At 71.2% G+C, this 115,343-nt stretch carries 92 protein-coding genes (2 of these 92 cut by a window edge); 38 read left to right on the plus strand and 54 right to left on the minus strand.

Annotation, left to right across the window (positions count from 1 at the left end):
- A protein-coding gene (locus AB0H21_RS18420; protein WP_358517648.1) for a DNRLRE domain-containing protein crosses the window boundary here: on the minus strand, positions 1-7,306 show its 5' portion. It extends 1,004 nt beyond the left edge of the window; the window shows 7,306 of its 8,310 coding nt (coding positions 1-7,306); it begins with the start codon at positions 7,304-7,306; its stop codon lies off the left edge, out of view.
- A 668-nt stretch (positions 7,307-7,974) separates the two neighbouring features.
- On the opposite strand from AB0H21_RS18420, the gene nfi reads away from it, so the two are divergent.
- The 3 genes from nfi (at position 7,975) to AB0H21_RS18435 (ending at position 14,348) form a co-directional block, all read left to right on the plus strand.
- Entirely contained in the window at positions 7,975-8,643 is a 669-nt protein-coding gene (gene nfi / locus AB0H21_RS18425; RefSeq protein WP_358517650.1) for a deoxyribonuclease V, read from the plus strand.
- 363 nt (positions 8,644-9,006) lie between these two features.
- The gene (locus AB0H21_RS18430) at positions 9,007-10,476 is read left to right on the plus strand and encodes a serine hydroxymethyltransferase (RefSeq protein WP_358517652.1); all 1,470 of its coding nucleotides are present in this window, start codon (positions 9,007-9,009) and stop codon (positions 10,474-10,476) included.
- Positions 10,473-14,348, plus strand: a complete 3,876-nt coding sequence (locus AB0H21_RS18435) for an amino acid adenylation domain-containing protein (RefSeq protein ID WP_358517654.1) — start codon at positions 10,473-10,475, stop codon at positions 14,346-14,348. Before AB0H21_RS18430 ends, AB0H21_RS18435 begins: the two co-directional genes overlap by 4 nt.
- 39 nt (positions 14,349-14,387) lie before the next feature.
- On the opposite strand, the gene AB0H21_RS18440 is transcribed toward AB0H21_RS18435, so the two are convergent.
- Together AB0H21_RS18440 and rpsT are read right to left on the minus strand one after the other, a co-directional pair.
- Positions 14,388-15,854: a hypothetical protein gene (locus AB0H21_RS18440; RefSeq protein WP_358517656.1), complete on the minus strand. Its 1,467-nt coding sequence runs from the start codon at positions 15,852-15,854 to the stop codon at positions 14,388-14,390.
- Between the two features lie 323 nt (positions 15,855-16,177).
- A complete protein-coding gene (rpsT, locus tag AB0H21_RS18445; protein WP_358517657.1) occupies positions 16,178-16,450 on the minus strand; it encodes a 30S ribosomal protein S20 in 273 nt (90 codons plus the stop codon).
- 371 nt (positions 16,451-16,821) lie between these two features.
- On the opposite strand from rpsT, the gene lepA reads away from it, so the two are divergent.
- Together lepA and hemW are read left to right on the plus strand one after the other, a co-directional pair.
- Positions 16,822-18,651, plus strand: a complete 1,830-nt coding sequence (gene lepA, locus AB0H21_RS18450; protein ID WP_358517659.1) for a translation elongation factor 4 — start codon at positions 16,822-16,824, stop codon at positions 18,649-18,651.
- 68 nt (positions 18,652-18,719) lie between these two features.
- A complete protein-coding gene (hemW, locus tag AB0H21_RS18455; RefSeq protein ID WP_358517661.1) occupies positions 18,720-19,937 on the plus strand; it encodes a radical SAM family heme chaperone HemW in 1,218 nt (405 codons plus the stop codon).
- A 55-nt stretch (positions 19,938-19,992) separates the two neighbouring features.
- Here the strand turns inward: hemW and AB0H21_RS18460 are convergent, their stop codons facing one another.
- From AB0H21_RS18460 to AB0H21_RS18470, 3 genes are read right to left on the minus strand one after another with little or no spacing between them, the layout of a single operon-like run.
- Positions 19,993-20,943, minus strand: a complete 951-nt coding sequence (locus tag AB0H21_RS18460; RefSeq protein WP_358517663.1) for a DUF4870 domain-containing protein — start codon at positions 20,941-20,943, stop codon at positions 19,993-19,995.
- Positions 20,940-21,761, minus strand: a complete 822-nt coding sequence (locus AB0H21_RS18465; protein ID WP_358517665.1) for a DUF3097 domain-containing protein — start codon at positions 21,759-21,761, stop codon at positions 20,940-20,942. The genes AB0H21_RS18460 and AB0H21_RS18465 overlap by 4 nt, the downstream gene beginning before the upstream one ends.
- A gap of 21 nt (positions 21,762-21,782) precedes the next feature.
- Positions 21,783-22,712: a hypothetical protein gene (locus AB0H21_RS18470; RefSeq protein ID WP_358517666.1), complete on the minus strand. Its 930-nt coding sequence runs from the start codon at positions 22,710-22,712 to the stop codon at positions 21,783-21,785.
- Positions 22,713-22,896: 184 nt separating this feature from the next.
- On the opposite strand from AB0H21_RS18470, the gene hrcA reads away from it, so the two are divergent.
- From hrcA to AB0H21_RS18485, 3 genes are all read left to right on the plus strand, one after another.
- Positions 22,897-23,907, plus strand: coding sequence for a heat-inducible transcriptional repressor HrcA (gene hrcA, locus AB0H21_RS18475; RefSeq protein WP_358517668.1), 1,011 nt, complete (start codon positions 22,897-22,899; stop codon positions 23,905-23,907).
- Complete coding sequence (gene dnaJ, locus AB0H21_RS18480) at positions 23,908-25,047, plus strand: molecular chaperone DnaJ (RefSeq protein ID WP_358517670.1); 1,140 nt, start codon at positions 23,908-23,910, stop codon at positions 25,045-25,047. It begins immediately after the preceding gene.
- Positions 25,048-25,144: 97 nt separating this feature from the next.
- Complete coding sequence (locus tag AB0H21_RS18485; protein WP_358517671.1) at positions 25,145-25,891, plus strand: 16S rRNA (uracil(1498)-N(3))-methyltransferase; 747 nt, start codon at positions 25,145-25,147, stop codon at positions 25,889-25,891.
- 153 nt (positions 25,892-26,044) lie between these two features.
- Here the strand turns inward: AB0H21_RS18485 and AB0H21_RS18490 are convergent, their stop codons facing one another.
- Positions 26,045-26,791, minus strand: a complete 747-nt coding sequence (locus AB0H21_RS18490) for a hypothetical protein (protein WP_358517673.1) — start codon at positions 26,789-26,791, stop codon at positions 26,045-26,047.
- Positions 26,788-27,267, minus strand: a complete 480-nt coding sequence (locus AB0H21_RS18495; RefSeq protein WP_358518039.1) for a SigE family RNA polymerase sigma factor — start codon at positions 27,265-27,267, stop codon at positions 26,788-26,790. The genes AB0H21_RS18490 and AB0H21_RS18495 overlap by 4 nt, the downstream gene beginning before the upstream one ends.
- A 273-nt stretch (positions 27,268-27,540) precedes the next feature.
- Between AB0H21_RS18495 and AB0H21_RS18500 the strand changes: the two genes are divergently transcribed.
- The 4 genes from AB0H21_RS18500 to AB0H21_RS18515 all read left to right on the plus strand — a co-directional run bounded on the left by AB0H21_RS18500 (position 27,541) and on the right by AB0H21_RS18515 (position 30,967).
- Entirely contained in the window at positions 27,541-27,885 is a 345-nt protein-coding gene (locus AB0H21_RS18500; RefSeq protein ID WP_358517675.1) for a histidine triad nucleotide-binding protein, read from the plus strand.
- 320 nt (positions 27,886-28,205) lie between these two features.
- Complete coding sequence (locus AB0H21_RS18505) at positions 28,206-29,162, plus strand: PhoH family protein (RefSeq protein WP_358518041.1); 957 nt, start codon at positions 28,206-28,208, stop codon at positions 29,160-29,162.
- Positions 29,163-29,168: 6 nt separating this feature from the next.
- On the plus strand, positions 29,169-29,648 hold the full coding sequence (gene ybeY / locus AB0H21_RS18510; RefSeq protein ID WP_358517676.1) for an rRNA maturation RNase YbeY: 480 nt from the start codon (positions 29,169-29,171) through the stop codon (positions 29,646-29,648).
- A complete protein-coding gene (locus AB0H21_RS18515; protein WP_358517678.1) occupies positions 29,645-30,967 on the plus strand; it encodes a hemolysin family protein in 1,323 nt (440 codons plus the stop codon). The genes ybeY and AB0H21_RS18515 overlap by 4 nt, the downstream gene beginning before the upstream one ends.
- Positions 30,968-31,472: 505 nt before the next feature.
- On the opposite strand, the gene AB0H21_RS18520 is transcribed toward AB0H21_RS18515, so the two are convergent.
- The 5 genes from AB0H21_RS18520 to eccB form a co-directional block, all read right to left on the minus strand.
- Entirely contained in the window at positions 31,473-32,852 is a 1,380-nt protein-coding gene (locus tag AB0H21_RS18520) for a WXG100 family type VII secretion target (protein WP_358517680.1), read from the minus strand.
- Between the two features lie 58 nt (positions 32,853-32,910).
- Positions 32,911-33,291, minus strand: coding sequence for a hypothetical protein (locus AB0H21_RS18525; RefSeq protein ID WP_358517682.1), 381 nt, complete (start codon positions 33,289-33,291; stop codon positions 32,911-32,913).
- A 73-nt stretch (positions 33,292-33,364) separates the two neighbouring features.
- Positions 33,365-33,679 carry a WXG100 family type VII secretion target gene (locus AB0H21_RS18530; RefSeq protein WP_358517684.1) on the minus strand — a complete coding sequence of 105 codons (315 nt, stop codon included), beginning with the start codon at positions 33,677-33,679 and terminating at the stop codon, positions 33,365-33,367.
- Between the two features lie 80 nt (positions 33,680-33,759).
- Positions 33,760-34,074, minus strand: a complete 315-nt coding sequence (locus AB0H21_RS18535; RefSeq protein ID WP_358517686.1) for a WXG100 family type VII secretion target — start codon at positions 34,072-34,074, stop codon at positions 33,760-33,762.
- A gap of 194 nt (positions 34,075-34,268) precedes the next feature.
- Positions 34,269-35,705, minus strand: a complete 1,437-nt coding sequence (gene eccB / locus AB0H21_RS18540) for a type VII secretion protein EccB (RefSeq protein WP_358517687.1) — start codon at positions 35,703-35,705, stop codon at positions 34,269-34,271.
- Positions 35,706-35,830: 125 nt separating this feature from the next.
- On the opposite strand from eccB, the gene AB0H21_RS18545 reads away from it, so the two are divergent.
- Together AB0H21_RS18545 and AB0H21_RS18550 are read left to right on the plus strand one after the other, a co-directional pair.
- Entirely contained in the window at positions 35,831-37,138 is a 1,308-nt protein-coding gene (locus tag AB0H21_RS18545; protein WP_358517689.1) for a hypothetical protein, read from the plus strand.
- 24 nt (positions 37,139-37,162) lie between these two features.
- Positions 37,163-37,921 (plus strand): hypothetical protein, encoded by a 759-nt coding sequence (locus AB0H21_RS18550; protein WP_358517691.1) that lies wholly within the window; start codon positions 37,163-37,165, stop codon positions 37,919-37,921.
- A gap of 59 nt (positions 37,922-37,980) precedes the next feature.
- Here AB0H21_RS18550 and AB0H21_RS18555 read toward each other — a convergent pair whose 3' ends face one another.
- The gene (locus tag AB0H21_RS18555; protein WP_358517693.1) at positions 37,981-38,424 is read right to left on the minus strand and encodes a YbaB/EbfC family nucleoid-associated protein; all 444 of its coding nucleotides are present in this window, start codon (positions 38,422-38,424) and stop codon (positions 37,981-37,983) included.
- Positions 38,425-38,625: 201 nt separating this feature from the next.
- Here AB0H21_RS18555 and AB0H21_RS18560 point away from each other — a divergent pair, with 201 nt between their 5' ends.
- The 4 genes from AB0H21_RS18560 to AB0H21_RS18575 all read left to right on the plus strand — a co-directional run bounded on the left by AB0H21_RS18560 (position 38,626) and on the right by AB0H21_RS18575 (position 44,136).
- Positions 38,626-38,928 carry a hypothetical protein gene (locus AB0H21_RS18560; protein WP_358517695.1) on the plus strand — a complete coding sequence of 101 codons (303 nt, stop codon included), beginning with the start codon at positions 38,626-38,628 and terminating at the stop codon, positions 38,926-38,928.
- Between the two features lie 78 nt (positions 38,929-39,006).
- A complete protein-coding gene (locus AB0H21_RS18565; RefSeq protein WP_358517696.1) occupies positions 39,007-39,798 on the plus strand; it encodes a hypothetical protein in 792 nt (263 codons plus the stop codon).
- Positions 39,799-39,866: 68 nt separating this feature from the next.
- Positions 39,867-40,265 (plus strand): YbaB/EbfC family nucleoid-associated protein, encoded by a 399-nt coding sequence (locus AB0H21_RS18570; protein WP_358517698.1) that lies wholly within the window; start codon positions 39,867-39,869, stop codon positions 40,263-40,265.
- 241 nt (positions 40,266-40,506) lie between these two features.
- A complete protein-coding gene (locus AB0H21_RS18575) occupies positions 40,507-44,136 on the plus strand; it encodes a glycoside hydrolase family 2 TIM barrel-domain containing protein (RefSeq protein WP_358517699.1) in 3,630 nt (1,209 codons plus the stop codon).
- A gap of 74 nt (positions 44,137-44,210) precedes the next feature.
- On the opposite strand, the gene eccD is transcribed toward AB0H21_RS18575, so the two are convergent.
- Positions 44,211-45,743 (minus strand): type VII secretion integral membrane protein EccD, encoded by a 1,533-nt coding sequence (gene eccD, locus AB0H21_RS18580; protein WP_358517701.1) that lies wholly within the window; start codon positions 45,741-45,743, stop codon positions 44,211-44,213.
- Between the two features lie 237 nt (positions 45,744-45,980).
- Between eccD and eccCa the strand changes: the two genes are divergently transcribed.
- From eccCa to AB0H21_RS18595, 3 genes are all read left to right on the plus strand, one after another.
- Positions 45,981-49,967 carry a type VII secretion protein EccCa gene (eccCa, locus tag AB0H21_RS18585; protein WP_358517702.1) on the plus strand — a complete coding sequence of 1,329 codons (3,987 nt, stop codon included), beginning with the start codon at positions 45,981-45,983 and terminating at the stop codon, positions 49,965-49,967.
- 145 nt (positions 49,968-50,112) lie between these two features.
- Positions 50,113-50,430 (plus strand): hypothetical protein, encoded by a 318-nt coding sequence (locus tag AB0H21_RS18590; protein WP_358517704.1) that lies wholly within the window; start codon positions 50,113-50,115, stop codon positions 50,428-50,430.
- 87 nt (positions 50,431-50,517) lie between these two features.
- Positions 50,518-51,600, plus strand: a complete 1,083-nt coding sequence (locus AB0H21_RS18595; RefSeq protein WP_358518044.1) for a transglycosylase SLT domain-containing protein — start codon at positions 50,518-50,520, stop codon at positions 51,598-51,600.
- Between the two features lie 145 nt (positions 51,601-51,745).
- Here the strand turns inward: AB0H21_RS18595 and AB0H21_RS18600 are convergent, their stop codons facing one another.
- From AB0H21_RS18600 to AB0H21_RS18665, 14 genes are all read right to left on the minus strand, one after another.
- Complete coding sequence (locus AB0H21_RS18600; RefSeq protein ID WP_358517706.1) at positions 51,746-52,630, minus strand: hypothetical protein; 885 nt, start codon at positions 52,628-52,630, stop codon at positions 51,746-51,748.
- A gap of 292 nt (positions 52,631-52,922) precedes the next feature.
- Entirely contained in the window at positions 52,923-53,534 is a 612-nt protein-coding gene (locus AB0H21_RS18605) for a hypothetical protein (RefSeq protein WP_358517707.1), read from the minus strand.
- A 360-nt stretch (positions 53,535-53,894) separates the two neighbouring features.
- The gene (locus AB0H21_RS18610; protein ID WP_358517709.1) at positions 53,895-54,446 is read right to left on the minus strand and encodes a PIN domain-containing protein; all 552 of its coding nucleotides are present in this window, start codon (positions 54,444-54,446) and stop codon (positions 53,895-53,897) included.
- Between the two features lie 13 nt (positions 54,447-54,459).
- A complete protein-coding gene (locus tag AB0H21_RS18615; RefSeq protein ID WP_358517711.1) occupies positions 54,460-54,924 on the minus strand; it encodes a helix-turn-helix domain-containing protein in 465 nt (154 codons plus the stop codon).
- 132 nt (positions 54,925-55,056) lie between these two features.
- Positions 55,057-55,581: a hypothetical protein gene (locus AB0H21_RS18620; RefSeq protein WP_358517713.1), complete on the minus strand. Its 525-nt coding sequence runs from the start codon at positions 55,579-55,581 to the stop codon at positions 55,057-55,059.
- A 107-nt stretch (positions 55,582-55,688) separates the two neighbouring features.
- The gene (locus AB0H21_RS18625) at positions 55,689-64,268 is read right to left on the minus strand and encodes a hypothetical protein (RefSeq protein WP_358517714.1); all 8,580 of its coding nucleotides are present in this window, start codon (positions 64,266-64,268) and stop codon (positions 55,689-55,691) included.
- A gap of 124 nt (positions 64,269-64,392) precedes the next feature.
- On the minus strand, positions 64,393-64,752 hold the full coding sequence (locus AB0H21_RS18630) for a hypothetical protein (protein ID WP_358517716.1): 360 nt from the start codon (positions 64,750-64,752) through the stop codon (positions 64,393-64,395).
- Position 64,753: 1 nt separating this feature from the next.
- On the minus strand, positions 64,754-65,167 hold the full coding sequence (locus tag AB0H21_RS18635) for a YbaB/EbfC family nucleoid-associated protein (RefSeq protein WP_358517718.1): 414 nt from the start codon (positions 65,165-65,167) through the stop codon (positions 64,754-64,756).
- A gap of 186 nt (positions 65,168-65,353) precedes the next feature.
- The gene (locus AB0H21_RS18640) at positions 65,354-65,800 is read right to left on the minus strand and encodes a hypothetical protein (RefSeq protein WP_358517720.1); all 447 of its coding nucleotides are present in this window, start codon (positions 65,798-65,800) and stop codon (positions 65,354-65,356) included.
- Positions 65,797-66,783: an SseB family protein gene (locus tag AB0H21_RS18645; RefSeq protein WP_358517721.1), complete on the minus strand. Its 987-nt coding sequence runs from the start codon at positions 66,781-66,783 to the stop codon at positions 65,797-65,799. Before AB0H21_RS18645 ends, AB0H21_RS18640 begins: the two co-directional genes overlap by 4 nt.
- Positions 66,784-66,939: 156 nt before the next feature.
- Positions 66,940-69,468 (minus strand): hypothetical protein, encoded by a 2,529-nt coding sequence (locus AB0H21_RS18650; protein WP_358517723.1) that lies wholly within the window; start codon positions 69,466-69,468, stop codon positions 66,940-66,942.
- Between the two features lie 281 nt (positions 69,469-69,749).
- Positions 69,750-70,661, minus strand: a complete 912-nt coding sequence (era, locus tag AB0H21_RS18655) for a GTPase Era (RefSeq protein WP_358517725.1) — start codon at positions 70,659-70,661, stop codon at positions 69,750-69,752.
- Positions 70,662-70,678: 17 nt separating this feature from the next.
- Entirely contained in the window at positions 70,679-71,017 is a 339-nt protein-coding gene (locus AB0H21_RS18660) for a cytidine deaminase (protein WP_358517726.1), read from the minus strand.
- Between the two features lie 10 nt (positions 71,018-71,027).
- Positions 71,028-71,663 (minus strand): hypothetical protein, encoded by a 636-nt coding sequence (locus tag AB0H21_RS18665; RefSeq protein WP_358517728.1) that lies wholly within the window; start codon positions 71,661-71,663, stop codon positions 71,028-71,030.
- 190 nt (positions 71,664-71,853) lie between these two features.
- Here AB0H21_RS18665 and AB0H21_RS18670 point away from each other — a divergent pair, with 190 nt between their 5' ends.
- Complete coding sequence (locus tag AB0H21_RS18670; protein ID WP_358517730.1) at positions 71,854-73,011, plus strand: S8 family serine peptidase; 1,158 nt, start codon at positions 71,854-71,856, stop codon at positions 73,009-73,011.
- Positions 73,012-73,160: 149 nt separating this feature from the next.
- Here the strand turns inward: AB0H21_RS18670 and AB0H21_RS18675 are convergent, their stop codons facing one another.
- From AB0H21_RS18675 to AB0H21_RS18710, 8 genes are all read right to left on the minus strand, one after another.
- Positions 73,161-73,973: an urease accessory protein UreD gene (locus tag AB0H21_RS18675; RefSeq protein ID WP_358517731.1), complete on the minus strand. Its 813-nt coding sequence runs from the start codon at positions 73,971-73,973 to the stop codon at positions 73,161-73,163.
- Between the two features lie 61 nt (positions 73,974-74,034).
- Complete coding sequence (ureG, locus tag AB0H21_RS18680) at positions 74,035-74,736, minus strand: urease accessory protein UreG (RefSeq protein ID WP_358517733.1); 702 nt, start codon at positions 74,734-74,736, stop codon at positions 74,035-74,037.
- Entirely contained in the window at positions 74,726-75,427 is a 702-nt protein-coding gene (locus AB0H21_RS18685) for an urease accessory UreF family protein (RefSeq protein WP_358517735.1), read from the minus strand. Before AB0H21_RS18685 ends, ureG begins: the two co-directional genes overlap by 11 nt.
- An 80-nt stretch (positions 75,428-75,507) precedes the next feature.
- Positions 75,508-77,232, minus strand: a complete 1,725-nt coding sequence (locus AB0H21_RS18690) for an urease subunit alpha (RefSeq protein WP_358517737.1) — start codon at positions 77,230-77,232, stop codon at positions 75,508-75,510.
- Complete coding sequence (locus AB0H21_RS18695; protein WP_358517739.1) at positions 77,229-77,567, minus strand: urease subunit beta; 339 nt, start codon at positions 77,565-77,567, stop codon at positions 77,229-77,231. Before AB0H21_RS18695 ends, AB0H21_RS18690 begins: the two co-directional genes overlap by 4 nt.
- An 11-nt stretch (positions 77,568-77,578) precedes the next feature.
- Complete coding sequence (locus AB0H21_RS18700; protein WP_358517741.1) at positions 77,579-77,881, minus strand: urease subunit gamma; 303 nt, start codon at positions 77,879-77,881, stop codon at positions 77,579-77,581.
- 236 nt (positions 77,882-78,117) lie between these two features.
- Positions 78,118-79,785, minus strand: a complete 1,668-nt coding sequence (gene ctaD, locus AB0H21_RS18705; RefSeq protein WP_358517743.1) for a cytochrome c oxidase subunit I — start codon at positions 79,783-79,785, stop codon at positions 78,118-78,120.
- 322 nt (positions 79,786-80,107) lie between these two features.
- On the minus strand, positions 80,108-80,353 hold the full coding sequence (locus tag AB0H21_RS18710) for a DUF2630 family protein (protein WP_358517745.1): 246 nt from the start codon (positions 80,351-80,353) through the stop codon (positions 80,108-80,110).
- 452 nt (positions 80,354-80,805) lie between these two features.
- Between AB0H21_RS18710 and leuA the strand changes: the two genes are divergently transcribed.
- Positions 80,806-82,521, plus strand: coding sequence for a 2-isopropylmalate synthase (gene leuA / locus AB0H21_RS18715; RefSeq protein ID WP_358517747.1), 1,716 nt, complete (start codon positions 80,806-80,808; stop codon positions 82,519-82,521).
- Between the two features lie 50 nt (positions 82,522-82,571).
- On the opposite strand, the gene AB0H21_RS18720 is transcribed toward leuA, so the two are convergent.
- The 6 genes from AB0H21_RS18720 to AB0H21_RS18745 form a co-directional block, all read right to left on the minus strand.
- Positions 82,572-83,186, minus strand: a complete 615-nt coding sequence (locus AB0H21_RS18720) for a hypothetical protein (protein ID WP_358517749.1) — start codon at positions 83,184-83,186, stop codon at positions 82,572-82,574.
- A 134-nt stretch (positions 83,187-83,320) separates the two neighbouring features.
- Positions 83,321-84,028, minus strand: coding sequence for a vWA domain-containing protein (locus AB0H21_RS18725; RefSeq protein ID WP_358517751.1), 708 nt, complete (start codon positions 84,026-84,028; stop codon positions 83,321-83,323).
- 54 nt (positions 84,029-84,082) lie between these two features.
- Positions 84,083-85,072 (minus strand): lipopolysaccharide kinase InaA family protein, encoded by a 990-nt coding sequence (locus tag AB0H21_RS18730; RefSeq protein ID WP_358517753.1) that lies wholly within the window; start codon positions 85,070-85,072, stop codon positions 84,083-84,085.
- Positions 85,069-86,208: a hypothetical protein gene (locus AB0H21_RS18735; protein ID WP_358517755.1), complete on the minus strand. Its 1,140-nt coding sequence runs from the start codon at positions 86,206-86,208 to the stop codon at positions 85,069-85,071. The genes AB0H21_RS18730 and AB0H21_RS18735 overlap by 4 nt, the downstream gene beginning before the upstream one ends.
- Positions 86,209-86,412: 204 nt before the next feature.
- Positions 86,413-87,126, minus strand: coding sequence for a TetR/AcrR family transcriptional regulator (locus AB0H21_RS18740; RefSeq protein ID WP_358517757.1), 714 nt, complete (start codon positions 87,124-87,126; stop codon positions 86,413-86,415).
- A gap of 263 nt (positions 87,127-87,389) precedes the next feature.
- Positions 87,390-88,730, minus strand: coding sequence for a hypothetical protein (locus AB0H21_RS18745; RefSeq protein WP_358517759.1), 1,341 nt, complete (start codon positions 88,728-88,730; stop codon positions 87,390-87,392).
- A 225-nt stretch (positions 88,731-88,955) separates the two neighbouring features.
- On the opposite strand from AB0H21_RS18745, the gene AB0H21_RS18750 reads away from it, so the two are divergent.
- Genes AB0H21_RS18750 through AB0H21_RS18785 form a run of 8 tightly spaced genes read left to right on the plus strand, consistent with a single transcriptional unit; the run spans position 88,956 to position 98,298 of the window.
- On the plus strand, positions 88,956-90,071 hold the full coding sequence (locus AB0H21_RS18750) for a hypothetical protein (RefSeq protein WP_358517761.1): 1,116 nt from the start codon (positions 88,956-88,958) through the stop codon (positions 90,069-90,071).
- Entirely contained in the window at positions 90,071-90,937 is an 867-nt protein-coding gene (locus tag AB0H21_RS18755; RefSeq protein ID WP_358517763.1) for a hypothetical protein, read from the plus strand. The genes AB0H21_RS18750 and AB0H21_RS18755 overlap by 1 nt, the downstream gene beginning before the upstream one ends.
- A complete protein-coding gene (locus AB0H21_RS18760) occupies positions 90,934-91,644 on the plus strand; it encodes an HAD family hydrolase (RefSeq protein ID WP_358517765.1) in 711 nt (236 codons plus the stop codon). Before AB0H21_RS18755 ends, AB0H21_RS18760 begins: the two co-directional genes overlap by 4 nt.
- Positions 91,634-92,545: a hypothetical protein gene (locus tag AB0H21_RS18765; protein WP_358517767.1), complete on the plus strand. Its 912-nt coding sequence runs from the start codon at positions 91,634-91,636 to the stop codon at positions 92,543-92,545. Before AB0H21_RS18760 ends, AB0H21_RS18765 begins: the two co-directional genes overlap by 11 nt.
- Positions 92,542-93,342: a hypothetical protein gene (locus tag AB0H21_RS18770; protein ID WP_358517768.1), complete on the plus strand. Its 801-nt coding sequence runs from the start codon at positions 92,542-92,544 to the stop codon at positions 93,340-93,342. The genes AB0H21_RS18765 and AB0H21_RS18770 overlap by 4 nt, the downstream gene beginning before the upstream one ends.
- Positions 93,339-94,421, plus strand: a complete 1,083-nt coding sequence (locus AB0H21_RS18775) for a glycosyltransferase (protein WP_358517770.1) — start codon at positions 93,339-93,341, stop codon at positions 94,419-94,421. Before AB0H21_RS18770 ends, AB0H21_RS18775 begins: the two co-directional genes overlap by 4 nt.
- Positions 94,422-94,434: 13 nt before the next feature.
- Positions 94,435-95,502, plus strand: coding sequence for a phosphotransferase (locus AB0H21_RS18780; protein ID WP_358517772.1), 1,068 nt, complete (start codon positions 94,435-94,437; stop codon positions 95,500-95,502).
- A gap of 60 nt (positions 95,503-95,562) precedes the next feature.
- Complete coding sequence (locus tag AB0H21_RS18785) at positions 95,563-98,298, plus strand: hypothetical protein (protein ID WP_358517774.1); 2,736 nt, start codon at positions 95,563-95,565, stop codon at positions 98,296-98,298.
- A gap of 574 nt (positions 98,299-98,872) precedes the next feature.
- On the opposite strand, the gene AB0H21_RS18790 is transcribed toward AB0H21_RS18785, so the two are convergent.
- From AB0H21_RS18790 to AB0H21_RS18800, 3 genes are all read right to left on the minus strand, one after another.
- Complete coding sequence (locus tag AB0H21_RS18790; RefSeq protein WP_358517776.1) at positions 98,873-99,082, minus strand: DUF397 domain-containing protein; 210 nt, start codon at positions 99,080-99,082, stop codon at positions 98,873-98,875.
- Positions 99,083-99,187: 105 nt separating this feature from the next.
- Entirely contained in the window at positions 99,188-99,400 is a 213-nt protein-coding gene (locus AB0H21_RS18795) for a DUF397 domain-containing protein (protein ID WP_358517778.1), read from the minus strand.
- Positions 99,388-100,299, minus strand: coding sequence for a helix-turn-helix transcriptional regulator (locus AB0H21_RS18800; RefSeq protein ID WP_358517780.1), 912 nt, complete (start codon positions 100,297-100,299; stop codon positions 99,388-99,390). Before AB0H21_RS18800 ends, AB0H21_RS18795 begins: the two co-directional genes overlap by 13 nt.
- Positions 100,300-100,367: 68 nt before the next feature.
- Here AB0H21_RS18800 and AB0H21_RS18805 point away from each other — a divergent pair, with 68 nt between their 5' ends.
- On the plus strand, positions 100,368-100,808 hold the full coding sequence (locus AB0H21_RS18805) for an ATP-binding protein (RefSeq protein WP_358517782.1): 441 nt from the start codon (positions 100,368-100,370) through the stop codon (positions 100,806-100,808).
- 421 nt (positions 100,809-101,229) lie between these two features.
- Here the strand turns inward: AB0H21_RS18805 and AB0H21_RS18810 are convergent, their stop codons facing one another.
- Complete coding sequence (locus AB0H21_RS18810) at positions 101,230-102,396, minus strand: erythromycin esterase family protein (RefSeq protein ID WP_358517783.1); 1,167 nt, start codon at positions 102,394-102,396, stop codon at positions 101,230-101,232.
- Between the two features lie 90 nt (positions 102,397-102,486).
- Here AB0H21_RS18810 and AB0H21_RS18815 point away from each other — a divergent pair, with 90 nt between their 5' ends.
- Positions 102,487-103,170, plus strand: coding sequence for a TioE family transcriptional regulator (locus AB0H21_RS18815; protein WP_358517785.1), 684 nt, complete (start codon positions 102,487-102,489; stop codon positions 103,168-103,170).
- Between the two features lie 189 nt (positions 103,171-103,359).
- On the opposite strand, the gene AB0H21_RS18820 is transcribed toward AB0H21_RS18815, so the two are convergent.
- Entirely contained in the window at positions 103,360-103,860 is a 501-nt protein-coding gene (locus tag AB0H21_RS18820; RefSeq protein ID WP_358517786.1) for a hypothetical protein, read from the minus strand.
- A 223-nt stretch (positions 103,861-104,083) separates the two neighbouring features.
- Between AB0H21_RS18820 and AB0H21_RS18825 the strand changes: the two genes are divergently transcribed.
- A complete protein-coding gene (locus AB0H21_RS18825) occupies positions 104,084-104,896 on the plus strand; it encodes a MerR family transcriptional regulator (RefSeq protein ID WP_358517788.1) in 813 nt (270 codons plus the stop codon).
- Here the strand turns inward: AB0H21_RS18825 and AB0H21_RS18830 are convergent.
- Positions 104,890-105,813: a 1,4-dihydroxy-2-naphthoyl-CoA synthase gene (locus AB0H21_RS18830; protein WP_358517789.1), complete on the minus strand. Its 924-nt coding sequence runs from the start codon at positions 105,811-105,813 to the stop codon at positions 104,890-104,892. The genes AB0H21_RS18825 and AB0H21_RS18830 overlap by 7 nt on opposite strands.
- Positions 105,814-106,309: 496 nt before the next feature.
- Between AB0H21_RS18830 and AB0H21_RS18835 the strand changes: the two genes are divergently transcribed.
- The 4 genes from AB0H21_RS18835 to AB0H21_RS18850 all read left to right on the plus strand — a co-directional run bounded on the left by AB0H21_RS18835 (position 106,310) and on the right by AB0H21_RS18850 (position 110,726).
- On the plus strand, positions 106,310-107,248 hold the full coding sequence (locus AB0H21_RS18835; protein WP_358517791.1) for an NAD-dependent epimerase/dehydratase family protein: 939 nt from the start codon (positions 106,310-106,312) through the stop codon (positions 107,246-107,248).
- 140 nt (positions 107,249-107,388) lie between these two features.
- Entirely contained in the window at positions 107,389-108,363 is a 975-nt protein-coding gene (locus AB0H21_RS18840) for a hypothetical protein (RefSeq protein ID WP_358517792.1), read from the plus strand.
- Between the two features lie 253 nt (positions 108,364-108,616).
- Positions 108,617-109,087 (plus strand): MarR family transcriptional regulator, encoded by a 471-nt coding sequence (locus AB0H21_RS18845; RefSeq protein ID WP_358517794.1) that lies wholly within the window; start codon positions 108,617-108,619, stop codon positions 109,085-109,087.
- A gap of 55 nt (positions 109,088-109,142) precedes the next feature.
- On the plus strand, positions 109,143-110,726 hold the full coding sequence (locus tag AB0H21_RS18850) for an alkaline phosphatase D family protein (RefSeq protein WP_358517796.1): 1,584 nt from the start codon (positions 109,143-109,145) through the stop codon (positions 110,724-110,726).
- A 27-nt stretch (positions 110,727-110,753) separates the two neighbouring features.
- On the opposite strand, the gene rocD is transcribed toward AB0H21_RS18850, so the two are convergent.
- The 5 genes from rocD to AB0H21_RS18875 all read right to left on the minus strand — a co-directional run.
- Positions 110,754-112,010 (minus strand): ornithine--oxo-acid transaminase, encoded by a 1,257-nt coding sequence (gene rocD / locus AB0H21_RS18855; RefSeq protein WP_358517797.1) that lies wholly within the window; start codon positions 112,008-112,010, stop codon positions 110,754-110,756.
- Complete coding sequence (gene ddaH, locus AB0H21_RS18860; RefSeq protein ID WP_358517799.1) at positions 112,007-112,807, minus strand: dimethylargininase; 801 nt, start codon at positions 112,805-112,807, stop codon at positions 112,007-112,009. Before ddaH ends, rocD begins: the two co-directional genes overlap by 4 nt.
- A 153-nt stretch (positions 112,808-112,960) precedes the next feature.
- Entirely contained in the window at positions 112,961-113,422 is a 462-nt protein-coding gene (locus AB0H21_RS18865; protein WP_358517801.1) for an Lrp/AsnC family transcriptional regulator, read from the minus strand.
- A 52-nt stretch (positions 113,423-113,474) separates the two neighbouring features.
- Complete coding sequence (locus AB0H21_RS18870) at positions 113,475-114,191, minus strand: DUF5941 domain-containing protein (protein ID WP_358517802.1); 717 nt, start codon at positions 114,189-114,191, stop codon at positions 113,475-113,477.
- Positions 114,188-115,343, minus strand: partial view of a CDP-alcohol phosphatidyltransferase family protein gene (locus AB0H21_RS18875; protein WP_358517804.1) — the 3' portion only. 422 nt of this gene lie beyond the right edge of the window; the window shows 1,156 of its 1,578 coding nt (coding positions 423-1,578); the start codon falls outside the window, past its right edge; it ends in the stop codon at positions 114,188-114,190. The genes AB0H21_RS18870 and AB0H21_RS18875 overlap by 4 nt, the downstream gene beginning before the upstream one ends.

Genomic DNA, 115,343 nt, shown 5'->3' on the forward strand with positions numbered 1-115,343 from the left:
ACTCGTCTTTGGCGGTGGGGTCGGCGGGGTCGGGTTTGTCGATGCCGGTGAAGAGTTTGTCGTCGTTGGTGCCGTAGGCGGTGTAGCCGTAGGTGGCGCGGGTGTCGCCGTTCTCCTTGGTGACCTGTTCGACGTCGGTGTGGGGGTTGTAGCCGTAGTAGGAGGATTCTTCGGTGTCGTCGGCATTGACCTTCACCTGGGAGAGGCGCTCGCCCCAGGCGCTGTACTGGAAGGACTTGGTGAGTTTGCCGGCGACCTCTTCATCCAGGACCTCGCCGGACAGGCCGAGGTAGGAGTAGAGCGTGGTCTTGGCGGCGGCGGTGCCGTCCTTCTCGGTTTTGCTGGTGGTGCGGTCCAGCGGGTCGTAGGTGTATTTGGTGACCGTGCTGGTGGCGCCGTCGGAGTTGAGCTTGTCGTGCCGGATGATGTGGTCGAAGCCGTCGTAGGTGTACTTCTCGAGGGCTTTGCCGCCGCCGGTGATCTGGCGCAGCCGGCCGTACGGGTCGTAGGTGTACGTCGACGTCGCGCTACCGGCGATCGAGGTCATCAGGCGGTTGCGGTCGAAGGTGAACTGGGTGCGGACGCCCTTGACGGTCTGGTCGTAGACGTTGGAGCCCGCGTCGTGGTTGTAGGTCTCGGTTTCGGTGGCGCCGCCGCCGGCCGGGGTTTTGACGGTTTTGGCGATGCGGTCGCGGGGGTCGTAGGTGTAGTCGTAGACGTGTTCGAGGTAGGCGCCGGGGTTGTCGGCGTTCTGGAGTTTGGCCTGGTCGCGTGAGCGGTTGAGGTTGCCCTGGTAGTTGATGGTGTGTTCGGAGACGACCGTGGCGTTGGGCTTCTTCTCCAGGCTGTGCTGGAGCAGGCCGTCGAGGAAGTGGTCGTAGGTGACGGTGTTCCCGTTGGCCTTGGTCTCGGTGAGGCGCTCGGCGCGCGGGGTGTAGGTGTAGCGGGTGGTCTTCGGCGAGGGGTCGGTGGCCGACTTGGCGTTGGTGACGGTGTCGACCAGGTCACGCACGTCGTAGCCGTAGGTGGCGATGGTCTTGTCGTGGGTGCGCTTGGTGACGGCGCTGTTCTCGTTGTAGTCGTAGGTGGTGGTGTTCTTCACCACCGCGTCGAGCTTTTCGAGGATCTTGCTGACCTGGTTGAGGCCGGTGTAGGAGATGTCCCAGGTGTCGATCTTCGCGTTGGGCGAGTGGTCGAGGATCTGGGTGAGGTTGGCGTTGGGGTCGTAGGAGTACTCGAAGTCCTTCTTCTCGGTGTCGGTGTCGGCGCTGTTGTCGCGGACCAGTTTGACGCTGTCGGCGGCGACGGTGCCGTTGGCCTGGTCGGTGAGGGTGATGGTGTGGGCGTTGCCCTCGGCGAAGGTGTAGCTGCCCAGTTCGACCCACTGGCCGGCGTTCTTGGTCTGGTCGACGGTGGCGGTGGCCTGCCCGCCGTCGTACTTGACCGTGTAGACCGCGTTGGTGGCGCCTGCTCCTGAGGGGTACTTGACGTAGGCCTTGTAGGTGCCCGCCCTTGGTGTGGTGAGCGTCCAGATGGCCGCTGAGGTGCCGGTGCCTGCGGGGGCGGTGGCGTAGTCGTAGCCGGTGTAGCCCGATCCGGCGGAGGTGGTGGCCCAGGTGCCGGTGAAGGTGACCTGCCCGGTGTCGGAGTTGTCACCCAGGACGACGTCCAGGCCGAGCGGGGTGCCGTTGTCGGCGTGGGCCTTGAGTTTCCCGTCGGGGTGGTAGGACCAGGTGAGCGCCCGCTGGGAGGATCCGCCCGCGGAGGTGACGGTGCGGTTGGTCTGCTCACCGAGCGGGTTGTAGTCGTAGCTGGTCTTGATGTCCCACGGGTCGGTGGTGGTCTTGGACCAGCCGTTGTCCCAGTAGGTCATCGAGGTGACATTGCGGACCGTCTGCCCGTGGGACGGCGGAGCGGAGATCTCCCTGAGCCGCGACACCGCGTCGTAGGCGTACTTGACCGAGTCGGGGGTGTTGTAGACGGGATCGTCGCGATCGAAAGGATAGATCTGCTCGCTGGGCCGGTTCAGCTTGTCGTACTTGGTCTCGGCGATGAAGTCGGTCGGGTCGTCGGTCGTCTCCACCCCGCGCGGGGTGATGACCTTGGTGCGGTTGCCAGCTTGGTCGTAGACGAACTGGATAGTGGTGTACTTCACCACGCCGCCGGTCTCCGAGTGCGGGACCTTGGTCTCCACCACGTCGCCGCGCCCGTCGAGCCCGATCAGGGTCTTGTTGCCGTCCTGGTCGGTGGTGCCTTCGACGAGGCCGTCCAGGTCGTAGTCGGTGATCGTCTGGTGTCCGGCGGCGTCCTTGACGTGGGTGACCCGGTGGTCGCGGTCGTAGGTGTAGATCGCGGTGTAGTCGGCGGTGTCGGCGGTGGCGTTCTTGCGCGGGTCGACGACCTTCTCGACGTTGCCGACGTTGTCGTAGATGTAGGTGATCTTCTTCTGCTCGGCGTTGATAACGTCGGTCAGCTGGTAGATCGGGTCGTACACATACGAAGTGACGAAGTCGGCGGGGTCGGACGGGGTGAGGTTGCCCTTGGGCTCGGTCTGCGTCTTGAGGTTGCCGGCCAGGTCGTAGGTGAAGGACGCCTTGCGCTCAGGACCGTTGGGGGCATCCTTGGGCAGCAGCGACTCGACCAGCTGGTCGGCCTTGTCGTAGACCGCAGTGGAGACGGCCCCGTTGGGGGCGGTCATCTGGGTGATGTTGTCGTTGGCGTCGTAGACCGGTGGCGGGGTGGTGATGAAGACGCCGGCGTCCTGGTCCTTGGGGACCTTGTTCTCCAGCGGGCGTTTGAAGATGTCGTAGGTCTGGGTGGTCTTCTTGCCCAGCGCGTCGGTGACCGACAGGACGTCGCCGCGCACGTCATAGGCGGTGGTGGTGACGTTGTCGTAGGCGTCGATGATCGTCTGCGGGTACCCCGTGGGGTGGTAACCGCCGTACCGCGTCGCATTGCCGTTGGCGTCGGTCGACTTGACCAGCTGGCCGAAGGCGTCGTAGTCGTAGCCGGTGGTGTAGTCACCCGCGGCGGGGCTCGCCACACCGAGCGGGTCGGTGACGGTCTTGAGGTTGCCTGCGGTGTCGTAGCCGAACTGCCAGCTGCGCCCCTCAGGGCTCCTCTTCCCGGTGAGATCGGCGACGTAGCCGTTGAGGAAGCTCTGGTACGTCAGCGTGGTGGGAGCGGTGCCGTTGGCGTTGGCCTCGGCGCCCTTGATCTCAAGCGGGTAACCGGTCTTCTGGTCGAAATTCCAGGTGGTGTAGGCGCCGTTGGCCTCGGTCAGTCTGGTGACGTTGTGGTCGGGGTCCCACTGCAGGGCTGTGGTCTCGGTCTTGGCGTTGGTGATCGACTCGGGTCGGCCGTAGGCGTCCAGCACGTACTTGGTGGCGTGCTGAAGCGGATCGGTGACCGTCGCCTCGATCTTCCCGCCCTGCGGGCCGTCGGGGTCGACGTAGTCGAAGTGGGTGACCCCCGACAGCCGGTCGGTCAGGTCCTCGATCTTCCACTTGTCCTTCGGGTCGACCGGCGCCTCGTAGTACTTCAGCGCGGTGGCGTTGCCGCGCGGGTCGGTGACCTTGACCAGCTTGACGTTCTTGTTGCCCTGGGTGGCGTCATAGGCGAATTTGAACGTCTTGGCCTGCGCGTCGCCCGCGCCGTCGACCATCCTGGCCATCAGACCCTTCACGGTGTACGCGAAGGTGACCTTCCGGCCGGCGATGTCGGTGACGGACTCGACCTGGTCGATGATGTGCGGGTTGGTTAGCTTGGTGTCGTCGACCGGGTTCCAGGTGTTGTCGTCGATGTACGTGTAGTCCTGACCCTTCTTGTAGTAGGTCAGGCTCAATGTTCTGCGGCCGGCCGCGTCGGTGATGTACTGCAGGAACTTGGTCGGCTTGTTGTTGGACTTGCGACGTTCGTAGGTGAACGACATGGTGTTGCCGTTGTTGTCCACGATCGCCGACTGGAAGCCCTCGTCGTCGAAGAAGAACTGCGTGCGGTCGGGCTTGGTGAACACCCACTGCCGCGACGGGTCCGGTGAGACGCGGGCGGGATTGTTCGGGTCGGCGACCCGCTGCAGGTACAGGTGCACACCACGGGGGTGGGTGTAGTCGCACACGGCCGGGGTGCAGACCGAGGCACCGTGGGTGTCCAGCGTCCACACATGCGTGGTGCCGTCCCCGTCGGTCAGCCTGACCTGGGTGGGCCACTGCTGGCCCGGCGGGTGGAAGTACACCTGCGACCCGAGCCGCTGCAACGTCGAGGTCTGCAACGACCAGCCGTACCCCATCGAGGAGGCCGAGGTGTCCAGGCTGTTGTAGGTGGTGCGGACGAAGGTCTGCGCGCCGCGAGAGGGGTTTGAGTAGGCGTTGTACCCCCACACCACGTTGCCCGCGTACGGGTTCACCAGCGCGGTCGAGCCGGCGCCGGTGTTCTTACCGGTGTAGGAGTAGAACTTCTCCGCCCCCAGCAGGTCCGAGGTGGGGGAGTCGAGGCGGATCTGCTGCGGAAGCTGCGGCAACTGGTGGGTGGCGGACTTCCAGTTGTTGGTGGAGGTGTCCTGTACGTCCCACACCAGATCGACGGCCTCGGCCTTGTTGCCCACGTTCGACAAGGTGGCGGGGGCCTTGATCTGCGCGGTGACCGCGACCGTCTCGCCCGGGGCCAGGTTGGCGGGCAGCATCGTCTTGACCTGGTTGGAGCCGGTCGACACGTCGGTGCCGTCGGGCAGCTTCCAGAAGTAGGACAGCGCGGTGGAGGCGGCCGGCCAGGTCTGGGTCGTGGTGTTGGTCACCGCCACCGTCACCGTCTGAGTCGCGCCGACCTCCAGCCGATCGGGGGTTCCCGGCGCGTAGAAGGACGAGGAACCGGAGGTCTTCTCGGCGTAGGTCACCCGCAGCCGGGGCCGCAGCACCGTCTCGCCGTCGGCCTCCGTCGCGAGGAACTGGGCCGACTGCTTGGCCGTGCCGGCCTCGTTGGCCACCTTCACCAGCAGGCCGAAGTTGGACGCCGGGGTGGTGGTCCACGCCTTGGCCGCGCCGGTCACCGTCCACTTGCGCCAGCCCGGCTGCGCGCTCACTCCGCTCACCGATCCGAGCACTGCGGCGTCGAAGTCGCCGCCGGCGGTGGTCCACAAGGTGGTGCCGTCGGACTTGGCCCAGGTGGCGGCCTCGGTGAACGCCCGGGTCAGCTTGTGGGCGTTGAACGTCACCCCCGAACCGGAGGTGTTGACGCCCCACAGTGACAGCGTCGCGTCGCTGATCTGCGCATCCGCTGGTATCTGCGCGGCGTAGTCGTCGAACTTCACCACCGCACGCGTGTTGGCCAGCGTGGTCGCGGTGTTGCCCACCTGCAACCACTTCTGCCCGGTCACCACATCATGGGCCACCGAGGGCTCACCCGACGACAGCGTCGTATCCGCGGACCCGTACAGGATCTTCGAAACCTGGCCCGGCCGGGGCAGGATGACCCGCTGGGACTGGGAGACCACCTGCCGACCGTTGGCCAGCTTGACCACGATCCAGTAAGTGGCCTCGTGGATGTAGGACGGGTCGGCCACCGCCTCCGGGTCGCCACCACCGGTGGTGTCGGTGTAGGAGGTCACATCCGGCGCCAGCGGCGCCACCAGAGTGTCCACCACCCCGCCGGTCGCGGGGATCTGGCATCCCGACGGGCATTCGCGGTGCACTTGGTACTCCACGATGTCGTCGGAGGCGTCGCCCGGGGTGGGGTCGACATACGGGGTCCACGACAGTTGCGCGCCGGTCGCGGTGGCGGTGGTGACCGGCTTGAGCACCACGCCCGGGTTGCCGTAGGTGATCACAAGCTTGGGCATGTTGACCGTCTCGCCGGTCATGCCGTCCCCGCCGTACAGGTCCTGGGACGCCTCGTACACCGGACCAGCGATCGCCCCGGCCGAGCCCTCGTCGGCGGCCTTGAGCAGGATGCCGTTCATCGGCGCGTCGATCGAGGACATCCAGCCGTTGACCATGGTGGTCACGTCGAAGGAGTGCCACCGGGAGAACTCACCGGGTTGGCGGATCACCGAGGAGGCCACCGTGGGCGAGAACGTCGGCTGGGTGTTCCAGTTCACCGTCCAGGACTCCCACGGCGAAGTGATCTCATGGGCCTCGATCGTCACCGGCCCGGCCTCGCCCAGCGCCTGGTCGAAGTAGGTCTCCAGCCGGGCTTGGTCCACCACGGTGCCAATCGGCACCTCGTCATTGGTGATGTTGAAGTACAGCAGCGCGCGGTTGATCCCGGTGGCTGAGATCTTGCCGACCGGCAGCTTCCACGAGGAGTCGTAGTTGGTGGTCTTGGCAGCCGAGTTGACGTAAGTGTCCGATGACTCGAACTCGCTTTCCGGCTGGATGCGGACCGTGGGGTCGATCACCACCGGCCACTTGCGGTCGGGCGCGGCGAGCCATCCCGCGTCCGGGGTCAGCGTGATCGTCGCCTCGCCGCCCCGCTGGGTGACGGCCTGGGTCACCGCGTCCGAATACTTCTTGCCGTACGGGGACGTCTGATCGGCTTGGGAGTCGATCATGAAGGGCTTGGGGATCGTGAACGCCGGCCGATCCGAGCCTTCCGGCAGGAACGCGATCGACCCATCGGCCTGGGCCTGTGCGCTCACGCCGCCGGTGCCGACCGTGAAGGCGTACGACGCCCCCGCCGCCGGCGGCTTGGACAGCACCAGGTACTCCTTCACCCCCTCGGAGGTGAGCTTGTACACCACATCGACGCCGTCCCACACGCCGCGATAGGTCACCGTCGACCCGGCCACCTCGGGCGTGACCTGGCGGGCCTGTCCGGCCACTCCCAGGGTCAGCCGCCGGTCACCGGCCCTGACCTCGGCCAGCCTGCCGGTGCTGTCACCGAACCGGGAGGAGAACCCCGTCCTGTCGTTGCCGAGGCTGAACCCCTCCCCGGCGACCGCGCGGATCCGGGTGTCGATGTCCTGCCACTTACCGGCGGAATCCCGGTAGTACATCGGCGTCGAGGACACCTCGGCCTGCAGCCGGCCGTCCTCCAGTTCGAACACCCGGCGCTGCGCCGAGCGTTTACCCGTCAGTTCCTTCACGCGCTTGCCCGGCGGCTTGGCCTTCTGCGGGGTGGGCGAGCCGTTGCGTCCGGGCAGGGCGATCGTGCCGTCGCCCGGGCGAATCTCGCCCTTGGGGTCGCCGGTGAACAGCCCGGTGAGCCCGTCGGACAGCCAGCGGGTCAGCCGGGACACGATTCCCGGCTCTTGTGAGGCGTCGGTGTTCTGGGCGTAGGCGGGGGCGGCCGGGGCCATGGATGCCAGCAGCATCAGGGTCACGGTGACCGCGATGGCCCGGCCGGCCTTGAGGCGTTTACGGACGGGACGCGGTGGGGGTTGGGGTAGGGGGCTGCGTTCAGGGAGGGACTCGCGCACGGGCACTCCGCTCTCAGACAGGCGAAAGACGGCAAAATCGCCCCAATCACGCCAGAGACCGCACCCAGGGTCAAGATCAACACAGCGTGACCACGACCCTATTCGAACACGTGCTCCCATATCGGCCGAGTCGCGTGCTACATGTGCGTCCTCACTGGATTAACGGGAGTCGGTGACTCGGAGTCAAAATCACTGTCGGTCATATGCGCTGGTCGCACGCGACGTGCCGTTACTGAATCGTGATCCAACGCGGGGCGTCGGGCTCATGCGCAATGAGAATTCAACTCCACGAACCACGATTTTCGCCTGAATCGCAGGGGGTTCTCGGTCTTGACGGCGAGGAGTTTCGTCTTCCTCATCTCGAGGGATCCGCAAGGCCGTCGAACGGAACGTCACCTCCCTGATCCGCGGAGTGCGCGAAAGATGCCGGCTGGGAGGCGCTGATTTCCGCTCCGTCCGTGGGCGGGTGCGTCCTGAGCCCGGCCCACGACGGCGTCCTGAGCCCGGCCCGCGGCGGTGTCCTGAGCCCGGCTTATGGGCGGGAGGCTCGTTATGCTTCACGGGTGCGAGTGCGGCGGCTTCATGACTGGCCCGCGACGGTTCCGGAGGCCCGGGCCTTGCAGGAGGAGTTGCGGGGGCTGGTGGATCTCGCCGGGCCGGGGCCGGAGGAGCCGGAGCTCGTGGCGGGGGTGGACGTCGGGTACTCGCCCGAGGACGACCGGCTCGTCGCGGCCGTGGTGGTGCTGCGGGCCGGGACGCTGGAGGTGGTGGAGGAGGTCGCCGTCTCCGGGCGGGTGCGGTTCCCGTACGTACCGGGGCTTTTCGCGTTCCGGGAGCTTCCCGCGCTCGTGGAGGCTCTGGAGCGGCTCACGGTGACTCCGGACCTGCTCGTCTGCGACGGGTACGGGCTCGCGCACCCGTACAGGTTCGGCCTCGCCTGCCATCTTGGCGTCCTGACCGATCTGCCGACGATCGGTGTCGGGAAGACGGCGTTCGTCGGCGCCTGCGAGCCGCCCGGGCCCGAGCGGGGCGCGTGGTCGGCCATTACCGACGGTGGCGAAACAATAGGAAGAGCCCTGAGAACGCGGCGGGACACCAAGCCGGTCTACGTCTCCCAGGGGCATCGAATCAGCCTTTCCAATGCATGCCGTCAGGTCCTGGAACTGGCTCCGCGCTATCGAATCCCCGAGCCGATCCGGCAGGCCGACCGGCTCTCACGCCGCGATATTTGAGAGGCGGGCGACGGGGGTCAGTCGTACCGGGTCGCGGCGAACCCGTGGCGACCTCCCGGAGCCCTGTCGCCCTCTGGCCCGGCGAGTGCCCTGTGCCGGGGTCAGGGAAAACCGCACGTCAGACGGCTGTCTGTGGCCGGGGCTGCGCTTCGGGAGCGTGGCCGGGCGGCGGTGCGCCCGCGCCGGGAACCAAAGGCGACCGGCGTATTCCAGAAAAACAACGCATTCCGTCCGCCCATTCTCGTGTCCGCCGCGTAGTCTTTTCTCATGGCCGTGGGCCGAAAGTCATTTCGTTTCCACCGCCAACGCTGCCAATGCAAGAAACGATTAATTGTCAGTGCGAGAAATGATGAGGTGCAGGAGATGGCCGGTCAGTTGAACACCGCCGCCGTGGAAACGGCGCGTACGCGTGCCGTTTCCGCCGCCGCGGTGGACGGGGGGGACGCGCCGGACGTGTTACCCGGGTCGGTGAGCGAGCAGGCGGAACTGCTGCGGATCGGCATGGACTCCTTGCGCCACGAAGACCCCGCGCTCGCCGTGCTGCTGGACGCAGAGGTGGGCCAGCAGGCGACCACCCTCGCCATGATCGCCTCGGCGAGCGTCGCGGACCTGTCGGTTCTGGCCGCCGGAGGGGCGGTGCTGTCGAACCTGACCGTCGAGGGATATCCGGGCGCGCGTTACCACCCTGGTTCCTCCCAGTTCGACCAGGTCGAGACGCTGGCGATCGAGCGGGCCAAGGAGCTGTTCGGCGCGCGGTACGCCAACGTGCAGCCGCACTCCTGCTCGTCGGCCAACCTCGCCGTCCTCGCCGCGCTGCTCCCGCCGGGCGGCACGCTGCTCGCCCTCGACCTCGACTCCGGCGGCCACCTCACCCACGGCTCCCGCGCCTCGGTGACCGGTCGCCACTACAACGCCGTCCACTACGGCCTGGACGACTCCGGGCGCGTCGACTACGACCAGGTCGCGGAGCTGGCCCGCCGGCACCGGCCGACCGTTCTGATCGCAGGGGCCAGCGCCTACCCGCGCACGCTGGACTACGCGCGGTTCCGCGAGATCGCCGACTCCGTCGGGGCGTACCTGCTCGCGGACATCTCGCACATCGCGGGGCTGGTGGTCACGGGGGAGCACCCGAGCCCGATCGACGTCGCCCACGTCACGACGACGAGCACGTACAAGCAGCTCGCGGGCCCGCGTGGCGGCCTGATCCTCAGCGGCCGGGACGCCGACTCCCCGGGACCCGACGGCCGCACGCCGCTGGCCCGGCTCCTGCAGCGGGCGGTCTTCCCGCAGTCGCAGGGCACGCCCAGCCCGGCGACGATCGCCGCCATGGCCCGGGCCTTCGCCCTCGCCTCCGGCCCCGAGTTCCGGCGGACGGCGCGGCTGATCGTCCAGGACGCCCAGGCGCTCGCCGCCGAGCTGTCCAGGCTCGGCTACCGGGTCCTGACCGGCGGCACCGACAACCACATGGTCGTGATCGACGTCGCGGAGCGCGGGCTGACCGGGGTGATCGCCGAGCGTGCCCTGGAGGAGTGCGGCATCCTCGCCAACCGCAACCGCATCCCCGGCGACGTCAAGCCGCCGCTGGTCACGAGCGGCCTGCGGCTCGGCACCAACATCCTCGCCCAACGCGGCATGGGCCCGGACGAGATGCGCGAATGCGCCCGCCTGCTGCACGCCGTGCTGACGGCGACCATCGCCCTGTCCGACAGCGCGTACCGCATCGACCCCGCGCGGGCCGCCGAGGTGGGCGCGGAGGTCAGGAGGCTGTGCGTCCGGTACCCGCTGCCCTTCGATGGCCGCGCCGACGTCTACACCCCAGGAGCCGTCCAATGAGCATCGACCTCCAGCAGGATCTTCAGCAGGCCCTCCAACGGGACTTCCCGCCGGATACGACCTCCTCGGACTGGCCCCCAGTGCTGGTGCCGGCGGACCGGCCGCGCCGCCCGGGGGCGTGGGCGCGGCGCACGGCCGTGGAGCACGCCGACCTCGGCGTACGGACGCCCTCCGGTGGGGCCGTCCTCGGGGACGTGCTGGTCGCCGGGTTCGCGGCCCTCCTGTACCGCTACACGGGCCAGAACCGGGTGAGCCTGGACCGCGCCGGCGCCGATCGGGTGCGTGGCGCCGAGCGCCTGCGGTTCCGGGTCTCCGGGGAGTCCACGCTCAGGGACCTGGCGGACAGCGGCGAGACCGTCCCCGCCCCCGAGGCCGCCCCGGACGTCGAGGCCGTGCCGGACCTCGCGGGTGCCCCCGGTCCCGTGGCCGTCCGTTTCGCGCTCGCCGCGGAGCCGTCCGCCCACGAGTCCGCCGGCGAGTCCCCGTACGAACTGCAGCTCGTCGTACGCCCCGGCGCGGACGGCGCCGCCGCCCTGGAGCTGCACTACGACACCGCCCTCTTCAACCAGGCCACGGCCGCGCGGCTGCTCGGCCACTACCGGACGCTCGTCCAGGACGCCACCGCGTCCCCGGACCGCCCCGTCGCGCGGCTGCGGCTGCTGACCGACGCCGAGCTGCGGCGCACGCTCGTGGAGTGGAACGCCACGCGGACCGACCTGCCGTACGACGTCTGCCTGCACGAGGCGTTCGAGGCCCGGGCGGCGGAGGCTCCGGACGCCGTCGCGGTCGTGAACGGCGCGGAGCGGTGGACGTACGCGCGGGTCAACGCCGCCGCCAACCGCCTGGCGCACCACCTGCGCGCGCTCGGCGTCGGCCCGGACATGCGGGTCGGCCTGTGCCTGGACCGCTCGCCCGGCCTGCTGGTCGCGGTGCTCGGCATCCTGAAGGCGGGCGGCGCGTACGTGCCGATCGACCCCGACTACCCGGCGCTGCGCATCGCCACCATGGTCTCCGGGACGTCGTGCGCCCTGATGATCAGCCGCGAGGCCCTGACCGCGAACCTCCCCGGCGCAGGCGAGGGCGCGCCGCTGGTGCTGCTCGACCGGGACGCCGAGCTGCTGGCCGCGCTGCCCGAGCACGACCCGGAGCCCGCCGTCGGGCCGGAGAACCTCTGCTACATCATCCACACGTCCGGATCCACCGGCGAGCCCAAGCCGATCGCGCTGCGCCATCGCGGCGTGATGAACAACATCGCCGACCTCAACACCCGCTTCGAGGTAGGCCCCGGGGACTCGGTGCTGGCCCTGTCCTCGCCGAGCTTCGACATGTCCGTGTACGAGTTCCTCGGCCTCACCACCGCCGGCGGCACGATCGTGATCCCGGACCCGGCACGGACCAAGGACCCCGCGCACTGGGCCGAACTGCTCGCCTCCGAGAACGTCACGGTCTGGAACTCCGCCCCCGCCCTGCTGGGCCTGCTGGCCGACCAGATGGAGCAGACGGGCGCACCGCCGCTGCCGTCCCTGCGCCTGGCGCTGCTCGGCGGCGACTGGGTGCCCGTGCCGCTGTTCGACCGGGTGCGCGCCTTTGCGCCGGCGCTGCGCTTCATCGTGATGGGCGGGGCCACCGAGGCGTCCATCCACTCGACGATCTACGAGGTGGAGGCGGCCGACCCGGACTGGACGAGCATCCCGTACGGGCGGCCGATGGCCAACCAGCGCACCTACATCCTCGACGATGCCTTGCAGCCGGTGCCGCCGGGCGTGCCCGGAGAGCTGTACCTGGCCGGGATCGGCCTCGCCCGCGGGTACCTGGACCAGCCGGAGCGCACCGCCGAGCGGTTCACCGAATGGTCGTACGGCGAGGTGACCGGCGAGCGTCTCTACCGCACCGGCGACCTGGCGAGGTTCGGCGCGGACGGGCTCATCGAGTTGCTCGGCCGGGTGGACTTCCAGGTCAAGATCAACGGGCTGCGCGTGGAGCTCGGCGAGATCGAGGCCGTCCTGCGCTCCCACCCGTGGGTACGGCAGACCGCGGTGGCCGCCCGCGAGGGACGGCTGGTCGCCTACATCGTGCCCGAGGACGAGGCCCCGAGCGCGGACGAACTACGCGAACTCGGAGCGGAACGCCTGCCGGACTACATGGTCCCCACGGCGTTCGTGACGATGGAGCGCCTGCCGCTCACGCCCAACGGCAAGCTGGACCGCAAGGGACTACCCGAGCCCGAGGTTACCGGCGCCGCGTACCGGGAGCCGCGCACGCCCGAGGAGAAGACCCTGGCCGGCGTGTACGCGGAGGTCCTCGGCCTGGACCGGGTCGGCCTCGACGACGACTTCGTCGCGATGGGCGGCGACAGCATCCGCTCCATCCAGGTGGTGACGCGCGCCCGGGCCCTCGGCGTCGAGGTCAGCGCCCGGCAGGTCCTCCAGGCCCGGACCGTCGCCGAACTCGCGCTCGCCGCGACCGGCGCGGAGCCCACCGCCGTCGAGGACACCTCGCAGCCGCTCATCGCGGTCAGCGAGGACGACATGGAGTACTGGAGCCAGGACCACCCGCACATCTCGGACGTGTGGCCGCTGACCCCGCTGCAGACCGGCATGCTGTTCGAGTCGACGCTGAACGACACCGGACACGACGCCTACCTGCTCCAGTCGATCTACCACCTCTCCGGCCCGGTCGACGCGACCAGGTTGCGGGCGGCGGGGCAGGCCCTGCTGGAGCGGCACCCCAACCTACGCGCGGCCTTCGTCGCCGACGAGATGGGCGACACCGTGCAGATCATCGTGGACGGGGTGGAACTGCCCTGGCGAGAGATCGACCTCGGCCACCTGGGGGAGGGCGAGCGGGACGAGGCGTTCCGGCGGTTCCTCGCCGAGGACCAGACCGTGCGCTTCGACCCGGAGACCCCGCCGCTGCTGCGCATGACCCTGGTCACGTTCGACCCCGGGCGCGCGGAGCTGGTCCTCACCATCCACCACGTGCTCATCGACGGCTGGTCGGAGCAGGTGGTGGGACGTGACCTGCTCCGCCTCTACGCCGCCGCCGGCGACGCCTCCGCGCTGCCACCGGCACGCGGGTACCGGGACTTCCTCGCGTGGCTGTCACGCCAGGACCGCGAGGCGAGCGCCCGGGTCTGGGCGGGCGAACTCGCGGGCGTGGACGGGCCCACGATCCTGGTCCCGGCGGAGGCGTCCCCCGGCGGGAGCGAGGGCATCGGGGAGGTCTTCCTGGCGCTGTCGCCGGAGGAGTCCAAGCTCCTGGCCGGGTGCTGCGCCGAGCTGGGCGTCACGGCCAACACCGTGGTGCAGGGGGCGTGGGCCGTCCTGCTCTCGGCGCTCACCGGCCGCGAGGACATCGTGTTCGGTGCCGTCGTCTCCGGCAGGCCGGGCGCGCTGGCGGGCGTGGAGTCGATGGTCGGGCTGTTCATCAACACCATCCCGGTACGGGTGCGCCTCGCCCCGGACGGGACGGTCGCCGGGCTGCTGACCGCGCTGCGGGACCGGCAGACGGCGCTCCTCGACCATCACCACCACAGCCTGAGCGAGATCTACCAGGCCGCCCGTGTCGAGACGCTGTTCGACACCCTGGTGGCCTTCCAGTCCTACCTGTGGAACCGCGACACCGAGGCGACCGCAGCGGCCGGGATCGAGCTCACCGGCCCCGAATCGGTCGGCGGCAACAGCTACCCGGTCACCCTGGTCGTCGAGGCGGACCGGGTGATCCTCCAGTACCAGCGGCACCTGCTCGACCAGCCCACGGCCGAGGACATCGCCGCCGGCTTCCACGCGGTCCTGGGCCGGATGATCTCCGACCCGGGCGGGCACGTCGGGGCGGTGGCCGAGCAGGCCGGCGGAAAGGCCCAGACATCGTGACCCCATGAGCCGTCACGGCGTCCCCCAGCGCCGGACGGCTCACCCGAGATGACGCGGGCCGGTGCCCTGGCCCGCGTCACCTTCCGGGCTTCCGGCCGGGATCGGCGCGTCCTCGTTTCCGGCACGCTTCGGCAGTCTGATGACCGCGAGGGCGCTCACGGAGGCCGACACGATCCATAGGACGACCGACAGGCGGACCGCCACCGAGAAGTCCTGCAACCGTCCGTCGCTCCACGCGTAGAACGGCGCCATCATGGCGTGATAGGAGAAGAACGTACAGGCCGTCCCGATCGCCCACAGTCGTAGAGATGACCTGTCGACACTGCTCAGCAGCATGCCGACCGCACCGATGGCCGCCACCATCACCCCGAGGAGTGCGGCGGGCGGATCGAAGTTGACCGGCCAGTTCGTCGCCCAGCAGCACATCAGGATCCCTGTCCACAGCGCTATAGCACTCACCGTGAAGCCGACGATCCGCATAGCGCAGATGAGCGTCATCAGTCCCGCCGCGAGGGCCGCGAGCAGCGCCGTCACAGGGACGGACCGGTCGAATCTCCCCGGCGCCGTCAGGGGCATCGCCGCCGAGGGGGCGAACCCCACCTCCGCCCAGCCCATTCGGCGCCAGACGCCCGTGGTGTCCCGCAGGACGATCCCGTCCGCGCCGTTGGCGACCACCACGACATGCCCGCCGCCGAGCTTGCCGGTCGCGATCCCCAGCGACTCGATGATCTCGGTCTCCTCGGGACGCTTGGCCACGTGAGCCCTCGCCAGCCGGTCCTGGTCGCCGGGAGAGATCTCCCACGCCGTCACCCAGCGGCCGTCGCGGGACTCCTCGACCTTGAGCCTGCCGGGCACGATCCGGTAACAGCGGTCCGGTGGGCCGGGCACACAGGACGACGTCCTCGGAACGCGGGGCACGGGGACCTGCCAGGCCGACCAGGTTCTTCCGGCATCGTTGGAGGCGAAGCCCGTGACAGGGGAGCGCTGCGTTCCCCCCACGGTCGCCACGATGATCGTGCCGTCGAGCACGTCGGCCGCGTAAGCGCTGTACGGCTTCGAATACTCCACGGCACCGGTCGCCGTCACGGCCAGCACGACGAGAGGGATCACGACCACGGCCCGTGCCCGCCGCGCGGCGTGCGGGCCGGGATGGGTGAAGATCCACCAGGCGAAGTACAGGGCGGGCAGCGCGACGAGGTCGGTGGGGTCGGCCAGGATCTGTGAGGGGCCCCAGACGAGGGTCCAGGCCTGCGAGGCGAGCGCGGCGCCGACCGCGGTGGTCTTGACCAGCGTGAACGCCGCACCGGTGACCACGATGGCCGTCCGGGGAAGGCGGACGAGCAGGTTGAGCAGGGGCGGGGCGACGATCAGCCCCGCGACGTCGCTCAGTTTGCCGGTCACCAGGCCCGGCCAGAGCGACTTGAACAGATGGTCATTGGCCAGCAGGACGAGCGCGGTGACGACGGTGAGAGGGTGACCGATCCAGGCGAGGGCCGAATTCCTCATACCGGCGGAGATGAACGGGGATCACACTTTGTTCGCGCGCATCTACATTCGTGATGAATCCGCCGCGTGGCGCTTACGGGCCGCACCGCGTTCACGGGCCGCACTGCCGGAAGGGACTCCGGACGTCGCCGCCCCTCGCGTCGTCCATCGCGCCACCGCCGTACTTTCCGCAGGGCGGGATGCGCGCCGGGCATGCGATGGTGCCGGGGCTCCGGCGCTCGAGCCTGGCACGGCGAACATGGCATGGACCGGCGGGGAGGCGCGATAGTCCGGGCATGGCAAAACGCCGCGTCCTCGGAGGGCGCGGCGTTTGTGCGGTTGGACTACTTGGCGGTAGCGAGAGCGGCGGCGCGCTTGGCGATGGCCGACTTGCGGTTGGCCGCCTGGTTCTTGTGGATGACGCCCTTGCTGACGGCCTTGTCGAGCTGGCGCGAGGCGGCGCGCATGAGCGCGGTGGCCTCTTCCACGTTGCCCTGGTCGGCGGCCTCGCGGAACTTACGGACCGCCGTCTTCAGGGTCGACTTGACGGCCTTGTTGCGCAGCCGGGCCTTCTCGTTCTGCCGGTTGCGCTTGATCTGGGACTTGATGTTCGCCACGAAGAAGCCTCGGTGAATGTCGGTCGGATGGTGGGCGCGCGGGCAGAGAGGGCGCGCCACACGCAGAGGAACAGGCTACCAACATGCCGGGTGCGCCCTCAAATCAACGACCTGAAGGACCACGGCACACGCCTGCGCCATTATCTTAACCCCAGCGACGAGCTTGTCGCTCTTGATGGCCGGTAAACTGGGGAGGAAGCGCGGTCCGTACGAGCACGCCGTCGGGGCGAGGTCGCCCACGTGGTGTGCGTCCGCGCTGCTCTGCTGTCCGGGGTGACGCTCCCAGGGTGAACCACCTGGGCGTGTCGCGACGGACATCGGCTGGTCCGCCAGCCGCCTGATCATCGTCAACCCTGCCGAAACGGACACCGGTGCGCACCCAGCCTGGCCAGACCGACCCCGCGTTGATCCGCAACTTCTGCATCATCGCGCACATCGACCACGGCAAGTCCACGCTTGCCGATCGGATGTTGCAGCTCACCGGTGTGGTCGACGCCCGGCAGATGCGCGCGCAGTACCTCGACCGCATGGACATCGAGCGTGAGCGCGGCATCACCATCAAGTCCCAGGCCGTGCGGCTGCCCTGGGACGGCCACGTCCTCAACATGATCGACACGCCCGGCCACGTCGACTTCACCTACGAGGTCTCCCGGTCGCTGGAGGCGTGCGAGGGGGCCGTCCTGCTGGTGGACGCGGCGCAGGGCATCGAGGCGCAGACCCTGGCGAACCTGTACCTCGCCATGAACGCCGACCTGACCGTCATCCCGGTGCTCAACAAGATCGACCTGCCCGCCGCCCAGCCGGACAAGTACGCCGAGGAGCTCGCCCACCTGATCGGCTGCGAGCCCTCCGACGTGCTGCGCGTGTCAGGCAAGACCGGTGAGGGCGTCGGCGCCCTGCTCGACCAGGTCGTCCAGCAGATCCCGGCCCCCGTGGGCAACGCCGACGCCCCCGCGCGGGCGCTGATCTTCGACTCGGTCTACGACACCTACCGTGGCGTGGTCACCTACGTCCGCGTGGTGGACGGGCAGCTCTCCAAGCGCGAGCGCACGATCATGATGTCCACCGGCGCCGCGCACGAGACGCTGGAGATCGGCGTCATCTCGCCCGAGCCGGTGCCGTCCCCCTCGCTCGGCGTCGGCGAGGTGGGTTACCTGATCACCGGCGTGAAGGACGTCCGCCAGGCCCGCGTCGGCGACACCGTCACCTCCGTCGTGCGCCCCGCCGACGAGGCCCTCGGCGGCTACGAGCACCCCAAGCCGATGGTGTACTCCGGCCTGTATCCGATCGACGGCGACGACTACACCGAGCTGCGCGAGGCCCTGGACAAGCTGCGCCTCAACGACGCGGCCCTCGTGTACGAGCCGGAGACCTCGGCGGCGCTCGGCTTCGGCTTCCGCTGTGGCTTCCTCGGCCTGCTGCACATGGAGATCGTCCGCGAGCGGCTGGAGCGCGAGTTCAACCTGTCGCTCATCTCCACCGCGCCCAACGTCATCTACCGGGTCGTCATGGAGGACGGCAAGGAGCTCATCGTCACCAACCCCTCCGAGTTCCCGGCCGGCAAGATCGCCGAGATCCACGAGCCGGTGGTGAAGGCGACGCTGCTCTCGCCGTCCGACCACATCGGCGCGATCATGGAGCTGTGCCAGGGCCGGCGCGGCTCGCTGCTCGGCATGGACTACCTCTCGGAGGACCGGGTCGAGATCCGCTACACCCTGCCCCTCGCTGAGATCATCTTCGACTTCTTCGACCAGCTCAAGTCGCGCACCCGCGGGTACGCCTCGCTGGACTACGAGCCCGCGGGCGAGCAGGAGGCCGACCTGGTCAAGGTCGACATCCTGCTCCAGGGCGAGGCCGTGGACGCGTTCAGCGCGATCGTCCACCGCGAGAAGGCGTACGCCTACGGCGTCGAGATGGCCAAGAAGCTCAAGGAGCTGATCCCGCGGCAGCAGTTCGAGGTGCCGATCCAGGCGGCCATCGGCGCGCGGGTCATCGCCCGCGAGAACATCCGCGCCATGCGCAAGGACGTCCTCGCCAAGTGCTACGGCGGTGACATCAGCCGTAAGCGCAAGCTGCTGGAGAAGCAGAAGGAAGGCAAGAAGCGCATGAAGATGGTGGGACGGGTGGAGGTTCCGCAGGAAGCCTTCGTCGCCGCCCTGTCCACCGAGAATCCCAGCGCCGACAAGCCCGCCAAGAAGTAGCCGTGCCTACGGCCGCTCTCTCCGTTCGCGGGGCGTGAGGACCATCATCGGTACTAGAAACTGGACATATGCCATCCGTGGTTCTTGACGGTGATCCCGTTCCCGCTTCAGGGGAACTGCCCGCGAGCGCTCTTGAGGGGCTCGGGGCGCGGGCGTTCGGGTTCTACGTGCATGTGCCGTTCTGTGCCACGCGGTGTGGGTACTGCGACTTCAACACCTACACCGCCGCCGAGCTCGGCCCCGGCGCCTCGCGTGCCGACTACGCGCGTACGGCGATCGAGGAGGTACGGCTGGCGCGCCGCGTGCTCGGGGACGTCGAGCTGCCCGTCCAGACCGTCTTCTTCGGCGGGGGCACGCCCACCCTGCTGGCGGCCGGCGACCTGGTGAGCGTCCTGCGCGCCGTGGAATCCGAGTTCGGGCTGGCCCCGGGCGCCGAGGTCACCACCGAGGCCAACCCCGAGTCCGTCGACCCGGCCTCCCTCGAACGGCTGCGCGCCGGGGGTTTCACCCGCGTCAGCTTCGGCATGCAAAGCGCCAGCGAGCACGTCCTGGCCGTCCTGGACCGCCGCCACACCCCCGGCCGCCCCGCCGAGGCCGTACGAGAGGCCCGCGCGGCCGGGTTCGGCCACGTCAACCTGGACCTGATCTACAGCACGCCGGGGGAGACCGACGACGACTGGCGTGCCTCGCTGGCGGCGGCGATCGACGCGGGCCCCGACCACGTGTCGGCCTACTCGCTCATCGTCGAGGACGGCACCCGCCTGGCCGCGCGGATCCGCCGGGGCGAGCTTCCCATGCCGGACGACGACGTGGCCGCCGACCGCTACCTCATCGCCGACGCCATGCTGGCCGATGCCGGGTTCTCCTGGTACGAGGTCTCGAACTGGGCGGCCTCCGAGGACGCCCGCTGCCGCCACAACCTGCTGTACTGGACCGGCGGCGACTGGTGGGGCGTCGGGCCCGGCGCGCACGGCCACGTCGGCGGCACCCGCTGGTGGAACGTCAAGCATCCCGCCGCGTACGCCGCGCGCCTGGCCGAGGGCGCCTCGCCCGCCCACGCGCGCGAGGTGCTGACCGCGGAGGACCGGCACGTCGAGCGGCTGATGCTGGAGCTGCGACTCGACACGGGCTTCCCGCTGGCCGAGATCAGCCCGGAGGCCCGCCCGGCCGTGGCCCGCGCCCTGGCCGACGGCCTGCTCGACCCCGGCCCGTTCCGGGCGGGCCGGGCCGTGCTCACCCTCAGGGGACGCCTGCTGGCCGACGCGCTGATCCGCGACCTGACCTGACCAGCGCCGATCCGCGACCTGACCTGGTCACGGGCCGGACGGGCCTGGCCGGGGGTCAGCTGACGAAACGGATGTTCAGGGCGTAGCGGAAGTTGGACCCACGGTTGGCGGCGACCGCGCCCACGATCGTCATGATGAGCGAGCCGATCCACAGCAGCGGCATCAGCAGGAACCCGATCATCACGATGACCAGCACCGCGCACACGACGTAAGCGATGATCAGCGTGAGCTGGAAGTTCAGCGCCTCGGCGGCCTGGTCGCGCACGTACGGGGACTCGTCCTTCTTGACCAAGTAGAGCACCAGCGGGCCGATGAACGAGGTGAACAGGCCCAGCAGGTGGGCGAGCATCGCCATGGTGGTGTCGTCGGATCCCGGACGGGGGCCGAAGCGCCCGCGCACGTGCACCGGGGCGGGGTAGCCCGGCTGCGCGTAGCCGTAACCGGGATTGTGGCCGACGCCGTAGCCGGGCTGCCCGTAGCCGGCTTGACCGTAGTCGGCTTGCCCGTATCCGGGCGCCTGGCCGGGGTGCCCGTAACCGGGGCCGTATCCGCTTCCGTAGCCGGGCTGCGCGTACTGCTGATGGCCGTACGCCGGTCCGTATCCGGGGTCCCCGTATCCGGACGGCCCCTGCCCGGGCTGCCCGTGGCCCGGACCGTAACCCGCGTCCCTGTACCCCTGCTGCCCGTACCCGGGTTGCCCCTGGCCCTGCTGCCCGTACCCCGATTGCCCGTGGTCCGGCTGCCCGTACGAGGCCTGCCCGTAGGAGCCCTGACCGTATGAGCTCTGCCCGTATCCGTCCTGGCCCGCGGAGCCGGGGGCCGCGTCCTGCGGGCGGCCGTACTGGTCGTACGCCCCGTACTGTTGCTGCTGTCCGTGCTGGCCCTGCTGCCCGTACTGGCCGTATTGACCGGACTGCTGCAGTCCCTGCCCCTGGTCGCCGGGAGACCCCGGAGATCCCGGAGCGCCGGGAGCGCCGTAGGGACGGTCGTACGGAGACTCGGTCATGGGAGCTCCTCGGTGGTCACGAAGTCGATGAGTTCCTCGACGCGCCCGAGGAGCTCGGGTTCGAGGTCGGTGTAACTGTGAACGGAGCCGAGGATGCGCCGCCACGCCTCCGACGGCTCCACGCGCCAGCCGAGGGCGTCGATCACGCCCTCCTTCCACGGGACGCCGCGCGGCACCGACGGCCAGGCCGGGATGCCCACGGCCGACGGCTTCACCGCCTGCCAGACGTCCACGAAGGGGTGCCCGACGACGAGCACGTTCGGCGAGGTCACCTGTGCGGCGATGCGGCTCTCTTTGGACCCGGCCACCAGGTGGTCGACCAGCACGCCGAGCCGCCGGCCCGGGCCGGGCCCGAACTCGTCCACGATCGCGGGCAGGTCGTCGACGCCCTCCAGGTACTCGACGACGACCCCTTCCACGCGCAGGTCGTGGCCCCAGATCTTCTCGACGAGGGCCGCGTCGTGGACGCCCTCGACGTAGATGCGGCTCTCTTTGGCGACCCGCGCCCTCAGCCCGGCCACGGCGATCGACCCGGACGCGCTGCGCGTTGGGCCCTTCGCGGCGGCGGGGGCCGGGCGCACCAGCGTGACCGTCTTGCCCTCCAGCAGGAAGGCGGCCGGGGCGAGCGGGAACACCCGGCGCCGCCCGAAGCGGTCCTCCAGCGTCACGGCCTCCTTGTCACAGGCCACCACCGCGCCGCAGAAACCCTCGTCGGCGTCCTCGACCACGAGCCCGGGGTCGGCGGGGATCTGAGGGATCTTCCCGCGCAGGGGCCTGCGCCAGTCTCCGGCGAGCACGTCGCGTCCGTAGTCCCGCATACCTGGGCACGCTAGCAAAGTTCACGCGCCGTACGGCGTCCCCTGCGACCACGCGCCGCCGGGGGAGGCCGCCGCGAGACGCCTGCGCGCCCCTCGCCGCCGCACGATCACCACGATCGTGACGACGAACGCGAGCAGGAAGCCCGCGGTCGGGATGAGGAAGGCCGCCGCCGCGCCCCCGGCGACCGTGCCGACGGCCGCGGTGAGGGTCTTGCCGACGCCGAAGACGACCTGGCCGCCCTCCGACCGGCAGCTGATCTCGTACGTTCCCGCCGCCGGGACGGCGATGTCGAACATGCCCTCCCACGTGCGCCCGTTGACGGTGACGGTCTGGTGGAGGCTCACGTTGGTGAGCTTCACCGGGTTCCCGGCGGAGTCCTGGGCGAGGCAGGTCACGTTGGCCGGCCCGGACGAGGATGCGTACAGGATGGGCTTGTCGGCGGGGTCGAGCGGGGCGGAGACCTTGCCGCCGCTCGGGAAGACGTGCGTCGGCGCGGCCTGGTCGATGGTCTTGGTAACCGTGCCGAAGCCGATGACGATGCCCGCGACGAGGCTCGCGATCGCGACCAGCCAGGCGGCCAGGATCCAGCGGCGGCGCGGGCGGATGTCCGCGGCCGGGGGCCTGTACGCCGGACCGCCCGGCGGTGTGCCCTGGCGGGGACCGCCCGGGTGGGGGCCGTACCCGGGACCGGGTGGTGGCGCGCCGAGGCCGGGACCACCGGGCGGAGGGCCGTACGCGGGTCCGCCGGGGGGAGGTCCGTACCCGGGGCCGTTCCGCGGCGGGCCGCCGTACCCGGGTCCGCCGTGCCCGGGTGCGCCCGGAGGGGGGCTTCCCGGTGGCGGGACGTACCCGCCGGGCGGAGGGCCAGGGGGTGGCCCCGGTCGCTCTGGGGTGCCCTGGCGCGGGATCCAGGGGTTCGGCTCGCTCGGACGGGGGTCGTTCTGGCTCATGATCCCAGTGTGGACGAAGGCGCTTGTCATCAGATAGCAAGTGGCTTGTCGCTGACCGGGTGAGGTCGTGCCTCCGAGTTATCGCACGCCGACGACATGAGCCGTACACTTGGCACTCAGGAACACAGAGTGCCAGCAGACCCCCCTTCGCGGGGGCACACTCGCGAGGCAGGAGGTGAGCACGTTGCTCGATGACCGTAAGCTGGCGGTCCTGCGCGCCGTTGTCGAGGACTACGTGTCCACCAACGAGCCGGTCGGGTCGAAGGCGTTGGCCGAGCGCCACAATCTGGGCGTCTCCCCGGCCACCGTCCGCAACGACATGGCCGTGCTCGAAGAGCAGGGGTACATCGCGCAGCCGCACACCAGCGCGGGCCGCGTGCCGACCGACAAGGGCTACCGGCTGTTCGTCGACCGGCTGTCCCAGATCAAACCGCTGTCGGCCGCCGAGCGGCGGGCGATCGAGACGTTCCTCGCGGGCGCCGTCGACCTGGACGACGTCGTGACCCGCACGGTGCGCCTGCTGGCCCAGCTCACGCGCCAGGTCGCCGTGGTGCAATATCCCTCGCTCACGCGCTCGACGGTCCGCCACGTCGAGCTGGTGCCGCTCGCCGAGCGGCGCATCATGCTGGTCCTGATCACCAATACCGGCCGGGTGGAGCAGAGGGTCGTCGAGCTACCCGAGATCGTGGCCGACGACCAGGTCGCGCACCTGCGGGCGCTTCTCAACGCCTCGCTGGACGGGTGCGGGCTCGGCCGCGTGCCGGAGACGATCGCCGATCTTCCTGATCGCCTTCCCGAGGAAGACCGACCGGTGGCGGCCACTATCCTGTCGGTGTTGCTGGAGACTCTGGTCGACCGCCACGACGAGAAGGTCATCTTCGCCGGGGCCGCCAACCTCGCGGGCGACTTCAGTGTCGGCCTGCGTGAGGTGCTGGAGGCCCTGGAGGAGCAGGTCGTGCTCATGCGCCTGCTCGGCGAGGCGGGGGACCACTCCGCGCTGATGGTGCGCATCGGCTCGGAGAACCCGTACTCAGGTCTTCACGGCACCTCGATCGTCGCCGCCGGTTACGGTTCGGGCGACAACGAACTGGCTCGGCTCGGAGTGCTGGGCCCGACGCGAATGGACTACCCCGTGACAATGGGAGCGGTGCGCGCGGTGGCGCGCTATGTCGGCCAGATCCTGGCGGGGTCCTAGGTGGCCCGCGACTATTACGGCATCCTCGGGGTCCGCCGTGACGCCAGCCAGGACGAGATCAAGAAGGCCTATCGCCGGCTCGCCCGCGAGCTGCACCCGGACATAAACCCCGACCCTGAGACGCAGGAGCGGTTCAAAGAGATCAACCAGGCGTACGAGGTCCTGTCGGACCCGAACAAGCGCCAGATGTTCGATCTCGGGGCCGATCCGATCGGCGCGGGCGCGGGCGCCGGGGCCGGGGCCGCCGGGTTCGGCGCGGGCTTCCCGTTCAGCGACATCATGGACGCGTTCTTCGGTGGCGCGGGCGGCTCGCGGGGCCCCCGGTCCCGGGCCAGGCGCGGGCGCAACGCGACGATCCGCGTTGAGCTCGACCTCGCGGAGTCCGCGTTCGGCACCACGCGCGAGCTGGTGGTCGACACCGCCGTGCTGTGCACCGTCTGCCAGGGCTCGGGCGCCGCGCCGGGCACCCACCCGGACACCTGCGACATGTGCCACGGCCGCGGCGAGGTCTCGCAGGTCACGCGGTCGTTCCTCGGCCAGGTCATGACCGCCCGGCCGTGCCCGCAGTGCGGCGGCTTCGGCTCGATCATCCAGCACCCCTGCCAGGAGTGCTCCGGCGACGGGCGCGTGCGCACCCGCCGTACGATCAAGGTCCGCATCCCGGCCGGCGTCGAGGACGGCACGCACATCCAGCTCGCCGGCGAGGGCGAGGTCGGCCCCGGCGGAGGCCCTCCGGGCGATCTTTTCTTGGAGATCGTCGAGCGCCCCCACGAGATCTTCGAGCGCCACGGCGACGACCTGCACTGCACGGTGGAGATCCCGATGACGGCGGCGGCCCTCGGCACCATCCTCACGGTCGAGACGCTGGACGGCGCCGAAGAGATCGACGTGCGGCCCGGCACGCAGTCCGGGCAGGTCATCCCCCTGTACAGCCGGGGCGTCCAGCATCTCAACGAGACCGGCAGGGGAGACCTGCTGATCCATGTGAACGTCGAGACCCCCACCCGCCTCGACCCCGCGCAGGAGGAACTGCTCCGCGAGCTGTCCAAGCTGCGCGGCGAGGAACGTCCCCCGGGCAAGTTCGCCCCGGGGCAGCAGGGCTTCTTCTCCCGGCTGAGGGACGCGTTCAACGGTCGCTGACAGTCGCTGACAGTCGCTGACAACGGGCGGCCTCCGCCGCGCGCGGAGGCCGCGCGAGCGGTTCGCCAAGGCCGGGGTGCCTGGCTAAGGTTTGCGGGTGAGCGTCCCTGTCTTCCTCTCCGACGATCTCTCCGGTGACCTCTCGGGCGATGTCGAGCAGATCACGCTGGCCGGCCCCGAGGGGCGGCACGCCGCGGCCGTGCGCCGGTTGCGCGCCGGGGAGCGCGTCGACCTCACCGACGGCAGGGGAGCGGTGGCCGAGTGCGTCGTGCGCGATGTCACCGGCAAAGATTCGCTGAGGCTGGACGTGCTGGCGCGGCGTGTCGTCCCGCCGCCCGAGCCCCGCCTGGTCGTCGTGCAGGGCCTGCCCAAGGGCGACCGTGGCGAGCTGGCGGTCGAGATGATGACCGAGGCCGGGGTGGACGTGATCGTGCCCTGGGCCGCCGCGCGCTGCGTGACGCAGTGGAAGGGCGAGCGCGCGGGCAAGGCGCTGGCCCGCTGGAGGTCCACGGCCAGGGAGGCCGGCAAGCAGGCCAGGCGCTTCCACCTGCCGGAGGTCACCGAGCAGGCCACCACCGCCGACGTCGCGCGGCTGCTCAAGGAGGCCGCGGCCGCGGCCGTGCTGCACGAGGAGGCCGCCCTGCCCCTGGCGGGCCTCGATCTGCCGGCGACCGGGGACATCGTGACGGTCGTCGGCCCCGAGGGCGGTATCACCGACGAGGAGGTCGGCCTGTTCCGGGACGCGGGCGCCACCCCGGCGCTGCTTGGCCCGACCGTCCTGCGCACCTCGACGGCGGGAGTGGCCGCCGCCGCGGTCCTGCTGTCCCGCACCGGCCGCTGGTAGGCCGCGCCCGTCTGGACGTTCCGGCCCGGCAAGAGCCCCAGAACGCCCCAGAAGACCGAGAGAAGCCTCCGGAAAGCGGCGATAACCCCCGGAAAGCCCCGCGCCTCCATGTGAGCCCCGGGAGGGCCGTGCAGAGGCGCGCGGGGTTTCTGCTCAGCTCGCCGCGCCCTGGGTGGGCGGCGTCTCGCTGGAGGAGCCCTCCGTGGTCGACTGCGGTGTGGCGGTCGGCGGAGCGGCGGTCGTCGTCGGAGTCGGCGTGCACTGCTGGCAGCCGTCCGAGGGCACGGTGGCCGTCGGTGTGGGTTGCGGCTTGGGAGGCGTGGGGGACGGCGTGGGCGTGGGCGTGGGTTTCTGCGACGGCCTCGGCTTGGTGGTCTCGTCCGGCACGGAACCGGTCGGGGACGCCGACGGATCGCAGGGGTCGCCGAGCTCCGCCGCTACCGGCTGGGAGGGGCTCGAGACCGGCGACGCGCACTCGTGGCCCGGGGTCGGCATCGGCGTCTGCTTCCCCGTGGGCGGCAGCGTCGCCGAGGTCGTCGTCCCCGGTACGGCGCCCTGGGAGCCGCCGGGGGACGTCCGGGCCGGCAGCCCCGGCCGCCGGGTGCTCGAGTCGTCGGGCGGCGCGGTGGGGTTGTCCACCTGAACGACGGAATGCTGCTCAGGGGTGAACTGCGCGCGCAGGTTGGGCACGACCATCACCACGGTGGCGGCCACCAGGACCGCGCCGAGAGCGGACGCTCCTGCCCGCCACCAAAAGACACCTCGCAGGCCTCGCATGCCGCCTTGCTCGATGCGGGTGCGAATGATCTCCAGTCCTTCTGCGGACGGGACGACAGACTCCGCCTCCGCGCGCAAGACACGGCGCAGGAACTCGCCGGACTCGTCGGGGGCCTCGGTCATGACAATTGCTCCAGTACAGTGCGTAGTGCGGCCATTCCGCGGGCTGTGTGGCTTTTCACCGCACCCTTGCTGATGCCCATGGCATGAGCGATCTCCGCCTCCGAGAGGTCGCCGTAGTAACGCAGCACTAAGGCTTCACGCTGCCTGGTCGGCAGCCCGCGCAGTGCCTCGATCACGGCGGTCCGCTCGAGCGCGCCGATGGCGCCGTTCTCCGCGCTCGGCGCGTCGGGCATGCCCTTGGGGGCGTACTTCTCCACGACGGCACGATGGCGCAGGACGGAGCGCGATCGGTTGACGACCGACTGGCGCAGGTAGGCGAGTGCCTTGTCGGGGTCGCGCAGGCGACGCCACGCCCCATGAAGGGCGACGAAGGCGTCCTGCACGACTTCCTCCGCGGTCGCGGTATCGCGTACCAACAGCACGGCGAGACGCACGAGCGACCGATAGTGGGCGCTGTAAAGCGCCGTAACGGCCATGTCGGCGTCCCACCCGACGGGCACCGCCCCCAGCGACCTTTCGGCCACGAGGGTCTCGGTGGTCACATCAGTTGGACGCACGGCCTTCCCAGAGGGTTTACTCTCTGCCGGTTCTTTAGGGGGCATGACCCAGGTTTGTCCTCGCCGGTGGCCTGGCCGACACTGAACGCTGTCTGCCGCTGAAGTGTCGCACACCAACCCTAGCCGGGAGGATCTTTTGACGGGGCCACCTCGGTATTACCGATTGGCAACAGAGGTGACTACCATTCCGGCGTGACAGACTGCCTGTTCTGCAAGATCGTGAGCGGGGACATCCCGGCCACGATCGTCTACCAGACCGACCGCACGGTGGCCTTCAGGGACGTGAACCCGCAGGCCCCGACCCATGTGCTCGTGATCCCCAAAGGTCACTACGAGAACGCGGCGGCCCTCGCGGCGGCGGACGACGGGCTCGCCGACGAGGTCCTGCAGGCGGCCCACGCGGTCGCGGTCCAGGAGGGCGTCGCCGAGGACGGCTACCGCCTGGTCTTCAACACCGGCCCCCAGGCCGGCCAGACGGTCTTCCATGTGCACGGGCACGTGCTGGGAGGCCGGTCCATGCACTGGCCTCCGGGCTGATCGGCGCAGGTGGGGCGGGGCGCGCACCGGTCCTGCGGGAAGGGCGCGTCCCGGATAGCATGGGTGTCGTCAGCGGCGCGATCGGGCCGGGTACGAGACGGCATCACGGGCATCCGGGCGCGGCGGGGACACATTTTCGACTTCGACCCGCGACACAAGTACATCCAGACCGGGAGGCGAGCAGGCCGTAAGGGCCGCCCATGTCCGAGTCACACGAAAACCGCAGCGCCATCCGTAACGGCGCACAGACCAGCGAACCGCCGCGAACCAAAGGCCCGTCCCGTACGCAGGCCAAAGTGGTGATCCCGGACGAGCACTCCATGGTGACCATCCTCGGCTCGCGCGACGAGCTGCTGCGGGTCATCGAAGGCGCCTTCCGCGCGGACGTCCACGTCCGCGGCAACGAGATCACCATCAGCGGCAGCCCCGAAGAGAGCGGCCTCGTAGTGCGGCTCTTCGAAGAGATGGTCGAGCTCGTCCGGTCGGGAGCCCAGCTCACCACCGACGCGGTCGAGCGCAGCATCGCCATGCTGCGCATGAGCTCGGGCCGTCCCGCCGACGTGCTCTCCCTCGACATCCTGTCCTCGCGCGGGCGCACGATCCGCCCGAAGACGGTGAACCAGAAGCGCTATGTCGACGCGATCGACAAGCACACGATCGTCTTCGGCATCGGCCCCGCGGGCACCGGCAAGACCTACCTGGCGATGGCCAAGGCCGTGAAGGCCCTGCAGGCCAAGGAGGTCAACCGCATCATCCTGACCCGGCCGGCGGTCGAGGCGGGCGAGCGGCTCGGCTTCCTGCCCGGCACGCTGTACGAGAAGATCGACCCCTACCTGCGCCCGCTCTACGACGCCCTGCACGACATGCTCGACCCGGACTCGATCCCGCGCCTGATGGCAGCGGGGACGATCGAGGTGGCCCCGCTGGCCTATATGCGCGGCCGCACGCTGAACGACGCCTTCATCATCCTGGACGAGGCGCAGAACACCTCGCCCGAGCAGATGAAGATGTTCCTCACGCGCCTGGGCTTCGGAGCGAAGATCGTCGTCACCGGCGACGTCACGCAGATCGACCTTCCGGGCGGGACGCAAAGCGGTCTTAAGGTCGTCCAGGATATCCTGGAAGGCATTCCGGACATTCATTTCAGCAGGCTGACGAGCGCGGACGTCGTCCGGCACAAGCTGGTGAGCGACATCATCGACGCCTACAGCCGTCACGATCTCGCGAACGCCGAGCCGCTCGCCATCAAGGGCGGCAAACGCCCACGGGAGAGATAGAACACGATGAGTATCGAGGTGGCCAACGAGTCGGGCGTCGAGGTCGACGAGTCCTCGCTCGCCAAGCTGGCCGGTCATGTGCTCGGGCGCATGGGCATCCACCCCCTGGCCGAGCTTTCCATCCTCATCGTGGACGAGGCGGCGATGTCCCAGCTCCACGAGAAGTGGATGGGCGAGCCCGGCCCGACGGACGTGCTCGCCTTCCCGATGGACGAGCTGCGGCCGAGCCCCGGCGGCTCCCGCCAGGAGGGCGACGCCCAGCTCGACCCCGCGCTCCTCGGCGACGTGGTGCTGTGCCCGCAGGTCGCGGCCAGGCAGGCCACGGAGGCCGGCCACAGCACCCGCGAGGAGCTCGAGCTCCTCTGCACCCACGGCATCCTGCACCTCCTCGGCTACGACCACGCCGAGCCGGAGGAGCACGCGGAGATGTTCGGTCTCCAAGGCGAGTTGCTCGAAGCGTGGCGGGGGGTGCGGCGGGAGCCGTGAGTTCCCCCAGCGGGTGGCTACTGTCGGCCGCCCTTCTGATCTTCATCGGTGGCCTGATGGCCAGCGCGGAGACGGCCTTGGCGCGCATCTCGCGGGTGCGCGCCGAGGAGTTCGCGCGCAAGGGCCGGCGCGGCGCGCAGCGCCTGCAGGCGATCGTCGCCGACCCGCCCCGCTACCTCAACCTCCTGCTCCTGCTCAGGCTGAGCTGCGAGCTGATCGCCACGGTGATCGCCACGCTGCTGTTCATCGACTGGCTCGGCGACAAGGGCCAGGCCTACGCGGTGGCGGCCGGCGTCATGATCGTGATCAGCTACGTCATCGTCGGTGTCTCGCCGCGCACCCTCGGCCGCCAGCACGCCGAGCCCATCGCGCTGGCCAGCGCTCCCATCGTGTACGGCCTGACGCGCATCTTCGGGCCGCTTCCCAAGCTGCTGATCCTGCTCGGCAACGCGCTGACGCCGGGCAGGGGCTTCCGCGACGGCCCGTTCACCTCCGAGGCCGAGCTGCGCGACCTGGTGGACCTGGCCGAGGAACGCCGGGTCATCGAGCCCGACGAGCGGCAGATGATCCACTCGGTGTTCGAGCTGGGCGACACGCTGGTCCGCGAGGTGATGGTCCCGCGCACCGACATGGTGTTCATCGAGCGGGGCAAGACCCTGTCGCAGGCGCTGTCGCTGGCCCTGCGCAGCGGCTTCTCCCGTATCCCGGTGGTCGGCGAGAACGAGGACGACGTGGTGGGCATCGCCTACCTCAAGGACATCGTGCGCCGCGTCCACGAGGCCAACGGCGCCGGCGCCACCGAGAGGGAGAAGGTCGGCTCGCTCATGCGCCCGGCCACGTACGTGCCGGAGAGCAAGCCGATCGACGAGCTGATGCGCGAGATGCAGGCGCGGCAGATCCACCTCGCGATCGTCATCGACGAGTACGGCGGCACGGCCGGGCTGGTCACGATCGAGGACGTCCTGGAGGAGATCGTCGGCGAGATCGCCGACGAGTACGACCAGGAGGCGCCGCGCGTGGAATGGCTCGACGACGGCGGCGCCCGGGTGACCGCCCGGCTCTCCGTCGACGAGCTGGGCGAGCTGTTCGACGTCGAGCTGGACGTCGAGGACGTCGACACGGTCGGCGGCCTGCTGGCGCACGCCCTCGGCCGCGTCCCCATCGCCGGCTCCCGGGCCACCGTGGACGGGCTCAGCCTGACCGCCGAGAGCACCGCCGGCCGCCGCAACCGCATCAGCACGGTCGTCGTCCACCGCGTCCCCTCGAAGGAGGAACTCGCGGAGGCGCCCGAGAACGTCTCCGAGACCTCCGGCACCTAACCCCCCGCCCTTCGCGATCACCAACGACACCCGCCGCGCGTTCGCACGGCGGGTGTCGTGGTTGTCGCGAGTTGCCGTCCGCTATGGGTGTTTGTGGGGATATTAGGGATATATGGCAAGCGTTCTTTAAGTGAGTTGCAAGCGGGCGCTGCCATCGTTGTCTCAGGCGCTCACCGGCTCGGGGCGTCGGTAAGGGGAGGGCCGGTTCGCCGGGGAGGGGTTCGCGGCGGATCGGTTAGAGCCGGGGGGATGCGTGACGGGCCCTGGTCGGTGGGGGACCGGCCGGGGCGCGCCACGCTAAAAGGGTGCCTCACCCTCGCTGGGCGGGTGAGGCACCCTTTTGGCTTCGTGTCACTCTGCCGGTCTTGTTGAACTCTGTGCCGGCCTTGTCCGAACTCTGTGGGCGACGCCGGCTCTGCCGCACTTCGCCGTTGTCTCACTCCGCGTCCGACGACCTCGCGCGGTCGCGGTGCCGCACTTCGCTCGCTCGTTCAGCCGGGGACGGTCAGGCGATCACTCCGGGGGCGACGGGGCCGTCGCCGCCCCAGACGCTCTCGTCCTCGGTCAGCCACGTGGAACGCTCGCGTTCCTGGGTGCCGTCGGCGCCGCCGCCGCCCATCGGCATGAACGGCATGCCGCCCATGGGCCCGGCCGCCGGGGCGCGACCGGCCAGGGCCTGGCCCGCGGCTCCGAGCCCGCCCGCGCCTCCGTACGACGTCCCGCCGCCGAGACTCGCGCCGGGCCCGGTTCCGAGCGGGCCGGCGCCGAACGGTCCCGTGCCCAGCGGCCCGGTGTAGCCCGAGGTCGGGACGTTCATCCCTGGCGGCGTGGTGAGGCCGTTCGGGCCCCCGGTGGGGTTGCCGAGGCCCGGGGGCGTGTTGAGCTGGGTCGTGCCGGGCGGCATGGTGTTCGTGCCCGGAGGCTGGACGCCCGCCAGGCCGGTGCCCCGCGGGTCGCCCGGGTCGAGCCCGGGAGGCTGCCCGGTGTTCGTTCCCGACCCGGGCGGAAGACCGCTGCCGGGAACGTCCGTCCCGCCGGTGCCCGTCCCCGTCCCCGGCGGCAGGCCGGAACCGCCGCCGGGCGCCTGGCCGGTCCCACCCGGTCCTGTCCCGCCCGGCCCGGTGCCGGGGTCCGAGGAGCCTGGAATGCCCGATCCGCCCGGGTAGGAGATCGAGCCGTTCTTCCCGCCGCCCGGGTAATTCCCGCCGTATGACGAGCTGGAGCCGTCGTACCCCGTCCCGCTGTACGGCGAGCCGGAGTAGGGATCGCCCTTCGGGTAGTTGACCGTGTCGATCGGCGGCGTGACGGGCGGCCCCGGCGCGGGCAGGACGGTCGTCACGTCCATCGGTAGCCCGTTGTAGACCGTCGTGATCTGCTTGTTCAGCTCTTCGAGGTGCTTGCGGGCCTTGTCGTTGTCGGTCTCGGTCTCGCCCGCGAGCCACCCGGAGATCATGGTGACCGGCGAGATCGACTTCACGTTCTCCGGGATGTCGTCGTCGAAGTGGAAGTGGCCGCTGTCGGGCAGGTTCGCCTTGGCCTTGCGCAGCTCGTCGGCGTAGAGGTTGTGGGCCGCGCCGATCTGCCGCGCGCGCTCCGAGAGCTCACGGGCGGACGCGTGCAGCAGCTGCAGCGCCTCTTGGGCCTGCTTGGACGACTGGTCCTTCCAGTCCCCGGCCATCGAGCCGGCGACAGACGCGAGAGTGTCGACGGTGTCGTCCAGCACCTCGGCCGCCCGGATGTAGGCGTCGCCTGCCGTGGAGATCCCGTCGGGATCGGTGTTCTCCAGCTTCTTGCGCACGCTCTCGACACCGCCGTAGGTGCCGGAGTCCCCGCGCGGCGACGTTGTTCCGGCCTTGACCGGCTGGATGTCGCTGATTCGCTCCATGTCGACCTATCGCCTCGCTGTCGATCGCGTCGCCCGGCCGTCGGTCACGGCCGGCGGCTCACACGTCGGTCGTGCTCGCCTGCTCGGCCTTGCCGATGTTGGCGAAGGCCGCCTTGGTGGCCTCCACCGCGGCCTCGTACTGCAGGATCAGCTTGTCGTAGCTGGTCATGATCGCCGAGTGCCCTTTGCCGAAGACGGCGGCGAGCTGCTGCGCCGCGTCCCATTCCCCGACGTGCTGGGCCGTCACCTGCCCGTACGTCTTGAGGTGCACGGGCGTACCGGCGATGTGGCCCTTGAGCTTCTGGACGTCGTCCTCCAGCGCCTTGATCAGGTTCTTCACCTGGGGGTGGTGGACGTCGACCCCGTCCTTGACGTCCAGCCCGGGCCATTTGGGATCGATCTCGAACCCGTTGTAGACGAAGCCGCTCTCTCCGTGCATCGTTGCCCCCTTGGGTTCGGCGACCGCCCCCGCGCGGGGCGGTCCTAGGCTGCCAGTGCGGCCGGTGGCCGCCTCACTTGCCGTCGAACATGGCGACGTTGGCCTTCTCGGCCAGCGCGAAGTTCTCGTGGCCCTGCTCGATCACGGCGCCGAGCTGCTGGAGGAGGGCGGCCATGCGTCCCGAGGCGGCGTCCCACTGCCCCCGCGCCTGCCAGTACGCGGCGCGCGCGTCGCCCTCCCACTCGCCGAGCAGGCGGTCGAGGTCGCCCTCGAGCTGCTGGAGGGTCCCCTCCATGGCCTGCCACTGGCGGGCGAAGTCCTGGCGCCCGGTGGTCATGGTCCCGAAGTTGACGAGCGTACGGTCGACGTCGTTGTTGATGCCAGCCATGATGATCTCCGTTCGTGGAGGACCGGTTCAGGTCAGAGGTTCCGCCCGACGTCGCGGAGGTCTCGGACGTCTCAGAGGTCTCAGATGTTGATGTTGGCGGTGAGCCGGTGGGCGGCCGCGGCCCCCGCGTCTTCCGTCACGCGGTACTTGGCCTCCGTCGCGTGGAGCTTCCTGGCCAGCTCCTGCAGTTCGCGCAGCACGACGCCGAGCTCGGTGTTCCACTGGTTGTACACGGTCTCGAACGCCATGCCGGACTGGCCGCCCCAGCCCGCGCGCAGGTCCGCCACGTGGCCCTGGAGCTGTGACTGGATGCTGCCGATGAGCGTGTGCGCCGCCTCGGTCTTCTTGGCGGACTCGACGATCTGCGGGAGATTCGCTGCGGTCTGCGGGGCCACGGTTACCTCCATGGAGTACGGCCTGGCCATGCTCGCGGCGGCCCGCAATGCGGCATTCGCATCGTCGTGCCCCCGCGATGCTGATCGATTGAAACATTAGGATCAATCACCACACAGTGGTCATGAGGCGCATTGCGAGTCAGTAACGGTTTTCCGTACGCGTGTCTCGCAACCGTCCCGTTTGTGTACGCCCGTCAGGGCTTCACCGCGTCCACCTGCGTGATCGGCACCGGCGTCCGCGCGGCGGCGGGATCGAGGACCGGGCCCTCCGCGATCAGGTGCAGCAGGTGGGCCGGCAGCGGCGTGACCACGTCGGCGTCGTACCCGAGCTTCGGCAGCAGGTCGGCCGACGCCAGCGCGAACCTGCGCCCCTGGTCGGTGATCAGCGAGAAGTTCTGGACGGCGCCGAGCTGGCCCTCGCCGGGAAGCAGCCCCGCGAGCACCGCGCCGCCCGGGGGCAGCAGCACCTGGTCGAAGTGGTCCTGGTCGGAGCCCGCCGTCGGCGGCACCGGCATCCGCATGCGCCCGCCGATGGTCAGCCGCGCCCGCGTGGAGCCCTTCTGCGTGTCGGAGTAGACCGCGCACAGCGGCGCCGAGGGGTCCGGCGAACCGATCTTCGGCATCGTCGCGGGCAGACCCGGCCTCGCCAGCGACGTGCGGGAGGCGGCGAAGCCGTTGACGTGCGCGGCGTCGGTCTCGATCGCCTGCACGGTGCCGCCGCCGTAGGCGGCCTTGCTGGACGGGTCCTGCAACAGCAGCGTGGCCTGCGTCTCGGAGATCGGCGCCAGCCCGTCCGGCAGCAGCACGTACCAGCGGGACTCGCCGCCGGTGACCCCGCGCACCGTGTAGACCCGCCCCGCCGCCGACGGGCCGCCGTCCGGGCCTCGCGTCTTGCGCCCGAGGCCGGGGATCTTCGGCCCGCGGAAGTCGGGACCGATGGGAAGCGCGTTGAGCCAGCTCGCCGGCACCTGCCGGGGCTGCTCCGCCGTCAGGGCGCGCACCCCCGAGTCCGACACCCGCATGCGGCGGTCGGCGAGGATCACCCAGGCCTGCTGGCCGTCGTCGGCGATCATCGCATCACCCCCGAACGGCCTGCCGCCGACGTCCATGCCGCCCACCAGCGACACGTACGGCCTGCGGGTGCCGTTGGCCTCCGCGGCCTCGGCCACGCAGGCCGACCAGGGCCCGCGGACGAGCTTCTCACGCGCGGGCAGGGAGGCGGGCGCGCCCGGGATGCCCACCAGCGTCCCCCGCGCGAAGCCCGCCAGCGACGCCGACGACACCGTGCGGACCGTCACGTCCTGGCTGTCCAGCAGCAGGCGCGCCGAGGTGTAGTTGGCGACCGGGATGAGCTTGGCCTCCTGCGCGCTGTACACGTACGTCGCGCCCGTCTCCTCCTCGACGATCAGCGTCCCGGGCGCGGTGAGCGCGGTGGCGCCGCCCGGTCTCATCAGGCCCCAGATGCCGAACGCCGCCGTCACCAGGACCGCCAGCAGGACGCCGCAGAACATCGCCACGTTGTGCCGCCGCATCGGCGACTCGGGGACGTCGGGCTCGCCCTGGAGCAGCGCCATGCCGAGGCGCTGCATCATCAGCCGGTGCGCCTGGTAGAGATCACGACGGGTCTGCATGCCACCTCTGCCTTGCCTGGCGGATCACGGCCGCCAGCATAGAGCGGTTATGTACGCTCGGAAGTGCGCTGGGCTAGTCTGCACTTCCACCGATCAAGACCGGGCGGGCACGGAACGGGGGCGCTGTGAGCGGCGAACGCAGTATAGAAGCGCTGCTGAACGGGGACGATCCGACGCCGGCCGCCTCCGGCGCGTTCGACGCGACCGCCGCGGGCACCGTCACCGGCGGCCCGTACGCCGTGCCACTCGACACCGGCCAGGCCGGCCCCGGCGGTCCGGGGCTCCACGGGGGTCCCTTCTCACCCGGTGGCCCGACCGGCGGAGGTCCGCAGAGCCCGGCCGATGGGAATCCGGACGGCTCACTCGGCGGAGGGTTCGTCGTCCCGGTGGATCCGGGGAACCCGCTCGCGACGGGCGGTGACCCGGGCGTCCCGTTCGGCGCGGTCCCGCCCGGCGGGGACGGCGGGCCGCAGTTCCAGGTGACGGGGCCGACCTTCTCCGAGACGCGCGACCTGACGTACCCGGACGGGGGCGGCTCCGGGCCCGAGCCGATCGATCCGTTCGTCCCGCAGTGGTCGCAGGTGTGGCAGCCGCAGGGGTCGGACCCCGGCGATCCCGGACAGCCGTACGTACCGATCGGGGGCGAGCCGGGGCAGCCGTTCGTGCCGGTCGAGGGAGAGCCGGGTCAGCCCTACGTGCCGATCACGGGTGGTCCGGGGGAGCCGTTCGTGCCGGTCGGGGGTGAGCCGCGCGATCCGCAGATCCCCGACCCGAACGTGCCGAACCCCAACGTGCCCGACCCGAACATCCCCGGCGGGCCGGGCGTCCCCGACCCCAACCTCCCCGGGCAGCCCGACCCGACGATCCCGCCCATCCCCGACCCGAACCTTCCGGGTCAGACGGACCTCACGATCCCCCAGAGCCAGAATCCGAACGTGCCCGGCGCCCTCGACCCGATGGGCTCCGGCTCTGGCGGCGGCGGGGGTATGCCCTCCGTCCCCGACCTGTCCGGCGCGGGCGGCGGCATGCCGTCGGGCGGCGGGATGCCGTCAGGGGGCGGCGGAGGCGGCATTCCCGCCTTTCCGCAGGTTTCCGGACAAGTGCCCGGCCAGGTGCCGGGAAGCCCCAAGAACCCGGGCGAGACCCGCAAGGCAGACCCGGGCGCGCTGCGCAACCTGGGCAACACGATCGACACCAGCGCCGGCGCCAAGATGGACGGCTCCAAGCAGAAGACGAGCCAGATCCACGTCGGCTTCCCGGCCTTCGGCGTGATCGGGATCGGCCTCGCGGGCGCGCACGCCCAGGTCCGCGAGAGCGCCACCGGCTACCTCCAGCAGGGCCGCGACACGCTGACCCAGTGGAAGGACATGCTCCACACCTCGGCGAAGTACTGGACCCTGGCCGAGGAGGCCAGCTCCACCAAGGGGAAGTGACGACCACATGACGGAGACCCGTCCATGAGCTACGAGAACGGCACCACACTGCACACCATCGGGCTCGCCGGCATCGGCGCGTTCTCGGTGCTCAACCCCCGAGGGTGGCCGATCTTCCTCATGGCGGGCGCCTCGCTGTCCAACCCCGGCGGCATGGACAAGGCGGCCAAGGACTGGCACAGCGTCGCGTCCGACTTCGACGGCCTCGTCACCGAGCTGACGAACCTCACCAAGAGCGTGCCGGACGACAAGTGGACGGCCGAGGACCGCAAGGCGTTCGAGGACAGCGTGGCCGCCTTCAAGGCAGAGCTGAAGAAGAGCGGCGAGGTGCACGACGGCGTCGGGGACAGCATGCAGGGCATGGCCACGCTGTACTACGCGTTCGCCGTGGTCGTGTTCACCGTGGGCGGCATCCTGCTGGCGCTGATCGCCGCCGTGGCCGCCGCGTTGGCCACCGGCGTCGGCGCGGCTCCGGCCCAGGCCGCCGCCGGAGCCATCGCCACGGGGCTGCAGAAGGTCGTGGAGCTGGCGCAGAAGAAGAAGCTCCTCGCGCTCGGCGTCGCGTCCACGCTGATGTACCTGGCCTACCAGTGGAACCAGGGCAAGCAGAGCGACCTCCAGCAGAAGGGCATGAACGCCACCGGCGGCGGTCAGCCGATGTTCACGCAGGTCGCCACGCTGAACCTGACCACCGGCGACGGCGGCATCCCCGGGCTCCCGAACACGACCGTGCCCGGCTACCCGGGATACCCCGGCTATCCCGGGCTTCCGGGTCAGAAGTAGGCCCGCGCCAGCGGTCAGAGCGGTCAGAGCGGTCGGAGCGGTCAGAGCGGCAAGACCGGTCAGAGGTCGAGGCGGCGGCGGACGCGGTTCAGCTCGCCCATGACGTCGTCGAAGACGCGGTTGTAGGTCGCCTCGGCCTCCTTGGCGCCGGCGAGGGCGGCCTCGGGGTCGTTGAGGAGCCTCATGGGGTTGTCCTCCGCGCCGAAGACCTCCTCCATGACCTCGTTGGTGCGGGCGCTCAGGTCCTGGGCGGCCTGGCGGGTGACCGTCTTGATCAGCTCGGCGAGGTCGGTGGAGGCCAGGCGCATGGCGCGGGGGTTGAGCTCCAGTTCGCGCAGGCCGTCGGCGCCGTACTCGACCGTGACCAGCCGGTCCTTGTCCTGGGCGCGGCCGACGAGCTCGGGCAGGCGGCGCTGAAGCTCCTCCATGCGGGCGAACTGCTGCTGGGCTCCGCTGAGCAGCTTCTCCACATCGATGTTCGCGAAGTCGCCGAACTCGGTCATGTGATCTTCAGCCTCCCCTGGGCCGGGCCTGACATCGAGGACCCTATCGCCGCGCCGGCCGCCCCCGCCGTGCATGAACGGTGATCATCGACCGTATTTCCGATCATCTAGATAAAGGTGAACATACGTGACGTAACTCCTGGAGACCGTACGAATCCTGGTAAGAACGTCAGCGCGGGGACGTCGGAGCATGGAGGCGGCATGGGGCAGGAGCGGTACGTCACCTCGGCGGCGATCGAGAGCATCATCAAGGAGATCAACGAGGACGTGATCCCCGCCGTCAAGCAGTGGCGTGCCCTGGTCGACACCACCGTCGTCGGATTTCCCGGCTGGGGGGCGCTGGGCGAGGTCCTGATCGGCATGCGCTACCGGTACGTCCAGAACGACGTGCGCGAGAAGTTCGGCGAGGCGATCACGGTCCTGGAGACCTGGAACCGGCAGCTCGACACGGCCCGGGGCAACTGGCGGGCCGCCGAGGACGCCTCCACCACCGTCTACGTCTGACCGCGCGCACCGCCCGTCCACCAGTACCGGCCATTCCTGCACGTTCCGCGTCAAAGCGCCAACAGGGGGATTTCGACCATGCCGAGTAGCCCGTACGGGCCGTCGCTGCGGATGGCCGGGGGCAGCGCGGCGTCGATCCTCAACGACCTGCGCAAGGCCGCGCTGCTCTCGCGCCCGCTCACCGTGGGCGTCGCGATCGCCTCGACCGCCATCGCGAACGTCCCCGGCATGGCCGACGCGTACAACAACTGGGAGTCGATCCACTCCCGCCTGGACACGGCGAACAAGAGCTTCATCCGCAACCTCGGCGACAAGGGCAAAGAGGGCTGGATCGCCGCCGACCACGACGCGTTCGTCGACGCGGTCGAGCGCTACCAGGAGGCGCTGGAGAGCCTGCGCGGGTACGTCAAGAACATCGCGGGCATCGTGGACGAGCTGGGCGACGCCTACCGGGCCTACTGGCTCGCGCTGGCCCGGGTGGTCGCGGTGCTGCTCGCGGGCGTCGCCATCGCCGCCGCGATGCTGGCCACGCCGTACGCCGCCGCGGGGTACGCGCGGCTCCAGGCGCTCGGCCAGCTCGCCACGCAGGTGATCGCCGCCGCCACGGGCATGCTCGGCAAGGTCGTGTCCGCCGTGGCGGGCGGCATGTCGGTGTACTTCGCCGGCAAGGCGCTCGTGCAGATGTACAACCTCCAGCCCACGGGCGAGGCCAAGATCGACTTCACCAAGGCCGTGATCGACACCAAGGGCCTGCCGCCGTTCCAGCAGCCGCCCGCCACGTCCCCCGGACAGCCTCCCGTGCCGCCGCCGTCCGGCGGGTTCGAGTGGCGGGAACCGAAGGTCGACAAGCCCGAGCCCTACCACCCGTGAGACCCCCTGAGCACCCGTAAGACCCCTGCTGGATCCACCCCCGACCGCCCAGCGAAGGAGCGGCCCGCGTGTTCGACCCGGACGACTTTCAGCTCGAGGACCTCGACCGCGTCGCCGAGCAGAGCAAGCAAGCCGTCCAGCGCCTGAGCGGGGTCCTCGGCGAGCTGAGGACGATCAAGGGCGTCGGCGAGGCGGCCGACGGGCTGGTCGGGGCGGTCGTGGACGGGGGAGGCCAGATCCAGGAGGTCACGCTCGACCCGCGCGCCATGCGCCTGGACAGCCGTTCGATCGCCGAGGCGGTCACCGAGGCCGTGCGGGCGGCCCAGCAGGACGCGCGCAGGCGCAACGACGCGCTTCTGCGCGACGCGATGGGCGGGGAACTGGCCTTCGACCCGCAGAACCTCGACGGTGTCCAGTCATGGCTGGAGGACGCCGCCCGCTCGATGAAGGACTCCTGGCCGCACTGAGGCTCGGAGCTCCCGGTCGAGGTCGCGCTTTCGCCGTTCCCTGTGCCCTTCTGAAGAGCCTCGCCGCCCCTCCACCTCGCGTCCCGGGAAATCCGCTGGTCCGGGTGCCCTTCCCTGGAGGCTGTGGCATGTCCCGTGATGTCGCATCGTGTGCGTTTCTGATGTATCCAATGTTCGGTCTTGACGATAATTTGTAACGCTATTACACAGGATGCACTGCCCCCCGCCCCTGGGAGACCCGATGCGCAAGCCTCTCGGCCTGTTAGCAGTGCTGTCCCTCATCATCACGGTCCTGGTCGGCGGCGTCGCGGCGCCGTCCTTCGCAGCCGTGTACGTGCCACAGAACTCCAACCGCGCCGTGCTGAATTTCAACACCCACTGGCTGTTCGCGGGAGAGGTCCCCGCCGGCGACGGCCAGGCGACCGGGCTCGACGAGTCGGCGTTCGTCCCGGTCACCTTGCCCTACTTCCGCACCCACCCCCACAAGGGGTTCCCGAAGGACGACTTCGAGGTGCCGGTCTCCTGGTACCGCCGCCACTTCACCCTGCCCTCGACCTACACCGGCCGGCGTGTCATGGTCGAGTTCCAGGCGGTCGCCAAGGTCGCCGACGTCTACGTCAACGGCACGTGGGTGACCCAGCACAAGGGCGCATACACGTCGTTCACGGTGGACATCACCCCGTACGTCGCGATCGGCGGCGCCGACAACGTCATCGCCGTCAAGGTGGACTCCAACACCCGGGGCGACATCCCGCCCGAGGGCGGCAGCATCGACTACTACGTGTGGGGCGGCATCGTCCGCGACGTCAACATGATCGTCACCGATCCCCTGCGCGTCGACGACGCCTACATCACCACGCCGTCCGTCAGCGCGGGCAGCGCCACCGTCCGCGCGCGCACCCGCGTCGTCAACGGCGCCGCCGCCGCGAAGGCCGTCACCGTCACCACCAGCGTGGTCGACACCGGCGGGAACGTCGTCGCCACGGGCACCGGCACGCAGACGATCGCCGCGGGCGGCGCGGCCGACTTCGACCACACCACCTCGCCGGTGAGCAACCCGCGGCTGTGGAGCCTGGACTCGCCGTACCTCTACACCGTGTACACCCAGGTGCAGGACGGCACGCGGTACGTCGACGAGCACCGGACGCGGATCGGCATCCGGTCGATCCGGTTCAGCAGTACGGACGGCAAGTTCTACCTCAACGACCAGCCTGTGAAGCTGCGCGGCCTGGACCGGCACGAGTCCTACCCCTACATCGGCAGGGCCGCCCCGAACCGCCTCCAGGTCAAGGACGCCGACATCCTCAAGTACGACCTCGGCGTCAACATGGTGCGGACCTCGCACTACCCGCAGGACCCGGAGTTCCTCGACCGCGCCGACGAGATCGGCCTGCTGGTCCTGGAGGAGATCCCCGGCTGGAACTTCATCGGCAACGCGGCCTGGAAGGACATCGCGGTCGAGAACGTCCGCGAGATGGTCACGCGGGACCGCAACCACCCCGCCGTCGTCCTGTGGGGGGTGCGGATCAACGAGTCCGCCGACGACCACGACCTCTACACCCGCACCAACGCCCTGGCGCGCCGGCTCGACCCGTCCCGGCCGACGGGCGGCGTGCGCAACTTCATGGGCAGCGAGTTCCTGGAGGACGTCTACACCTTCAACGACTTCTCGGGCACGGCGCAGGACCCGCGCGTGCTGCCGTGGCTGATCACCGAGTTCTCCGGGCACACCGACCCCGACCGGAGCTGGGACCCAGAACAGGTCCTGACCGGCACCATGCGCACGCACCTCAACGTGCAGAACACCGCCGCGTCCAAGGCGAACATCTCCGGGGCGCTGGGCTGGGTCTCCTTCGACTACAACACCACCTTCGACAGCGACTCCTGCCTCGACTTCACGTGCTATCACGGTGTGTCGGACATCTTCCGGCAGCCCAAGATGGCCGCGTCGGTGTACTCCTCGCAGCGCGACCCGGCCCGCTACGGCGCGTACGTGTCGATCAACAGCCACTGGCAGCCGAGCACGTCCAGTAGCACGATCTACGTCGCCGGCAACTGCGACCAGGTCGAGCTGTTCGCCAACGGCGCGTCCAAGGGACGTATCAGCCCGAACGCGTACACCTCACTGCCGCACCCGTTCTTCCAGTTCGACAACGTGACGCCCGCGAGCGGCAGCCTGCGCGCCGACTGCTGGATCGGCGGCCGGATCGCCGCCACCGACACCCGCCACACGCCGGGCGAGGTCACACACCTCGCGCTCGCCGCCGACGACACCTCGCTGAAGGCGGACGGCGCCGACATGACCCGCGTCGTGGTCAAGGCGCTGGACGCCAACGACCAGGTCGTGCCCACCAGCGGCGCTCCGGTGAGCTTCGCCGTCAGCGGGCCGGGCGCGGTGGTCGGCGAGAACCCGCTGCGGCTGGAGGCGGGGACCGGCGCGGTGTACGTCAAGACCGCGCTGAACCAGACGGGCACGATCACCCTGCGCGCCACCTCGCCCGGCCTCGCCGACGCGCCGCCGGTCAGCGTCGGCGCCACCGCGTTCACCGACCCGATCGTCCCCGTCTCCGGGTCCTACGCCTTCGGCTTCCCGCTGGACGTCAACGACCGCGTCACCGGCGGCGGCGTGAACCAGTTCGCGTACGCGGGCGCCGGCTGGCAGAACGGCGGCGACAACGAGGCCTTCGGCAAGGACAACACCTGGAACAGCACGGCGGGCGCCACGGCGACGCTGGCCTTCACCGGCAACCGGGTGGTCCTGTACGGGATCATCGACCCGAGGCACGGCTCCGCGGCGGTGTCCGTGGACGGCGGCGCCGAGCAGACCGTGAGCTTCAACGCCGCGACACGCCGCGCGAACGTCGCGCTCTGGAGCAGCGCCGCGCTCGCGCAGGGCGGCCACACGCTGCGGGTACGCGTGATCGGCGGCGGCGCCGTGGCGCTCGACCGGGCCATCGTGGTCTCGGCGGGCCCGGCCGTGGTCGCCGCGCCGGCGTCCGCGCTGCCGGTGGCGTCCGGGACGCTGATCCCGCACGCGCAGTGGTCGCTGAAGTACGTCGACAGCCAGGACTACGGCCCCGAGGGCACCAGCCTCAGCGGGCCCGCCATCAGCGCCTTCGACAACACGGCGAATACGTTCTGGCACACGGCCTGGCGCAACGGCAACGCGCCGCTGCCGCACGAGATTCAGATCGACCTCGGCGGCACGTACCCGATCGCCTCGTTCCAGTACCTGCCCCGCCAGGACGACAACGCCAACGGCCGCATCGCCCAGTACGAGTTCTACGTCAGCGCCGACGGCACGAACTGGGGCGGCGCGGTGGCGACCGGCACGTTCCCCAACAGCGCGGCCCGGCAGACGGTCACGTTCCCGGCCAAGACCGGGCGCTATGTGCGGCTGCGGGCGCTGAGCGGGTTCGACGGGCAGGCGTTCACCTCGGTCGCGGACCTCCAGGTCGGCATGGGCGCCACCGTCTCGGTCGACGACCGGGTCACCGGCACCGGGACGAACCAGTTCAACTACCGCGGGGCCTGGCAGTCCTGCACGGGGTGCGGCGCCGAGTTGTACGCCGGGACCAACAGCTGGGACAACGTCGCCGGCGACGACGTGACGGTCACCTTCGTGGGCACCCAGATCCGGCTGTACGGCGTCCGCGACACCGTCCACGGCCGGGGCGCGGTGTCGATCGACGGCGGCGCCGAGACGCAGGTCGACTTCTACAACGCCACGCGCCAGGGCGACGTCCTGCTGTGGACCAGCCCGGTGCTGCCGTCCGGAACCCACACCTTCCGGTTGCGGGTCACCGGCACCGCGAGTCCCGGCGCGACGAACAGTTTCGTGGTGCCCGACAGAGTGGACATCACCTCCTAGCCACACGCGGACAGAGGGCCGGGCGGGACGGCGCGCGTCCCGCCCGGCGTCCGCGGCCGTCAGGGGCCGTGCCGTCACCCGGCCAGGCCGCGGACCCAGCTGTAGACGTCCAGCACGCCGAGCGCCAGCGGGAACATGCCCGCGATCAGCACGAACTCGACGATGTCCCCCGCGCGGCCCCAGAACGGCGTCGGGCGGCGCTGGGGGAGGAACAGTCCCATTCCTGCCCCGATCGCCGCGATGCCCAGCAGCCCGGGCACGACCAGCAGGGCCGCGAGCGGGCCGGCGAAGGACAGCGAGACCAGCAGGAGCACCAGCCCGGCCACCCCGGCCCCGAGCAGCCACAGGCGCTGGCCTACGCCGAGGAAGACCCGGGCGCGCATCAGCAACGCCAGCGCGAGCGCGACCTGCATGGCCCTGCCGGTCCAGCCCGTGGCGCCCAGCAGGAACAGCTCCGTGGCGACGCCGACCATGGCGACGCCTGAGGCGAGGCCGGTGGCGAACCGCTCGGCCTCCACGGCACGCCTCTTGACATCGGGCCCGTCGAGGTCCTGGCCGTCGGCGCGCAGCTCCTCGGCGTTCCTGGGTGCGGACGGCAGCGGCAGGCGGGCCAGGCGGAACGACAGGGTGGGGATCAGCGGCGTGCAGGCCAGCATGACGGCGACCACCAGGGCCGCGACGCCCGCGACGGGCAGGTGCCACACCATCACCACGGCGGCGCCCGCGGCCCCGGCCAGCGAGGCCGGCATGACGCCGAAGAAGACCGGCAGCCCCTCGGCGACGACCCACCCGGCGACGGTCGCGGCGAGCGCGGTCAGGGCGAGGCCGGCGAGCAGGCTCGGCGCGCCGAACCACAGCAGGCCCGCGTTCCCGCCCGTGGCGAACATCCCGGCCAGGAAGGCGTACGGCAGCGCGGTGTACCCGACGACGGCCCCGGCCCCGGCGTCGCCGAGCACCCGCGAGAGCGCGGCGCCCGCCCCGATGAGCAGCAGGGCGAACGCGCCCGCGACGATCGTGGCGACCGTCCACGGCGGGCCCGCGACGGTGAGGGCGAGCGCGCCCGCGACCAGGCAGGCCACGGCCGCGCCGAGCCCGGTGGCCCGGGTGTGTCTCGGCTGCCAGCGGCCGGAGCGCTCCTTGATGCCGGTGGCGATGGTGTCTGCGACGTCGTCGAAGACGGCCTCGGGCAGCTCGGAGGGGCGGGGCAGCAGGTACAGCACCTCGCCGTCGCGGACGCCGAGCGTGCTCAGGCCGGCGTCCAGCTCCAGCGGCCGGCCGCCGACGCGCTGCAGCACCCACCCGGCCGTGGTGAACGCGGCCTCGTCGGCGCCCTCGCCCGCGGCGGCCAGCAGGTTCGGCAGCATGTGCGCGAGCGGGAGGTCGGAGGGGACCGCGAGGTCGACCCGCTTGCGGGGGGTGACGATGGTGACCCGGCTCATGGCCACGGCCGACCCGGGCGGGCGCAGGACGGCCGCGCGCGGCCCGCCGCCCCCGTTGATCGGGTTCGCCCCGACCCCTCCGTTGCCTGGGTCGGCCACTGGCAGCCCGGGTCCTGGCGCCGGTCCTGCCCCCGGCATCGGCGGCCCGGTCATCGGGTTCAGCGTCACGCCGACTCCTTCATCACGAGAAATACCGTATCGGGCCGACAAGCCAGTAGTAGCCCGACATTTCATCTTCTGCGGTGACGCGAGCTTTCTTCCGGACCGAGCTGGGCGACTGATCCAGATTCGCTACGGTTAGCCCAATACGGAGTTTTCGGGGGCGTCGCGGGCTACGGGGACTGTACGCGCGCGGCGAGCCCAGGGACGGGTTCGCTGAACAGTTCGCTGAACAGGGGGAGCGACGTGGGCACAGTCGTCGTCCGGCGGCCCGAGCGCCGGCCGCCTCCGGTGCCGCCCCGAGGCGAGATCCTGTTGGAGTCGCCGCCGGAGATCCCCGAGACGACATCCGGCGGATTCGGGCAGATCCTCACGTTCATGCCGATGGTCGCCGGCGGCGCCGCCATGGGCCTGATGTTCACCGCCGGCGCCGGCGGCAGCCCCATCATGTACGTCGCCAGCGGCATGTTCGCCCTGTCCATGGTCGGCATGAGCCTCAGCCAGCTCGGCCGGGCCTCCGGTGAGCGCAAGATGCGGCTCAACGGCGCGCGCCGCGACTACTTCCGCTACCTGTCCCAGACCCGCGAGAAGGTGCGCAGAGCCGCACGCCGGCAGCGCGAGGCCCTCCACTGGAACGGCCCCGACCCCGACGCGTTGTGGTCGTTCGTCATGGGCCCGCGCCTGTGGGAGCGGCGCCCGCGCGACGGCGACTTCGCCACCGTCCGCGCCGGGACCGGCACCCAGCGGCTCGCCGTCCAGCTCATCCCGCCGGACTCCAAGCCCGTCGAGGACCTCGACGCCATGTCCGCCGCGGCGCTGCGCCGCTTCGTCCGCGCCCACTCCACCGTGGACGACCTGCCGATCGCCCTCGCCCTGCACTCCTTCGCCCGCATCCTGCCCACCGGCGACCCGGCCGCCGCCCGCGCCCTCGTCCGGGCGCTGATCGGGCAGCTCGCCGTGTTCCACTCGCCCGAGGACATGCGGATCGCCGTGTGCGCGGGCAAGGAGTGGATGGCCCAGTGGGAATGGGTCAAATGGCTGCCGCACGCGCTGCACCCCGAGGAGGTCGACGCGGCCGGGCCCGTCCGGCTCATGGCCGAGGACCTGCGCGACCTCGACCGGCTGCTCGGCGGCGAGCTGAAGGACCGCGGCCGGTTCCGGCAGGGCGCCTCCGCCGAGGCGCTGCCGTACCACGTGGTCATCGTGGACGGCGGGTACGTCCCGCAGGACTCCCAGCTCGGCGCCGACGCCATCCAGGGCGTCACCGTCATCGACCTCACCGGCGCGACGTCCCCCACCGAGGAGGGCGTCACGCTGCGGCTGGAGGTCCTGCCCGACCGGTTCAACCGGATCCAGCTCGACCACGCCGGCAAGGAGATCGTCACCGGGCTCGGCCGCCCCGACAAGCTGTCGTACATGCAGGCCGACGGGCTGGCCCGCCAGCTCGCGCCGCTGCGCGCGTCCCCCGCCAAGAGCGGCGACGGCCAGGACGTCCTCGCCGGCAACATGACCCTCACCGACCTGCTCGGCGTCGCCGACCCGATGCGCCTGGAGATCCCGGCGCTGTGGCGCCCCCGGGCCCCGCGCAACCGGCTGCGCGTGCCCATCGGCCTCGGCGCCGACGGCCGCGTGGTCGAACTCGACATCAAGGAGTCCGCCCAGGGCGGCATGGGACCGCACGGGCTCATCATCGGCGCCACCGGCTCCGGCAAGAGCGAGCTGCTGCGCACGCTGGTCCTCGGCCTCGCCGCCACCCATTCGTCCGAGATCCTGAACTTCGTGCTCGTCGACTTCAAGGGCGGCGCGACGTTCCTCGGCCTGGACACGCTGCCGCACGTCTCCGCGGTCATCACCAACCTGGAGGACGAGCTCCCGCTGGTCGACCGCATGTACGACGCGCTCAACGGCGAGATGGTGCGCCGCCAGGAACTGCTGCGCGCCGCCGGGAACCACGCCTCCCTGCGCGACTACGAGCGCGCGCGGGAACAGGGCGCCGACCTGCGGCCGATGCCCACGCTGTTCGTCGTGCTCGACGAGTTCAGCGAGCTGCTGTCGGCCAAGCCCGAGTTCATCGACCTGTTCGTCATGATCGGCCGCCTAGGACGCTCGCTCGGCGTCCACCTGCTGCTCGCCTCGCAGCGCCTGGAGGAGGGCAGGCTGCGCGGCCTGGACACCCACCTGTCGTACCGGATCGGCCTGCGCACCTTCTCGGCCATGGAGAGCCGCGTCGTGCTCGGCGTCGCCGACGCCTACGAGCTGCCCTCCGCGCCCGGCAACGGTTACCTGAAGTTCGACACCAGCGGCATGACCCGGTTCAAGGCCGCCTACGTCTCCGGCCCGTTCGCCCCCGAGACACGCCAGGAGCGCCACGCCCCCGCCGACCGGCGGCAGATCGTCACGTACGGGACGTCCTACATCCCCGTCCCCACGCCGCCCGTCCAGCAGCCCGACCCCGAACCGCAGCCCGCCGTCGTCGGCCGGGACAGCCTGCTCGACATCATGGTCCGCCAGTTCCAAGGGTACGGCCCGCCCGCGCACCGCATCTGGCTGCCGCCGCTCGCCGAGCCGCTCACCCTCAGCCACCTGCTGCCGCCGCTCAGCATCACCCCCGAGCACGGCCTGTCCACCACCGGCTGGGCCGGGCGCGGCAAGCTGCGCGCCGTCGTCGGCATCGTCGACCGGCCCTTCGAGCAGCGGCGCGATCCCCTCGGCGTCGACCTGTCCGGCGCGGCCGGGCACCTCGCCGTCGTCGGAGCGCCGCAGAGCGGCAAGAGCACGCTGCTGCGCACGCTGATCGCCGGGCTCACGCTCACCCACACCCCGCGCGAGGTCCAGTTCTACTGCCTGGACTTCGGCGGCGGCACGCTCGCCTCCCTCGAAGGCCTCCCGCACGTCGGCGGGGTCGCCAACCGGCTCGACGGCGACCGCGTCCGCCGCACCGTCGCCGAGGTCACCGCGCTCCTGCAACGGCGCGAACGCGAGTTCGCCGAGCGCGGCGTCGACTCGTTCGCCACCTACCGGCGCATGGTCGCCGAGGGCGCCATCACAGGCAACGACTTCGGCGACGTCTTCCTCGTCGTGGACGGCTGGCTCACCGTCCGGCAGGAGTTCGAGTCGCTGGAACCCACCATCACCGACCTCGCCGCGCGCGGGCTCGGCTACGGCGTCCACGTCGTCGCCGCCACCAACAAGTGGTCGGAGTTCCGGCCCGGCATCCGCGACCTGTTCGGCTCCCGGCTGGAGCTGCGCCTCGGCGACGCCTACGAGTCCGAGGTCAACCGCAAGACCGCGCTCGCCGTGCCCGAAGGCGTGCCCGGACGCGGCCTGACCCGCGACGGGTTCCACTTCCTCGGCGCGCTGCCCCGCATCGACGGCGTCCGGCAGACCGACGACCTCAGCGTCGGCGTCCGCGCGCTCGTGGACGGCGTCCGCGAGGCGTGGCAGGGGGCGCCCGCGCCGCGCGTCCGGCTGCTGCCCGCCGTCCTGCCCGCCGACGCGCTGCCCGGCCCCGACCAGACGGGGGCGCGCGTCCCCATCGGCATCGACGAGGCCACGCTGTCCCCGGTCGCGGCCGACTTCGAGACCGACCCGCACCTCACCGTGCTCGGCGACACCGAGAGCGGCAAGTCCAACCTGCTGCGCCTGGTCGCCGAGGGCATCGTCGCGCGGCACGCGCCCGCGCAGGCGCGGCTCATCGTCATCGACTACCGGCGCTCGCTGCTCGACGCCGCCTACACCGAGCACCGCATCGGGTACGCCGCCTCCTCCACCGCCGCGGCCGAGATGGTGATGGAGGCCCGCGAGGCGCTGACCAAACGGCTCCCGCCGCCCGACCTCACTCCTGACCAGCTCCGCGCGCGCGACTGGTGGAAGGGCGCCGACCTGTACTTCATCGTGGACGACTACGACCTGGTCGCCACCGGCACCAACCCCCTGGCGCCCCTGCTCGACCTGCTGCCGCAGGCCCGCGACATCGGTCTGCACCTGGTGCTGTCCCGCGCGATGGGCGGCGCCGGGCGCGCGATGTACGACCCGGTGATGCAGCGGCTCAAGGACATGGCCAGCCCCGCGGTCGTCCTCTCGGGCGACCGCGACGAGGGCGTCCTGTTCGGCGTCCGCCCCCACCCACTGCCCCCCGGCCGCGCCTACTACGTGGACCGCCGCTCGGGCTCCCGCCTCATCCAAACCGCCTACCTGCCCCCCTCCACCCCCAACGCTGAAACGGCCTCGTGACGGGTTGTTCGTACGGTGGGGGGAGACCTGGGTGGATATGATCGCTTTTGTGGTTCCGGTCGGAGGGCTGAGGAGCCGGTCGCGGGGGTCCCGCCCGCCGGTGAGCAGGTGATCGGCCGGTGACGTTCGGAGGGAGTCGCCCCCGGTGACAGGTATCGACATGAACCGCGAGGCGCTGGCCAAGCTACGCGGCGCGGTGCATACGCAGGCGGGCCTGCTGGCCACCGTCGGGGACGGGTTCCCCGCCAAGGACCGGGCCGCCGCGTCCCTGTTCGGGAAGCTGGGCGGCGCCGAGGCTCTCGCGGGCGCGATCGGGCGGGTCGAGGACCACGCCGACCAGGAGCTCGGCACGGTCAAGAGCCGGTTCGACGGGGTGGAACGGGCTCTCGACACCATCGAGGACAACATCCGCACGGCCGAGCACGACACGGGCGCGGGACTTCCGGCCGTAGAGCCGGTGTGAGGGCCGCCGCGCCGGGGCCTGCGAAGACGGACACGGATGCATGACCGCCAGAGGCGACGTGCGGACGGGGAGTCACGAGTGACCGACATGGGCGCCGTCGGGGCGTTGCCGGGCGGGCAGGAGCTCGTCACGCTGGCGGACAAGACGAAGGGAGACCCGGTGGCCATCCGCGGGATCGCCACCCGGTGGCGTACCGCCGCGGGCGACTGCGTCGAGCCGTTCGAGACGCTGGGCGCGTCCATCACCCGGGTCGACGCCGCCTGGAGGGGTGCCTCGGCCGACGCGTTCGTCGCGTACATGCGGCGGTACGGGCGCGCGGGGGACGCGCTGCACGACGCGCTTGGCGCCTGCGCCGACTCCCTGGACACCGCCGCGGGCGCGGTCGAGACGGCCAGGAGCAACGTCATCGGCGTCTGCGACGAACTGCTCGCCTGGGTGGCCGACTACCGCAAGCGCAACCCGCACGCCACCGAGGAACAGCTCAAACCTGGCATAACCGAGCAGGTCGGACGGGCGGTCACCCTCGCCCAGGGGTACGTCACGACCGCCGAGACGGTGCTGTCCACGGCGCTCGGGGAGATCGACGCGGAGCTCAAGGGCGTGTCGCCTACGTTCGCCTCGATTCCGCCCGCCGGAGACCAGGCCTTCGTCCCCGGACCGGGGCACACCACGCAGTGGATCCCGGTGCCGGCCAAGGAGATCGACCCCACGCTCTACAACGGCGACGGCGGATCGTCGGGTGGCGGCGGGGGAGGATTCGGCGGGTACGGGCCGAGCGGCCCTCCGCCTCCCGGTGGCGGCCCCGCGCCCAAGGGTCAGGTGGCGGAGTGGATCCGCCAGGCCACCGAGATCCTCAAGGCGCACGGGTACCCGGTGGAGAAGATGAATCCGAACGACATCTGGATGATCATCCAGCACGAGTCGGGCGGCAACCCGCACGCGATCAACAACTGGGACTCCAACGCCGCCGCGGGCCACCCCTCCAAGGGCCTGATGCAGACCATCGACGGGACGTTCTCCCGCTGGTCGCTCCCCGGCCACAAGAACATCTACGACCCAATCGACAACATCATCGCGGGCGTCCGCTACGCCATCGAACGCTACGGCTCCGTCTCCAACGTCCCCGGCGTCGTAGGCAGCAAAAGAGGCACCGGCTACGTCGGCTATTGACCCCCTGGCCGGCTCCTGGCTGGACACAAGACCGCGTCGCCGCCGCGGCGGAGATCTGGAAAGGACGAACCCGGCACCGTGCCCGAACCGAGCCGTGATCCAGCCCGCACCGCCGGGAGGATCACGTCTCCGGCCGTGACACGGGTTATCGGGGCGGGGGGTGGAGGTTTTGGAAGTGGGTCAGGTGGTGTTGGTAGAGGGTCAGGTCGCTTTGGAGGCCTTCGCGGGTGAAGCGTTCGGGTTCGTCGTGGCGGGTCGTGGCGCCCTCTTCGGTCCAGAAGGCGTCTTCGGGGATCGCGTCCGCGTCGTCGGGGAGGAACTTGGCCGCCTCGGCGACGGCGTCCACGGCGTAGGACCAGTTGGCGAGGACTTCCTGGTAGCGGGCACGGTCCGTGGGGTTCTGGGCGTACAGGGTGGCCTCGTGCAGGGCTCGGTGGGCGTAGCCCGCGCCCGCGAGCTGCCACTGGCCCGGGTCGATGATCTCTGAGCGACCTGGACCGAAGCGTGCTTCGCCGTGGCGGGCGGCGAACTCGGTCTCGTAGGGGATCACGATGATGATCCGATGCCGAGGGCCGGTGCCGGGGCCGTCGAACAGCAATGTCCAGGCCGTCCGTCCCTCGGTCAGGGTCGTGCACCGCTCGTAGTCGATCACCCGGCTCCGCGCGCGCGGGTGGGCGTCTCCGAACGCGCCGAGCTCCTGGATCCCTTCGCCCGCATCCCCGGCGCCCCTGAACGTGTCGACTTCTTGGACGCCCTCGCCCGCCTCCGCGACCTTCTGGACCCCCTTGGCTCCCTCCTCGACCTCTTCGACCTGCTCGGCGTCCCTGCACCTGTCGGGCTCTCGAACCTCGTCGGACTCTCCTCTCACCAGGTGCTTGTTCGGTTCGTCGGTGGTGGGGGCCGGTTCGTGTGTGGGGGGTTCGGTGTTGTTCGTGGGGTTCAGGTCGTCGGCGGCGATGACGAGGCTGATGTACAGGTACGCCTCGGCTAGCGTTCGCGCGTGCAGGATGGGAACTTCGGTGCTCGTCACGGCCGCCCCCTGATCGCTGTTTGTATCGCCGAAAGCGTGCCCGTTTCGCCCGGCCTGCTGGAGGCGTGTCCGAGGCGCTGTGCGGCGCCGTCACGCGTCCGGCCACGTCCGCACGCCGTGGCCGCTTCGATCGCCGCGCGGTTCATTCGACCGTCGCGGCCTCTTTCGACCATATCCGGCGCGAGGGTGGCGTCCCGGCAAGTCGAGGGGTGTGTCTACGGGTGCCGGAACCTCGCCGGCCCGCGCATCGGAACCGCTCCCGGCCGCCCAGTCGAACCGATCAAGAGGCGCGTCAGCGGTCGCCGTACATGTCTGTGAAGTGCTGGAGGTTCTCCCCGTAGAAGGCGATGTCGTCATCCAGTCGGGAACGGGTGAAACGTCCGGGATCCTCCTCGTGGACGGCCGTGCCCATGCCGGTCCAGAACGCCGTCTCCGGCACTGTGTCCGCCGCGTCCGCGCCGGCCGGCAGGAACTTCGCCGCCTCGGCGAGGGCGTCACGGGCGAACTCCCAGTTCAGGACCACCTCGTGGTAACGCTCGTCATCCTCTGGGGTGTCGGCGAAGGACAGGTCGGCGGCGAGGGCCCGCTGGGCGTACTCGTCGGCGACCAGCCGCCACTGCCCCGCGTCGACCAGCTCGGACGGACCCGGCCCGAAGCGCAGGCGGTCGCGGCGTGCCTCCGCCTCCGTCCGGTAGGGGACGACAACGTCGATGAGGTGGCGCGGGCCGGTCGCGGGCCCGTCGAACCGCAGCGTCCAGGCGTCGGCGCCCTCGGTCAGCGTCGTCCACGGGCGCGCCGACAGCCCTGGCTCGCCGGTGGTGTCGAGCCCGTCCTCGTCGCCGCCCGCGGCCAGCGTGAGGTCGATGTAGAGGTACGCCTCCACGAGCGTTCTCGCACGCAGCATCGACGCCGGCCCCTTCCAGCGGCCCAACGAAACCCGGGTGTACCCGGGCAGGCCCGGGTACACATCACCCTAGCGGTAACCGTGAGCCTTGGCGGAGGATGGCCGGGGATCTAGAACAGATCTAGAACTCCCCGCTGACCTGCGAAAACGGCTTGTTGTAAGGGCAGTTCGCCGCAAGCTCTCAGCCGCGCGGTTGAGGATCAACCTGGTAGTGCTGGAGGAGCTCGGGTGTGAGCACTGCGCAAGGGCGCGGCCGTCCCCTCGATTGCTACGCCTTCAGTGTGCGCATCGAGCAGGCAACACCGGCGGCCACTGAGGCGATCACCTCCTGTCCTCGCAAGTTAGGGAGGACGCCCTCCATCAGGAGAAGTGGCGCCTGACTTCGCCCGCGAACCGGGAGGTGCCTGTCCGTTCCAGTGCAGCGACCAGGCCTGCCACGGTCCTGGGGTTGCGCTTGTAGCCCTCTGCCTGATCTCGCAACGTTCGCAGTACTATCCGGGGGGCCAAGTCAAGCAGCCAGAGCAGGAAGGCGTCCGGCGTGAGCAACTCGATGTCGTATGGCTCACGCGAGGACTCCGGGAAGTCCTTGACGTTGAAAGTCACCAGCGTGTCGGCGCCAGCGCACACGGCTGCGGCCAGGACATGGCGGTCCTTGTGGTCGCAGGTCATCGTGGCGATGAGGGGCTCGTAGCCGACTATCTCTGCGTCATCGAAGGCGGTCCGCATTTCGGTGACGAGCCGCTGCACGATCTGAACGGGAATACCTGCGCGAATCAGATTGCGGTCCAGTTCATCGAGGATGCCCGCTGACCACAGCGGTCGGAACAACCCCGCCTCAGCCAGTCGTAGCAGCGTGTCGCGCAGGTAGGCCGGATACAAGACGCACGTGTCGAGCACAACGCTGAAAGTCATCGTGCGCTCTGAGTCACCGAGTCTTGTGTGGCTCGGCTGTGACCTCGTACAGGTCGGCCTCTTCGGAGATCTCTACGAGCCGATCGAGGGAAGAGCGCTGTTGGTGCTGACGTCGCTCTTGATAAAGAAGAACATCACGGAGCAGGACTCGGCGGTGCCGTCCGGGCTGCTCGAATGGAATCTCTCCGCGTTCCAGCAGTCGCACAACCGTCGGACGGCTGACTCCCAGCAGGTCGGCGACTTCCTGGGTGGTAAGGGTCTGGTGATGGGGCGCGATCGTGACCGCCTGCCCGGAGGCCATTGCCAGCACCGCCAGTCGCAGCACCTCGAAGACTTCATCAGGGAGGACGATGCGCTGCCCGCCCGCTTCGACCAGTTCGACATGTCCGCTCAACGGCCTCCGCACCGCCTCGACCAGTTGGTCCAGGGGCGTGCCCGGAGGAAGCACCGTGCGCTCAGCAAGTTCGGCCGTCATCATCCCCCCTCTCCGTCAGTCCCACCATAACAAAAATCGAACGAAACGAACACGGTGGTAGAGGGCCCCTGATCGACGAGCTGTGTCCGGCTGACTCCAGCTTCGTCCTTCCAGCACCCTCACCTCATCGCCAACTCAACGCGCCGCGAGGAGGTCGCGGTAGGTGTCGCGGATCACGAGTAGGCGGTCGAGCTGGAAGCGGCCGGGGTCGGTGGCGCGCAGCACGAATCCTCGTTCGGACCAGAAGGCGTGCTCGGGGACCTCGGACTCGCCGGGCGGGATGAACTTCACCACTTCCTCCACCGCCGCCATCGCGATGGCGAGGGCGCGCCGGGCCGCGGCGGGGTCGTCCTCGGGGACGTCGCCCGCGGTCAGGTCGGCGACCCACAGCCACTCGCCGGCGTCCAGCAACTGTGACGGCTCGGGGCCGCCGAAGGAGGGGAACGTGATCGGCGCGGTGTCGCGTTCGGGGACGCCGAACAGGAACTCGCGCCGCGCGCCGCAGCCCTCGCACACCCCGGCGTAGCCGGCGGCCGGCTCGCCGCCGAACTCGGCCAGCGTGGACTCCCACGCCGTGTCGACCGAGCCGCAGTCCTCGCAGGGGTTCAGGTCCAGGAACAGGTGCGCCTCGTCCCTGGTCCTCGCCACCGAGAATGCCATGACGCTCCTCCGCCGCCGATCTTCCGCCGAACCGTCCGCCGCACGCGCCGGCGCTCATCCGTCCGGGCCGCTCCCTCGCGCCCGCCGCGCCTGTCGTGCCCGCGGGCTCATGGGCCGCCCGCGCCGCTCTGGTAGGTGACGCCGGGCCCCGGCATGGGGGTGTGGCGGCCGACGTCGTGGGTCGTCGGCCACGGGGCGCCGGGCGTGCCGGTTGTGCCCGGCGTGCCGCCCTGCGTGCCCGATGTGCCGGGCGTTCCCGCCGCGTCGGGCGTGGTCGCGAGCATGGCGGAGATGTCGCGTTGCGGCATGCTGAGGTCGGCCGCGCCCACCGCCACCTGGGTGATCGTGACGACCTTGCCCACGCGCTCGCCGCCTCCGGCGTCATGGGTGACCAGCTCGATCACGGCGTCCCAGTCCACGCGCGTCGTCACCGTGGCGCCGTCGCCGACGAACATCCTGGTCTCCTCCATACGGACGCCGTCGCCCGTGCTCATCGTGTCCGCGGCCTGCACGCCGTAGGCGTAGTCGGTGCCGACGGCCCCGTCCCCGGCGGCGTTGACGTCCGGCCCGACGTCCCAGCCGACCGGCAGCGGGCGGCCGACACCGTTGGACCTCGACCGCATGTCCTGGTGCCGCTTGGCCACGCCGAACTCGACGCCCTCCCGTCCGGACACGATGACGGTGGCCTGCGTCGGCCGGGCCCGCAGGCGGACGCGCACCTCCCGCCCAGGATGTCCGGGTACGGTGAGCCGCGCGGCCTCGTCTCCGGTGGCGGTCGCCAGGCGTTTGAACTTGGACATCAGGCTCATGGGCGCGAACTGCTGCTCAAGGGCGACGTCCCGGGCGCGCATCCCGTTCTCTCCCAGCAGGCCGTCGCCGGCGAGCGCCGTCCGTACCCGGTCCAGCAGGTCGCCGGTGTCCAGGACCTCCACCACGTAGTCGGCGGGCAGGGTGAGCACCCCGGGGTCGGGCACGGCGAGCGCCGCCGGGGCCACGCCCGCGGGCCCGACCATCCCGGTCGACACGAGCCGCTCGGCCTCGCCCTCGAACACCAGCGTGGGGGCGCGCCCGGCGGGAACCAGGCCGGGCAGGTGGTTCACCGCCTTCTCGGCCACGCTGTCGAACGCGTCGGACCACTCCATGTCGACGGTCAGCCGGAACGGCATACGGACCGTGTGCCCGCCGGAGAAGGTCGCCATGCGGGACAGATCGGTCCGCTGGTCGCTTGCCGACACCCCGTGCTCCTGGGCGCGGTCGGTCCCGATGCCGCCGTTGAGCGCCCCGAGGTCCGGCCCGCCCGTGGCCTCGCCCCCGAGGGAGACGGCGCCCGTCCCGCTGGGGGAGGCCGACCATTCCTCCTGCTCGTAGTCGTAGATTTGGGTGATCACGTCCTTGTACGGCGTGTGTCCGGCCCACCGGGGAGGTCCGGTGAAGTCCCACCTCATCCGCACGGTGAGCCGCTGGGTGAGCTCCGGGCCGACGCGCACGGGGAAGGAGAGCACGAGCCCCTGCGGCCCGTACAGGTTGGGGGCGTTGGCCAGCCAGCGGTCCAGGCCGAAGATCGCCGACAGGCTGGAGCGCAGCACCGGATCGCGGCTCATGATCCCCGGCGTCCGTTCCTCGGCGGAGCGCAGCATCTCGTCCAGCAGTTCCACCCGCTCGCCGTTCATGGTGAGCGCGACGTGCTCGAACGCGGTCTGGCCCTGGCCCCGGAGGTAGTGGTCGGGCAGGGACACCTCCGGCTCCAGGTTCGCCAGGCTCCGTGCGCCGCTCAGCGCCTTGGCCAGCCGGTGGCGCGACCCCGAGCCGGTGTTCGCGGCCACGGCCGGGTCGCCGAGCAGCGGGCCGAGCGCGTGCAGCAGACGCCGGCGGGTGTGATCCTTGGACAGTTCGGGGACGCCGCCGGACCGCTGCGCCTGGTGCAGGTCGGCGAGGTAGCGGCGGACCAGCGGGATCGCGGTGCGCCGGTCGAGCGTCAGGTCGCCGCCCAGGAACCGTTCGACCGCGTCGGCCACGGCCGTCAGCGGCAGCGGCCGCGCGCCGTCGGCGTACAGCTTGAGGGCGCGCCGCTCGGCCTGACGGTAAAGGATCGCGCCGTCGACCTCCACCCGGATCGGCTCGCCCGCCTCCTGGAAGGTGATCTCGAAGCGGACGGGCGCGGCGTGCGCCAGGTCGATGCCGAGGTCGATGGCCAGCGTCTCAACGCCCCAGATCGACATCTTGGTGTTCGAGCGGTTCACGGACCTGGACCCGGCGACGCCCGGGGTGACGGACGCCTTCGGCGCGCTCGCCTGGTGCGTCCCGGCCCCGGCCGACGCCCCGGCGCCGAAGCCGCGGGTCGCGCCGGTCGCCGTGCCGTAGCTGCCCATCCCGAACAGGATGTCGCCGGTGACCAGCTCCGCGCGGCCGACGAGCGTCGAGGGTCCGACGACGGCGCGGATCGTCACGGGCGAGTGCAGCGCCCCCGGACCCTGCGGGTGCACCGGAAGCTGGACGCCGTACTCGGAGAACAGCAGTTCGCTGTGCGCGAGCAGGTTCTCGGTGCTGAGCAGGGCCGCCACGTGGAGGAACGCGTCGGTGCCCGGCCGCATCGAGTACGGCAGGCGCGGCAGCACGGCGCGCAGCATCGGCCCGGTGTCCAGGTGCAGGAGGCCGCCCCGGCGCACCTCCTCCAGGGACGTCGGGTGCGCCGCCGCCGGGTCGTACGCCATGCCCAGCGCGGGGTCCGCCGGGGGCAGCAGGTCCACCGGCCAGCCCAGGCGCGCCCACACCTGGACGTCCTCGACGAACGGATCCAGACGGCCGTCCGGGTGGATCACGAAGACCTGGGCGGTGTGCGGGACGTCTTCGGCGGCGGGCGCGTTCGCCCCCTCGCCGAGTTTGACGTTGTTGGTGGTGTTCCCGGCCTTGCCCGTGGCGGCGGCGTCGCGGCCGGTGTTCACCCCGGCGCCGCCGCCGGTCACCATCTCGCCCTGCCCGTGGACGTCCGCGTCCACCGACACCCTGACCACGTCCCGGGCCCGGGAGGCCGTCTCGCCGCTGGTCGTCCCGGCGGTGTCGGAGCCGATCTGGAGGTTCACCACCGCGTCCATCGGCGCGACGCCGCTGAAGTCCATGCGGTCCAGGCGCTGGTCCAGTTGCACCAGCAGCGTGAGGTACTCGACCGACCGGTTGAGCCCGGCGTGCACGAGCGGTAGCACGACGCCGTTCTGCACGGCGGTGTTGTACCCGGACTCCAGGCGCTCGGCGGTGAGCTGCTCGTCGATGATCCTCTTGTTGAGCTCCTGGGCGGCGTGCTTCACGGGGTCGAGCGACCACACCGGGTCGCCGGCGGCGTTCAGCGGCGGCAGGTAATCGTCCTCCATCTCGCGTAGCCGCTTCTCCAGCGCCCGCTTCAGCTCGGGGACGCCACGCATGTCCTGGACCAGCGCGGGCCCGGCTCCCCGCAGCCGCCCGGGGCCCTCGCCCGCCCACACCGGCGGTCGCGGCAGCCGCCCGGGCGGAGGGCCAGGGACGACCTGGTCGCGCAGCACGTGCGAGCCGTCGTCGTTCAGCTCCGGCGCGCCGGACGGCCCGTGGACGACCGCCCGCGCGTCCACCGGCCACCCGGACCGGTACGCGTGCCACACCGGCGTCCTGAGCAGGGCGGTCACCTCGCCGGGGACGACGGCCGGCGCGCCCGCGCGTCCCAGCGTGACCGGGCGGACCCGGACCTCCACCTCGAACTCCGCGACGTACGGCGCGCCGTACTTGGCCCGCTGCACGCTCACGTTGTAGGTCGCCGTGGTCGCCGAGGACGTCTCCGAGTGCGACCGGGACCGCCCGTAGCTGTGCGTGATCTTCGGGGTCAGTTCGTCGTCCAGGACGGGCAGGTCCTCGGTGGGCAGGGCCTTGGCGCCGACGGTCGCGGTCGTGCCGTGCGAGCGCCCGGACGCCTGGGTGACCGACACCCCGTTCGACTCGATGCGCAGCAGCTCCTGGAAGTGCGTCCCGCTGGCGACGCCGAACGGGGTCACGGCCGGCTCGGGCGTGCCGTTCGTGCCTGGCCGCGCCTTGAGCCGGGCGACGACCTGCACCTCGGCCACGGGCTTCGTCCCGTCGGTCACGACCCGCCACGGCAGCCCGCCGAGGGCCGTCGCCTCCCCGAGCCGGGCGGGGAACACCTGGGTCAGTATCTGGCGGATCTCGCCGCGCGCCACGCTCCCGACCGGCGCGCTGCCCCCGAGGGCGCCGGCGGTCCGCTCCACCAGATCGTTCACGCCGTCCATGGTGAGGACGACGTGCCGGGGGAGCCCTGGGCGCGGCGCCACCGAGGGGGGCAGCCGGACGACGTCCTCCGGGCCGGGCACCGCGTAGGAGTGCGACAGCGCCAGCCGCAGCCGCGCCGGATCGTCCGCCGCGCCGGTCACCCGCTCGGCCCGAGCGCCCTTCGCCGTGCGGACCTCGGCCTCCCATTCCGCCGCCGCCTCGAACACCGGCGACTCGCCGCGGTTGTCGTCCACGCCGCCCCCGAGCGCGCGCTGGTACGACGAGGCGCTCGTCGACTCCTCGCGTCCGAACCTGTGACCCACCCCGGCCACGGCGTGGGCCGCGGCCACCTTGATCGCCGTCCCGGCCGCGGTGTCCGGCAGCATGGCCACGGCCATCTTGATCAGGCGCATGTAGTTCGGCTCGTAGGTCTGCCCGAGGCGGTGGCCCGCCCTGTGCGCGAACGACGCGCCGCCCTGCGGCAGCCGTCCGCGGATGAACTCGCTCGGACGCGCGCCCGGGTCCAGGATCTCCAGCAGCTCGCTCAGGTGAAGCTTGACGCGCACCTCGCCGGGGCGGTCGCGGCCCACGCGCATGGTGTGGCCGTCCGCGGAGGCCACCTGGGCGAACTCCGCGAACAGGCGGCTCTCCAGCGCGGAGGCGGTGAACTCGTGGTCGACCCCGGCCCGCCGCATCATGTCGTTGAGCGTGCGGGCCAGCGCCGCCACGTGCGGCAGCGTGCCGAACGGATGCCCGGCCGCCAGCGCGGTCACGGACGGCAGCGCGGCCTCCAGCGCCGCGTCGTACGCCGTCCGCGCCGTCGTAGCCAGGTCCGCGTACTGCTCGGCCTCCTGGCGCGACCAGGCGATCTCGCGGGGGTCCTGGGCGGCCTCCATCGCCTCCAGGGCGAGCGCGACGTCCTCGTAGGCGAGCCGCGCCTGGCGGGCCGCTTCCGCCGCGTTCTGGTAGGCCTCGGCCATGCGCAGGTTCCTGCTCTCGTCGTCCGCCGCGACGTCGGCGTCGGCGTGGGCCCTGCGCAGGCGTTCGGGCGCGGACAGGTCCTTGGCCTTCTGCGCCTTTTCTGCGGCCTTGTTCGCCTTGTCGGCCGCGTCCGCGGCCTTGATCGCCGCTTCCAGCTTCGCGGCCGAACGGACGGTCAGTGCGTCCGCGGCGTCCGCCATCGTCCTGGTGAGCTCGCGTGCCCGGGCGAGCTCGGGGGAGGCGGGCACCGTGGCGAGCCATGGCAGGGACGGCGGCACGTGCCCGCGCCGCTCGATGTCCCGCGCGGTCGCCTCGGCCTCGCGCCGGTAGTAGCGCCGCCCCTCGGGGGTGCGCGCCGCATTCCATTTGCGGACGAGGTGGGCGATCTCATTCCGGCGCGATGTCACGCATTCGTCCCGGCCCTCGGCACGCCGACCACCCGGCGCGGGCTGCCGTCCGCCCGGTACGGGCTGCTGGGCGCCTGCGGTCGGCACGGATCCGCCAGAGGTCGGCTGCTGCCCGCCCGCGCTTGGTACGTGTCCGCCTGTGCCTGCTGCGTGCCCGCCCGTGCTTGGTACGTGTCCGCCTGTGCCTGCTGCGTGCCCGCCCGTGCTTGGTACGTGTCCGCCTGCGCCCGGCAGGTGGCTGCGGATGATCCCCTGGGCGCTACCGGCGTCGATCGCCGCGCGTCGTCGCAGCGCGTCGCTTGTCTCGTGCAGGAGCACGCGGGCGAGCTGATCGGGGTGGACGCCGGGGGCGATGCGCACCCTCATCGGGTCGTCCGCGTCCCCGCTTCTCACCTTCGTGCGGGCGACCCGGCGCGGGCCGCTCAGCGCGCCGAGCGGCCGCGGCACCCGGCCCACCTCGACGGAGAAGTGGTACACGCGGCGGCTCGTCGTCTCCACCCAGTAGCGGGAGCCGTCCGGCAGCGCGCCGAGCCGCCGTACGGCCGTGCCGTGCGCGAAGTCACCGGGCCGCAGGTCGGCGATGGCGGCGGGGACCTCGCGCACATCCAGCTTCGGCATCCCCGCCGGGCGCGCGTCCGGCCGGAAATCGGAGTCCCCGAGCTCCTCGGCCGTCACCGTCCCCGCCCGCGCGTGCCGCCTCCCGACATTCGGCCGCCGCCCAGAAGAGCCGGCCCCCCGGTGCCCGGACCGAGATGCGGCGTTCGCGACGGGTCCGGGGTGGGGTGAGCCGTTCGCGTGGGATGTGGGGGCGGGCGGGGCTCCGTCAGGGGAGCGGGTGGCCGCGTCGGGGGCTGGGTCGCCGTTGAGCGCCGCGACGATGGAACCGGGCACCGGTCCCGGCGATCGAGGTGCGGCCTGTGCGTGGCCGTTCTGGTGTGTGGTCTGGTGTGCGGTGGTCTGCTGCGGGACAGGTCCCGGTGCCTGGACGCTCTGGGGCGCCTGCGAGCCGACCGGAGCCGTGAACAGGGACGGCGCCTGCGAGGTGGCGGGGGCCGGGGACTGGGACGTGGTCGGTGGCTGCGAGGTGTTCGGTGTCTGTGGAGCGATCGGAAGGTGGGACGGAGACGTGCCGGCGGGCAGGCCGGGGTTCGCCGTTGCCTGGGGGGTGCCCTGGTACGGTACGGCGTTCGTGGACGGCGGAGTGGGTGGCGCGGCCGAGTGATGTGACGGGCCGTGCGGCGGTGGCGCGGTCGGCTGGGATGTGCCCGGCGGCACGGCCTGCGGCGTGCCGTTCGGCGATGCCGTCGCCAGGGGTGCGGCCTGGGAGGTGCTGTGCGGCGCGGTCTGGGTCGTATGGGCATCAGTGCCGGTGGTGGAGCCTGCCGTGCCCTGGGGTGCTCCCGTCTGCGTGCTCGTGCCGTGCTGCGGGACGGTGCCTGCTGTGCCGTGCGGCATTCCCATCTGGGTGTTCGTGCCGTGCTGGGTGGCTCCAGCACTGTGAGGCAGTCCGCTTTGGGTATTCGTGGCGTGCTGCGGGACGGTGTCTCCCGCGCGGGGCGGCATTCCCGTCTGGGTGTTCGTGGCGTGCTGGGTGGTGGGGCTTGCCGCGCCTTGGGGTGCTCCCGTCTGGGGGTTTGTGCCGTGTTGGGGGACGGTGCCGGCTGTGGCCTGCGGTACTCCCGTCTGAGGGGTGAAGGCGTGAGGTGGGGTGGTGGCGGTGGTGGGTGCGGGCGGCGGGACGCCAAGGCCGGCGGGGTTGCGGGGTCCTGGGGCCTCACCCGGGTCGGTGCCGGGTGGGGTGGAGGCCGTGTGGGTGCCGGGCGGGGTGGTCGTTGTATTGGCGAGGTGGGAGAGGTCGGTCAGGGCGCTCGCGGTGGTGGCGTCGTGCAGGGCCCCGCCCGGGTTGAGGACGGCGGCGGGGACCGAGGGGTTGAACGGGCTGATCGTGTTCGTCCGCCCCGCGCCGCCCATCGCCGCGCCGAGCAGCGACTCGCCGTCCGGCAGGGAGAACTGCCCGTACACCAGGCCGTTGGCGAGGATGCTGCCCCCGGGTGAGGCGGCCATGTTGTTCAGCCCGGTCTGCACCGCCCGTCCGGGAAAGCGGGCGAAGGCGGCGGCCACCCCGGGGGCGTCCCCGCCGGCCGCGTTCAGCGTGCGCAGCAGCGGGATCCGGTCGCTGTACCGGTTCAGCGGCCCTGCGATCTTGGTCCCGATGATCGCGCCGCCGCCCGCGCCGACGGCTGAGGCCGAGGTCTTGCTCCAGTCCCAGCTCGTCCGCGAGCCGCGGTCCATCTGCTCTTTCTGGGTGTAGGCGTCGATGAAGACCTCTTCGCCGATCTCCTCGATCAGCTCCCGCCCCAGGTGGCTGGCGAGCACGGTACGCGCGAGGCCGGCCCTGACGGCGGTGGCGCTCGCCAGCCGGGTCGTCACCGCCGTGCCGAAGTCGCGCCCGGCGACGGAGGCCAGCCGCTGCAGGATGCGGGCGATGGCCGCGCGGGCGGACGCGGCGATGGGCCCGACCGCGGACGTGGTGGCGCCCGCGGTGAAGAACGCGCTGACCAGCGCGATGAACGCGGCCGTGACGGCCACCCAGAACGCCACGTTGATGGAGATCTTGGAGTACTGGGTCTCGCGGGCGAAGTTGTCGGCCTGCATGGCCTTGGTGAGGTTCTTGATCCCGAGCCCGGGAACCCCGGTGTCGTGGGTGAAGAGCCGCGCGGCCTGGTCCAGGTAGAGCGGGGTCGCGGGCACGTCCCACCCGGCCAGCACGGTCCGCGCCGCGTTGACGCCCGGCGTCGACGCCCCGTACAGCCCGGCTCCGAGCGCCTGGTGTTCCTTGGCCAGTTCCCACAGCAGGGTCTCGCTCGCCTCGGGCCAGCTCTGCCCGGAGACGATCAGCGAGATCAGCAGGTCGACCCATCCGGGCAGGCTCTCGCCCCAGGCGGGGGTGACGTCGCTGGTGGAGGTTCCGCCGCCGACGATCCCGCTCTGGCCCGGCGGGGTGTTGGGGTTGACGTTGACCGTGGGGTCGACGTTCGTACCGCTGGCCACGTCCCCCCGTTCCACTCGTCGCAGCCCGCCCGCCCGGGCCTGCGCCCGGGTGGTCCGGCTGTGGTGCGTTCGATCTCCGCGTCCGGGTGCCGGCGGGCCGGGGCGGTCTTCGCGGCGCCGGCCGTCAGATGCTCCGGGTGGCGTCCGCCTGGCTCTGGTCGGTGTGCCGGGTGGTCGTGACGGCCGTGCGGACGTTCGTCCCCAGGGTGTCGATGTCCTTCATGATCCGGTCCCCGTCCCGGATCATGGCGTCGGTGCCGCCGTCCTTGGTGTACGCCTGCAGGAACGCGGTCCCGGCGGTGTCGCGGCCCCACGGGGCCGCCTCGACCAGTCGCTGGAGCCGTTCGGTGCCGGACTTCCAGAGGCTCGTGACGCCGGTCGCCGCGGTGTCCCACTGCGTCAGCCCGAGGTGCGCCGTCTGGGCGTGGATGTCCACGTGCGGACCCTGGCCCGCGTACTGGGAGGTCTGAACGTTGTCGGCCATTTCACTTCTTCCCGAGCATCCGCGCGGCCATGTCGTCCAGGGCGCGCTGGAGGTCTCCGTCGAGGTGCGCCCGCATCTGGTCGGCGGGGATCAGCGGCTCGAACACCTCGACCACCCGGGCCCGCGCCTTGGCGGCGGCCCGGTGGACGGTCTCGGTGATGGAGTCGGCCAGCCGACGCGAGTCGGGCCGCCGGTAGACGCGCGGGTCGATGTCGAGCCGGACGAGGTCGCCGCGAGCGCCGACGGTGGCCGAGATCAGCCCGTCGTCCGACTTCTCGGTGACCTGGACGGCCCGGGCCTTCTCGTGCAGCGCGGGCGCCTCCTCCTGAAGCCGCAGGAACGAGGCGCGCAGTTCGTCGGCGTAGGCGCGCATCTCGGCACTGACCGCGTCGTCCACCCCGTCCGCAGGCTCCATTCACACCTCCCCGAGCACCTGTCCTGGCCGATACAGCGCTTAACGGCGCAGTAATCGTGGACTAACTTCTGGGAAACGGTCGCTTTGCGGCATTGTGGCATTTACGAACATCATCCGGCAAGCATGGTGAACATCGAATAGCGTTATAAGTGATTTGCCGTATATATGTCTATATGGCGGTACTTGTCATAAATCGAGCGGGACGACGTGTTCACGCAGGCCGAGCACCTCGTCCCGAGGCACCCAGCCCTGGTAGACCCCGCGCTCGGTCCGCCGCAGCTCCAGCGCCCGCGCCACCGGCGCCAGCCCCCCGGTGTACTCGACGAGCAACTCACCGCCGTGCCCGCCAGGACGCCCGTCGTGTCCGTCGTCCTGCTCGCCATGAAGGTGCCCGTCACGCGCGTCGTGCACCTGGCACGGGACGCCGCGCCACGTCCCCACCGTCGTCACGAACACGACGGCCTCGCACTCCTCCGCCGGGACCGGCCGCACGTGGAGGCCCGGCGCGACCTCCTCGAACCCCTCCGCCGGTGTCGCGCGCCGTAGCCGGATCCACAGCCGCCCCGCCCGGGCGTCCGGGCTCGCCTCGTACTCCGACCCGCGCCACCGCGCCCGGTACGAATGCCACCTCATCGCGCCCCGCCGACGCGCTCGCCGACGCCGGACCCGTGCCCGCCGGGGTCGCCCAGGTCCTGCCGGGCGGGGGCGCCGAGGTCGTGCCCGGCAGGGTCCGCCGCACGGACGAGCATCCACCGCTCCAGGTCGCCGTCGTACAGCGCGCGACGGTGCTCGACGCCCTCGGCGGTCAGCTCCCAGATCTCGGCCCCGTGCGGCAGCCCCACCCCGTCGATCTTGTACTCGCGGATCACCTGGTCGACGTTCGGTGCCAATCCCATCCCGGCGAACGGCGGCTCCTCGATCACCCACCCCGCCACGGCCGCCCGCGTCTCCTCGTCCGTGCCGCCGTACGGGGTGCGGTAGAGGGCCGTCCCGACCGCGTGCCACCGCAGGATGTGCACCGACCCCTCGTCCGTCACGACGCCCTCGTCCCGTGAGCGCGCGAGCGCGTCGGCGAGGACGACCGGGGTGGCGATGTGCGCGACGTCCAGGGCGTGGTGGCAGTACCCGGAGACCCGCGTACGGCCCTCGGCCAGGTAGGCGTACAGGTCCGCGGGGGTCAGCAGCTTCTGGACCACCGGCGTCCCCGCGCCCGGGTCGGCGGCGCGGTCGTCGGCCAGGGACGGCACCGCCAGCCGCGCGACCGTGCCCGGCTCCAGGAAGAAGTTCACCGGAAGGCCAGGGTTGACGGCCAGCCCCCAGCGTAGGTCGGGCCAGCCGGCGGCCATCTCGGCCAGCGAGACGATCCTGTGGTGCCCGGTGAGTCCGCCGACGCGGGCGCGCATCGCCTCGGCCGAGGTGTAGGCGACGATCCACGTGCGCTCGGCGTCGGAGGCGGTCGGCCAGGCCACGGGCGCGCGGCCCGCCGCGGCGTCCGGGCCGATCGGCAGCGCGAGGTCGGCGCGGCGCAGCAGGCTCAGGCAGCGGGCCAGGTCGCCCTCGGCGAACGCGGCGGCGAGCTCCACCTCGAACGGCCCCGCCGGCTCCCAGTCCCGCACGACGACCACTCTAGGTCGCCGGAGGCCCCTCGCGACGAAGGTCGCGGTCGCCGAAGCGGCGGCGGCCCGGGCCGGCGTACCGGTCGTCCGCCGCTCGTCGTCATCCGAGGCCCGTCCTTCGCTTCGCTCCCGGCCTATCGGTGGTACGCGGCACGCTCACTTGCAGGTGCCGAAGGGGGACTGGGTGGATCCGCTGCCCGAGGCGCCGCCCAGGCGGACACACTTGCCCTTCGTCAGCATGATCACCGGGCCCGCGTAGTACTTCTCAGACCCGCCGTCGGTCTGGGAGCCGCCGCCCTGCACCTCCAGCGTCACCGACACCGGGGACGCCACGCCGACGCGGTCGGTCTTGATCGTTACCGCGCAGGTCAGGCCCGACTGGTTGCTGAAGAGCTGGTAGGCCACACCGCCGGGGAAGGAGACGGACCGCTGGACGGCGTACCCGACGCCCTTGCCCGCTGAGTCGCAGACCTGCTGCGGCGTGTACGGGTTGGACGCCGGCGCCTGCGTGCGGGTCGGCTGCGAAATGCGCGGGTCGACCACCCCGCCGGTGGGACGCGGCGCGGTGGAGGTGGTCGCGTACGGGAGCGGCACGACGGTCTTGGTGACGGTCGGCCGGGGCGGGGTGACGGTCGGGCGCGGGGTGACGGTCCTCGTGACCGTCGGCCGCGGCGAGACAGGGCCGGACGCGGTCGGGCGCGGCGGCGCCGTCGGCGAGTGCGTCGGGCTGGGCGTCGCCGTCGTCGTGGGCGGCACGAACGGGATGCTCGGCGACCCCGTGGGAGATCCGGTGGGGGACCCCGTCGGGGAACCGGTGGGCGACCCTGTCGGTGACCCGGTCGGCGACGGTGTCGGCGTCTCGGAGGGGTCGGGCGTCTCGGACGGCCCGGAGGGGCTCGGCGCCGGCTCGGACGGGCTGGGCGTCGGCGTCGCCGTGACGGTCACCGTGGGCTGCGGCGACGGCGACTGCTCCGGGGAGCCGCTCTGGGTGGGGATCGGCGGCGGGGTGAACTGCGGCCAGGGGGACAGCGTCGGGATGCCGATCGACGGGGACGCCGTCGTGATCTGCATCGGGTAGACGCCCTGGTCCTGCGGGGCAGGCGAGGTCGCCCACGGCACCGTGACCTGCGGGCGCGGCGCGGTGGTTGCGCCGACGTCCGAGCCCTGGGCCTGCGTGCCGGACGAATCGGCCGCGGTGGTCGCCTGGCCCTCCGCGGCGACGCGTCCGATCTGCTGCGGGGAGGCGGAGTACTTCCCGGCGCCCCACAGGCCGAGCCCGGCGAGCCCGACCACGATGCCGACGCCCGCGGCCAGCCCGACGGGGAAGTGCGCGCCGGCCTTCTTGCGCGGCGAGGCGGCGGAAGCCCCGTCCTCGCCGTTCGCGGACGGCCGCGCGGGGATCTGAGGGCCCTCTTCGGAGGGCAGCGCAGGGGCGCTCCACACCTGCTGCGCGGGCGGCGCCTGCGCCGGGACCTCCCACACCGGCTCCTGGCCGTCCGTACGCGGGGCCACCGCGGACCCGGGCTCGGCAGCGCCGGACTGGACGGGGCCGGACTCGAAGGGGCCGGGCTCGGACCCCGGGCCGGCGGAGATGACCGGGCCGGACACGGCCGGGCCGGGGACGACGACGCCCGGCCCGCCGGGGGTGACCTTCACGGTGTCCCCGGAAGGGTCCGGGCCGGACACGAGTTCGCCGGAGATGACCACCCCGGGAGCGGAGCCCGCGGCGGGCGGGAGGACGGCGCCGGGTACGGGGGCGGCGGGGATCGCGCGAGCCGGCGGCACGGCCTTCTCTTCGCCGAGGAGCCACAGCATCGCGCCCTGCGCCGTGGGACGCTGGGCGGGCGTCTTGGCCAGGCACGCGCCGACGACGTCGCGCAGCGGCGTGGGAAGGGCGCCGAGGTCGGGCCGGGCGGTGGCGATGGCCTGCGGCCCGTCCGAGAACGGCTCGGCGCCGGTCGCGGCGTACGCCATGGTGCGCGCCCAGGCGAACACGTCGGCGGCCGGGCCCGCGGGCTCGCCGCGGACCTGCTCGGGGGAGCGGTAGTCGGTCTCGCCGAGCCCGAAGTCGGCGACCCGCGGCCCGTCGGGGCCGAGGAAGACGTTGTCCGGGGTGAGGCCCCGGTGGGCGATGCCGGCGAGGTGGACGGCGGTGAGCGCGGTCAGCGTGCCGACGGCGACCCGCTCCAGGGCGTCGCCGGTCAGGGGCCCGTCTGCCTCGACGGTCTCGCGCAGGGAACGTCCCTCGACGTACTCGCGGACGACGTAGGCGCGGTCGTCCACCCATCCGGCGTCGATCGCGCGCACCGCGTACGCGCTGGAGACCCGCTGCGCGGCGGAGAGATCGTCCAGGACCCGCGAGCGCGCCTGGTCGTCGGCCTCGGGCCACCGGGGGAGCAGCTTGACGACGAACCGCGCCGCGTCCCCCTCGGCGGACTGCTCGGCGCTCACCTGGACGGACGGCTCGATGGCGGTTCCAACCGCCTCGGACGCCTCGGTGGCGGTTCCCGCCGGCTCTGACGGCTCGGACGGCGCGGCGGCGGTTTCGGCCGGCTTGGCGGCGTTCGCGCGTGCGGGATCGGTGTGTTCGGCCAGGTAGGCGGTTCCGCGAGGGCCGTCGCCCAGGCGTCCGAGAAGCGTGTAGGCGCCTATCTGCTGAGGATCCCCCGGTAGCAATGGCTGCATGTCCCTCGTCGCCTTCCCTACGGCTCACCGTTGCAGATCATGACACCACATGATCAAGCACCACAGGACGTAATTTGTCGCCCGTGCATCACTTGTTACGGTTCTGTTGATCATGCACCGTTTTAGAGGGGTATGTCGCAGAAATCCATTCGTCGCGCGCATTCAGATCCGGGCAACGTGAGCGACCCGCCCGCCCGGGACGCCGACCCCTGCGCGGCCGTGGCAGTCGGGGCGCCCCGAACGTGGAACCCGGAGCGGCTCGGAAGGGAACCCGGGACGGCTCAGTCGTAGAAGCCGAGGCGGCGGAGCTGCTTGGGGTCGCGCTGCCAGTCCTTGGCGACCTTGATGCGCAGGTCCAGGTAGACGTGGGTGCCGAGCAGCGCCTCGATGTGCTTGCGCGCCCGCGTGCCGACCTCCTTGAGCCGCGCCCCCTTCGGCCCGATGACGATGGCCTTCTGCGAGGGACGCTCGACGTACATCTGCGCGTACACGTCCAGCAGGTCGTCACGGCCCTCGCGGGGCACCATCTCTTCGACCAGGACGGCGATCGAGTGGGGCAGCTCGTCGCGCACGCCCTCCAGCGCGGCCTCGCGGATCAGCTCGGCGACCAGAACCTGCTCGGGCTCGTCGGTGAGCTCGCCCCCCGCGTACAGCGGCGGCGACTCGGGCAGGCGCTCGACGAGAAGATCGCCGAGCGTGCCGAGCTGCTCCCCGGACTCCGCGGACACCGGGATGATCTCGGCGAAGTCGGCCAGCCGGGACACCGCCAGCAACTGGTTGGCGATCTGCTCGCGGCTCGCGAGGTCGCACTTGGTGACCACGGCGACCACCGGCGTCTTCTTGACGGCCGCGAGCTTCTCGGAGATGAAGCGGTCGCCCTTGCCGATCGGCTCGTTGGCCGGGACGCAGAAGCCGATGACGTCGACCTCGGTCAGCGTCGAGAGCACGAGGCTGTCGAGGCGCTCGCCGAGCAGCGTGCGCGGGCGGTGCAGGCCGGGCGTGTCGACGATGACGAGCTGGGCGTCGGGCCGGGTGACGATGCCGCGGATGGCGCGGCGGGTCGTCTGGGGCTTGCTGGAGGTGATCGCCACCTTGGCGCCCACCAGCGCGTTCATCAGCGTCGACTTGCCGACGTTGGGCCTGCCGACGAAGCAGGCGAATCCGGCACGGAACTCAGCGGCTGAGGAACTCACGTGTTCATTGTCGCCGATCAGATGTACCGCCCCTTCACGGCGCCGTCGGGGGCGGCCAGGTACAGGATGGCCTCCCCGAGGTCCTCGACGGCGGACAGATCGTCCGCGCCGGGCTCTTCCTCGTCGGTGACGAGCGCGGCGGCCTCCAGCGACACGGCCCCGCTGGACACGGCCATCGCCACCGCGACCTGCACGGCGGAGAGTTTCAGCGACGGCAGGTCGACGTTGGTCGCCGTGTAGGTGCGGCCGGTCTCGTCGCGCACGGCGGCGCCCTCGGCCGTGCCGTTGCGCGCCCGGGCGGCGCGGGCCAACGTGATTATCTTGCTGTCCTCGGGGGCGAGGGAGGTTTCGGTCACGGGCACAAGGCTACTGGGAGGCCTCCCGGACCTTGGCCGCGAGCAGCGTGGCGAGGTCCTCGGTCCGCTGGGGGTCGAGCTTGGCCATGCCGGTGTGCACCAAGGAGATCAGGATGCCGCCCGTGCGCACCACGACCAGGTGCATCTCGTACGGATATCCGCCGACCCGTCCCTTGTACCGCCGCGCCTCCACGCCGTCCCCGATCGTGCGCACGGGCAGCGGGGAGCCGACCAGCCGGTCCCCGGCCCCGGCCGCCTTCACCGTGGCCACCGGGCAGTCCCGCATGAGGTCGGCGGCCGTGCGCAGCGCCTGGCGCGCGTCCCCCGGCGCGTACGCGGCGAGCACGACGCCCGCCGTCTCGCCGAGGCGGTCGCCCCGGAAGGACGCGGCCTCCGCGACGCCGGGCCCCTGCTTGCCCTCGGCGAGGTCGAACAGCTTCCCGCAGCGCTCGTCCGCCGGGCGGAACGGGGGCTGCCAGCCGGTTCCGGCGCGGTCGGTGAAGTCGACGGACGGGTCGTCGACCTGCGCCAGCGCCTTGCGCGCCCGCGACAGCTCCTCACGGCTCCTCTGCCCGCCGCAGGCCGCTGTCGCCCCGGCGAGCAGGGCGCAGCAGGTGAGTAGGACGGCACCGGTGACGCGCATCATGCTCCCCCGATTCGCTCAGATGGGAGCCCCCGTTCCCACCTGCGGGTTTTCTTCCCGATCACCCGAAGACACAACCTCGTGAGCTCTTGTCCCGGACGCGAAGGAGGCCGGATTGGCTACGCTTCTCGCGCGAACCACGCCGGTGATCTCGCGGCCGGCGCGGGGCCACCCGGGGAGATGGAGCTGAGGCATGGTCGGTCGGGGCATCCTCGCCGGCGCGCTGGCGCTGGCGCTCGCGGCGGGTCCGGGCACGGCCGCGGCGGCGGTCAGGGAGCCCCAGCAGTGCGTGCCCAAACGCGGCGGCATGCAGGTCGGCGAGTCCTGGGCGCAGCGGCGGCTGGCCTTCACGGGGGTGTGGCCGCTCACGCGCGGCGAGGGCGTCACCGTCGCCTTCGTCGACACGGGGGTGGATCCGCGGCACCCGCAGCTCGACGTCGCCAAGTCCGTCGACCTCACCGGCACCACCCCGCTGGACTGCGTCGGCCACGGGACGGCGGTGGCGGGCATCATCGCGGGCTCGGACCGCAAGGACGTCCCGTTCGCCGGCGTGGCCCCGAAGGCGCGGCTCATCTCCATCAAGCAGGCCAACGGCGACCGGGGGGACGTCGCGCTGCTGGCCGAGGGCATCCGGCGCGCGGCCGACCTCGGCGCCGACGTGCTCAACGTCTCCATCCAGACGACCGACCAGCCGGACCTGAAAAGCGCCGTCGAGTACGCGCTCGCCAACGACGTGGTGATCGTCGCCGCCGCGGGCAACGTTCAGCAGCAGGACGGCACCGTGGTGCCCGCCTACCCCGCCGCCTACGAGGGCGTGCTGTCGGTCGGCGCGGCGGGGCCGGACGGCAGGCGGACGAACTTCTCCAACGCCGCCACCCCGGTCTCGGTGCTCGCCCCGGGCGAGAACATCACGAGCACCTGGCCCGGCGCCGCCTACGAGCAGGACCTGGACGGCACGAGCTACGCGGCGCCGTTCGTCGCCGGGGTCGCCGCGCTGGTGCGGGCGCGCCACCCGGAGCTGGACAACGTGCGGGTGCGGCGGCGCATCGAGCTCACCGCCGACGGCGCCTCGGGATCGGGGACGGGGGCCGGCATGGTCAACCCGCTGCTGGCGGTGTCGGAGATCCTGCCCTCGGAGGTCGTGGCCCTCGCGCCCGCGCGTCCGGATCCGCTGCCCTCCGGCATCGTGGCCAAGCCCGCGCCTCCCGACCACGAGGCCATGGCGCGGGCGGGAGGCATCGCGCTGGGCGCGGTCGGCGCGGCAGCCCTGGTGACGGCGGTGAGCCTGGTCATCCCCCTGGGACGGCGCCGCGGGTGGAAACCCGGACGCACGGCCGTTCCCGGAGACTGAGAAGACCTTTCAGCGGTACCGGCGGCCGTTTCCAGCACCGAGCGGCCGTTTCACCGGCGGAGCGGCCCGTTTTCAGCACCGCGCGGCCGTTTCACAGGCGCAGCGGCCGTTTCCGGCACCGAGCGGGCTCAGGGGCCGGGCGCACCGCGTCAGGAGCGGCCGGAGTCGCAGTAGGACTCTCCCCAGGCGAGGCGTTCGCGCAGGGTGGGCGCGTCGGGCGCGAGCGCGGACACCAGCGTGCCCGGACCGGCCAGGGGCAGCACCGCGCACCCCTCGCCCACCACCGCCTCGGGCGGGGACTTGACGGCGGGCGGCCTCGGCCCGGCGACCAGCAGGCTGCCGACGCAGCGGGCGTCGCCGTACACCGCGGGGCTGCCGTCCACGGCGGGGTCGCCGACGACGAACTCCTGCCGCAGCAGCGGCACGCCGCGGATCGTCGCGTCGAAACGGGCGTGGCAGGTGCCCGGCCGCTCGCCGTAGCGGCCGAACACGATCTCTTCTCGCCAGTACACCGACGCGCCCTCGTCCATCGCCAGCCTCACGATCATGCGGTGCGCGGACCCGGCGGCCAGGACGACCGGCTCGGGGGCGTACCGCAGTGAGGCGCCGGCGCCCACCCGCGCCTCGACGATGGCCACCGATTCGCCGGGACCCCATTCGCTGGGACCTGGAAGGACGAGCGTGCTCGCCACCGACGCGAGCTCCAGTGAGGTGCCCGGGGCCACGTCGATGCGGAGCTCCAGGCGGTCGCCGCCGAGCGGCCCGGCGGCGGTGGACACGAGGTGTACCGTGGCTGATCCGGTCGCCGGCCCGATGGCCGGTCCGGTCTGACGCAGGGTCAGCGGCGGATCCGACCGGAGCGTCCGCAGCACGGTACGGCCCCCGGACAGTTCGGTGACCACCGCGGCACGCGCGTCCAGCGACCTCCGGTCCGGCGGGGACGGTACCGGGGGGCGTGGCATGGCGGAGGTCGTCACCCTGTTCTCAGCGTTCTCAGCGTTTTCAGGCGTCCTTCGGAGGTTCTCACGCGTTGGTGGACGGGACGGCGGGACCGTGCGGGTGGTGCGCGCGGGCGTGCGCCCAGGACTCGACCACGCCGTGCACCCATTCGGCGACGGCGTAGACCTCGGGAACCTCCCTGATCGAGGTGAACAGCACCGGCTTGCCGTCGCGCACGGCCGCCGCGTCCCTGGACATCACGGTCAGATCGGCCCCCACGTGCTTGGCCAGATCGGTCTTGTTGACGACCAGCAGGTCGGCCGTCGTCACACCGGGACCGCCCTTGCGCGGCACCTTGTCGCCGCCGGACACGTCCAGCACGAAGATCTGCTGGTCGGCGAGCCCCCGGCTGAAGGTGGCGGTCAGGTTGTCCCCGCCGCTCTCGACGATGACGAGGTCGAGCGGCCCGAAGCGTTCCTCCAGGCTCTCGACCGCGTCGATGTTGGCCGCGATGTCGTCGCGGATGGCGGTGTGCGGGCAGCAGCCGGTCTGCACGGCGACGATGCGCTCGGGGTCGAGCACCCCCGCCCGGCGCAGGAAGTCGGCGTCCTCGGTGGTGTAGATGTCGTTGGTGACCACACCCAGGCGCAGCACCGGGCCCAGCGTGCGGCACAGCGCGGCGACCAGCGCGGTCTTGCCGGACCCGACCGGTCCTCCGATGCCCAGGCGCAGTGCGCGGTCCCGGGATCCGGGGGACTGGTGGCGGTCCTCGTGGTTAGCTGACAAAGAGCCGTACCTCCGTGCGTAGGTGCTGTTCGGCCAGCAGGTCGAGTGCGGGAGCGGCGTGCGCGGGAAGGTCCTCCCACGCGGTGGTGGCGCATGACGCGCGCGCCACGCGTTCCAGGTCGGGCGCGAGGCCGGCGAGCACGCGGTGCACGTCGACCGGGTCGAGCCCGAGCAGCCGGACGACGGCCGTGGCCGGTCCGGTGATCGCGTTGTACGCGGTGGCGAGGGCCGCGTCGTGGGGTGCGCACCCCGCCGCCCGGGCCGCCGCGCCGAAAGCGATCGGGTGGTGCGGCCCTTCGGGCACCGCGCGTGCCAGGGCGTCGAGCATGGGCGAGGGCCAGATGCGCCGGGCGCTTCTCAGCAGGAGCCTGCCCTGGGTGCGGCTCGCCGCCCGTTGCGCGGGCGAGGCGGTACGGGCGTCCGCCTCGGCGTCCAGCGCCCGCCACCCGCCGGCCGTCTCGCCGGCTGCGTGGTCGGCTGTCTGGTCGGCCGTCGCGCCGAGCGCGCACGCGGCGGCGGCGAGGCCGGCGGCGACGAGGCCGGTCGTGGCGAGCCGGCCACGGAGGAACCGCGCCAGATCCTCCGGGCCGGTGATCGCCCCGATCCGCACCGCCTCCTCGGCGCCCCCCGAGTGGCCGTGGCCACCGGCGGGGAGCCGGGAGTCGGCGAGCAGCAGCAGCGCCGCGTCCATGTCAGCCGTCCGCCGGCATCGTCAGCGTCGTCGTCAGCGTGGTCAGCGTGGTCAGCATCGTCGAGAGGGTGCCGGTTCGGTCAGAACAGGAAGTAGCGCTGGGCCATGGGAAGCTCCTCGGCCGGGGCGGGTTCGATCGTCTCGCCCTCCACGCGGACCGCGAACGTGTCGGGGTCCACCTCGATGGCCGGGAGCGCGTCGTTGAGGGGCATCGACGCCTTTCCCCGCCGGCGGACGTCGGCGACGGGCACGAGCCGCCGGGCCACGCGCAGCCGGTCGGCGATGCCGTCCTCCAGCGCGAGCGGCGCGACGAAGTGCAGGGACGTGGCGGCCGCGGTGACCGGGGCCGCGCCGAACATGGGGCGGGGGAGCACGGGCTGGGGCGTCGGGATCGAGGCGTTCGCGTCGCCCATCTGCGCGTACGCGATGACGCCGCCCTTGACGACCAGATCGGGCTTGACCCCGAAGAACGCCGGATCCCACAGGACCAGGTCGGCGAGCTTGCCGACCTCGACCGAGCCGACGTGCTCCTCCAGGCCGTGCGCCACGGCCGGGCAGATCGTGTATTTCGCGACATAGCGGCGTGCGCGCAGGTTGTCCGCCGCGCCGTCGCCGGGCAGCGCGCCCCGGCGGCGTTTCATCACGTGCGCCGTCTGCCAGGTCCTGATGATCGTCTCGCCGACCCGGCCCATCGCCTGCGAGTCCGACCCGATCATCGAGATCGCGCCGAGGTCGTGCAGAACGTCCTCGGCGGCCATCGTCGAGGGCCGGATGCGCGACTCGGCGAAGGCGAGATCCTCAGGCACCGAGGGGTTCAGGTGGTGGCAGACCATCAGCATGTCGAGGTGCTCGTCGAGCGTGTTGACGGTGTGCGGGCGCGTCGGGTTCGTCGAGGACGGCAGCACGTTCGCATGCGACGCGACGCGGATGATGTCGGGCGCATGCCCGCCGCCCGCGCCCTCGGTGTGGTAGGCGTGGATCCCGCGGTCGCCGATCGCCTGGAGCGTGGACTCCACGAACCCGGCCTCGTTCAGGGTGTCGGTATGGATCGCCACCTGCACGCCCGTCGCGTCGGCCACCCGCAGGCACGCGTCGATCGCGGCGGGCGTCGTGCCCCAGTCCTCGTGCAGCTTGAAGCCGGACGCCCCGGCCCTGAGCTGCTCCAGCAGGCCCTCGGCGCCGGTGGTGTTGCCCTTGCCGAGCAGGGCGACGTTGACAGGCATGCCGTCCATCGACTCCAGCATGCGCGCGAGGTACCAGGTGCCGGTGACGGTGGTGGCCTTGGTGCCGTCGGCGGGGCCGGTGCCGCCGCCGATCAGCGTGGTCACCCCGGCGCCGAGCGCCTCGTCCACGATCTGCGGGCAGATCAGGTGGACGTGCGAGTCGATCGCGCCCGCCGTGACGATCTTGCCGTTGCCGGACAGGACCTCGGTGGACGGGCCGATGACCAGATCGGGGTGCACGCCGTCCATCGTGTCCGGGTTGCCCGCCTTGCCGATCGCCGAGACCCGCCCGTCCCGCACGCCGATGTCGGCCTTGACGACGCCCCAGTGGTCGAGGATCACCGCGCCGGTGATCACCAGATCGGGGGCGCCCTCGGCGCGCGTCGTCCGGGCCTGGCCCATGGACTCGCGGATCACCTTGCCGCCGCCGAAAACGACCTCGTCGCCCGCACCCTCGGGGCTCCTGCTCAGGTCGTCGGTGACCTCGATCAGGATGTCGGTGTCGGCGAGGCGGATCCGGTCGCCGGTGGTCGGGCCGTAGAGGGCGGCGTAGCGCGCGCGCTCGATCGAGGGACCGCTCATGCCGGCTCCCTGGTGTCCGCGCCGCGCTCGTCCAGCGCGCCCGCGTATTCGAGCCGCAGGCCGGGGACGACCCGCAGCCCGCCGATCGGGACGAGCCGGACGTCCCGCTCGACGCCGGGCTCGAACCGCACGGCCGTGCCCGCGGGGATGTCCAGGCGCAGGCCCCACGCCGCGTCCCTGTCGAACTCCAGCCCCGGGTTCGCGGCGGCGAAATGGTAGTGCGACCCCACCTGAATGGGACGGTCGGCGGTGTTGACGACGCGCAGCGTGACCCGCTCGCGCCCCGGGTTGAGAGGAATGGGCGCCTCGCCGTGGAGGATCTCGCCTGGCGTCACGTGGCCCCCCGTCAACTGATCGGCCGGTGGACGGTGACGAGCTTGGTGCCGTCGGGGAAGGTCGCCTCGATCTGCACCGATTCGAGCATCTCGGGGATGCCCTCCATGACGTCCTCCCGGCGCAGCACCTTGCGTCCCGCGTCCATGAGCTGGGCGACGGTCTGGCCGTCCCTGGCGCCCTCGAGGAGGAACGACGCGATGATCGCGGTGGCCTCGGGATGGTTGAGGCGCAGTCCCCGCGCCTGGCGTTCTCGGGCGACACCCGCCGCGACATGGATGAGCAGACGTTCCTGTTCGTGTGGGGTCAGCCGCATGGCCGGACACTAGGCAACGGTCGTTTCCATGGTGTGACGGCGCCATTTCGGAATCGTGTCGGACGCCATGAGGCCGGGGATATCGCGTTCTAAACCCAGGGCGCCCCAAATGGCGGGACGCGGCGGCCGACCGGAGCGGCTGCGCGAGGGTCAAGCGCGGCCCACGGGACCACCTTATACGGACATGCGGCAAAGGCCGGGCGGTGTTATTGCGGTGAAGACCCGCTCTTCGGCGCTCATTCCCGCCGGCGCGCCGTCTGTATCCCGGTGATCGGCAGAAGCGAGTAGTGAAGGTCGAACGCGGGGCGCTCGGAGCGGACCGGCGGGATGTAGGTGAAGTTGTGCCGCGGCGGCGGGCAGGACGTCGCCCACTCCAGCGAGTTCCCGAAGCCCCACGGGTCGTCCACCTCGACCTTGGGGGCGTACCTCCACGTCTTCCATATGTTGAACAGGAAGGGCAGCGTCGAGGCGCCGAGCAGGAACGCGCCCGCCGAGGAGATCATGTTGGCGGTGGTGAAGCCGTCCGCCGGCCCGTAGTCCGCGTACCGGCGGGGCATGCCCTGCGTGCCCAGCCAGTGCTGCACCAGGAACGTGGCGTGAAAGCCGATGAACAGCGTCCAGAAGTGCCACTTCCCGAGCCGGTCGTCCAGCATCTTCCCGGTGAGCTTCGGCCACCAGAAGTAGAACCCGGCGAACATCGCGAACACCACGGTGCCGAAGACCACGTAGTGGAAGTGGGCGACGACGAAGTACGTGTCGCTGACCTGGAAGTCCAGCGGGGGCGAGGCCAGGATCACCCCGGTGAGCCCGCCGAACAGGAACGTCACCAGGAACCCCACGGCGAACAGCATCGGGGCGCAGAGGACGATCTGCCCCCGCCACATCGTGCCGACCCAGTTGAAGAACTTCACGCCGGTCGGCACCGCGATGAGGAACGACATGAACGAGAAGAACGGCAGCAGCACGTGGCCGGTCACGAACATGTGGTGCGCCCACACCGTCATCGACAGGCCGGTGATCGCGATGGTGGCGCCGATCAGGCCGATGTAGCCGAAGATCGGCTTGCGGCTGAAGACCGGAAGCACCTCGGTGATGATGCCGAAGAACGGCAGCGCGATGATGTACACCTCGGGGTGGCCGAAGAACCAGAACAGGTGCTGCCACAGCAGCGCGCCGCCGTTCCCGGCCTCGAAGACCTTCGCGCCGAGCTTACGGTCGATCTCCAGGACGAGCAGGGCGGCGGCCAGCACCGGGAACGCCATGAGCACCATCGCGCTGGTGAACAGCACGTTCCACGTGAAGATCGGCATCCGGAACATCGTCATGCCCGGCGCCCGCATGGTGATGATCGTGGTGATGAAGTTCACCGCGCCGAGGATTGTGCCGAGGCCCGAGAACACCAGGCCCATGATGAACAGGTCCGGGCCGGTCCCTGGCGTGTAGGTGCCGCTCGACAGCGGCGCGTAGAGCGTCCAGCCGAAGTCCGCGCCCCCGCCCGCGACGAACAGCCCCGACACCACCATCAGCCCGCCGAACAGGAACAGCCAGTAGCTGAGCATGTTCAGCCGGGGGAACGCGACGTCGGGCGCGCCGATCTGCAGCGGCATGATGGCGTTGGTGAACCCGGCGAACAGCGGGGTGGCGAACAGCAGCAGCATCAACGCGCCGTGGTTCGTGAACATCTCGTTGTACATCTTCTGCGACATCACCTGCAGGCCGGGCTGCAGCAGTTCGGCGCGCATCAGCATCGCCATGAACCCGGCGATCAGGAAGAAGCCGAACGAGGTGACCAGGTACAGGTTGCCGATCACCTTGTGGTCGGTCGTGCTCGCCCACTTGAGCAGGAGCCGGCCCTTCTTGGCCAGGCCGGTCGCCGGGACCGGGGGCTCCCGCGTGTAGATCACGAGGTGCCCCCAACCGTACGGCCGGCGGCCCATCGGGTGGCGCCGGCCGTACGGCCCGCCCGCCACGGTACAGCGCGCGATGTCACGCCGTTTTCACCGGTTTCAGCGGGGCCGGTACCCGGCCGGGCCCTGTGTGCCGTCGTCACGCCACACCCCCCGCCGTCGTCCGCTCACCGACCCGTTTCCGCTCGTACTCCGATTACATCGGGCGAACTTGTCTAAGCGGCGAAATATCCGGCAAAGACACAAAAGGCGACGGCCAGGCTTTCTTTCCGAAAACCTGGACACCGCCGCCGTGTAGGAACCCGCGGAAAACGGGGGGCTACTGCTGGTAGCCCTCGACCTCGTCGACCGGGCGCGGGCTGGCGAAGTCGGGATCCTCGCCGAACTCCCTGCGGGCCTTGCGCTGCCGCAGCAGGTCCCAGCACTGGTCGAGCGCGTCTTCCAGCTCCTTGACGCGCGCCCGCTCGTCCTGCGCGTCGACCTCGCCCGTACCGGTCCGGTTCCGCAGTTCGTGCTCCTCCGCGATGAGGTCCTTGATCTTCGCGAGGATCTCGCCGTCCTGCATGTCCTACCTCCTCGATGTCCATAGGGAGCTTACGGCGTGGACGATGGCAGGATGGGGTGAGGGCCGCGTATCGGGCCTTTCACCTGCGGTGTTCACGGACGGTGAGTGGCAGTACGTGATCTCACGGGGGTGGCCGGCGGGATGTAGGGGTGACCCGGGGGCGCCACCCCAGGTTCGGGCGACCCCGTCACGACGGAATCCAGGCGTCTGGTACGGTCTGGTTTATGCTGCGCGGGCTGCTCCTTAGCCGCCGCGGCGAGGGCCTGTAAGAGGCCGGCTCCCTCGCCGCGGAGCGAGTCATGCGCGTCGGCCGTCCGAGGACGAGAATCCCGGTGGCGACCAATCCCCGCGATCCGCAGCGACGCCTAGCGATCTCCGGGCGATCACAGATGTCAGGCATGTGAGTCCTGACGCGCGCCGCCCCCGGTCCAGACACCGATCAGGAGCACGCCATGTATCCCCAGCAACAGCCCAGCCCCATGCCCTTCCAGCGCTACCAACCCTTCGCCCCCGTACGCCTGTCCGACCGCACCTGGCCCGACAAGGTCATCGACCGCGCCCCGCAGTGGTGCGCCGTCGACCTGCGCGACGGCAACCAGGCGCTGATCGACCCGATGGACGCCCACCGCAAGCTCCAGATGTTCGAGCTGCTGGTCCGCATGGGCTTCAAGGAGATCGAGGTCGGCTTCCCCGCCGCCTCCCAGACCGACTTCGACTTCGTCCGGCAGATCATCGACGAGGGCCGCGTCCCCGACGACGTCGTCATCCAGGTGCTGACCCAGGCCCGTCCCGAGCTGATCGAGCGCACCTTCGAGTCGCTGCGCGGCGCCAAGCAGGCCATCGTCCATCTGTACAACTCGACCTCCACCCTGCAGCGCCGCGTGGTCTTCGGCCAGGACAAGGAGGGCATCACCGCCATCGCCGTCGAGGGCGCCAAGCTGTGCAAGAAGCTCGCCGACCAGATGACCGGCACCGAGATCTTCTTCCAGTACTCGCCGGAGTCGTTCACCGGCACCGAGCTGGAGTACGCCGTCGAGGTGTGCGACGCCGTCAACGCCGTCTGGCAGCCCACCCCCGACCGCAAGGTCATCATCAACCTGCCCGCCACCGTCGAGATGGCCACCCCCAACGTCTACGCCGACCAGATCGAGTGGATGAGCCGCAACCTCGCCCACCGCGACTCGATCGTCCTGTCCCTGCACCCCCACAACGACCGCGGCACCGCCGTCGCCGCCGCCGAGCTCGGCTACCAGGCCGGCGCCGACCGCATCGAGGGCTGCCTGTTCGGCAACGGCGAGCGCACCGGCAACGTCTGCCTGGTCACGCTGGGCATGAACCTCTTCTCCCAGGGCATCGACCCGCGGATCGACTTCGGCGACATCGACGAGATCCGCCGCGTCGTCGAGTACTGCAACCAGCTCCCCGTGCACCCCCGCCACCCCTACGGCGGCGAGCTCGTCTACACCGCCTTCTCCGGCTCCCACCAGGACGCCATCAAGAAGGGCCTGGAGGCCCTGGAGCGCGACGCCGTCGCGGCGGGTGTCCCCGTCGACTCCTACCCGTGGGCCGTGCCCTACCTGCCCATCGACCCCAAGGACGTCGGGCGCACGTACGAGGCCGTCATCCGCGTCAACAGCCAGTCCGGCAAAGGCGGCGTCGCCTACATCATGAAGGCCGAGTACGGCTTCGACCTGCCGCGACGGCTGCAGATCGAGTTCTCCGGCGTCATCCAGGCCCGCACCGACGCCCGCGGCGGAGAGGTCACCCCCGCCGAGATGTGGGAGGTCTTCAACGACGAGTTCCTCCCCAACCCCGCCAAGCCGTGGGGCCGCTTCGGCCTGCTCGCCCACCGCAACGTCGCGAAGGTCGACGAGAAGGACGCCATCAGCGCCGACATCCGCGTCGACGGCGAGATCCGCGAGGTCGAGGGCGTCGGCAACGGCCCCATCTCGGCGTTCGTGGACGCCCTCGGCAGCGTCGGCGCGGAGGTCCGCGTCCTGGACTACACCGAGCACGCCATGAGCGCAGGCACCGACGCCCGCGCCGCCGCGTACGTCGAGTGCCAGGTCGGCGACCGCGTCCTGTGGGGCATCGGCGTGGACGCCAACACCGTGACGGCGTCCCTGAAGGCCATCCTCTCCGCCGTGAACCGCGCCTCCAGGCCCTGACCCGGCCTCTGGCCCCGCCGACGGCCGTCCTGACCGCCGGCGGGGCCACCTCAGCTCAAGGCGGCCATGGCGAAGATAACGTACATGAGCACGATGCCCCCGGCCGTGCAGATCAGGATCGCGATGAGGCAGCCGGCGAAGTTCGACCGGGTGCCGGGGGCGGTCCCGCCGTACGGCCGGGGCGGGTGCGCCGGCAGGCCCGGAGGGTGGTACGGCGCCCCGAGGCCGGAGGCGGGCCCGTACGGGCCGGGCATCGGCGCGACGGTGCCGTGCGCCGGGCCGGCGTGGGGCGGCATGCCGTCGGGCGTGAGGTAGGACGGCCAGGTGGCCGACGGCGGGTACCCCATGCCGACCGACCCGGGGTCCGGCGGGCCCCACCGCCGCTCCGGCGCGGGGGACGCAGGAGGAACCGGACCCATCACGGGGCCGCTGTTCCGCGGTGTGGGCGGGGGCGTGTCCCGGGCCGGCGCCCTGGCGGGACGTGTCAGGCCCGGCGGGGGCTGAGGGAACACCCGCGGCGGCGCCGGGCCGGTGGGCCGGGCGGGCGGCCTGATGAGGGTGATCGGGGTCTCGGGCGCGCGCCGCTCGTCGCACACCATGCAACTGGCCCGCTGGGCGTCGTTGTAGGTGTCGCACGCCGCGCACTGCCATGTAGCACCCGCCATGGTGCCCCCCACCGGATATGACCTGACCTGACGATGCCGGTCCTGATACACGGACGTACGTCCGTCAGGGCCGGATTCTCCCCGTCCTCACGTTACGTCCTCCGGGCCGTGCGCGGCCGTCCTCGTCGCGTACGTCAGAGACTGTGGACGATCGTGTTGATGATTTCATCCATTTCGACATCCTGGAGCCCTTCGCCCGCCTTCGAGGGGAACTGCATGGTCAGGCTCCACTCGTCCGTGATGCTGGTCCACGGTTCGGTGTCCGGGGCGAACAGGACGAGCCGCTTGGCCGAGTGCTCCATGACCGCGGTCCGGCTGCTCGCGTACCCCCACTCCTCGAACAGCTCGTCCATGGTGCGCGGCAGGTGCATCGGATAGGTGTGCGCGGCCATCGCCTCCGGCATGCCGATCGGGTGCGCGGGGGCGTCGGTGAACATGACGATGACGTGACGCCGCCGGTCCAGGCCTTTCTCCCAGGGCGCGTTGATTGCCAGCGCCAGCGCCTCCAGCCCGGACTCGGGGAAGTCGCCGCCGCCGGTCGCCTCCAGGCGGCGCATGAACCGCTCGAACTCGCCCGCCTGGCCGGGGAACAGGAAGAAGTCGCTCTCCTCGATCGCGTCCTCGGCCCGGTCGGCGAAGTCGCGGAACCCGATGACCTTCAGCCGGAGCTGGCTGATCGCCTTGCCCGCCCGCGTCATCACGGCTTCGAGCCGTTCGTGGAACGACAGGGCGCTCTCTTTGACGGTGTCCAGCACGGGGCGCATGCTCTCGGTCACGTCGATGCACAGCACGATGTCGACCGCGTACCGCAGGTTCCCGGTGTGCTGCTGGCCGGTTGTCATTGCCGATTGATCCCTTCCGATGTGGTCGCGGCCCGCCATGGGACGGGCCGGGGGTCAGCGACGGCCGTCGCCGAGGTTGATGCGCACGCGCGAGCCCGGCCGCGGCGCCGGGGGAGGTACGGCGTCCGTGCGCCCGGCGGGAGGACGCGCGTGCAGGACGCACGCCTCCGGATCGCCCAGCGTAGCCAGGAACGCGGAGATCGGCGGCCGGGCGCCGGGATGGAGGGACGTCATCGCCTCCAGCAGCGCACGCACGTGCGGCGCGAGCCGTTCGTCCACGCGCAGCCGCTCGCCCGCGATCACCGCGTCGGCGGGCGAGTCGTACCGGTCGTCGAAGCCGGGGATCGCGCCGGTCAGGTAGCGGTGCGCCATCAGGCCGAGGGCGAACACATCCACGGACGTGGTCAGGTGCCCGGGCAGCGCCTCCGGGTCGCCCTGGACGTACCGCCGCCATTCGGGCGCCCCGTACACCGAGTCGCCGGTGATCGTCTCCGGCCCCGGGGGCTGCCCGGAGACGTACGAGTCGTCGAAGTCGATGAGCTTGGCCGTGTGGAAGGCGCGCGGGCCCTTGCGCTGGATGAGCACGTTGGACGGCTTCAGGTCGCCGTGGACGACGCCGATGCCGTGCAGCAGGCCGACGCTCAGGCCGAGGGTCTTCAGCAGCACCGATTTGTTCCGCGGGGGCAGCGCGTGCGGCGCGTCCAGCGGGGAGGGCGTGATGCGCTCGGTCACCTTGTAGTACGTCGTGCCCTCGTGGAAGAAGTCCACCGCCAGGACGAGGTTGCCGGCCCCGGTCACGTCGTGGGACAGGCGGCCCATGATGTCCCGCTGCCGCTGCTCGAACTCGGCGCACTCGCGCAGCCGCGCCGCCTTGCTCGCCGCCGACGCCGTCGACCCCTCCTTGGGGCGCTTCGGCTCCAGGAAGCGCTTGATGAAGTAGTGACGCCCACCCCGCACCGCGAAGGCCCACACGCACTTGCCGCCGCCGTCGTTGGTCGGCTCGGACACGACGTGGTAGCCCCTGATCACCGCGCCGAGCTTCATCGTCCCCCCTCCAGCGGTGGCATGAGCAGTTCGTAACCCTCCCGGTAGTCCCGCCAGGCCCGCTCGCGCCACCGTCCGCGCGCGGCGGGGTCGTCGTCGTCCGCCGCCTCCGCCTCGGCGGCGTACCGCCCCTCCAGCTCGCGCAGGCGGTCGCCGAAGCGTTCCCGCAGGTCGCCGAGGCCGGAGAACCCGAATGCCGCCAGGCACAGCGACGCGTCGTCGCCCGTGTACCCCGACACGCGCGCGGCAAGTCGCTCGGCCCAGTCGCGTTCGTCCCCCGACTCCATGAGCGTGCCGAGCAGGTGGCGCTCGAAGTCGGAGGGCGTGTCGACGTACCCGAAGCAGCCGTCGGTGGCGCAGACGAGCACGCACGGGCCGTCCAGCGCGACGGGGTGAGACTCGACGGTGAAGTCCCGGTCCGCGCACAGCATGTTCGTCAGCGGCGGGTCCTGCACGAGCTGTTCCAGCGCGTCGGTCTCGACCGTGTGGTCCCGGGTGAGCGCCTGAAGTCCTCCGTCCGGCGTCAGCGCGTACGCCCGCGAGTCGCCCGCCCACAGCGCCTCGCACTCCACCCGCCCGTCCTCGACCCGGTAGCGGACGGCGGCCATGGTGGAGGGCAGCACCCGGCGCATCGACCCGAGGATCCTGCTGGGCACGCGCGGGCGGGCGCCCGCGAGTTCGGCGGCCAGGCTGCTCCGGAGCGACTCGGTCTCGAACGGCTTGCGGTCCTCCAGGCGCTCCAGGAACCACCCCTCGACGCACCGGCGCGCCGTACGCGACCCGACCCAGGCGCCGGTACGCGGAACGCCCGTCCGCGAGACGGCCACGATCGAGGCGCCCGCGCCGCCCGCGCCGTCGAAGACCCCGACGACGCCCTCGCGCGTCGGCCCGTGGTGCACCAGCAGCGGCTCGGCGTCCTCCCCGAGGCCCTCCCGCCGCTCACTCCACATTCCGAGCGCCAGCCAGCCGCGCCCCTTGTGGTGCCACACGACCGACCCACCCGGCGCCGGCGCCCGAGGCACCTCCACACGCGGGGCGGAGTCCCGGGCCTCGTCCGCGTCTGAAGCCTTGTCCGCGTCCTGGGCATTCTTCGTGTCTCGGGCCCTGTTCGCGTCCTCGGCCGCGGCGTCGCCCATAGCCGTCCTCCGTTCCGCGGTCACGCGTCCCGGGGAGCCGGCGCCAGGCCCACGCCGCGATGCCCCTCCGCGGACTCCCACAGGTGTCACGCGCGCCAGTTGCCCGCATTTCTCCCCGTGAGCGCATCGTATGGGGTGACGACCTCGGATCGGCGGCATGTGGCCATATCGGACGGCAGTGAGCGCCGCCGGAAGGTGAGCCCGCTACTGAGGGCCGGGGGTGAGGCCGAGCAGGTGGGCCTGGGTCAGCGCGTTGTAGTCGAAGGTGGCGGATGGGTCTTCGATGACGCTGTTGTACATGCCGAACAGCTCAAAGCTGATCGTGCCATAGACGGACGTCCACGCCATCAGCGACATCAGGATCACATCATGCGGAAGGGGGTCGAACAACGTCTCGCGCAGCCGTTCGGCGTCCTCCGCGAAAGAGGCGGGGAAGGGCGGGAGGCCGGCGGTGCGCGGGGTCAGCTTTCCGGCCGCGTCGGCGTCGCGCAGGATGCCCGCCATGACGAACGCGTCGCGGGCGGCGGGCCCGACCGTGTCCTGCGGGGCGACGTAGCCCGGCACCGGCGAGCCGTGGATCAGCGCGTACTCGTGCGGATGGGCCAGCGCCCACGTCCGGATCGCCCGGCAGGCCGTCATCCACCGGTCGAGGTACTGATCGCGGGGGCAGGCCGCGTCGGCGGTCTCGACGGCCTCGCCCACGGCGTTGAACGCCTCGATGATCAGCGCGGTGAGCAGCTCGTCGCGGCTCGGGAAGTAGCGGTAGATCGCCGAGGACACCATGCCCAGCTCACGGGCGACGGCACGCAACGACAGCCCCGTGGCCCCGTCGACGGCGAGCTGCCGCCGCGCCACGTCCTTGATCTCGCTCACGAGCTCCGCCCGAACCCGCTCCCGCGCAGTACGACTGGCGTTCATCCTCCCGACCCTACCAGAGCACCGACCCCAACAAAGAGCACCGCTCTGATCAGACCCACCTGCTGGCCGAGGTGATCGAGGACCCTGACGTCGAGCACGATGCCCGGTCCATGTTGGCCTGGTGCCTGCTCTGCAGCCTCTCTGCAGGCAAGCCAGACGCGGTTGCGGGCGACCAAGCGGTAGTAGGTGGCGTGCGCGCAGCCCCGGCATCGCGAAGCTGACGTACCTTTCGCGCCCTGGGCTTGATTGACGCGGGCCGACCTTCAGGGCGACGAGGGCAGGTTGTCCAGGTAGGCACGGAAGTCCTCGGCCGCGGGTTCCTTGGGGGGTAGCCGCCGGGCGAAGGCTTCGAGCTGATCGGTGACGCGGCCGGAGTCGACATCGGTGACGAGTTCGACGGCACGGTACGCGGTTTCGAGAGCGCCGTGGAGGTCATGCTGGTCGAGTTGGGCATCTGCGATGGCGGCGAGGCCGAGCACGCTGTCTCGGGCGTAGTCCTCACTGCGCTCGGTCATGCCTTGCTCGAGCAGGTGCAGAGCCGTGCTGATTTCACCGAGCTGGACGAACGCCGTACCCACCTCGATCGTGAATGACGGGCGCCGCATCCAGTAGATCCACGGCGGGTCCTCGTCGGGGTCGCGGTGCTCCCAATGGTCGTCGGCGCGGGACAACATGTGTACCGCCTGGCGCGGTTCGCCGAGCACGGCGTGCGCGCGGACCTGCCAGGCATCCAGCATCGCGTGGACCGTTCGGGAGCCACCGACGCCGATCTTCTCGCGAGCGGCCTGCAGCAAGTTGATAGAGGCGCGGCCGTCGCCGGCGTAGGTGCGCTGCATCGCCATCAGGGACAGAATGTAAGCGCCGGTCATGGTGCCGCCGGCGGTTGCGGATGCGCGTAGTCCGGCGTGCCAGTACCGTTCGGCAGCGGCGTGTCGGCCAGCGTCGAATGCCGACCAGCCGGCGAAACGGCACAGCTCCCCGGCGGCGCCGTACAGGCGTTGCTCGATGTTCCCGCGGTAGCGGCCGCGCTCCAGCAGCCGTGACACCAGCTGCAGGTCGGCCTTGGCCAGGTTCAGGCAGTAGTCGCCGCCGGTGAGGTCGTCCAGGTGCCACAGCTGCTGGATGCGGCCCTCGACCCACGTGGCGAGCTCGGCGTCGATGGCGCCGCCGTCACCCGCATGGGTGACCTTCTGCTCGGGGACAGCCGCCCAGGCGTCTGCCAGCGCGGCGGCGCCCTCCGCGGACAGCAACAGAAACGATCGCCGGTCGGTGTCCGCGTCCATGCACCCCGCCATGATGTGCCGCGCCGTCTCGGGCGTCCACGCCTGGTCGAACGGCTCTGTCCCGGTGGCTGTCAGTACCCACGACGGCCAAGGAAGATCTAGCACGGTCTGCGAGTCGATGCCTACCTCTGCGGCTATGGCGAGTTGCGCGTCGAGTTCCGGGACGGTGCCGTGTTCCCACCGGTAGACCTTTTGCCGGTTGGCCGCCATGTTCAGGCCGGATCGGCGCTGTACCAGCGCTGCGACGTCGGAGAGAGTCCAGCCGCGCAGCTCACGCAGGTAGGCCAGAGGGTGACGAAGTAGAGGTTGATCACTGATCATGTGACGCTCCCTAGGGGAGGGGAGACTACAGCGAGATTACGGCGAGGTTCTGTCCGGTGCTCCTGACACCCGGTTGTCTGAGATCAGACCGTAACCAGGTGAGTGCGAGAAGCAACAGTAGCGACGCAGAGAGGCTGCGGCTCGTTCCTCGCACCTTTCAAAGAAGGAGCTTCCTGTGGCGAAATGCCAGGTCAGCAGCATCATCGCACGACCGGAGGTGGGCGCGTGACCCCGCCGGAGGCGACGAACAGCGGTGCCTCCGGGCCGGAGCAGACCGCGGATCTCGTGCTGGGGTCGTGGCGGCTGCGCGTGTCAGCGCCCCCTGATCTGCTACGGGAGGTCCTCACGGTGATGGCCCCACCCTGCACGGTCGAGGAGGCCGCCCTGGGCATCGGCTGGACAGTGCAGGCCATGCGAGACGAGCACGACGAACTTCCCAGCACCAACGATGCCGATGAGGTGTGCGCTGATCGGCCGGTGCTCGTGTCCCCCCGCGGCGGGCCTCAGCTCGCGGTGGTCGACGCGTCGAACGGGCTGATCCGCCTGCTAGGCCGCTACAAGCCGTGTAGCGCGGCGGCGCTGCTGGAAATCGACAAGGCCCGCCGTATGACCCGCGTCGTGGTGCCCGGTGCCGGGCCGGGGCGGCGCTGGCCAGACTGGGTGGCCCGCATGTTCTTCTCCTCCCGCATGCTCGCCGGCGGGTGGCGGCTGCTGCACGCGTCCGCGGTCGTGGTCGACGGGGCGGCAGTGCTGTTCGTCGCCGGTCAGGGCGGCGGCAAGACGACACTGGCACACCGGGCGTGTAAGGAGCTCGGCGCCCAGTTCATGGCTGATGACCTGGTGATGGTCGGGCCGAGTGGAATCGTGGCGGGCTGGCCGACTCGTGCGGTGCTCCCCGTCGGCATGGTCTCCCTGCAGGAGGCCAGTGCGGGAAGGGAACGGCTGGTGACAGGGACGCGGCATCGGCTCGTGCTCGCCCCAGCTGAGCACCGCGCCACCCTCGGATACGCGCGTCCCACCCGGTTGGGCGCCGTGGTCCACGTAACGACCGGGGTGAACCCGGCAGGGTCGGATCAGGTGGCGTGGGCTGCCCCGATGGATAAGGCCGGGCTGGGTGCGGTGATGGCGGACGCGGCGGACATCCCGGCGCAACGGCTGTACTCCACTGACCTGCTGGGCGTGACCGGTGGCCCGCGTCGCGTCGACTGGCCGGAACTCGGCTGGGACACGACGCTGTCCGGCACGGTAGGGGCTCGGCTGACCCTGGCTGATCTGCGGACGCTGCCTGACGCCCCGGTGTGGGAGGCACTGTCGGTGTGGCTGTCGGGCGTGAGTCGATGATGACCGCGGAGCGAACCCGGCGGACCGTGGAGGTGCGCAGCGCCGGCCGCGCCCTGTCCGTCGAGTGCGGCATGGGCCTGGTCGCGGCGTGGCCGCAGGTCGCGCAGCACATCCCCGGTGCGTGTGACGCCCCGCCGCAGGAGAGCGATCACGGTGTGGCCGCTGGCGTGGTCGTGCCCGACGACGCGGCAGACGCCCGCCGGTTGATCAACGCTCACCTGCATGTGATCCACGTGGCCGCTGGCACTGTGCCGGTGCACGCCGTTGCTGTGCAACGTCCCGGGGCCGGTGCAGTACTGCTGCTCGGCGGGCACGGCGCGGGCAAAACGCTCGTCGGGGTCGCGCTTGCTTTGCGTGGCTGGCAGTGGCTGGCCGGAGATGTGGCCCTGGTCGACGTTCCCGCCGAGGGCGGGCCCGTGGTGCGGGGCGGCACCAGCGCCGTGCTGGGGCGGCGGGACCCGCTGCGCCGCTGGTTCCCCGAACTCGACCTGCCGGAGGAAGGGCCAGGCGTCGTCGACCTGCGCCAGCAGCGTGCTCTGCAGCCCGCACCCGTCAGCGTGCCGGTGGTCGCGGCCGTCCTGGTCGACGTCGACGGCGACCCCGCAAGGCGCGCGGCACTCGAGCGGCTGGATCGTCACACGGTGGCGACTGCGTGGCTCCTGGCCAGCGGGCACCTGCTGGAGCGACTCCTGGACGAAGGGGAGCAGCCGCTGCGCCTGCTGGAGGACGAGATGGCCCTGCGGCGGCGGATCCGCTGTGTCCGAGCCCTGGCCGGGTTGGTGGGCGCCCACCTCGCGCGGGGCGCACCGCAGGAGATCGCGGCGCGCATCGAACGGCTCACAGATGACAGGCAGGTGAGGACGTGACCAAGGGGCACGTGAGAGCGGTGGCATTCGACTTCGGCGGCACCCTGGCCTGGCCCGGCCCCGCCCCGGACGCCGCCACCGTGACCCAGATCCTGCGCCGCCTGCCTTGTGCGGTGATCCCCGACGGTTTCGCCGCCACGTTCGAGCAGGTGACACGCCGGGTCCGGGCCGCCGACCGGCGGCGCGACGCGCAAACGTCGTTCGCTGAGCAGTTGCGCGTGGCGGCGTTGGAGAGCGGCGCGGTGCTGGATGACCCGGCGGCCGCCACCAAGGAGGTGTTCACCGCCATCGTGGACGCGGAGATCGACCCGCGGGCCGCCGAGGCGTTACGGGAACTGCACGAGGACGGGCTGGTGTGCGTGCTGGCGTGCGACACCCAACGCCCCGAGAGCGTGCGCCGCAACACGCTGCGCGAGGCGGGGATCGGTGACTGCTTCGACGGCCTGGTGCTGTCCAGCACGCTCGGTGTGCGTAAGCCGCACCCACGGTTCTACGCCGCGGTGGTGGGGGCGGCCGGATGCCCGGCCGGGGAGATCCTGTTTGTGGGCGACACCCCGGCCAAGGACGCTCTCGGTCCGTACAGCCACGGCATGCGCGCGGCCCTGATCAGCCCCGCAGGGCGCCCGCCCGGCCTGGACCCCCGCATCGATGTGATCGCCCACCTCGCGCAGTTGCCCGCTTACCTGGAGAGTCTCCGTGGCCGCTGACCTCGCCCGCCCCCCGGTGTGCCGGTACGTCGGCCCACGCATCCGCCTGTCCGGCGGGCACGCCCGCCTGCTGCCCGTCGCCCCCGTCCCGGACGGCATGGTCGCGGGCCGGTTCAGTGTGCTCAGCCCCGGCACCGAACGCCGCCACCTGGCCGCCAGTAACGGCCCTGACGGGGTCCGGGACGCCGGATACATGACGATCGGCGGCGATGAGTCTGCCGGGTGGGTGCTGGCGGCGGTGCCGCACGGCGCCGCGTTCGATCCTTCCAGGAGCGGCACCCTGGCCGCGCCGCCCGGAACCAGCGTGCAGGTCGCGGCGCTGGCACGGTTCCAGCAGATGGCCGTCCTGGGCTTGGAGCAGCTGCCCGCCCGGGTCGAGTTGGACGGCACCGTGGTGGTCGGCTCCGGGCCGGTCGCATTGGGCTGCGCCCTGGAGTTGTGCCGCCAGGGCGCCGGCCGGGTGCGGGTGCTGACGTCCCGGTCTCAAGCCACGATCCGTCTCGTGCCCGGCGTGGAGTGCGTCACCGCCGTGGACCAGGCAAGCGCCAGGCTGGTCGTCGACGCGACCGGGCGCCCGCGCCGCGCCGCCATGCTGCTGGCGTCCGGCGGCACGCTCGGCCTGCTCGGCACCCCCGCCCCGGGCTCGGTCCTGCCGTCGCTATCGCTGCACCGGTCCGGGTGGACCGTCATCGGCATGCACGAGCTGACCGCGCTGGCCACCGGCCGCTACGCCGACGCGTACATGGCGGCGGCGGCCTGGCTGCGGTGGCACCTGGACCCGGGGCTCGTCGACGCCTGGTGCCTGATCACGCCCGGCACCCACGCCCCGGCCTTGTACGCGGGCCTGGGCGGGCCCGGCCAACCGGCCGAACCCGTAGTGATCTTCTCGTGGGAGGTGTGATGGACACCGCTGCGCCGATCGGGCTGTACAGCATTTCCGTGCGCGGCCTGGATGTGCCGGGCCTGCTGCGTTTGGCCGCCTGCAATGGGGTGCCGTTCGTGCACCTGCGTGGCGGGCCCCGCGGATTCCACCTGGCCGCTCAGCCCGTGGCCACCGTATGGGAGTGGCGCAAGCTGGCCATGGACACGGTTCCGATAACCGGGGTTACCGCTGACCTGGACCTGGCCGATCTGCTGGAGGGAGACAGCGTCGCCCGCACGCAGGCCGTTCACGACCTGGTGCAGCTCACGGAAGCGGCGACGCTCCTCGGCGCAGGGTGGGTGCGCTTGCTGGCCCGCACCCCCCTGCAGGAGCGGGCGCTGGCCGACGCGGTAACCCTGCCGGTGCTGGCGCGCGGCCCGATGCCGCTGCTGGTGGAGCTCCACCATCCGGCATGGATGGACGAGAGCACCTTCGCGCCGCTGATCGGCATGGTGGAAGCGTGCCCATTGGTGCGGCTGCTGGCCGACACCGCGCAACTCGCCGCAGCACTCCCCGGAGACGGCAGTACACCCACCTGGGTGGGGCAGGTCCTCGACCACGTCGGCGCGCTGCACCTGTCCGACACCGGCCCCGGCCTGCACGCGCCCGGCCACGCCCTGGTCGCCGGCCTGACCGCTGACCGGATCGACGCCGGGCAACGTATGGAGATCGCCGTGGAATGGACCGGCGCCGACCGCAGTCCCGCCGCGTGCCTGGCCCGGTACCGCGCCGCCACCACCTGGTGGGCGAACCTCACCGCCCGGGAGGCGCGATGAGTACCGTGCCTGACGGCGGGTGGGTGGTGATCCGCGACCCGGCATGGCCCAGCCCGTACTTCGGCGAGCTGGAACGCCACGCCCCCGCCGGATTCCCGCTGTCCTGCGCCGCCGCCCTGGACGCCCTGCCGGCCCGGCCCACCAAGCCCGGTGTGATCAACGTGCACCGGTTGAAGCGCCTGTACCGGGAGCCGGACGGTCAGCGCACGCTCGACGCCGCGAAGGCCATGCTGGAGCAGCTGGCGGCGCTGCGCGAGGGCGGGTGGCGCATCGTGTGGACGGTGCACAACCTGCTGCCCATCGATGGCGGGCCGCCCAGCGACGCCGACTGGTACGCCGCGCTCGGCGTGCTCGGCCTGGCCGACACGGTCCTTACCCACACCTGCGCCGACGCCGTCTACCTGTCGCGGCTGACGAAGGTCCCGGTCGTCGTGGCCGGTTGGGCGGGGTTGAGCGCCCCCGCCGACTGCGGTCCGGAACCGGGACCGGTGGGTGAGCTGACTGGCTGGTTGCGTGCCGCGTCGTACGCAGTGCTCGTCGTGGGTAACCTCACCGCCTACAAGGACCTGCCCGCCGTGGTGGGCGCGTTCACCGGGCACACCCGGCGCGCGCGGCTGCTGGTCGCCGGGCCGTGCCGCGATGAAGTCCTGGCGGCTGAACTCAGGGACGCGGCGCGAGCGGGCGGCGGCCGGGTCCGCGTGTACCCGCACCGCATCCCGCCTGAGCACGTGCACGGCCTGTATCGGGCGGCTGATGCGGCGGTGTGCCCGTACCGGGTCGATGGGCCGTGGGAGTTCTTCACTCAAGTCCTGTACCCGGGGTCGGTCGGTACCGCGCTGGCGTTCGGCACCCCGGTCATCGCCCCGGACCTGCCCGCGATCAGCGAGATGACCGCCGGGCACCCGGCGCTGCTGTACCCCACCGCGGACGGCCCCGGCCGGCTGCTGGCCAGCGCCGAGACCGTTCCCCGCTCCCACGCCCCCCGGCCGGTGGCGGACAGTGCCGCCCGCTGGCACGCCATCACCGCCACCTACCAGCGCATGTTCGAACAACTCACCGAACCCGTTCCATCCGCATAAGGAGATCTTCACCGTGCCTGACATCACGACCCCGTCGGCCGCCGAGGGAGGCGACCGCGTCGCCGCCGTCCTGGCCGCCCGCTACGGGCTGACGGTGCGCACCCTCACCCAGCTGCCCATCGGGCAGGGCACCGTCAACTACCGCGCCATCTGCGAGGACGACCAGAAGGCGTTCGTCAAGAGCTACCCGACCGGCACCGACCTGCACGCCGAGCAGGCAGCCATCGCGCTGTCGACCCGAGCGGCCAAGGCGGGCATCCCCGGGCCGCGAGTGCTCCCCAACCAGGAAGGGAACGTCATCGACGCCAGCGCCCCGCTGGCGGTGTCGGTATGGGAGTGGATGCCCGGCCACGTCACCACCCGCCTGTCGCCGCCGCAGCTCGCCGCAGCCGGTACCGCGCTGGGCCGCATCCACGCCCTGTTCGCCGACCTGCCAGGCAGCCCCCCGGCTCAGGGGTCGGCGGGGCAGCGGTGGCGCGACATCGACGTGGACGACATCACCGCGACGATCGACCAGCTCCTGGAGATCATCGCCGGGCGCATCCGTACCGGGACCAGCGACGCGTTCGACACCGAGGCACAGCGCACCCTGCTGGAGCGCCGCGACCAGCTCGCCCACGTCCCCGAGCTACTGGCCGACCTGCCCGCGGAGCTGACCGTGCAGGTCGTGCACGGCGACTACTCGCCGGTGAACCTGCTGTTCGTCGGGGAGCACCTGTCGGCGGTGCTGGACTTTCGGCCGCCGGACCCGTTCCTCCTCGCCTACGATCTGGGCCGGATGGCGTTCTACCCCAACACCGTGACCGGCGACACCGGCTGGCTCGACGCCGCCGCCACCCTGATCGGCGCTTACCAGCAAGCACACCCCGCCGTGGCGACCGTCGACGTACGCGCCTGCGGGCGGGTCGCGCTGCTGCAGCTACTGAAAAGCCTGTACGGCGTCCGGCAGCACTACCTCAAGCCCGGCCTGTTCCAGGACGACCTGGACGAGTTCTGGCTTCTGCGGCACCGCGCCGTGAGCGTCCTGCTCGCCGAGCTCGCCGTGACCGACACGCTCCTGACCGAGCTGGCCGACGCCTGACCTGGCCGCTCTCCACCGCGCACCCCTGTACTACCCTCCGACACCTCAAGGGAGATCCCCGTGACCTTGGACACCGTCCTGTCGCCCGCCGGTGCGGCATGGGACGTTATGCGCGGCCCCATCTCACCCACCGTCCTGGACCTCGGCGCGGCGGACATCGCCGCCCGTCACCACCTGCGCGTCGGCCAGCTCGACCAGCGGGCCCTGCTCCTGGCCGACGAGAACGGCACGACCCGCGTCACCCTGCGCTGGCACTCCTACACCCCGGACCGGCCCGACACCCTCAGCCATGTGCTGCCCGGCCAGGAATGCCTAGAGATCCTCCTCGACGTCCACCCGGGCGGGCAGGAAGCGGCCGGGGACCTGCAGGCGTGGCTGCGGGAGCGGCTGCGCTGCTACGACCCGGCGGAGCTGGGGCAGATCACCGCGTCGATGCCGCTGCTGGCCGGCCACGCCACCCACGACGAGCACCTCGCCGGGTGGGCGATCATCTTCCGTGATCACTACGTGGAGAACAGTCTCGCGTTCCTGATGGCCTTGCAGAAGGCCGGTGTTCCCCCGCAGTGGATCTACGCGCTGGCCAAAGGCGACCGCACGCACAACCGTGACCGGGTCCACGCGACGCTCCTGGCGCAGGGGTGCTCCAGCGGGCTGCTGGACAACACCACGATCAACGCACCCCGAACGCACGCCGAGGATCTCGCCCAGGCGATGGCCGGGGTGGACGCGTTCATCGACGCCGCCCACGAAGCGGAGCGGCCGGTGCTGGTCATCGACGACGGCGGCTTGCTCGCCCAGGGGTACGGCCACGCGGACGCCCCCCGATGGGTGGACGCGGCGGTAGAGCTGACCGTGTCCGGGCTGAAACGGATCACCGCTGCGGGGCCGCTCAGCATCCCAGTGTTCAACCTGGCGCGCTCGGAACTGAAAACGAACCTCGGCTACCCGGAGATCGCCGACTCCTGCCTGCGCCGGTTGCGGGCACTGCTGCCCGCCGTCAAGGTCATTGGCCGGCCGGCGCTGGTCCTCGGGTACGGCACCCTGGGATCGCGTCTGGCGAACGCGCTACGCGCCCAGGGGTGCCAGGTCCACGTCGTCGACCCCGACCCGCTCGCGTTGATCGCCGCCGCCGAGACCGGTCACCCCACCTACCGCACCGCCGTGGACGCATTGCGCGCGGTACAGCCGTTCCTGGTGGTCGGCACCACCGGGGAGGACGCCCTCACCAAGGAGGCGGTGTCGCTGCTACCCGACAGTGTCGTTCTGGCGCCGTACGCCACCCGGGACTTCGCGCTGCTGGCCGCCGACCCGGAGCTTGCCGGCGCGGTGAACGAGATCCCCGGCGTCGGCCGCCGCTACCACCTGCGGGGCGGCGCCCAGGCGACGATCCTCGGCGACGGCCGCTCCCTGAACCTGTTCGAGTCCGACGCCATCCCCAACCAGGGATACGACGCCTACCGGGCCGGAACGCTCATCGCGGTGAAAGCCCTCTGCGCCCAGGCCGACACCCTGCAGGCGGGAGTCCACACCGGCCTCGTCGATGAGATCATCGCCGCCTCAGGGTTGTACGAGGCATACTACGACACCTACCTGGCATTCACCGGGGCGCCCGTCCGCTCCACACCGGCCCGGCCCGCGCCGCTGGCCGGGGTCGCGGCGTGCGTGGTCGGCTACGGCGCCATCGGCCGGTTGCATGGGCAGATCCTCACCGATGCGGGCGCGGAACTGACCATCGTGGACCCCAAGCACCAAGACCTGCCCCAGACCTGTCAGACGTTCCGGCACGGCGTCGACGACCTGCCGGCGGCGGTCGCCGCCGGTGTCGGCCTATGGTCGGTGTGCTGCCCGACCGCTGACCATCTGCCGGTGCTGCGCTCGATCCTCACCCACGACCCGCAGGCGCGAATCCTCCTGGAGAAGCCCGCTTGCCAGGGCCATGAGATCGGCGAACTCACCGGCCTGCTCGGCGAGCACCCCAACGCCCGCATCGTCATCACCGACCAGTATCAGCATGCCCGCGCCCTGGACGTCGCCGCAGGACTCCTCGACACCTACGAGCCGGGCACGCCGATCAGCCACATCGGGGTGACGTTCACCAAGGACCGCAGCGCCGACATCGCCGACGGCCGGTTCGTTGACCGCTCCTACGGGGTGCTCGGCTACGAGTGGCTGCACATGCTGGCCGTGCTGCGGCGCCTGCTCCCGGCCAAGGCGTTCGACACCTACCTGGCAGCCCACCCCCGGCAGGCGACCCTGCGCGCCATCTACGACCCCAGGTTGTTCGTCTCCGCGCTCACCGAGCACTCCACGCTGCGCACGGGCGAGCACCTGCTGCACCTGGAGTTGCACTCCAGCATCACCAGCCCGGCCGTTGTCCTGGGCGGCGCCCCCGAGCGGACGACCGGATGGCGGCGCGACATCCGCCCCGCGGACGACCGGCACCGCTACCTCACCGTCCACGCCGGCCGTACCCGGGTCACGGTCCACCTGGACCCGGTGACCGCAGCCGGCGGCTGGCAACTGGAGCGCAACCACCACCGGGTCACGGTGGAACGCGACGACGATGTCCTGCACGACCAGGTGATTGAAGACTCGCCGCTGCGCACCGCTATCGAGCTGGCGGCCGGTACGCTGATCAGCCCGCGGGTCCTGCCTCCGCCAGACCTGGGCCCGCTGCGCCGGATCACCGCCCTGGCTGAGCACCTGCGAGCCCAGAAACCCGACCAGGAGACGACACCCAGCAGCGACGGCGCGGTACCGGTTCCGCTGAGAGGGGGCCTCGCCTCGACCGGGTGAACCACCGCCCGCCATCAGCGACCCGGCAGGCCCGGTCTGATTGATGACCGGGACTGCCGGCGTTGCGTCCAGCCGTGACGGTGCGGAGGTGGCCGGTAGTGTGGACCGCGCGCGCTGAGCGGTGATCCGGGCCACCTGCACCTGCTCGGGGACCCCGTTGATCACGCTGGACCAGACCGACGGCACACCGTGAGAAGGCCCCGCGGCCTCCTCACGGCAGTCGGCTGGTGGCGTTGGCTGCGATCATCGGGCGTCACTCGGGCCATAAGGTGCTGATCGTCGCCCGCGGGGAGATGATCGCCGCCGCCCACCACCATTTCCTCGAAGTGCCCCGGCCGGGCAGGTGCTGCCGCTGGCGTTCACCAGCCATCCGACCGGGCTCGCCAGATGGAGGCAGCAGCCGATTTCGTGGATGCGACCCGAACTCCGCCGAAGGTGGGCCCTGTACGGACACAACGGCACCCATTACTTGAGCACCCCCAGAGCGAACACGGCACCGAGGAAAGGTTCAACGACGAAGTCGCGGAGCTGCACGCCAAGCCCAGGATGACCTCCTCCGTGGTCCATTGCAAGGTCAGGCGATCTGGCCTGCTTTGAGCCCGCCTACGAACGCCTGCCACTCGGTCGCGGGGAAAACCAGAATGGGCTGCGCGACCTGCTTGCTGTCGCGAACCCCGCGCCGCCCACCGGCCAGTTTCGCCACTTCAACGCAGTTGCCGCCGTTGCTGCCCGAGTAGGAGGACTTGATCCATAAGGTCGCGCGCTCCTGGGGCAGTTCGTCCATCGCCCTATCGCCTCCTTGAAGCCCGAACCCGCTCCCGCGCAGTACGACTGACGTTCATCTTCCGACCAGACCAGAGCGCTGACTCCAACAAAGGCACCGCTCTGATCAGGCGATCCGCCCTGCTTTGAGCCCGCCTACGAACGCTTGCCACTCGGTCACCGGGAAGACCAGAACGGGATTCGCGACCTGCTTGCTGTCGCGAACCCCGCGCCGCCCACCGGCCAGTTCCGCCACTTCAACACAGTTGCCGCCATCAGGACCCGACCAACTGGACTTGCGCCACTTGGCCGTTTCCCGATCACAGGTCAGCTTTTCCATCGCCGCACGGTCTCCTTGATCAGCTCCAAGGATTCGCGTTGAGGGAGTGCCTCGGAGCGAATCCCGTCATATCTAAATCTTAGGGTTCTGATGTCTTCCGCTCGCTCTGTCACGCGTCCGAGAATTCCCGCCGACTCCACGTACGCCGTGTCGGCGACGCCGTCCGCCTGCGCGATGACGAACCCGCCCGCGAGCCCGGTGGTGGAAAAGGCGCTGTAGGGCAGGATCTGGATCGTGACACTTGAGGACTTGGCAGCCTCCAGCAGGTGAGCGAGCTGCGCCGCCATCACGGCGACGGTGCCGACGGGACGGTGGAGAACGGCTTCGTCGAGCACGAACCAGAGAAGAGGAGGCTTGGGGCGCCTGAGAATCGACTGGCGTTCCATGCGGGCCACCACTTGTTCTTCGACCTGCTCTGCGGTGACTCCCACGTCGCCGCTCAGTATCGCCCTGGCGTAGTCCTCCGTCTGGAGCAGGCCAGGAATCATCAACGGCTCCCAGGTACTGAGTGCCTCTGCAGTGGCTTCGACGTCGAGCCAAGGACGGAACCAAATGGGAGCGGACGAGCGATTGACCATCGGCCAGAGGCGTGTCAGGGCGCCGTCCGCCTGGAGAGCTTCGTCGCAGTGGCGAGCGAACGCTTCCGACGGTGACCGCTTGGCTGTTTCGATCATGCTGATCGTGCCGACCGAGTAAGGCACCGCTCGTGCCAGCCGCAGTTGGGACCAGCGTCGCTCCTTCCGGAGTTTGCGCAGCTCATAGCCAAATAGGGCCGTCGGCGACTCGGAGGGGTAGAGCTCGCTTTCCTTTGGCATGGGTGGCTCCAGGGGGTTCTTCCTCAGCTTTTCACCGGAGGGTTTCAGCTGAAGCGTTGATGACTCGTTGAAGTCGATCAGCAACAGAATGTAGCCGAAGCTCGAGATGGTTGGAAGGCGGTCGAGAACTAATCCTGGGAGCGGGTGAAAAGTTGAAGCGGGCAAGCGCGCAGCCGAGAGTCCTTGGAACGACGGGTCTGGCCGGCGTCCGAGAGTCCGTCCCACACGCACGAACCGAGGTGCGCCGATGGCTAGGTGATTCGCATCCTGCGGTTGACGACGTGGTTCTGGCCACGTCAGAACTCGTGACAAATGCGATCATCCACACCGGCTGCGGGGCGGACGACTACATCGGGCTCACGGTCACCGAGCAGGATGGAGCCATCCGTATAGAAGTGAACGATCCGGGTTCGTCCGTATCGGAGCCTGAGGTCCGCAAAGACCCCGACGCCGAGAGTGGACGCGGCCTGCTGATCGTCCGTGAACTCTCCCACGACTGGGGCAGTTGCGACGACGGCCCCGGCATCGGCCGGACGGTCTGGTGTGCCATCCGCTTCACCCCGACCAACGGCTCGGGCCCGCTGATGCCATGACGAAGAGTGTCTCCGGCTCGCTCGTCAGCGCCTCTCCCGGTTCGCGCCTTGAGGTGCCGGGTGCGCCCCCCCGGCAGAGAGCGGGAGGCAAAACGAGGGCTTTTGCCTATTTCTGGTGGGTGCGGGGGGATTTTCGTGAGAAGCTGTTCCGCCTCCGTTATCACCGGAGCACCCCGAAAGCCCCGGTCGGAACCTTCCCCTATGCTCCGACCGGCCCCGCCCCCGATGAGACTAACCCCCAGCCTCATCGGGGGCCCTCCGGGAACGATGCGAGCGCCACGACCGGCGCGACCCTGACCGTCCCGGGGCGCTCACGTCACGACCGACGCGAGACCCAACCGTCCCACGGGCACTCAGGTCGCGACCGACGTGAGGCTCGACCGTCTCGGGGACGCTCAGGAGCCTGACACGCACGCGCCCGTCAACCTAGCCTGACAGCCTGCTTGAGGAAGACGACGCCGTCGATCATGTCGAGCTGAGCCGGGTCCAGCGGGAAATAGGCGAAATCGTGGGAGATGCGCGGGGCGGGCTTCGTGATGGCCTCGGCCAGGCGGCGGGCGTCGATGAGAGAGTGGTCCCACGGGAGCGTGGACAGGATGCCCTCGACGGTGTCCGGGGGCGGGGCGTTGTCGCCGACCGTGCCGAGGGCCGAGGCCAGGAAGGCGTACCGGTCGCCCAGGTGCGTCCCGGTGATCGCCCCCGCGCTCCACCACTCCAGCAGCTGGTCGCCGAACGGCATTGAGCTCTTGTTCCGCTGCAGGTGGAGGTTACTGGCGAAGACCAGGGCCGGGCCGTGCTCGGCGACGGCACGCAGGTTGGCGGCCATCATCGCGTCCCGTAGGGCCGACAGCCGGGTCCACCGCGCCGGGGACGCGTCGGCCATCCAGTAGTGGTAACGGAGCAGGCCGGTGGCGGTGCGCCCGTACAGTGCCGCCCGCTCCCTGTCCTCCGGCCTCAGCTGCGGCGCCTGCGTGTCGAGCAGCGCCACCAGGTCGTCGGCGATCAGTCGCAGCCGCTGGGCGTCGGCGGACTGGCCGATCGACTGGGACGGATCCATGGCCGCAGCCTCGTTCGCCCACCGGTCGTCCGGGCCCAGCAGCGTGTCAAGGGTTTCCCTGGTCACTACAGCGCAGGGGAGCGGGCCGTCGAGGAGGGCGTAGAGGGCGGTGAGCGCCTGGCGCGGGCTCGCCGCCCAATACTCCAGAGGGCCGTCGAACCCGAAGAACCGGAGCTTTTCGTCATGCTCCTTGTTGTAGGCCCGCATCCAGCGCACGAGCTCGCGGTTGGCCGGTGACGCGCCGAAGCCGTGGCTGAAGCCGCGTTCCATGACGTCGTCGAGCGTGCCGGCCCCCGTCGTGACGTAGTCGTCCACCACGAGGCCCATGAGACAGTCGCTCTCGATGGCGAACGACCGGTAGCCCTCGTGCTCGACCAGATGCCGGAAGATCTCGTTGCGCAACTCGCCGAGCTCTCCCACGAAGTGCCTGGCCTCGCCCAGGCCGAGCAGCAGGGGCTTGGCGGGAAGCGACCGCAGGAACGCCGAGACGCCCGCGCCGTCGAGCGGCCGGGCCGGGTCCTTGATATCCATACCTTCAACGGTATCGTTGAACTCTCGGTGTAAACTTTCCGGTGGAAATCGCCGTTCACACCGTATGGACCTTCAATCGGTGATGCATCCATGAGGCCAGTGGACCTGGCGCGCGAGCACGGCCTGTCCACCCAGGCGATCAGGAACTACGAGGACGCCGGCATCCTGCCCGCCGCGGAACGCACCGTGCACGGCTTTCGCACCTATACGCCGCTGCACGCGCAAGCCCTGCGCGCGTTCCTCGCCCTCGTGCCCGGGCACGGTCACCAGACGGCAACGTCGATCATGCAGGCGGTCAACCGGGGTGCCACCGAGGACGCGCTGCGACTCATCGACGAGAGCCACGGCCGGCTCCTCGACGACCGCCGCACCCTCCAGGCCGTCGAAGCCGCGCTCCGCGATCTGGCGCCCGTGCCGCAGGAGCGCGGCCACATGTTCATCGGCCCCCTGGCCAGGAGGCTCGGCATCCGCCCTGCCACCCTGCGCAAATGGGAGAACGCCGGGCTGGTCCAGCCGCGCCGCGACCCGCAGACGGGCTACCGGATCTACAGAGCGGCCGACGTACGGGACGTCCGGCTGGCCCACCAGCTCAGGCGGGGCGGCTACCTGCTGGAGCAGATCGCCCCGCTGATCGCTCAGGTCCGCTCCGCCGGAGGCGTCGCCCCGCTGGAGTCGACCCTGCGCGACTGGCAGGCCCGCCTATCCGCCCGGGGCCGCGCCATGCTCAAGGGCGCCGCCGACCTGGACGCGTACCTCTGCGCCCGCGAACCCTGAGGCTGCGGCGTGCTGACAGGACGGAGCCTCAGGGTTCGCGGGCCCTGCCGCCCTCCATGGGCCGGTACGCCCGTCAGCCACGTCCGATCACCTCAGCCGGGGACCGGGAGGCCGAGGTACGTCAGGGGGCCGGGGTCGGGCGGCCGTGGTGGCCGCTCTCCCGTCATCTCAGAGGAGAACCAGCCTCGATCAGTACGCGTCCGCCCCATCCTCGTACACAGGATGAAGCCAGACGGAGTGCAGATCCTGCCCTCTCCGTCCCAGGACGACTCCCGTCGCGACTTCGACCATCTCATCGTCGGCCTCCTCGTCGGGCGCCACGCGGATCCAGCCGTTCGACGGGTCGAACACCGTCTTCCAGCCCTCTTCCCCGGGTACCGGCTCGGAGACCCCCATCTCGAAGATCTCCTGCGCGGCGATGATCACCCCTCCCGGCCTGGTCGAGGGCCGGGGCAGGGGCCTCTCTTCCCATGCGGAGCGCGGATGGTAGCCCCAGACGTACATAGCGCGGTGCGTGGAGACTCCGACCTCGATCTGGAGGGTGTCTATCACGACGCTCGTGACGCCCTCGTCTCCCATTGCGTGCGCCAGGTCGGCGGGGCTGCTCACATCGAAAGAGAAGCTGTGTTCATCGACGTGGTACCTGAGCAGCCCGTCGAACCGGACGCCCTCCACGCTGTCGAACCTCATTCACCGACTCACTTCTTCCCCACGAAATTGAATTCAGGATTCTGTTGTTCTTGGTTCGAGTCCAGGTACCCCAGCCAATAGATCGTGGAGATTTCCCACCGCCCCGGAATGTAAGGTCAGCCCTTGGGGCAGGGGCAAGCGTGCGTGCGTGGGTCGTCGTCCCGTCCGTGACCAGACTCGCGTCGCCGACCCGGATCGGCCACAATGAGCGGAGGGGGGCGCGATGGCCTGGAGTACGCAGCAGCTTGCCGATCTCGCGGGTACGACCGTCAAGGCGATCCGCTACTATCACCGGATCGGCCTCCTCGACGAACCGCAGCGGGCGGATAACGGCTACAAGCAGTACCAGACCGTCCATCTGCTTCGTCTGCTCGAGATCCGGCGGCTCAACGACCTCGGCGCGTCGCTCGCCCAGATCGGCGAGCTGTACGACGACGACACCGACACGGGTACGGCGATCCGCGACCTCGACGCCGAGCTGGAGGCGACGATCGCGCGGCTGGTCAGCATCCGCGCGGAGCTCGCGACCATCCGCGAGCACGACGCGCCGCTCCACTCGCCGGCCGGGTTCGGCCGCATCGCCGGCCGGCTGTCCGACAGCGACCAGGCGCTGCTGATGGTCCTTTCACGGCTGCTCGACGACCAGGCGCTCGACGACCTCCGTGCCGTGGCGGAGGACCAGACTCCGATCGACGAGGAGTTCAACGCGCTTCCCCCCGACGCCGACGACGACGCGATCAGGGATCTTGCCGCGCGCATGGCGCCAGAGATCCTGCGGCAGCAGGACCGCTTCCCGTGGCTCGCGATTCCGGGGACTGTCTCGCCTCGTGGGGAGGAGTTCTTGGACGACACGATGGCGGGCGTACTGGGCGAGATCTACAGCGTGGCGCAGTTGCGGGTGTTCGTCGAGGTCGTGGCGCAGATCGAGCACCTGCGGGCCGCGCGAGGCGGCCGGCTCGACGCGCGTAGAGGACCACAGGACGGCGCCAGTGCCCTGACCAAGAACGTTCACGGTGGCGGAAGGGCGGCTCAGTAGTAGTACGGGAACTGCTCCCAGTTCGGGGGGCGCTTCTGCAGGAACGCGTCCCTGCCCTCGACCGCCTCGTCCGTCATGTACGCCAGGCGGGTCGCCTCGCCGGCGAACACCTGCTGGCCGGCCAGCCCGTCGTCGACCAGGTTGAAGGCGAACTTGAGCATCCGCTGCGCTTGCGGCGACTTGCCGATGATCTTCCAGCCCCACTCGAGGGCGGTCGCCTCCAGTTCGGCGTGCGGGACGACGCGGTTGACCGCGCCCATCGCGTGCATCTCGGCCGCCGTGTAGTCCTCGCCGAGGAAGAAGATCTCGCGCGCGAACTTCTGGCCGACCATGCGGGCGAGGTAGGCGGAGCCGTATCCGGCGTCGAACGAGCCGACGTCGGCGTCCGTCTGCTTGAAGCGGGCGTGCTCGGCCGAGGCCAGCGTCAGGTCGCACACGACGTGCAGTGAGTGCCCGCCGCCCGCGGCCCACCCGGGTACGACGGCGATCACGACCTTCGGCATGGTGCGGATCAGCCGCTGCACCTCCAGGATGTGCAGCCGGCCGGCCCGCGCCGGGTCGATGGTGTCGGAGGTCTCGCCGCTCGCGTACTGGTAGCCGGACCGCCCGCGGATGCGCTGGTCGCCGCCGGAGCAGAACGCCCAGCCGCCGTCCTTGGGGGAGGGGCCGTTGCCGGTGATCAGCACGCAGCCGACGTCGGAGCTCATCCGCGCGTGGTCGAGCGCCCGGTACAGCTCGTCGACGGTGTGCGGCCGGAAGGCGTTGCGGACCTCCGGCCGGTCGAAGGCGATGCGTACGACCCGCTTGCCGGAGCGGGCCTCCGTCGACCGGTGGTAGGTGATATCGGTGAAGTCGAAGCCCTTCACCTCGCTCCAGGCGGCGGAGTCGAACAGCTCGGAAACATTGACGTCGGACACATTGGCAGAATAGTCATTTCTGATCTGGCCGACGTGCCCAGGCGCCATGATCGACCGGGTACCTGACCGCCTTCCTGTTCCTGCCCTCGCCGCGGCGGGAGGAGATCGACGCCATACGGGTGAACGTAGACCGCCCGTCCGCGAACGGATGGCCCCCGGCAGCCTTCTGGTCGTCTCCCACGGCACCGGGACGGGGTGGCCTTTCGCAGGCCCGCCGACGGGGGGACTCGGGTTCGCCGGCTCCTGGCATGGGCGTCGGGAGCCGGTGGCGTCGAGTGATCCGCGCCTGAGCTGCCGGCGCTCACTCCCCTGGCGGTGCGCCTGGACGTGCCCCGCAGGCTTGACGGAAACCGAGAGCACTGCTCTTGACGATCGGCGCTCTGTTGAGAGAGCATTGCTCTCGAAAGAGAGCGTGCGTCGGCAGGGGTGTGGCGCTCGTTCGTGGACGGCGGGATCGTCGCATCAGGGCTGACACGCGGTACCGAAGGACATGATCATGGGAAAGCACGTCATCGTCGGAGCCGGGCAGATCGGTTCACAACTGGCCGAGCTGCTCGCCGGCAAGGGCCACGAGGTCGTGGTCGTCACCCGATCCGGGTCGGGCCCGGCCGTGCCCCGGGTGTCGCGCGTCGCGGCGGACGCCAGGGACGCCGTCCGCCTCACCCGCGTCGCCGCCGGCGCCGACGCGCTGTACAACTGCGCGAACCCCCCTTACCACCGCTGGCCGCAGGACTGGCCCCCCATCGCGAACGCGCTGCTCACGGCGGCCGAGGGGAGCGGCGCGGTCCTCGCCATCATGGGCAACCTCTACGGGTACGGCCCCGTGGACCGCCCGATGACCGAGGACCTGCCACTGGCGTCGGCCGGTAGCAAGGGCCGCGTCCGGGCCCGCATGTGGGCCGACGCGCTCGCCGCGCACGAGGCGGGGCGCCTGCGCGCCACCGAGCTGCGGGGGTCGGACTTCTTCGGGCCGGGAATGACCGACCAGTCCATCTTCGGTGACCGCTTCCTCGCGCCGGTCCTGGCGGGCAGGACGGCCCGCATCCCGGCCGATCCCGACCAGCCGCACAGCCTGACGTACCTGCCGGACGTGGCGCGGGCCCTGGCGACCGCCGCCACGGACGAGCGCGCGTGGGGCCGCCCGTGGCACGTCCCCACGAGCCCGGCGCTGACGATCCGGCAGATGGCCGAGCGCGTGGCCGCCCTCGGCGGCGCGCCGTCCCCCCGGGTCGCCGCGGTGCCGCACTGGATGATGCGCGCGGCCGGGCTCTTCTCGCCGCTGCTGCGCGAGCTGGAGGAGACCCGCTACCAGTTCGTCCGCCCGTTCGTGGTCGACTCGTCGGCGTTCGAGACGACGTTCGGCGTCCCGCCGACGCCGATGGACGAGGCGTTGAAGGAGACGATCGCCTGGTGGCGTGACGCGAAGGCCGCCTGACCATACCGAAGGCTGCGGAACGGGCGCGGCCCCGGCCCGTTCGGTGGGATCATGCTCGGCTGGATGCCCGGCACGCGCGGCGAACTATATGGGCGATCCCGGCGTCCAATTCTGAGCACGCACCAACGGACGGAGATCCTGTGAAACTTCGCGCACCGGCCACCGCGCTCCTCGCGGCCGCGCTCGTCCCCGCCTTAGTGCTTCCGGCGGCCGCGACCACCTCGGCGAGCGGCGCCGCCGCGACCGCGCGGGGCGCCGCCGCCTCCGCGGGGGACGCCGCCACGTCCACTCGGGGAACCGCCCTGGCGCCGCTCACCGGCGCGGCCGTCTACTACGCCTACAACCGCGGCCTGCGCATCGACCGCTACCAGCCGGGCAAGGGCTTCGCCCGCATGGGCGTCCCGTCGGGCAACTTCCAGTTCTCCGCCTCCCCGGACGGCAAGAAGGTCGCCTGGATCACGATCCGCGGCGAGCTGAAGGTGGGCTGGGGGAGCAAGGTGACGACCGTCGCCAAGGGCGTCCAGGCCGGGGGCCCGTGCGGCACAGCGACGTGGTCGCCCGACTCCCGGCGGGTCGCGTACGTGGGGGCGAGCAACGATGACCTGGCTCCGGTGTCGAGCGTCAACCTCGACGGCACCGGGAGGCACGTGGCGGGCAAGACCATCGGCGTCTGCCACCTGGCCTGGTCGGGGGACGGGCGCTACCTCGCGGGGTACGCGGGCACGGCCGACGCCGTCTACAAGCTGGACGTCAAGACCGGTAAGTCGGTCAAGGTGAAGGGCATCTCCTTCGTGACCCACGTGCAGAGCCTGTCGCCCGACGGGCGCAACGTCATCGTCCACGTGGTCCCCAGGGGCGAGCCGACGGGGGACGGCACCTGGCCGAGCCTGTTCACGCCGACCATCGTCGACACGGTGACGGGGAAGAAGGTGGCGATCCCGGTCAAGGGGCGGCTCGCCGGGGCGTTCTACCTCGCGGACGGGCGCCTGGTCGTCCGCGTCGCCGGCGCCGCGCACAACAGCCTGGTCGTGCTCGACGCCGCCGGCCGTAAGCTCCAGACCCTCGCCGAGCCCGCCAAGGCCAAGGAGTACGGCCTGCTGCAGATCATCCCCTGACGCGGGAGGCCGTCCATCGAGCAGCCGGGCCGGCGCGGCGGCGACGAGCCGCGCCGGCCAGGTTCCGTGGACGGTCACGGCCGCCGGACGGCTGTGAGCTCGCGCGCGCCGGGGCCAGGGTCCGGCCCGCTCTACCGCCACCGCCGACGCCCGCCCTGGTCGAGCCCTCGGCTGAGCGGTGTGGCGGCGCGGGGACGCTCCGGCCGGTGGGGAGTATCCTCCTCGGGCATCCGCGGAGGAAGGGAGTTCGGCGATGACGGCGGCACCTGGCATCCCGCCCCGGCGGGAGGCGCCGCCGGTGAAAGGGCTCGGCTCCTCGCTCGCCTATCTGCTGACCCGCGCCGAGCGGGGCGTCAACCGCGGGCTCGCGGCGGCGCTCGCCGCCGAGGACGTCTCGGTCGAGCAGTGGCGCATCCTCCAGGCGCTGGCGGACGGCCGCGGGCATTCGATGGGCGACCTGGCCGAGGCCGCGCTCATGCCCCACCCCACGCTGACCAAGGCGGTGGACCGGCTCGTGGACCGCGCGGTGGTGTATCGCGGACACGATCCCACAGATCGCCGCAAAGTAGCGGTTTTCCTCGCAAGTCGAGGCAGTGAGCTTCTGGGCCGCCTGGAGGCGGGCATCGCCGAGCACCATCGGGCGATCCTCGCCACCTACGGCGTGGCCCGTACGGAGGAGCTGATGCGCGAGCTGGAGGGCCTGGTCGAGACTTTGGAAGGCTGACCCCGGGCGAGTTCGTGCGTATGGTTCATATCGCTTGCTCTTGAGGGGAGGCCACGTGCCCGATCTGCTGGTGGGCCCGTTGCTGAGGTACGCCGACGAGGCCGGGGCGTCGATCTGGGTGGAGACGAGCGAGCCCTGCGAGGTCACGGTCGAGGCCGGAGGGGTTCGCGCGGCCGAGCGCACGTTCACCGTCCACGGCCACCACTACGCCATCGTCGACGTCGAGGTGGCCGGGCCGTACACCGTCGAGCTGGACGGCCGGGGAGTGTGGCCGCTCGACGGCTTCCCGCCGAGCCGCATCCGCCCGGTCGAGAAGCTCGGGCGGGTCGTGTTCGGCTCCTGCCGCACCAGCGTCCCCCATGACGAGGAGCACACCAGGACGCACGGCGTCGACGTCCTGCGCGCCTACGGCCGCCGCCTGATGCGGGGCGAGGAACCGCCGAGCCTCATGCTGTTCCTCGGCGACCAGGTCTACGCCGACGAGCCGTCCCAGGAGATGCTCGGCTTCATCCGCTCCCGCCGGCAGGACGGCCCCGACGAGATCGTGGGCTTCCAGGAGTACGCCGAGCTGTACCGCCAGGCGTGGACCGACCCGGTCGTGCGCTGGGTGCTGTCGACCGTCCCGACCGCGATGATCTTCGACGACCACGACGTGCGCGACGACTGGAACACCTCCGAGACCTGGCGCCGGCAGATGGCCGGGGTGCCGTGGTGGCCGGCCCGGGTCGTCTCGGCGCTCGGCGCGTACTGGGTGTACCAGCACCTGGGGAACCTCTCGCCGTCCGAGCGCGAGGCCGACCCCGTCTACGCGGCGATCCGCGCGGGCGGCGACGCCGACGGCGGCGCGCTCCTCGACGCGTTCGCCGAGCGGGCCGGCCAGGACCCCTCCTCCGCGCGGTGGAGCTACTCCCGCGACATCGGCGGGACGCGCCTGGTCATGCTGGACACCCGCAGCGCCAGGAAGCTGGACCGCGGCGACCGCCGCATGCTGGACGAGGACGAGTGGTCCTGGTTCGCCGAGCGGGCCACCGGCGGCGTCGACCACCTGCTCATCGGCTCCTCGGTGCCGGTCTTCCTGCCGAGCGGCATCTTCGACGTCGAGAGCTGGAACGAGGCCGTCGCCGACGGCGCGTGGGGACGCCGGGCGTCGCGGGTGGCCGAGAAGATCCGCCAGGCGCTCGACCTCGAACACTGGGGCGCGTTCCGCAAGTCCTTCGACGCGTTCGGCCGCGTCCTGGTCGACGTCGCCGCGGGGCGCCGGGGACGGGCGCCCGCGACGATCGTCCTGATGTCGGGGGACGTGCACTACTCCTACCTCGCCGCGGCCCGGCCGGTCTCCGCCGGCCTCGGCTCCGCGCGCATCTACCAGGCCGTGTGCTCGCCGATCCGCAACCCCCTGAGCCGCACGCTGCGCCTGGCCAACGTGATCGGCTCGCTCGGGGTGGCGAGCCTGGCCGGCGTCCTGCTGGTCCGCACGGCCGGGCTTCCCCGCCGCGAGTTCCGGTGGAAGATCACGGGCGGCCCGTGGTTCCCCAACGCCCTCGCGTCCCTGGAACTGGACGGCCGCTCGGCCGCCGTCCGCTGGCACACCGCCCGCCCCGACTTCGAAGAGCTGGCCCGCGTCCCCCTGACCTCCTGAGGACGCACGGCCGGCGGCGGCGCCCGGCTACCGGTCGCGCCCGGCGGCGTGCGCCAGTTCGTCCAGGGCCTCGGCCAGGCGGTCGACGGCCCAGTTCAGGTCCTCCTCCGACACCACCAGCGGCGGCGCGAGGCGGATCGTCGAGCCGTGGGTGTCCTTGGCGAGCACGCCGCGGCGCATCAGCGCCTCGCACACCTGGCGGCCGGTGCCGAGCCTCGGGTCGATGTCCACGCCCGCCCACAGGCCGCGCCCGCGGACCGCGACGACGCCGTGGCCGCCCTCGCCCACCGGTCCGACCAGCGCGCGGAGCCGCTCATGCAGGACGGTGCCCAGCTCACGGGCCCTGGCCTGGAACTCGCCGGTTCCGAGCAGCCGGACGACCGTCTCGCCCACGGCGCAGGCCAGCGGGTTGCCGCCGAACGTCGAGCCGTGCTGGCCCGGCTTGATGACGCCGAGGACGTCCTCGTTCGCCGCCACCGCCGAGACCGGGACGACGCCGCCGCCGAGCGCCTTGCCCAGCACGTACATGTCCGGGACGACGCCTTCGTGGTCGCAGGCGAAGGTGTCGCCGGTGCGGCCGAGGCCCGACTGGATCTCGTCGGCGACGAACAGCACGTTGTTCTCGTCGCAGATCTGCCTGACCTGGGCGAGGTAGCCCGCCGGGGGCACCAGCACGCCGGCCTCGCCCTGGATCGGCTCCAGCAGCACGGCGACGGTGTTCGCGTCGATCGCCTCCCGGATCGCCTCGGCCGAGCCGTACTTGACGATCCTGAAGCCGGGCGTCGCCGGGCCGAAGCCGTTGCGGGCGTCCGGATCGGTGGAGAAGCCCACGATCGTGGTGGTACGACCGTGGAAGTTGTCCTCCATGACGATGATGTTCGCCTGGTCCGGCGCGACGCCCTTGACCTCGTAGCCCCACTTGCGGGCCACCTTGATCGCGGTCTCGACGGCCTCGGCGCCGGTGTTCATCGGCAGGATCATGTCCTTGCCGCACAACTCCGCCAGCCCCTGGCAGAACGCCGCGAACCGGTCGTGGAAGAACGCCCGGCTGGTGAGCGTCAGCCGCTGGAGCTGGTCCTGGGCCGCCTGGAGGATCGCGGGGTTGCCGTGGCCGAAGTTCAGCGACGAGTAACCCGCCAGGCAGTCGAGGTACCGGCGCCCCTCGACGTCGGTGACCCACGCGCCGCGCGCCTCGCGCACGACGACGGGCAGCGGGTGGTAATTGTGCGCGCTGTGGCGCTCGCTGAGCCCGATCAGCTCTGCGGTGGTGGGTGAACTGGTCATGCGCGGATCTCCAGGGTGCAGCACTTCGGCCCTCCGCCGGCCTTGCGCAGCTCGCTCAGGTCGACGGGGATGATGTTCAGGCCCCGGCGCTTCAGTTCCAGCGACAGGTCGGCCGCCTCGGCGTTGATCACGACGTTGCGGCCGTCGCTGACCGCGTTCAGGCCGAGCACGGCGGCGTCCTCGGCGGAGGCGAGCACCGCGTCGGGGAACATGCGCCGCAGCACCTCCTGGCTGCCGCGCGAGAAGGCGCCGGGGTAGTAGGCGACGTTCGAGCCGTCGATCGGGAACAGCGCGGTGTCAAGGTGATAGTAACGCGGGTCCACGAGCTGGAGCGTCACGACCGGGACGCCGAGGAACTCCTGGGCCTCCTTGTGCGCGGTGATCGCGGTGCGGAAGCCGGTGCCCGCGAGGATCACGTCGTCCAGGGTGAGGAAGTCGCCCTCGCCCTCGTTGGTCTGCGTCGGCTCCATGACGGTGCCGTAGCCGTGCTCCTGGAACCAGCGCAGGTAGGCGGGTCCTTCGGGGCCGCGCTCGACGCTCGCGAAGCGCGCGCCGTACACCCGGCCGCCGACGACCAGGGCGCCGTTGGCGGCGAAGACCATGTCCGGCAGGCCCGGGATCGGATCGATGAGGCTGACGGTGTGACCCAGTTCCTCATAGGCGCCCTTGAGCCGCTCCCACTGCTGGACGGCGGTCGCCGCGTCGGCGCCCGCGTCCGGGTCCATCCAGGGGTTGATCGCGTACTCGACAGCGAAATGGTCGGGACGGCACATGAGGTAATGCCGGGTGTGGGCCATCTATCACTCCGTCGGAAAATGGCTGGTCGGGGATGAGATCAGCCTAGAAACGGGTAGTGGTCCCGGCCAGGTGCGGAGCTTGCGCGCCATCATGGATCGGTTGCGTCGTAAAGGGCATTTGCGGCGATTCGTTGCGTTGGTCGCCGCTGTGGTTTACGGGGCGATGCCGCTGCGGGCGTTCGGCGTGTCAATGAGCCGCGACAGCACGATCGCGCTCTTGGTGCGCACGACGAAGGGCTCGGCGGCCACCCGCTCGATCACCTGCTCGACGTGCCGGACGTCGGTGGCGCGGATGTGCAGCAGCGCATCGGCCTCGCCGGTGATCGTGCAGGCCGAGATGACCTCGGGGTGGCGCGCGACCGCCGTGCCGATCTCGGCGGGGGAGGTCTTCCCCCGGCAGAACAGCTCGACGTACGCCTCGGTGGTCCAGCCGAGCGCCGAGGGGTCGACCCGGGCGGTGAAGCCGGTGATCGCGCCCGTGCTCAGCAGCCGGTCGACGCGGCGCTTCACCGCCGGGGCCGACAGGCCGATCCGCTGCCCGATCTCGGCGTACGTCGAACGGGCGTCCTCGACGAGGGCGCCGACGATCGCCCGATCAAGCGCATCCAGCTCCACGGGCACCTGTATACAGCGCGTTCGGCCGTGACACACAGTCAGGGGGTCACGGCTAGGCCTTGTCGGCCTCGCCGGTGGCCTGTTCCATGGCCTCTTCGGGGGAGGCCTCCAGGTCGTCGGAGGCCTGGGCGGGGGAGGCCTGCTTGTCCAGGCGGACCCAGCTCGTGACGCTCTCGACGGCGAACAGGACGCCGAGGTAGACGCACATCACGGCGACCACCCAGTCCAGCACGCCGAGCGCCGCGCCCGCGCCGAGCAGCAGCAGGCGGACCTCCCAGCCGAGGCCCGCCTGGAACACCCAGGGCGCGGGCCAGATGCTCTGCCGCGTGCGGTACACCGTGTCGTAGGTGTGGTAGCCGACCACGTAGATCAGCACGAACAGCAGCCACTTGGGCGTGTCCGCGGCCAGGCCGAGCAGGATGATCGTCAGGAACTCGGTGCCGCGGATCAGCGGCGGGACCAGCCAGTCGAACCGGCCGAGGTGGTCGCGCGGCGCGGTCGGGACGACCAGGACGACCATCGCGAGCACGGGCAGGAGCACGGCCGGGCCGGAGCCGTCCCCGAGGACGCCGGTCACGCCGGCGGCCACGACGGCGAGCAGCGAGGCGAGCGCGGCCGGCACCGGGGGCAGGCCCGGGCCCATGCGGTCGCGCAGCACCGCGACGAGCGGGCCGTCGTCCCGGTAGGCGAGCAGGCGGGCCGTCTGGACGCGGCGGCGTTCCTCGTCCGGGTCGGCGACGGCGGGGGCGGCCTGCGGTTGGGTGATCATGCGAGCGACCTCATGAGACGTCCGGTCAGGGTGTAGGCGGCGGCGATGCCGCCCCAGATCACGAGCGTCAGGAACGTGACCCGGGGCTCGAACACGGCCGCGGTGATCGCGATGGCGGCGAACCGCTCGCCGATCGGGAAGACGATCATCTTGCGCGCCCAGTGGACGGCGCGGAACCGCCCGGCGCGCGTCCAGAGCTTGAGCAGGCCGCGCACGCCGCCGGTGCGGGTGGCGCGGCGCTTCTCCAGCGCGTCGCGCAGCGGCCGGTCGTCGGCGACGGTCAGCGCCAGCGTCGGCAGCGGGACGGGCGGCCTGCGCCGGTTGGCCACGCCGAACGAGAAGTCCAGCAGGTGGCGCACCGACTGCACCGACAGCGCGACCAGCGCCAGCGTCCACACGTCGCCCTGGCCCGCCACGATCGAGCCGACGGCGAGGCCCGCGAACACGACGTACTCCTTGGCGCGGTCGAACGTCGCGTCCAGCCACGCGCCGAGCACGCCGAACTTGCGGGCGTAACGGGCGAGCTGGCCGTCCACGCAGTCGAACACGAACGCGAAGTAGATCAGCAGGCCGCCGGCGACCGCCCCCGTGCGCGTGCCCGTGGCGAAGGCCGCCGCCGACAGCACGCCGAGCGCGATGGAGATCAGCGTCACCTGGTTGGGGGTGAGGCCGCGCCGGGCCGCCCAGCGGGCGATGAAGCGCGAGTAGGTGCTCACGAAGTACGTGGTGAAGAAGCCGTCGGCGCCCTTGACCGCGTTGTTGAGCCGCGCGCGGTCCTCGTCGTAGCCCGCCATGGCGGCCACGGCGGCGTCGGCCTCGGCCTGCGAGGCGGTGCGGGCGAAGAACAGGTCTCTGCGGCCGCGGACGCCGACCGACACGCCCCTGCGGACCAGCCCGAGTACCAGGAGCTGGACGAGGTCGTCCTCCGGGCCGAACAGGTGGGCCATGCCGGCGAGCTCGCGGGCCGCCTCGGCGAGGGTGGCGGCGTGGCGCGCCTGGACGTGCAGCGGGCCGAGCAGGATCGCGTTCGGCCGGGTGACCGCGTGGTAGGCCGAGCCGACCGACACCACTCGCGTGCGGCTCACCCGCGCCCGGACCGCCAGGCCCTCCAGGACGCGGTCGCCGATCTCGGGCTGGGCGTCCTCGATGGGG

The sequence above is a fragment of the Sphaerisporangium sp. NPDC051011 genome, from assembly GCF_040653595.1.
Taxonomy (GTDB): domain Bacteria; phylum Actinomycetota; class Actinomycetes; order Streptosporangiales; family Streptosporangiaceae; genus Sphaerisporangium.

Coding starts and splice junctions, on each gene's coding strand:
- AB0H21_RS18640 (WP_358517720.1), bottom strand. CDS start 65,800: ATGAGGTGGCATTCGTACCGGGCGCGGTGGCGCGGGTCGGAGTACGAG.
- AB0H21_RS18615 (WP_358517711.1), bottom strand. CDS start 54,924: ATGATGACGGCCGAACTTGCTGAGCGCACGGTGCTTCCTCCGGGCACG.
- AB0H21_RS18755 (WP_358517763.1), top strand. CDS start 90,071: ATGACCGCGGAGCGAACCCGGCGGACCGTGGAGGTGCGCAGCGCCGGC.
- leuA (WP_358517747.1), top strand. CDS start 80,806: ATGTATCCCCAGCAACAGCCCAGCCCCATGCCCTTCCAGCGCTACCAA.
- AB0H21_RS18720 (WP_358517749.1), bottom strand. CDS start 83,186: ATGGCGGGTGCTACATGGCAGTGCGCGGCGTGCGACACCTACAACGAC.
- AB0H21_RS18525 (WP_358517682.1), bottom strand. CDS start 33,291: ATGCACGGAGAGAGCGGCTTCGTCTACAACGGGTTCGAGATCGATCCC.
- AB0H21_RS18460 (WP_358517663.1), bottom strand. CDS start 20,943: ATGACCGAGTCTCCGTACGACCGTCCCTACGGCGCTCCCGGCGCTCCG.
- AB0H21_RS18835 (WP_358517791.1), top strand. CDS start 106,310: ATGGGAAAGCACGTCATCGTCGGAGCCGGGCAGATCGGTTCACAACTG.
- AB0H21_RS18690 (WP_358517737.1), bottom strand. CDS start 77,232: ATGAGCGGTCCCTCGATCGAGCGCGCGCGCTACGCCGCCCTCTACGGC.
- AB0H21_RS18430 (WP_358517652.1), top strand. CDS start 9,007: ATGGCCGGTCAGTTGAACACCGCCGCCGTGGAAACGGCGCGTACGCGT.
- AB0H21_RS18465 (WP_358517665.1), bottom strand. CDS start 21,761: ATGCGGGACTACGGACGCGACGTGCTCGCCGGAGACTGGCGCAGGCCC.
- AB0H21_RS18845 (WP_358517794.1), top strand. CDS start 108,617: ATGACGGCGGCACCTGGCATCCCGCCCCGGCGGGAGGCGCCGCCGGTG.
- eccB (WP_358517687.1), bottom strand. CDS start 35,705: ATGCAGACCCGTCGTGATCTCTACCAGGCGCACCGGCTGATGATGCAG.
- AB0H21_RS18740 (WP_358517757.1), bottom strand. CDS start 87,126: ATGAACGCCAGTCGTACTGCGCGGGAGCGGGTTCGGGCGGAGCTCGTG.
- AB0H21_RS18630 (WP_358517716.1), bottom strand. CDS start 64,752: ATGGCCGACAACGTTCAGACCTCCCAGTACGCGGGCCAGGGTCCGCAC.
- AB0H21_RS18440 (WP_358517656.1), bottom strand. CDS start 15,854: ATGAGGAATTCGGCCCTCGCCTGGATCGGTCACCCTCTCACCGTCGTC.
- AB0H21_RS18725 (WP_358517751.1), bottom strand. CDS start 84,028: ATGACAACCGGCCAGCAGCACACCGGGAACCTGCGGTACGCGGTCGAC.
- AB0H21_RS18530 (WP_358517684.1), bottom strand. CDS start 33,679: ATGGCTGGCATCAACAACGACGTCGACCGTACGCTCGTCAACTTCGGG.
- AB0H21_RS18495 (WP_358518039.1), bottom strand. CDS start 27,267: ATGGCCGTTACGGCGCTTTACAGCGCCCACTATCGGTCGCTCGTGCGT.
- AB0H21_RS18745 (WP_358517759.1), bottom strand. CDS start 88,730: ATGATCAGTGATCAACCTCTACTTCGTCACCCTCTGGCCTACCTGCGT.
- AB0H21_RS18795 (WP_358517778.1), bottom strand. CDS start 99,400: ATGGAAAAGCTGACCTGTGATCGGGAAACGGCCAAGTGGCGCAAGTCC.
- AB0H21_RS18730 (WP_358517753.1), bottom strand. CDS start 85,072: ATGAAGCTCGGCGCGGTGATCAGGGGCTACCACGTCGTGTCCGAGCCG.
- AB0H21_RS18790 (WP_358517776.1), bottom strand. CDS start 99,082: ATGGACGAACTGCCCCAGGAGCGCGCGACCTTATGGATCAAGTCCTCC.
- AB0H21_RS18775 (WP_358517770.1), top strand. CDS start 93,339: ATGAGTACCGTGCCTGACGGCGGGTGGGTGGTGATCCGCGACCCGGCA.
- AB0H21_RS18550 (WP_358517691.1), top strand. CDS start 37,163: ATGAGCTACGAGAACGGCACCACACTGCACACCATCGGGCTCGCCGGC.
- AB0H21_RS18815 (WP_358517785.1), top strand. CDS start 102,487: ATGAGGCCAGTGGACCTGGCGCGCGAGCACGGCCTGTCCACCCAGGCG.
- rocD (WP_358517797.1), bottom strand. CDS start 112,010: ATGACCAGTTCACCCACCACCGCAGAGCTGATCGGGCTCAGCGAGCGC.
- AB0H21_RS18560 (WP_358517695.1), top strand. CDS start 38,626: ATGGGGCAGGAGCGGTACGTCACCTCGGCGGCGATCGAGAGCATCATC.
- AB0H21_RS18810 (WP_358517783.1), bottom strand. CDS start 102,396: ATGGATATCAAGGACCCGGCCCGGCCGCTCGACGGCGCGGGCGTCTCG.
- AB0H21_RS18565 (WP_358517696.1), top strand. CDS start 39,007: ATGCCGAGTAGCCCGTACGGGCCGTCGCTGCGGATGGCCGGGGGCAGC.
- AB0H21_RS18435 (WP_358517654.1), top strand. CDS start 10,473: ATGAGCATCGACCTCCAGCAGGATCTTCAGCAGGCCCTCCAACGGGAC.
- hemW (WP_358517661.1), top strand. CDS start 18,720: ATGCCATCCGTGGTTCTTGACGGTGATCCCGTTCCCGCTTCAGGGGAA.
- AB0H21_RS18520 (WP_358517680.1), bottom strand. CDS start 32,852: ATGGAGCGAATCAGCGACATCCAGCCGGTCAAGGCCGGAACAACGTCG.
- AB0H21_RS18620 (WP_358517713.1), bottom strand. CDS start 55,581: ATGGCATTCTCGGTGGCGAGGACCAGGGACGAGGCGCACCTGTTCCTG.
- AB0H21_RS18825 (WP_358517788.1), top strand. CDS start 104,084: ATGGCCTGGAGTACGCAGCAGCTTGCCGATCTCGCGGGTACGACCGTC.
- AB0H21_RS18490 (WP_358517673.1), bottom strand. CDS start 26,791: ATGACCGAGGCCCCCGACGAGTCCGGCGAGTTCCTGCGCCGTGTCTTG.
- AB0H21_RS18605 (WP_358517707.1), bottom strand. CDS start 53,534: ATGCTGCGTGCGAGAACGCTCGTGGAGGCGTACCTCTACATCGACCTC.
- AB0H21_RS18650 (WP_358517723.1), bottom strand. CDS start 69,468: ATGCAGCCATTGCTACCGGGGGATCCTCAGCAGATAGGCGCCTACACG.
- AB0H21_RS18700 (WP_358517741.1), bottom strand. CDS start 77,881: ATGCGGCTGACCCCACACGAACAGGAACGTCTGCTCATCCATGTCGCG.
- AB0H21_RS18555 (WP_358517693.1), bottom strand. CDS start 38,424: ATGACCGAGTTCGGCGACTTCGCGAACATCGATGTGGAGAAGCTGCTC.
- AB0H21_RS18575 (WP_358517699.1), top strand. CDS start 40,507: ATGCGCAAGCCTCTCGGCCTGTTAGCAGTGCTGTCCCTCATCATCACG.
- ybeY (WP_358517676.1), top strand. CDS start 29,169: ATGAGTATCGAGGTGGCCAACGAGTCGGGCGTCGAGGTCGACGAGTCC.
- AB0H21_RS18685 (WP_358517735.1), bottom strand. CDS start 75,427: ATGGACGCGGCGCTGCTGCTGCTCGCCGACTCCCGGCTCCCCGCCGGT.
- AB0H21_RS18665 (WP_358517728.1), bottom strand. CDS start 71,663: ATGATGCGCGTCACCGGTGCCGTCCTACTCACCTGCTGCGCCCTGCTC.
- AB0H21_RS18610 (WP_358517709.1), bottom strand. CDS start 54,446: ATGACTTTCAGCGTTGTGCTCGACACGTGCGTCTTGTATCCGGCCTAC.
- ddaH (WP_358517799.1), bottom strand. CDS start 112,807: ATGGCCCACACCCGGCATTACCTCATGTGCCGTCCCGACCATTTCGCT.
- AB0H21_RS18735 (WP_358517755.1), bottom strand. CDS start 86,208: ATGGGCGACGCCGCGGCCGAGGACGCGAACAGGGCCCGAGACACGAAG.
- AB0H21_RS18870 (WP_358517802.1), bottom strand. CDS start 114,191: ATGATCACCCAACCGCAGGCCGCCCCCGCCGTCGCCGACCCGGACGAG.
- AB0H21_RS18820 (WP_358517786.1), bottom strand. CDS start 103,860: ATGAGGTTCGACAGCGTGGAGGGCGTCCGGTTCGACGGGCTGCTCAGG.
- AB0H21_RS18670 (WP_358517730.1), top strand. CDS start 71,854: ATGGTCGGTCGGGGCATCCTCGCCGGCGCGCTGGCGCTGGCGCTCGCG.
- AB0H21_RS18505 (WP_358518041.1), top strand. CDS start 28,206: ATGGTGACCATCCTCGGCTCGCGCGACGAGCTGCTGCGGGTCATCGAA.
- AB0H21_RS18675 (WP_358517731.1), bottom strand. CDS start 73,973: ATGCCACGCCCCCCGGTACCGTCCCCGCCGGACCGGAGGTCGCTGGAC.
- AB0H21_RS18470 (WP_358517666.1), bottom strand. CDS start 22,712: ATGAGCCAGAACGACCCCCGTCCGAGCGAGCCGAACCCCTGGATCCCG.
- AB0H21_RS18595 (WP_358518044.1), top strand. CDS start 50,518: ATGGGCGCCGTCGGGGCGTTGCCGGGCGGGCAGGAGCTCGTCACGCTG.
- AB0H21_RS18635 (WP_358517718.1), bottom strand. CDS start 65,167: ATGGAGCCTGCGGACGGGGTGGACGACGCGGTCAGTGCCGAGATGCGC.
- AB0H21_RS18710 (WP_358517745.1), bottom strand. CDS start 80,353: ATGCAGGACGGCGAGATCCTCGCGAAGATCAAGGACCTCATCGCGGAG.